Annotated in this window: 78 protein-coding genes and 3 pseudogenes; 41 read left to right on the top strand and 40 right to left on the bottom strand. The window is 70.8% G+C overall.

Annotated features, from left to right (window positions below; genetic code table 11):
- The 6 genes and pseudogenes from LZG04_RS39515 to LZG04_RS39490 all read left to right on the top strand — a co-directional run.
- A pseudogene (locus LZG04_RS39515) lies at positions 1 to 364 on the top strand (xanthine dehydrogenase family protein subunit M); the annotation flags it as partial.
- A 2-nt stretch (positions 365 to 366) separates the two neighbouring features.
- Complete coding sequence (locus LZG04_RS39510) at positions 367 to 852, top strand: (2Fe-2S)-binding protein (protein WP_233827075.1); 486 nt, start codon at positions 367 to 369, stop codon at positions 850 to 852.
- On the top strand, positions 849 to 2,204 hold the full coding sequence (locus LZG04_RS39505; protein WP_233827074.1) for an 8-oxoguanine deaminase: 1,356 nt from the start codon (positions 849 to 851) through the stop codon (positions 2,202 to 2,204). Before LZG04_RS39510 ends, LZG04_RS39505 begins: the two co-directional genes overlap by 4 nt.
- Positions 2,201 to 4,426, top strand: coding sequence for a molybdopterin cofactor-binding domain-containing protein (locus LZG04_RS39500; RefSeq protein ID WP_233827073.1), 2,226 nt, complete (start codon positions 2,201 to 2,203; stop codon positions 4,424 to 4,426). The genes LZG04_RS39505 and LZG04_RS39500 overlap by 4 nt, the downstream gene beginning before the upstream one ends.
- Before the next feature lie 560 nt (positions 4,427 to 4,986).
- Positions 4,987 to 5,469: a nucleoside deaminase gene (locus tag LZG04_RS39495; RefSeq protein ID WP_233827072.1), complete on the top strand. Its 483-nt coding sequence runs from the start codon at positions 4,987 to 4,989 to the stop codon at positions 5,467 to 5,469.
- Between the two features lie 263 nt (positions 5,470 to 5,732).
- Positions 5,733 to 6,467: an alpha/beta fold hydrolase gene (locus LZG04_RS39490; RefSeq protein WP_233827071.1), complete on the top strand. Its 735-nt coding sequence runs from the start codon at positions 5,733 to 5,735 to the stop codon at positions 6,465 to 6,467.
- Between the two features lie 343 nt (positions 6,468 to 6,810).
- Here the strand turns inward: LZG04_RS39490 and LZG04_RS39485 are convergent, their stop codons facing one another.
- The 5 genes from LZG04_RS39485 to LZG04_RS39465 form a co-directional block, all read right to left on the bottom strand.
- Positions 6,811 to 7,428 carry a response regulator transcription factor gene (locus LZG04_RS39485; RefSeq protein ID WP_233827070.1) on the bottom strand — a complete coding sequence of 206 codons (618 nt, stop codon included), beginning with the start codon at positions 7,426 to 7,428 and terminating at the stop codon, positions 6,811 to 6,813.
- Positions 7,425 to 8,621 (bottom strand): sensor histidine kinase, encoded by a 1,197-nt coding sequence (locus LZG04_RS39480; RefSeq protein WP_233827079.1) that lies wholly within the window; start codon positions 8,619 to 8,621, stop codon positions 7,425 to 7,427. The genes LZG04_RS39485 and LZG04_RS39480 overlap by 4 nt, the downstream gene beginning before the upstream one ends.
- An 11-nt stretch (positions 8,622 to 8,632) precedes the next feature.
- Positions 8,633 to 9,358: an ABC transporter permease gene (locus LZG04_RS39475; RefSeq protein ID WP_233827069.1), complete on the bottom strand. Its 726-nt coding sequence runs from the start codon at positions 9,356 to 9,358 to the stop codon at positions 8,633 to 8,635.
- 4 nt (positions 9,359 to 9,362) lie between these two features.
- Positions 9,363 to 10,271 (bottom strand): ABC transporter ATP-binding protein, encoded by a 909-nt coding sequence (locus LZG04_RS39470; RefSeq protein WP_233827068.1) that lies wholly within the window; start codon positions 10,269 to 10,271, stop codon positions 9,363 to 9,365.
- Between the two features lie 223 nt (positions 10,272 to 10,494).
- Entirely contained in the window at positions 10,495 to 11,118 is a 624-nt protein-coding gene (locus LZG04_RS39465; RefSeq protein ID WP_233827067.1) for a DUF305 domain-containing protein, read from the bottom strand.
- 220 nt (positions 11,119 to 11,338) lie between these two features.
- Here LZG04_RS39465 and LZG04_RS39460 point away from each other — a divergent pair, with 220 nt between their 5' ends.
- Together LZG04_RS39460 and LZG04_RS39455 are read left to right on the top strand one after the other, a co-directional pair.
- Complete coding sequence (locus LZG04_RS39460) at positions 11,339 to 12,769, top strand: hypothetical protein (RefSeq protein ID WP_267938986.1); 1,431 nt, start codon at positions 11,339 to 11,341, stop codon at positions 12,767 to 12,769.
- Positions 12,770 to 12,979: 210 nt separating this feature from the next.
- Positions 12,980 to 13,594: a hypothetical protein gene (locus tag LZG04_RS39455; protein WP_233827065.1), complete on the top strand. Its 615-nt coding sequence runs from the start codon at positions 12,980 to 12,982 to the stop codon at positions 13,592 to 13,594.
- A gap of 18 nt (positions 13,595 to 13,612) precedes the next feature.
- On the opposite strand, the gene LZG04_RS39450 is transcribed toward LZG04_RS39455, so the two are convergent.
- The 4 genes from LZG04_RS39450 to LZG04_RS39435 are packed head-to-tail and all read right to left on the bottom strand — an operon-like array spanning position 13,613 to position 17,498.
- Positions 13,613 to 14,656 (bottom strand): ABC transporter ATP-binding protein, encoded by a 1,044-nt coding sequence (locus tag LZG04_RS39450; RefSeq protein WP_233827064.1) that lies wholly within the window; start codon positions 14,654 to 14,656, stop codon positions 13,613 to 13,615.
- 2 nt (positions 14,657 to 14,658) lie between these two features.
- Positions 14,659 to 15,438 (bottom strand): ABC transporter permease, encoded by a 780-nt coding sequence (locus LZG04_RS39445; protein WP_233827063.1) that lies wholly within the window; start codon positions 15,436 to 15,438, stop codon positions 14,659 to 14,661.
- Entirely contained in the window at positions 15,435 to 16,364 is a 930-nt protein-coding gene (locus LZG04_RS39440; RefSeq protein ID WP_233827062.1) for an ABC transporter permease subunit, read from the bottom strand. The genes LZG04_RS39445 and LZG04_RS39440 overlap by 4 nt, the downstream gene beginning before the upstream one ends.
- Before the next feature lie 3 nt (positions 16,365 to 16,367).
- Positions 16,368 to 17,498, bottom strand: a complete 1,131-nt coding sequence (locus LZG04_RS39435; RefSeq protein WP_233827061.1) for an ABC transporter substrate-binding protein — start codon at positions 17,496 to 17,498, stop codon at positions 16,368 to 16,370.
- 451 nt (positions 17,499 to 17,949) lie between these two features.
- On the opposite strand from LZG04_RS39435, the gene LZG04_RS39430 reads away from it, so the two are divergent.
- A complete protein-coding gene (locus LZG04_RS39430) occupies positions 17,950 to 20,169 on the top strand; it encodes a choice-of-anchor P family protein (protein WP_233827060.1) in 2,220 nt (739 codons plus the stop codon).
- A gap of 57 nt (positions 20,170 to 20,226) precedes the next feature.
- On the top strand, positions 20,227 to 20,841 hold the full coding sequence (locus LZG04_RS39425) for a hypothetical protein (protein WP_233827059.1): 615 nt from the start codon (positions 20,227 to 20,229) through the stop codon (positions 20,839 to 20,841).
- Positions 20,842 to 20,860: 19 nt separating this feature from the next.
- Here the strand turns inward: LZG04_RS39425 and LZG04_RS39420 are convergent, their stop codons facing one another.
- Both LZG04_RS39420 and LZG04_RS39415 read right to left on the bottom strand, forming a co-directional pair.
- Positions 20,861 to 23,350 (bottom strand): polynucleotide kinase-phosphatase, encoded by a 2,490-nt coding sequence (locus LZG04_RS39420; RefSeq protein ID WP_233827058.1) that lies wholly within the window; start codon positions 23,348 to 23,350, stop codon positions 20,861 to 20,863.
- Positions 23,350 to 24,699, bottom strand: coding sequence for a 3' terminal RNA ribose 2'-O-methyltransferase Hen1 (locus LZG04_RS39415; RefSeq protein WP_233827057.1), 1,350 nt, complete (start codon positions 24,697 to 24,699; stop codon positions 23,350 to 23,352). Before LZG04_RS39415 ends, LZG04_RS39420 begins: the two co-directional genes overlap by 1 nt.
- A 138-nt stretch (positions 24,700 to 24,837) precedes the next feature.
- On the opposite strand from LZG04_RS39415, the gene LZG04_RS39410 reads away from it, so the two are divergent.
- A complete protein-coding gene (locus tag LZG04_RS39410; RefSeq protein ID WP_233827056.1) occupies positions 24,838 to 25,854 on the top strand; it encodes an NAD(P)/FAD-dependent oxidoreductase in 1,017 nt (338 codons plus the stop codon).
- 72 nt (positions 25,855 to 25,926) lie between these two features.
- Here the strand turns inward: LZG04_RS39410 and LZG04_RS42900 are convergent, their stop codons facing one another.
- The 5 genes and pseudogenes from LZG04_RS42900 to LZG04_RS39385 all read right to left on the bottom strand — a co-directional run bounded on the left by LZG04_RS42900 (position 25,927) and on the right by LZG04_RS39385 (position 31,018).
- Positions 25,927 to 26,250: a hypothetical protein gene (locus LZG04_RS42900; protein ID WP_233827080.1), complete on the bottom strand. Its 324-nt coding sequence runs from the start codon at positions 26,248 to 26,250 to the stop codon at positions 25,927 to 25,929.
- Positions 26,251 to 26,315: 65 nt separating this feature from the next.
- A pseudogene (locus LZG04_RS42895) lies at positions 26,316 to 26,438 on the bottom strand (bile acid:sodium symporter family protein); the annotation flags it as partial.
- Between the two features lie 267 nt (positions 26,439 to 26,705).
- Positions 26,706 to 28,148, bottom strand: a complete 1,443-nt coding sequence (gene argG / locus LZG04_RS39395; protein ID WP_233827055.1) for an argininosuccinate synthase — start codon at positions 28,146 to 28,148, stop codon at positions 26,706 to 26,708.
- A gap of 110 nt (positions 28,149 to 28,258) precedes the next feature.
- A complete protein-coding gene (locus tag LZG04_RS39390) occupies positions 28,259 to 28,753 on the bottom strand; it encodes a GNAT family N-acetyltransferase (protein WP_233827054.1) in 495 nt (164 codons plus the stop codon).
- 159 nt (positions 28,754 to 28,912) lie between these two features.
- Entirely contained in the window at positions 28,913 to 31,018 is a 2,106-nt protein-coding gene (locus LZG04_RS39385) for an RtcB family protein (RefSeq protein ID WP_233827053.1), read from the bottom strand.
- 119 nt (positions 31,019 to 31,137) lie between these two features.
- Between LZG04_RS39385 and ligA the strand changes: the two genes are divergently transcribed.
- The 4 genes from ligA to LZG04_RS42890 all read left to right on the top strand — a co-directional run bounded on the left by ligA (position 31,138) and on the right by LZG04_RS42890 (position 36,733).
- Entirely contained in the window at positions 31,138 to 33,129 is a 1,992-nt protein-coding gene (ligA, locus tag LZG04_RS39380; RefSeq protein WP_233827052.1) for an NAD-dependent DNA ligase LigA, read from the top strand.
- Positions 33,130 to 33,237: 108 nt separating this feature from the next.
- Complete coding sequence (locus LZG04_RS39375; protein WP_233827078.1) at positions 33,238 to 34,206, top strand: methyltransferase; 969 nt, start codon at positions 33,238 to 33,240, stop codon at positions 34,204 to 34,206.
- A gap of 147 nt (positions 34,207 to 34,353) precedes the next feature.
- On the top strand, positions 34,354 to 35,835 hold the full coding sequence (locus LZG04_RS39370; RefSeq protein WP_233827051.1) for a class I adenylate-forming enzyme family protein: 1,482 nt from the start codon (positions 34,354 to 34,356) through the stop codon (positions 35,833 to 35,835).
- A gap of 4 nt (positions 35,836 to 35,839) precedes the next feature.
- Positions 35,840 to 36,733 carry a DMT family transporter gene (locus tag LZG04_RS42890; protein WP_233827050.1) on the top strand — a complete coding sequence of 298 codons (894 nt, stop codon included), beginning with the start codon at positions 35,840 to 35,842 and terminating at the stop codon, positions 36,731 to 36,733.
- Between the two features lie 3 nt (positions 36,734 to 36,736).
- Here the strand turns inward: LZG04_RS42890 and LZG04_RS39360 are convergent, their stop codons facing one another.
- Entirely contained in the window at positions 36,737 to 37,117 is a 381-nt protein-coding gene (locus tag LZG04_RS39360) for an HNH endonuclease (RefSeq protein WP_233827049.1), read from the bottom strand.
- A gap of 51 nt (positions 37,118 to 37,168) precedes the next feature.
- Positions 37,169 to 37,885: a TioE family transcriptional regulator gene (locus LZG04_RS39355; RefSeq protein WP_233827047.1), complete on the bottom strand. Its 717-nt coding sequence runs from the start codon at positions 37,883 to 37,885 to the stop codon at positions 37,169 to 37,171.
- 91 nt (positions 37,886 to 37,976) lie between these two features.
- Here LZG04_RS39355 and LZG04_RS39350 point away from each other — a divergent pair, with 91 nt between their 5' ends.
- Together LZG04_RS39350 and LZG04_RS39345 are read left to right on the top strand one after the other, a co-directional pair.
- Positions 37,977 to 39,152, top strand: a complete 1,176-nt coding sequence (locus LZG04_RS39350) for an erythromycin esterase family protein (RefSeq protein WP_233827045.1) — start codon at positions 37,977 to 37,979, stop codon at positions 39,150 to 39,152.
- Positions 39,153 to 39,633: 481 nt separating this feature from the next.
- Complete coding sequence (locus LZG04_RS39345) at positions 39,634 to 40,473, top strand: LysR family transcriptional regulator (protein ID WP_233827043.1); 840 nt, start codon at positions 39,634 to 39,636, stop codon at positions 40,471 to 40,473.
- Positions 40,474 to 40,519: 46 nt separating this feature from the next.
- Here LZG04_RS39345 and LZG04_RS39340 read toward each other — a convergent pair whose 3' ends face one another.
- Genes LZG04_RS39340 through LZG04_RS39330 form a run of 3 tightly spaced genes read right to left on the bottom strand, consistent with a single transcriptional unit; the run spans position 40,520 to position 42,269 of the window.
- On the bottom strand, positions 40,520 to 41,572 hold the full coding sequence (locus tag LZG04_RS39340) for a hypothetical protein (protein ID WP_233827041.1): 1,053 nt from the start codon (positions 41,570 to 41,572) through the stop codon (positions 40,520 to 40,522).
- A gap of 14 nt (positions 41,573 to 41,586) precedes the next feature.
- A complete protein-coding gene (locus LZG04_RS39335) occupies positions 41,587 to 41,889 on the bottom strand; it encodes a hypothetical protein (RefSeq protein WP_233827039.1) in 303 nt (100 codons plus the stop codon).
- Positions 41,886 to 42,269, bottom strand: coding sequence for a YbaB/EbfC family nucleoid-associated protein (locus tag LZG04_RS39330; protein ID WP_233827037.1), 384 nt, complete (start codon positions 42,267 to 42,269; stop codon positions 41,886 to 41,888). Before LZG04_RS39330 ends, LZG04_RS39335 begins: the two co-directional genes overlap by 4 nt.
- Before the next feature lie 359 nt (positions 42,270 to 42,628).
- On the opposite strand from LZG04_RS39330, the gene LZG04_RS39325 reads away from it, so the two are divergent.
- Entirely contained in the window at positions 42,629 to 42,895 is a 267-nt protein-coding gene (locus tag LZG04_RS39325; protein ID WP_233827035.1) for a hypothetical protein, read from the top strand.
- Between the two features lie 84 nt (positions 42,896 to 42,979).
- On the opposite strand, the gene LZG04_RS39320 is transcribed toward LZG04_RS39325, so the two are convergent.
- Positions 42,980 to 43,606, bottom strand: coding sequence for a TetR/AcrR family transcriptional regulator (locus LZG04_RS39320; protein ID WP_233827033.1), 627 nt, complete (start codon positions 43,604 to 43,606; stop codon positions 42,980 to 42,982).
- 221 nt (positions 43,607 to 43,827) lie between these two features.
- Here LZG04_RS39320 and LZG04_RS39315 point away from each other — a divergent pair, with 221 nt between their 5' ends.
- From LZG04_RS39315 to LZG04_RS39300, 7 genes and pseudogenes are all read left to right on the top strand, one after another.
- A complete protein-coding gene (locus tag LZG04_RS39315; protein WP_233827031.1) occupies positions 43,828 to 44,298 on the top strand; it encodes a nuclear transport factor 2 family protein in 471 nt (156 codons plus the stop codon).
- A 554-nt stretch (positions 44,299 to 44,852) separates the two neighbouring features.
- On the top strand, positions 44,853 to 45,008 hold the full coding sequence (locus LZG04_RS39310) for a hypothetical protein (protein WP_233827029.1): 156 nt from the start codon (positions 44,853 to 44,855) through the stop codon (positions 45,006 to 45,008).
- A gap of 96 nt (positions 45,009 to 45,104) precedes the next feature.
- Positions 45,105 to 45,419 carry a hypothetical protein gene (locus tag LZG04_RS39305; RefSeq protein WP_233827027.1) on the top strand — a complete coding sequence of 105 codons (315 nt, stop codon included), beginning with the start codon at positions 45,105 to 45,107 and terminating at the stop codon, positions 45,417 to 45,419.
- Complete coding sequence (locus tag LZG04_RS43225) at positions 45,416 to 45,679, top strand: integrase core domain-containing protein (protein WP_374202982.1); 264 nt, start codon at positions 45,416 to 45,418, stop codon at positions 45,677 to 45,679. The genes LZG04_RS39305 and LZG04_RS43225 overlap by 4 nt, the downstream gene beginning before the upstream one ends.
- Before the next feature lie 123 nt (positions 45,680 to 45,802).
- A complete protein-coding gene (locus LZG04_RS42245) occupies positions 45,803 to 45,934 on the top strand; it encodes a hypothetical protein (RefSeq protein ID WP_267938964.1) in 132 nt (43 codons plus the stop codon).
- A pseudogene (locus LZG04_RS43220) lies at positions 45,880 to 46,065 on the top strand (hypothetical protein); the annotation flags it as partial. The gene LZG04_RS42245 and the pseudogene LZG04_RS43220, both read left to right, overlap by 55 nt.
- An 89-nt stretch (positions 46,066 to 46,154) precedes the next feature.
- On the top strand, positions 46,155 to 46,493 hold the full coding sequence (locus tag LZG04_RS39300; protein ID WP_233827025.1) for a hypothetical protein: 339 nt from the start codon (positions 46,155 to 46,157) through the stop codon (positions 46,491 to 46,493).
- Positions 46,494 to 46,558: 65 nt separating this feature from the next.
- On the opposite strand, the gene LZG04_RS39295 is transcribed toward LZG04_RS39300, so the two are convergent.
- Positions 46,559 to 47,113, bottom strand: a complete 555-nt coding sequence (locus tag LZG04_RS39295; RefSeq protein ID WP_233827023.1) for a hypothetical protein — start codon at positions 47,111 to 47,113, stop codon at positions 46,559 to 46,561.
- 664 nt (positions 47,114 to 47,777) lie between these two features.
- Between LZG04_RS39295 and LZG04_RS39290 the strand changes: the two genes are divergently transcribed.
- On the top strand, positions 47,778 to 48,332 hold the full coding sequence (locus tag LZG04_RS39290; protein ID WP_233827021.1) for a hypothetical protein: 555 nt from the start codon (positions 47,778 to 47,780) through the stop codon (positions 48,330 to 48,332).
- 209 nt (positions 48,333 to 48,541) lie between these two features.
- Here the strand turns inward: LZG04_RS39290 and LZG04_RS39285 are convergent, their stop codons facing one another.
- The 3 genes from LZG04_RS39285 to LZG04_RS42885 form a co-directional block, all read right to left on the bottom strand.
- Positions 48,542 to 49,285 (bottom strand): triose-phosphate isomerase family protein, encoded by a 744-nt coding sequence (locus LZG04_RS39285; protein ID WP_233827019.1) that lies wholly within the window; start codon positions 49,283 to 49,285, stop codon positions 48,542 to 48,544.
- Between the two features lie 13 nt (positions 49,286 to 49,298).
- The gene (gene hxlB / locus LZG04_RS39280; RefSeq protein ID WP_233827017.1) at positions 49,299 to 49,862 is read right to left on the bottom strand and encodes a 6-phospho-3-hexuloisomerase; all 564 of its coding nucleotides are present in this window, start codon (positions 49,860 to 49,862) and stop codon (positions 49,299 to 49,301) included.
- Between the two features lie 1,071 nt (positions 49,863 to 50,933).
- Positions 50,934 to 52,214: a PP2C family protein-serine/threonine phosphatase gene (locus LZG04_RS42885; RefSeq protein ID WP_233827015.1), complete on the bottom strand. Its 1,281-nt coding sequence runs from the start codon at positions 52,212 to 52,214 to the stop codon at positions 50,934 to 50,936.
- Between the two features lie 198 nt (positions 52,215 to 52,412).
- Between LZG04_RS42885 and LZG04_RS39270 the strand changes: the two genes are divergently transcribed.
- Entirely contained in the window at positions 52,413 to 53,171 is a 759-nt protein-coding gene (locus tag LZG04_RS39270) for a GAF and ANTAR domain-containing protein (protein ID WP_233827013.1), read from the top strand.
- Between the two features lie 308 nt (positions 53,172 to 53,479).
- Complete coding sequence (locus LZG04_RS42235; protein ID WP_267938962.1) at positions 53,480 to 53,611, top strand: hypothetical protein; 132 nt, start codon at positions 53,480 to 53,482, stop codon at positions 53,609 to 53,611.
- 7 nt (positions 53,612 to 53,618) lie between these two features.
- Here the strand turns inward: LZG04_RS42235 and LZG04_RS39265 are convergent, their stop codons facing one another.
- Positions 53,619 to 53,843 carry a hypothetical protein gene (locus LZG04_RS39265; RefSeq protein WP_233827011.1) on the bottom strand — a complete coding sequence of 75 codons (225 nt, stop codon included), beginning with the start codon at positions 53,841 to 53,843 and terminating at the stop codon, positions 53,619 to 53,621.
- Positions 53,844 to 55,460: 1,617 nt separating this feature from the next.
- Between LZG04_RS39265 and LZG04_RS39260 the strand changes: the two genes are divergently transcribed.
- Entirely contained in the window at positions 55,461 to 56,813 is a 1,353-nt protein-coding gene (locus LZG04_RS39260) for a hypothetical protein (protein ID WP_233827009.1), read from the top strand.
- 101 nt (positions 56,814 to 56,914) lie between these two features.
- On the top strand, positions 56,915 to 57,466 hold the full coding sequence (locus tag LZG04_RS39255; RefSeq protein ID WP_233827007.1) for a transposase: 552 nt from the start codon (positions 56,915 to 56,917) through the stop codon (positions 57,464 to 57,466).
- 100 nt (positions 57,467 to 57,566) lie between these two features.
- Here the strand turns inward: LZG04_RS39255 and leuD are convergent, their stop codons facing one another.
- The 9 genes from leuD to LZG04_RS39210 all read right to left on the bottom strand — a co-directional run bounded on the left by leuD (position 57,567) and on the right by LZG04_RS39210 (position 69,793).
- Positions 57,567 to 58,160 (bottom strand): 3-isopropylmalate dehydratase small subunit, encoded by a 594-nt coding sequence (gene leuD, locus LZG04_RS39250; RefSeq protein ID WP_233827005.1) that lies wholly within the window; start codon positions 58,158 to 58,160, stop codon positions 57,567 to 57,569.
- A gap of 5 nt (positions 58,161 to 58,165) precedes the next feature.
- Entirely contained in the window at positions 58,166 to 59,590 is a 1,425-nt protein-coding gene (gene leuC, locus LZG04_RS39245) for a 3-isopropylmalate dehydratase large subunit (protein WP_233827003.1), read from the bottom strand.
- 206 nt (positions 59,591 to 59,796) lie between these two features.
- Positions 59,797 to 60,828 (bottom strand): 3-isopropylmalate dehydrogenase, encoded by a 1,032-nt coding sequence (locus tag LZG04_RS39240; protein ID WP_233827077.1) that lies wholly within the window; start codon positions 60,826 to 60,828, stop codon positions 59,797 to 59,799.
- Between the two features lie 219 nt (positions 60,829 to 61,047).
- Positions 61,048 to 62,772 carry a 2-isopropylmalate synthase gene (locus LZG04_RS39235; RefSeq protein ID WP_233827001.1) on the bottom strand — a complete coding sequence of 575 codons (1,725 nt, stop codon included), beginning with the start codon at positions 62,770 to 62,772 and terminating at the stop codon, positions 61,048 to 61,050.
- A gap of 214 nt (positions 62,773 to 62,986) precedes the next feature.
- The gene (locus tag LZG04_RS39230; protein ID WP_233826999.1) at positions 62,987 to 64,711 is read right to left on the bottom strand and encodes a long-chain fatty acid--CoA ligase; all 1,725 of its coding nucleotides are present in this window, start codon (positions 64,709 to 64,711) and stop codon (positions 62,987 to 62,989) included.
- A 686-nt stretch (positions 64,712 to 65,397) separates the two neighbouring features.
- The gene (locus LZG04_RS39225; protein WP_233826997.1) at positions 65,398 to 66,345 is read right to left on the bottom strand and encodes a DUF6114 domain-containing protein; all 948 of its coding nucleotides are present in this window, start codon (positions 66,343 to 66,345) and stop codon (positions 65,398 to 65,400) included.
- Positions 66,346 to 66,372: 27 nt separating this feature from the next.
- Positions 66,373 to 66,981, bottom strand: coding sequence for a DUF6230 family protein (locus LZG04_RS39220; protein WP_233826996.1), 609 nt, complete (start codon positions 66,979 to 66,981; stop codon positions 66,373 to 66,375).
- Positions 66,982 to 67,235: 254 nt separating this feature from the next.
- A complete protein-coding gene (locus tag LZG04_RS39215) occupies positions 67,236 to 68,897 on the bottom strand; it encodes an FAD-binding dehydrogenase (protein WP_233826994.1) in 1,662 nt (553 codons plus the stop codon).
- Positions 68,894 to 69,793, bottom strand: coding sequence for an alpha/beta fold hydrolase (locus LZG04_RS39210; protein ID WP_233826992.1), 900 nt, complete (start codon positions 69,791 to 69,793; stop codon positions 68,894 to 68,896). The genes LZG04_RS39215 and LZG04_RS39210 overlap by 4 nt, the downstream gene beginning before the upstream one ends.
- Before the next feature lie 61 nt (positions 69,794 to 69,854).
- On the opposite strand from LZG04_RS39210, the gene LZG04_RS39205 reads away from it, so the two are divergent.
- Positions 69,855 to 70,304, top strand: coding sequence for a transposase (locus LZG04_RS39205; protein ID WP_374202979.1), 450 nt, complete (start codon positions 69,855 to 69,857; stop codon positions 70,302 to 70,304).
- Entirely contained in the window at positions 70,198 to 70,608 is a 411-nt protein-coding gene (locus tag LZG04_RS43215) for a transposase (RefSeq protein ID WP_374202978.1), read from the top strand. Before LZG04_RS39205 ends, LZG04_RS43215 begins: the two co-directional genes overlap by 107 nt.
- Here LZG04_RS43215 and LZG04_RS39200 read toward each other — a convergent pair.
- Positions 70,535 to 72,280, bottom strand: coding sequence for an alpha-keto acid decarboxylase family protein (locus LZG04_RS39200; RefSeq protein ID WP_233826989.1), 1,746 nt, complete (start codon positions 72,278 to 72,280; stop codon positions 70,535 to 70,537). The two genes, LZG04_RS43215 and LZG04_RS39200, sit on opposite strands and share 74 nt — an antisense overlap.
- Before the next feature lie 812 nt (positions 72,281 to 73,092).
- Between LZG04_RS39200 and LZG04_RS39195 the strand changes: the two genes are divergently transcribed.
- The 7 genes from LZG04_RS39195 (at position 73,093) to LZG04_RS39165 (ending at position 79,746) form a co-directional block, all read left to right on the top strand.
- Positions 73,093 to 74,676 carry an alpha/beta hydrolase gene (locus LZG04_RS39195; RefSeq protein ID WP_233826987.1) on the top strand — a complete coding sequence of 528 codons (1,584 nt, stop codon included), beginning with the start codon at positions 73,093 to 73,095 and terminating at the stop codon, positions 74,674 to 74,676.
- Positions 74,677 to 74,827: 151 nt separating this feature from the next.
- Positions 74,828 to 75,616 (top strand): SDR family oxidoreductase, encoded by a 789-nt coding sequence (locus tag LZG04_RS39190; RefSeq protein WP_233826985.1) that lies wholly within the window; start codon positions 74,828 to 74,830, stop codon positions 75,614 to 75,616.
- A gap of 146 nt (positions 75,617 to 75,762) precedes the next feature.
- Positions 75,763 to 76,866, top strand: a complete 1,104-nt coding sequence (locus tag LZG04_RS39185; protein WP_233826983.1) for a Glu/Leu/Phe/Val dehydrogenase dimerization domain-containing protein — start codon at positions 75,763 to 75,765, stop codon at positions 76,864 to 76,866.
- A 405-nt stretch (positions 76,867 to 77,271) separates the two neighbouring features.
- Complete coding sequence (locus tag LZG04_RS39180; RefSeq protein WP_233826981.1) at positions 77,272 to 77,700, top strand: hypothetical protein; 429 nt, start codon at positions 77,272 to 77,274, stop codon at positions 77,698 to 77,700.
- Positions 77,701 to 78,005: 305 nt separating this feature from the next.
- The gene (locus LZG04_RS39175) at positions 78,006 to 78,416 is read left to right on the top strand and encodes an integrase (RefSeq protein WP_233826979.1); all 411 of its coding nucleotides are present in this window, start codon (positions 78,006 to 78,008) and stop codon (positions 78,414 to 78,416) included.
- Positions 78,417 to 78,489: 73 nt separating this feature from the next.
- Positions 78,490 to 79,032: an integrase core domain-containing protein gene (locus LZG04_RS39170; RefSeq protein ID WP_308199672.1), complete on the top strand. Its 543-nt coding sequence runs from the start codon at positions 78,490 to 78,492 to the stop codon at positions 79,030 to 79,032.
- A gap of 198 nt (positions 79,033 to 79,230) precedes the next feature.
- A complete protein-coding gene (locus LZG04_RS39165) occupies positions 79,231 to 79,746 on the top strand; it encodes a hypothetical protein (protein WP_233826977.1) in 516 nt (171 codons plus the stop codon).
- Here LZG04_RS39165 and LZG04_RS39160 read toward each other — a convergent pair.
- The 3 genes from LZG04_RS39160 to LZG04_RS39150 all read right to left on the bottom strand — a co-directional run bounded on the left by LZG04_RS39160 (position 79,657) and on the right by LZG04_RS39150 (position 81,992).
- Entirely contained in the window at positions 79,657 to 80,478 is an 822-nt protein-coding gene (locus LZG04_RS39160) for a BTAD domain-containing putative transcriptional regulator (protein WP_233826975.1), read from the bottom strand. The two genes, LZG04_RS39165 and LZG04_RS39160, sit on opposite strands and share 90 nt — an antisense overlap.
- Before the next feature lie 107 nt (positions 80,479 to 80,585).
- The gene (locus LZG04_RS39155) at positions 80,586 to 81,416 is read right to left on the bottom strand and encodes a sulfurtransferase (RefSeq protein WP_233826973.1); all 831 of its coding nucleotides are present in this window, start codon (positions 81,414 to 81,416) and stop codon (positions 80,586 to 80,588) included.
- A 42-nt stretch (positions 81,417 to 81,458) separates the two neighbouring features.
- Complete coding sequence (locus tag LZG04_RS39150) at positions 81,459 to 81,992, bottom strand: HPP family protein (protein WP_233826971.1); 534 nt, start codon at positions 81,990 to 81,992, stop codon at positions 81,459 to 81,461.
- Positions 81,993 to 82,230: 238 nt separating this feature from the next.
- On the opposite strand from LZG04_RS39150, the gene LZG04_RS42880 reads away from it, so the two are divergent.
- On the top strand, positions 82,231 to 83,775 hold the full coding sequence (locus LZG04_RS42880; RefSeq protein WP_233826969.1) for a vanadium-dependent haloperoxidase: 1,545 nt from the start codon (positions 82,231 to 82,233) through the stop codon (positions 83,773 to 83,775).
- 74 nt (positions 83,776 to 83,849) lie between these two features.
- Positions 83,850 to 84,246, top strand: a 397-nt coding sequence (locus LZG04_RS39140; protein ID WP_233826967.1) for a 2-oxoacid:acceptor oxidoreductase family protein, incomplete at its 3' end; no start/stop codon positions are given.

The raw sequence follows: 84,246 nt of genomic DNA, 5'->3' as shown, positions 1-84,246 counted from the left end.
CCGGACGAGCTGATCACCGCGGTCCGCGTGCCGGTCACGCGCGCCCCGCAGCAGTTCGCCAAGGTCGGCACCCGCAACGCGATGGTGATCGCGGTGTGCTCGTTCGCCGTCGCCCTGCACCCCGCGCCGGGCGACGGAGGCGGAGCGGTTCCTGTCCGACGAACTGACCTCCGCCGACCAGTGGGACTCACCCAAACCGCTCCTCGACTCGGTGAAACGGCGGTTCGGCGAGCTCGTGGCGCAGGCCGCGAGCCCCATCGACGACGTGCGCGGCTCGGCCGCGTACCGCAAGCACGCCCTCTCCGTGCTGGCCCGCCGCACGCTCGACTGGGCCTGGCGCGACTACTCCGAGAAGGTGGCCTGATCATGCGCGTGACCGTGACGGTGAACGGCGAGCAGAGGCAGGCCGACGACGTCTGGGAGGGCGAGAGCCTGCTGTTCCTGTTGCGCGAGCGGCTGGGCCTGCCTGGGTCGAAGAACGCCTGCGAGCAGGGCGAGTGCGGCTCGTGCACGGTGTACCTGGACAACACGCCGGTGTGCTCCTGCCTGGTGGCCGCGGGTCAGGTGCAGGACCGCGAGGTTCGGACGGTGGAGGGCCTCGCCGACGGCGATCGGCTCGACCCCGTGCAAGAGGCGTTCGTCGAGGCGGGCGCGGTGCAGTGCGGTTTCTGCACGCCCGGTCTCGTGGTCGCCGCGCACGACCTGCTCGATCGCGTGCCGCGGCCGAGCGACCCGGAGATCCGGGAGGCCCTCGCCGGGAACCTGTGCCGCTGCACCGGGTACGAGAAGATCTTGGACGCCGTGCGCCTGGCCGCGACCCGCAAGGCGGACCCGGAAGGCGCGGGCCGATGACACCGACCGTCCTCGACGGCGTCGCGGTGGCCACGGTCGACGCGGCGGGCACCGAGCACGCGTTCGGCCACGTCGTCATCGAGAACGGCCTGGTCACCGCGGTCGGCCCGGGCCAGGCGCCCAAGCCGAGCGGCCCGCACACGTGGGTCGACGGCAGCGGTTGCCTGGTCACGCCCGGTCTGGTCAACACCCACCACCACCTCTACCAATGGGCCACCCGGGGCTTCGCCCAGGACGCCACCCTGTTCGAGTGGCTGACCGCGCTGTACCCGGTGTGGCGCGGCCTGGACGCCGAGATCACGCACTCGGCGGCCTCCGCCGGGCTGGCGAGGCTCGCGACCACCGGCTGCACGACCGCCGCCGACCACCACTACGTCTTCCCCCGCGAGGGCGGCGACCAGTTCACCGCCCTGGTCGAGGCGGGCAGGCGCGTCGGCATCCGCCTGCACGCCATCCGCGGTTCGATGGACCGCGGCCGGTCGCACGGCGGCCTCCCGCCCGACAACCTGGTCGAGGACACCGAAGCCGCGCTCCTCGCCACCGAGCGGGCCATCGCCGAGCACCACGACACCAGCCCGGGGGCGTTGGTCCGGGTGGCCGTCGGGCCGTGCTCGCCGTTCTCGGTCAGCGCCGAGCTGATGACCGGCGCGGCGGAGCTGGCCCGGGCCAGGGGCGTCCGCCTGCACACGCACCTCGCCGAGACCGCGGACGAGGAGGACCAGTGCCAGGCCGAGTACGGCTGCACGCCCACCGAGTACGCCGAACGCCTCGGCTGGCTCGGCGACGACGTGTGGCTCGCGCACACCGTGCACCTGTCACCCGATGCGGTGAAGCGGCTGGGCGCGACCGGCACCGGCAGCGCGCACTGCCCCACGTCCAACGGCCGGTTGGGCACCGGCATCGCCCCGGTCCGCGACCTGCTCGACGCGGGCGCGCCGGTCGGCCTCGGCGTGGACGGCGCGGCGTCCAACGAGTCCGGCGGGATGGTCGAGGAGCTGCACCAGGCCCTGCTCCAGGCCAGGCAACGCGGCGGCCCCGAGGCGCTGGACGTCCGGCAGGCGCTGTGGCTGGCCACGATGGGCGGCGCGCGCTGCCTCGGACGTGAGCGCGAGATCGGCTCGATCGAGCCGGGCAAGCTCGCCGACCTGGCCGTCTGGCGGCTCGACGGCCTCGACCACGCGGGCATGGACGACCCGGTGGCCGCCCTGGTCCTCGGGCCCCAGCCGAAGCTCAAGCTCCTGCTGGTGGGCGGCCGGACCGTGGTCGACGACGGCGAGCTGCGCACCGCCTCCGAAACCGACCTCGCGCGCGACCTGCGCGCCGCCGCCGAGCGACTGAAGGGGACGCGATGAGCCTCACCCCCGCCGAACTGACCTCCGCCGTGGCCGGTGGCATCGGTTCCAGCGCGCAGCGGCCCGACGGCAACCTCAAGGTGCGCGGCGAGTTCGCCTACGCCTCGGACCTGTGGCACGAGGACATGATCTGGGGCGCGACCCTGCGCAGCCCGCACCCGTACGCGCGGATCGTCTCGGTCGACCTGACCGAGGCGCTGCGGGTGCCCGGCGTGTACGCCGTGCTCACGCACCAGGACGTGCCCGGCCAGAACCGGTACGGGTTGGAGCACAAGGACCAGCCGGTCCTCGCCGAGGACGTGGTGCGCTACCAGGGCGAGCCGGTCGCGCTGGTCGGCGCGGACCACCCCGAGACCGCGCAGCGCGCCATGAAGCGCATCAAGGTCGAGTACGAGGTGCTCACCCCCGTCGTGGACATGGAGACCGCCGTCGACGACACCCCGTTGCACCCCGGCGGCAACCTCGTGCGGCACGTGCCCGTGCGGCGGGGCGACCAGCACGCGCCGGCCGAGGTCGTCGTCACCGGCCGGTACGAGGTCGGCATGCAGGACCAGGCGTTCCTCGGCCCCGAGTCCGGCCTGGCCGTGCCCGCCGAGGACGGCGGCGTGGACCTCTACATCGCCACGCAGTGGCTGCACGTCGACCAGAGCCAGGTCGCGGCGGCACTGGGCGTGCCGCTGGAGAAGGTGCGGCTGACGCTCTCCGGCGTCGGCGGCGCGTTCGGCGGCCGCGAGGACCTGTCCATGCAGGTGCACGCGTGCCTGCTGGCGCTGCACACCGGCAAGCCGACCAAGATGGTCTACAACCGCGAAGAGTCGTTCTACGGCCACGTGCACCGGCACCCGGCGGTGCTGTACTACGAGCACGGCGCGGACCGCACCGGCAAGCTCGTGTACGTCAAGGCACGGATCTTCCTCGACGGCGGCGCGTACGCGTCCAGCACGTCCGCCGTGGTGGCGAACGCGGCCACGCTCGGCGTCGGCCCCTACGACGTGGACAACGTGACGGTCGACTGCTGGGGCGTCTACACGAACAACCCGCCGTGCGGCGCGATGCGCGGGTTCGGCGCGGTGCAGGCCGGTTTCGCCTACGAGTCCCAGATGGACAAGCTCGCCGAGGCGTTGGGCATGGACCCGGTGGACGTGCGGATCGCCAACGCGATGAGCGAGGGCTCGGTGATGCCCACCGGCCAGGTGGTCGACTCGGCCGCGCCCGTCGCCCGACTGCTGAAGCTGGTCAGGGACAAGCCGATGCCACCGCTGTCGACCGCGGTCGACCTGCGCGACATGCCCGGCGGCGTCTCCAACACCACGCACGGCGAAGGCGTGGTGCGCGGCGTGGGTTACGCGGTGGGCATCAAGAACATCTGCTTCTCCGAGGGCTACGACGACTACTCGACCGCACGCGTCCGGTTGCAGGTCATCAACGGCGAACCCGCGGCGCTGGCGCACACGGCGGCGGCCGAGGTCGGGCAGGGCCTGGTGACGATCATGCAGCAGATCGTGCGCACCGAGCTGGGCGTGCAGCGGGTGACGATCCTGCCCATGGACACCAGCATCGGCAACGGCGGCTCCACGTCCGCCTCCCGCCAGACCTACGTCACCGGCGGCGCGGTGAAGGCCGCGTGCGCGGCCGTGCGGGAGAAGCTGGTCGAGCTCGCGGGCGGGCGCGACCTGGCGGACGTCGACCTGGCCGGGCTGCTGGGCGACGACGTGATCGACGAGACGGTGCAGTGGCGGCACCGCGCCACCGAGCCCATCGACCCCGAGACCGGGCAGGGCAACGCCCACGTGCAGTACGGGTTCGCCGCGCACCGCGCCGTGGTGGACGTGGACGTGGAGCTGGGGCTGGTGAAGGTGGTCGAGCTGGACTGCGCGCAGGACGTCGGCAAGGCGCTCAACCCGCAGGCCGTGCTGGGCCAGATCCAGGGCGGGTCGGCGCAGGGCCTCGGGCTCGCCGTGATGGAGGAGATCCAGGTCGAGGGCGGCAAGGTGCGCAACCCGTCGTTCACCGACTACCTCATCCCGACCGTGCTCGACATGCCGCCGATGCGCATCGACGTGCTCGAACTCGCCGACCCGAACGCTCCCTACGGTGTGCGTGGCGTCGGCGAGCCGCCCACCATCTCGTCCACGCCGGCCATCGTCGCGGCCATCCGCGCCGCCACCGGCCTCGCCCTGACCCGCGTGCCCGTGCGACCGGAGCACATCACCGGCACCTGACCCCGCGCCCGCCCCCGTCCCGAACGACGCGATCGCCACGTCCGCCGTGGCGGGCTCGCGCACGCCCCGAGGAGTGTCGACGACGATGTCAAACCGCTTGCGTGACCGGCCGGGTGATGACGCACGGGACGTTGGAGGCACGACCCTCGCGGAGCGCGCTGCGCTCGGGGTGGTGCAGCACGGAAGCCGCGTGGCCGCGATCGCCGTGGGCGGCCAAGTCGTCGCCGGGCGGCAGGGGTTCGGGTCAAGGCGGGGATGCGCCGGCCGCGACCCCGGGGTGCGCGGGAGGCGGCGCGATTCCGGCAAGCCGGCGGTCCGGGCCCCGGGTTCGGCGCGCCGGTCCGGCCTCCACGGCGGGTGTTGGTCGAGCGCGTGCGCCGAGTCCCGGTGAAGCACGCGGCCGCGGCGATGACCGCGAAGCCGCCGTGGACACGGGCGGTTTCGGTGATGACACGGGCGGTTTCGGTGATGACGTAGACGTCTTCGCGAGGCAGCCACGGCAACACCCCCATCAGCCGCACCCCCGCCCTCACGGGCCACACGAAGCTATGGAGATACCCATGACCACGTCCGTGTCCCCCGAACACGCCTGGCTGCGCGAGTCCATCGAGCTGGCCACCCGCAACGTCGCCGACGGCGGCGGCCCGTTCGGCGCGGTGATCATCCGCGCCGGCGAGGTCATCGCGACCGGCACGAACCAGGTCACCCCGACGCTCGACCCGACCGCGCACGCCGAGGTCGTCGCGATCCGCGCGGCGTGCCAGGCCATCGGCGACTTCCGGCTCACCGGCTGCGTGCTCGTGTCCTCGTGCGAGCCCTGCCCGCTGTGCCTGTCCGCCGCGCTGTGGGCGCGGGTGGACCGGGTCGTCTACGCCGCCGACCGGCACGACGCCGCCGCGGCCGGGTTCGACGACCGGGAGTTCCACGAGCTGTTCGGCCGGCCCCGCGAGACGTGGAGCCTGCCGGTGCACCAGGTCTCCACGGGCGAGGACACCGCGCCGTTCACCGCGTGGCTGTCCCGGACCGATCGCGTCGACTACTAGGCGGACCAGGCGGATCCCGGAGCGGCCACGGGCCGCGGGTGCTGACCGGAGCACCGAGAACACCGACCCGACCGCGTCCGGCGACATCTGTGCCGAGGCGGTCGGCCGGCTCGGCACAGTGAGTCGGACGTGGGACCGGAGGAGCTCCAGCAGCGTCAGCACCCGAGTGAGCGGTGCGACATGGATCACCCACCGTTTCAGGGCCGATTCTGTCCTCGATCGACCTTACGTTCCCGGCAGGCATCGCACTTCAGGGAGATCACATGGCTACCTTCGTACTGGTTCCCGGCGCCTGGCTCGGGGCGTGGGCTTGGGACGAGACTGCCCGCGTGCTGCGGGAGCGCGGCCACACCGCGGTGGCGGTGACGCTGACGGGCCTGGCCGAGCGGGCCGACCTGGGCGGTCCCCAGACGGATCTGGAAACCCACATCGGCGACATCACCGATCTCGTCGAAGGGCAGGATCTGCGCGGCATCACGCTGGTGGCCCACAGCTACGCGGCCGCTCCGGTCACCGGGGCCGCAGGACGTCTCGGTGACCGGCTGGAGCGCGTGGCCTATGTGGACAGCGCCCCGTTCGCGGCAGGCATGGGCATGCTCGACCTCATGCCGCCGCAGGTCGCCGACCAGCTGCGTGAGCAGGTCACCGTCTTCGGGGACGGGTGGCGGCTGGCGATGCCGCCGATCGACGTCCTCGGCCTGTCCAGCAGCCTCGACGGGCTCGACGACGGCCGGCGGGAGCGCCTGCTCGCGCGCGCCACTCCTCAGCCGTTCGGCACCTACACGCAGCGCCTCGCCGAGGCTGTCGACCCTGGTCCCGGAGTGGACCGCGTCCTGGTCGCCTGCCACGACTTCAAGGCCCTGCTCGACGCCGGGATGCCGATGCTGGCCTACCTGAACCAGCCGCCCTGGCGGCGCTTCGACCTGCCCACGGGTCATTGGCCGATGCTCTCGGCACCCGTCGAACTCGCCGACGTCCTCGACTCGGCCGTCTCCTGACCCCGCCGGATCAGCAGCCCCATGCTCGACCACCAGCGTGTGGCCCGGCGCGACCGCAGCATCGTCCGCAACTGGTACCTGCGCCTTCGTCCAGCTCGCGCCCCCGAGGTGCTGGCGCTGCGGGCGGCGGTCGAAGGGCGTCCGGTGGTGTCGACGAGGTCGTTGGCCATGGGTACAGGTTCGGCGCAATTCCCGGCGACCGCAGCAACTTCTCCGCGGTTGTGGACAACTGCGTCGTGGAGTCCTGGGGACCCGCGCCGAGACTGCTGGCGTTCGGGGCGATCGACCACGCGTCGGAGCTGACGGGCATCACGGCGGTCGGTGACTGGCGCGCGTACCCGGGTCAGGCGCCCAGCAACCCCCGCTCGTAGGCCACCGCGACGGCGGCGGCGCGGTCCTTCACACCCAGCTTGGCGTAGACGTGCACCAGGTGCGTCTTCACCGTCGCCTCGCTGATGAAGAGCTTGGCCGCCGCCTCGCGGTTCGTGCAGCCGCGCGCGATCAGCCCCAGCACCTCGACCTCCCGCTCGCTCAACGGTTCCGCCGCCGGCTGCCGCACCTGGCCCACCAACCTGGTCGCCACGGACGGTGACAGCACCGCCTCTCCCCTCGCCGCCGAACGCACCGCCCGGAACAGCTCGTCACGCGGGGTGTCCTTCAACAGGTACCCGGTCGCACCCGCCTTGATCGCGGGCAACACGTCGCTGTCCGTGTCGTACGTGGTCAGCACCAGCACGCGGGTCGGACACCCGCGCAGCCGCTCGATGGCCGTGACGCCGTCCACGCCGGGCATCCGCAGGTCCATCAGCACGACGTCCGGCCGCAGCGCCCGCACCACCGTCACGGCCTCCGCGCCGTCCGCCGCCTCGCCCACCACGTCGACGTCGCCCGCGCTCGCGAGCATCCCGCGCAGCCCGTCGCGCACCACGGGGTGGTCGTCCACGATCACCACGCGGATCATCGGACCGCCCCCGCCGGGATCGCGGGCACCGAAGCGGACACCGCCGTGCCGCCGCCCGGCTCGGACTCCACGACCAGAGCCCCCGCCAGTCGTGACACCCGTTGACGCATCGCGACCAGGCCGAACCCGTCGGTCCGCGCCCCGGGATCGAACCCCGACCCGTCGTCGCGCACGTCCAGCGTCACCACGTCCTCCATGTACGACAACGTCAAGCCGACCCGGGAAGCGCGGGCGTGCTTGGCGACGTTGGACAACGCCTCCTGCGCGGCACGCAGCAACGTCACCTCCACCTCGGGGTGCAGAGCGCGCGCCGCACCCGTCGTGTGGATCGACGCGGCCACCCCGGTCTGGTCCGCCCACCCCGCTGCGACCTCGGCCAACGCGTCCGGCAGGGTCGCGTCCACCAGCGCGGGCGGGCGCAGGGCGTGCACCGAACGACGGGCCTCGGACAGGTTCTCCCGCGCCAGCCGCAACGCCGTCTCCACGTGACGCGGCGGGTTCTCGTCCGCCTGGAGCTGCGTGATGATGCCCGCGAAGCCCTGCGCCAGCGTGTCGTGGATCTCCCGGGCCAACCGCTGCCGCTCGTCGAGCACACCCGCCTCGTGCGCCTGGATCAGCAACTGGGCGTGCAGGCCCGCGTTCTCCCGCATCATCGCCGCCATCTCGGCCACCATCTGCTTGCGGCGCCGGGACTGCTCGGTGGTGATGTGGCCGAACGCGGTGAACGTGCAGGCGATGACCACGATGAACACGACGATGATCAGGTACACCGCGATCGGGCCCGGCTCCGGCAGCGGCAGGCCCCCGTGCAGCGAGGTCGCCGCGAGCACGCCGGTCGCCGACACCCCGGCGAGCTTCCACCGGCCAGGCAGCACCTCCACGGCGTAGACGTACCCGGCGAAGGAGAAGAACCCGAACAGCGGCTCGCGCAGCCCCAGCACCCCGTACGCCACCAGGATGCCGACGAAGAACACGCCCATCAGGCCGGGCCGGGAGCGCCAGCCCGGGTGCAGGGTGAACCACCACAGCATCCACAGGCCGGTCGCCGCCGCGATGCCCACGTTGACCGCGGTGGTCGGGTACGAGTCCGTGCCGACCACCAGGTACATCGCGGTCGTCAGCACCAGGACGAAGTACGGGATGGCGCGCCCGGCGAGGTCCAGCCGCCGTTCCCACGTGTCGAGCACGTCCATCTCGCGCACCCCTACTCCCAGCGGAACGACTTCGCCGCGACGGTACCCGCCACCAGCGTGACCAGCGCCAGCACGCCGAGGTGCGCCGGGTCGGGCGCGACGCCCAGCCACGACTCCTGCAACGCACCGACGCCGGGCGGCAGGTACTCGCCGATGACGTTGAGGAAGTCCGGCAGCAGGAAGCGGGGCAGGTACGCGCCGCCGAAGAACATGACCAGCATGAACACCACGGTCGCCCACCCGCCGGCGGACCGCGCGTTCGGCGCCCAGGCCGCGACCAGCAGGCCGAGGGCCGACAGCGACAGCAGGCCGAGCAGGCACGTCACGAGGAACCCGAGCGGGTGGTGGGGCAGGTCGATGTCGAACACCGCCCAGCACACCACCATGAGCAGGACGATCGAGATCACGCCCGCGATCACGTTCACGAGCACCTGCGCCACCAGCAGGCGGGCCGGGTGGACCGGGGTGGTGGAGAAGCGGCGCAACACACCCTTCTCGCGGTAGGAGGCGACCGTGGTGGGCAGCTTGTTCAGCCCCAGGAACGCCAGCGCGATCACGACCAGCGACGACACGTAGGCGTCGATGAACCGCAGGTCGCCGAAGGTCGGGTCGGGGGTGCGCAACGCGGGGATCGCGCCCAGCACCAGCAACAGGACGGTCGGGAAGAGCACCGCGAACACGACCATGCTCGGCTCGCGCAGGAACAGCTTCCACTCGGTCTTGACGATCTTCAGCATGCTGCTACTCCGTGAGCTTGCGGCCGGTGAGGCGGATGAAGGCGTCGTCCAGGCCGGCCTGCTCGATGCGCAGGTCGGCGGCGACGATCTGGTTGCGGGCGAGCACGGACGTGACGGCGTGCAGCAGGTTGCCGGTGCCGGTCACGACGAGCTGCGGACCGTGCCGCTCGACGTGGGAGACCTCGGGCAGCTCGGTGAGCAGCGCCACGTCGAGCGGGGCGGCCGGCCGGAACCGGACCCGCTGCTCACCGTCCACCCGCGACACCAGCCCGGCCGGGCTGTCGACCGCGACGAGCCGGCCCGCGTCGATCAGGGCGATCCGGTCGCACAGCCGTTCGGCCTCTTCCATGAAGTGGGTGACGAGGACGACCGTGACGCCGGCGTCGCGGATCTGCTCGACCAGGTCCCACGTGTCACGGCGGGCCTGCGGGTCGAGGCCCGTGGTGAGCTCGTCCAGCACGGCCACCTTGGGCTTGCCGATCAGCGCCAGCGCGATGGAGACGCGTTGCTTCTGGCCGCCGGAGAGCTTGCGGTACTCGGTCTTGGCGCGGTCGGCCAGGCCCAGGCGGGCCAGCAGCTCCCGCCAGTCAGCCGGGTCGCGGTAGAACGACGCGTACAGGTCCAGCGCCTCTCCCACCCGGATGCGGTCGGGCAGCTCGCTCTGCTGCAGCTGCACGCCCAGCCGGGCGCGCAGCTCCGCCCGGTCACGCCGGGGGTCCAGCCCGTCGACCCTGATCGTGCCGCCGTCCGGCGTGTGCAGGCCCTCCACGCACTCCACGGTCGTCGTCTTCCCCGCCCCGTTCGGGCCGAGGATCCCGAAGATCTCCCCCTCGTCGACGGTGAACGAGACACCGTCCACCGCGACCTTGCGGTCGTAGGTCTTGACGAGGTCGACCACCTCGATGATTGCCATGCCACCAGCGTCGCCGCGACGGCGTCCGGCCGGATCGCACGGCGGGCCACACCTCGCATCAACCGATCGGTCGATCTTCCCGTAGACCACCCTGATCCACCCTCAGAGATGCACCTGAGTGACGAACTCGGGGATCCTGAACGTAGGACTCACGCGTTCCGAACGTAGGACTCACGCGTTCCGAACGTAGGACACGCGCGTTCTGGAGGTAGGACACGCGGGGTCAGGGGATGGTGATCGTTTTCATGCGGTCGATCTCGTCGGCCTGCGAGGTCGCCACGTCGTTGGCCATCTCCTCGACCCGCACGTCGCGGCCCGACGACAGCACCTCGGTCGCCATGCGGATCGCGCCCTCGTGGTGGGCGATCATCAGCTGGAGGAACAGCCGGTCGAAGTCCGCGCCCCGGGCCGCCTTCAACGCGGCCAACTGCTCGTCGGTGGCCATGCCGGGCATGGAGCGGTGGTCGACCTCCGGCAGCTCGCCGCTGTGGCCGTGCGCGGGCGCCTTCTCCGCGTACTGCCGCTGCCACTGCTCCATCGCGGCGATCTCGGGGCCCTGGGTGTCGTGGATCCGCGACGCCAGGCCCCGCACGGTCTCGTTCTGCGCGCGTTCCGGTGCCAGCGCGGTCATCTCCAGCGCCTGCCGGTGGTGCACGATCATGCTGGCCACGTAGGTCAGGTCCGCCTCGCTCGGCGCGACCCAGCGATCGGTGCCGAAATCGTCCGGCGACAACGTTTGTGCTTGCTCGCCGGGCCCCTGCGGCGCGATGATCGGAGGCTGGTCGTCCGCCTGGGACGTGCAGCCCGCGAGGACGGCCACCAGCACCGCGACGAACACGAACCTCATCCGATACCCCCTACGACTCCGGTCGGCCGCCAACGTACCCGGCTGTCCCACCAGCCGGAAGCCACAAAATTCCCGACGAATGGGTCTGGTCCTTAGCCTTGCGAACGGGTGATACTGCGGGCCCTGCAGTGGGCTGGAAGGGGAACCTGAAGTGGAAGCACGCGATTCGACCCGACGGCGCAGAACGCCGGCGGCGGTCCTCGGGGCCTTCGCGCTCAGCCTGTCGGTCGTGGCCTGGGCGCCCCAGGCGACCGCCGCGCCGGACGACGCCGACCTGGCCGGGCTGTCCGAGGCGCAACTGTCGAGCCCGGAGCAGCCGGCCACCGGCCTGCCCGGCGTCGACGAGATCCGCAACAGCCGCAACGTCAAGCACCTGGCCAACCTGCCGAAGCCGGCGCCCTTCACCGCCTCGTCGACGTGGACCGACCTGGCGTTCCAGGACGGCTACGCGTTCGACGGCAACTACGACGGCTTCGTGATCTACGACGTGCGCAACCCGCGCAAGCCGTCCGTCGTGAGCACGGTGTGGTGCCCCGGCTCGCAGAACGACATCTCGGTCAAGGACGACCTGCTGTTCCTGTCCACGGACTCCTCGCGCAGCGACAACTCCTGCGCCAGCACGCCGCTCGCCGCGACCAACAAGGACGCGTGGGAGGGCATCAAGATCTTCGACATCAGCGACAAGAAGAACCCGAAGTACGTCGCCGCGGTCGAGACCAAGTGCGGTTCGCACACGCACACGCTGGTGCCGGACAAGAAGGGCAAGAACGCCTACCTGTACGTCTCGTCGTACGGCCCCAACGACTCCTTCCCCGACTGCAAGACGCCGCACGACCTGATCAGCATCGTCAAGGTGCCGCTGAAGGACCCGGCGTCGGCCTCGGTGCTGTCGGAGACCGTGCTGTTCCCGGACGGCGGCAACCCCGGCCGTGACGGCACGATCGAGCAGGGCTACGTCCGTGCGACCTCCGGCTGCCACGACATCACCGTGTACCCGGCCAAGGACCTCGCGGCCGGCGCCTGCATGGGTGACGGCGTGCTGTGGGACATCTCCGACCGCGAGAAGCCGCGCGAACTCAGCCGCGTCCAGGACAACGTGAACTTCGCGTTCTGGCACTCGGCCACCTTCAACAACGAGGGCACCAAGGTCGTCTTCACCGACGAGCTCGGTGGCGGCGGCGCGCCGACCTGCAACGAGAAGATCGGCCCGACCCGCGGCGCGGACGGCATCTACGACATCACCGGCCGCGGTGACAACCGGAAGCTGGAGTTCCGCTCCTACTACAAGATCTCCCGGACCCAGGGCGACACGGAGAACTGCGTGGCGCACAACGGTTCGCTGCTCCCGGTGCAGGGTCGCGACATCATGGTCCAGGCGTGGTACCAGGGCGGTATCTCGATCTGGGACTTCACCGACTCCCGCAACCCCAAGGAGATCGGCTGGTTCGAGCGCGGCCCGCTGCCCAACGGCGCCGGCGGCGGCTCGTGGTCGGCGTACTACTACAACGGCTACATCTTCTCCTCCGACATGGCCAAGGGCTTGGACGTGCTCGACATCCGCGACCCGCGGACGGCGACCGCGAAGCTCGTCCGCGTCGGCGAGTTGAACGTGCAGACGCAGGGCTCGTACCGGGACCTGTTCCCGCGCTAGCCCGGACGGTCCGACCGTCGTGGCACCAGGAGGGGCCCGCCGCGCGCTCGCGGCGGGCCCCTCCGTCCGTCGACATTGCATATCCACCCTTTTTGACACCGCATTTTCGCGGACCGGTACTCCTTGCCGGTGAATTCGTACGCGTTTCCTCCTGTTCCGCGTAGGATCGGGACGATTCCTCCGCACGAATTCCTCGCGAGGAGTATTCCCATGCCGGACATGACCCTCTACCGGGGTGAGCGCGACAATGTCTGGCCCGCCCCCGCGGTGCGCCTCATCTGGGGCGGCATGACCATCAGCGACCCGTGGCCGGGCGCCCGCCTGCCGAACCAGACGGCCACCGGCGCGTGGTCGGCGCTGTCGCGGGCGATCAGCACCGGCGGCGGCGACCTGGACGCGTTCTCCCGGGGCCTGCGCGCGGCGGGCGTCTCGTACGGCCTGAACTTCACCCGCACGCCAGGGCCCGTGGACCCGGACCGCGAGCACCACTACGTGGTCACGATCCACCACGCCCGCACGTTCCTGCTGCGCTACGGCGGCGTCGGCGGCTGGACACTGGGCGACGAGGTGCCGTGGGTGAGCGACCCGACCCTGGCCGACCAGGATTACGTGGTGCTCAACGGGCCGAGCGTGAGCCGGTCGACGGTGTTGGGTTACGGCCATTTCGCCGACACACCGGAAGTCACGTTGTTCACCGATGTGCCGACCAATTGGGTGACTTCCGTGAACGGGCAGCCGATCGGCGCGCGCGGGGTGCGGGTGCTGACCGATTCCGCGTTGTCGGACGCCGAACGGATCAGGTTGACGAAATTGCGCCGCCCGTAGCGCCCCCTCCGCCCGTCGTCACGCCGCGACGACCATCAGCCTGCCGATCCCCAGGTCCAGCGCGACGGCCGCGCCGGGCGGGAAGTCGGCCGCGCGGTGCGACGGCTGGTCGACCCGCACGACCTGGTCGCCGCCGTCGAGCCGGACGGACAGCCTGGTCACCGGCCCGAGGAAGCTCTGGGTGAGCACGGTGCCGGTCAACGCGCCGTCGGCCCGACCGCCGTGCGGGGCGATCACGATGTCCTCCGGCCGCACGATCACCTTCACCTCGCCGGTCAGCCCTTCGGCCGCGTCGGTGGCCAGCCGGAACGAGCCCAGTCGCACGCCGCCCGCCTCGGCGACGCCGTGCACCGCGTTGGTCACGCCGACGAACTGCGCCACGAACGCCGACGCGGGCTCCCGGTACACGACCGCGGGCGTGTCGAGCTGCTCCAGCCGGCCGTGCGACATCACGCCCACCCGGTCGGAGACGGCCAGCGCCTCCTCCTGGTCGTGCGTGACGAACAACGTGGTCATGCCCAACTCGGTCTGGATGCGCCGGATCTCGTCGCGCAACGCCACCCGCACCTTGGCGTCCAGCGCGGACAGCGGCTCGTCCAGCAGCAGCACCCGCGGCCGGATCGCCAGCGCGCGGGCCAGCGCGACGCGTTGCTGCTGCCCGCCGGAGAGCTGGTGCGGGTACCGCTTGCCGAGGTGGGCCAGCCCGACCAGCTCCAGCAGCTCGGCGACCCGGGTCGCCCGGTCCGGCGCCTTGCGCAGCCGCAGGCCGAACGCCACGTTCTGCGTCACGGTCATGTTCGGGAACAGGCTGTAGGCCTGGAACACCATGCCCATGTCCCGCTTGTTCGCGGGCACGCCGGTGAGGTCGCGCCCGTCCACCAGCACGGAGCCCGCGTCGGCGGTCTCGAACCCGGCGACGATCCGCAGCGCGGTCGTCTTGCCGCAGCCGCTGGGCCCGAGCAGGCTGACCAGCTCGCCCTCGGCGAGCTCCAGGTCGAGCCCGTCGAGCGCCGCCTGGCCGCCGAACGCCTTGCGCACGCCGTCCAGTCGCAGGTACTCCATGGTCAGCCTCCCCCGACGGCGGTGTCGCGGCGCCGCCCGCCGATGAACGAGAGCAGGAACAGCAGGGCGAACGCGAACAGCAGGGTCAGCAGCGACACCGCGATCGACACGCCGGCGTCGCGCTTGCCCAGCAGGTTGACCCGCACCTGCAACGTGTCGAAGTTCAGCAGCGACGCGATGGTGAACTCGCCGAGCACCAACGCCACCGACAGCAGCGACGCGCCGATCAACGCGGTGCGGATGTTGGGCGCGACGACCCGCAGCAGCACCGTGCCCCAGGACGCGCCGAGGCCGCGGGCCGCTTCCGCCAACGTCTTCAGGTCGATCGCGGACAGGCCCGCGTCGATCGCCCGGTAGGCGAACGGCAGCACCAGCACCGCGTAGGCGAACGTCAGCGTCAACGGCGAGTCGCCGAGGAAGTAGTTCACCCACGCGTACAGCGGTGCCATGCCCACCACCAGCACGATCGCCGGGATCGCCACCGGCAGCAGGCACAGGAACTCCACCAGCCGCCGCAACCCGGGCAGCCGCAGCCTGATCCACGTCATCGTCGGCACCAGCAGCACCAGCACGAGCACCGAGCTGGTCACCGCGAGCTGCACCGACACCAGGATCGCCTCGACCAGGTCCGGGTCGTCCGCGATCGCCGCCCACGAGGCGAGGCTGCGCGTGCCACCGGCGCCCCGGGTCGTGAACTCGGCCATCGCGACGAGCGGCAGCAGGAAGAACGCGCCGAGCACGAGCAGGATCACGGTCCGCGCGACCGATCGGGACCTGGTCACCGCTGCCATCGGGCGAACCTCCGCTGCAACACCGCGTACAGGCCCATCGCCACGGCGACCACCACGACCATGCCCAGGCCGAGCGCCTTGCCGAGGTTCTCCTGACCCAGCAGCACCTCGCCGGTCAGGAACCCGCGGATCTGCAACGGCACGATGGGGCTGCCCTGCGACACCAACGCCGCCGCCGTGGCGTAGGCGGAGAACGCGTTGGCGAACAGCAGCAGCACCGCGCCGAGGAACGCGGGCAGCAGGATCGGGCCGCCGACGTGCCGCCAGTAGGTCCACGCCGAGCCGCCGAGGCCGTCCACCGCCTCACGCCACTGCGGGCGCAGGCCGTCCAGGGCGGGCAGGAACACGATGACCATCAACGGGATCTGGAAGAACGTGTAGACCAGGGTCAGGCCGGGCAGCTCGAACAGCCACGCGCCGGTGGCGAAGAGGTCCACGCCGAACGAGTCGCGCAGGAAGCGCGTGACGAAGCCCTGGAACCCGACCGTGGCCAGGAACGCGAACGCCAGCGGCACGCCGCCGAACTGGGCCAGCACACCCGCGCCGGCCACCACCACGCGGCGCACCAGGCCGTCCGGCTTGCCGACCGCGACCCCCCAGGACAGCAGCGCGCCGAGCACCGCGCCGAGCAGGGCGGTGATCGCGGACAGCTGCACGCTGCGCAGGAACGCCTGGAGGTACGCGCCGCGGGTCAGGGCGGCCAGGTTGGCGAGCGTGAACGCGCCGTCGGCGTCCTGGAACGCCCCGGCCAGCACGAGCGCGGTCGGGTACACCAGGAACGTGCCGACGTAGGCCAGGAACGGCACCACGACCAGCCACGCCAGAACAGAGCCCGACGACGGCCCCCGGTCGTTCCCCTTCCGGCGTGGGGACGCCTGCCGTCCTCCCCCGGCCGCGGTCGTGACGGGTGCGACCACCGGTCAGCCCACCGCCTGCGCCCACGTGGCCGCGAGCACCTGCTTGGCCTTGTCGGACTGCTCCTGGGTCGGGAACACCTGCTTGTCCGACGTCTTCGGCAGCTTCGCCGCCGCGGCCGCGTCGACCGTGCCGGCCTTGGTCATCGCGTCCATCCGCACCGGCCGCGACAGGCCCTTGAGGTAGGTGTTCTGGCCCTTGTCGGAGTACAGGAACTCCTGCCACAGGCGTGCGGCGGCCGGGTGCGGCGCGTCTTTGTTGATCGCCTGGTTGTAGTAGCCGCCGACCTGCGCCTCCGCCGGGACGACGACCTTCCAGTCGACCTTGCCGGCGAGCTTGGCGGTCTGCGCGGCGTTGGTGTAGTCCCAGTCGATCACGACGGGTGTCTGGCCGGACTCGATGGTCGCGGGCGACGGGTCGACGGGCAGGAAGTTCCCGGCGGCCTTGAGCTGCTTGAAGAACTCCACGCCCGGCGCGATGTCGTCGGCCGAGCCGCCGTTGCCCAACGCGGCCATCACCACGCCGGAGAACGCGGCGCCGGCCTGGGTCGGGTCGCCGTTGAGCGCGACCTTGCCCTGGTACTCGGGCTTGAGCAGGTCCTTGACCGAGGTCGGCGCGGGCACCTTGGCGGCGTCGTAGCCGATGGACATGAAGCCGCCGTAGTCGCCGTAGTACAGCCCGGACGGCTCCTTGAGCTCCTCGGGGATGTCGGCCCACGTCCGCACCTGGTACGGCGCGAACAGGTCGGTGTTGGCCAGCGCCACGGTCAGGCCGAGGTCGAACACGTCCGGCGCCCGGTCGCCGCCCTTGAGCTGCTTGGCGGCGTTGATCTCGTCCTGGCTGGACGCGTCGGGCTGCGCGGAGTCGACCTCGATGCCGTACTCGGCCTCGAACGCGGAGATCATCTCGCCGTAGTTCGCCCAGTCGGGCGGCAACGCGATGACGTTGAGCCTGCCCTCCTTCTTGGCGGCCTCGACGAGCTGGTCCAGCCCGCCGAAGTCGGCGGCGGACTTCGCGGTGGCCGCGGGGGCGCCGCTCGCGGCACCGTCCTTGGGCGGTGGCGTGCCGCAGGCGGCGACCAGCGCCACCGCGGTGACGCCGACGCCCACCGACCGCAGGACTCGGGTGTGGTTCACGTCGAACCTTCCTCGGGGTTTGTGCGCGACCGACCGAAACGGGTCAGCCCAGCGGAGGATTCGGGACGTCACGCGCGCTTGTCAAGCGAAGCGGACGGACTGAGACCCGGTCGACCGGGAGAACGAATTCCCGGTGTTCCGCGAGTGTCCGCAGGGTTAACGATCACCTGGCCCGGATCGGCCCGGATCAGCGCAGGAGCTGGGCCGTTCGACGGACGAGGCACCGCCGGCGGTCACCGTCCGGAACGAATCACTGGTCCATTCGAACGTTTCCCGCTCGGCACAGCGTGACCGCGCGACCCGATTTTTGCTCAATTGTCTACTCACATTTCCGAGGCCGGTAACGCGTTCCGGCGGGCGCTCGACACCCGGTTGTCACGTGACGGAAATGCCCGAATCGCCGAGAACCCTCCAGAAGGGCAGATCCATGCGTCACCCGCGAAGATCCCTAGTGCTGGCCGCGGTCGGCACGCTCCTGCTCCCCCTCGCAGGCACACCGTCCGCCTCCGCCGCCCCCGTCGCCGGCGAGGACGTGCTCTACACGTTGGACGAGCACTTCGACCAAGGGGTGCTCCAGGACGTCAACCACGACACCCCGAACGACGACCAGCTCCAGCTCGACCGGCAGACCGTGTTCTTCCCGTTCGTCAACGTCGCCGCCTCCGCGCGCGGCACGATGGTCCGCATCGACGTCGACACCGGCGAGATCGTCGGCGAGTGGCTGTCCGCGCCGGACGGCCAGGGCCGCAACCCCTCCCGCACCACCGTGGACAAGTTCGGCAACACCTGGCTGTCGAACCGCAACGAGGCGTCCGGCGGGCGCGGCTCGGTCACTCGCGTGGGCGTGATCCGCGGCGGCACGCGGTCGGACGCCGACGGCACGGCCAACCCGAACGGCGACTACCTGAAGGGACCGTTCGGGTACAACACCTGCGCGGACCGCGACGGCGACGGCCTGATCGCCACCTCGCGCGGGCTGGGCGACATCCGCCCGTGGACCAACGCGGGCGGCGCCGACTCCGACGGCGGCGTCACCACCGCCGCCGACGAGTGCCTGATCACCTACAGCCGGGTCGCGGGCACCAACACCCGCACCGTGGCCGTGGACGCCAACAACGACCTCTGGACGGGTGGGTCGAACACCCAGCACCAGAAGATCTCCGGGGTGGACGGCTCGCCGTTGACCGCGCCGTTCAGCCTCGGGTGCGGCGGCTACGGCGGCCTGGTCGACAAGGCGGGCACGCTGTGGTCGGCCCGGTACGGCACGAACCTGCTCCGGTACGAGCCGGGCACCGGCACGGGCGCCTGCCTGGACACCTCGCACGGCGACTACGGCCTGGGCATGGACCCGGTGACCGGCGAGATCTGGCACACCCAGGTCAACTCCGGCCGCACGGTCAAGATGGACCCGGCGGGCACCGTCCTGGGCACGTTCCCGCACGGCCACTCGCGCGCGCAGGGCGTCGCGGTCGACATGGAGGGCAACGTCTGGGTCGCCCACGCGCTGGACAACGGCACGAACACGGTCGGCCACCTGCGCACCGACGGCACGTTCGTCGGCAACGTGGTCCTGCCCGGCGGCAACGGCCCGACCGGCGTCGCGGTGGACACCAACGGCAAGGTGTGGGTCACCAACATCAACTCCGACAACGCCCAGCGCATCGACCCGGACGCGGGTCCGGTCGGCGGCGGCGGGTTCACCGTGGGCGCGGTCGACCTGACCGTGGACCTCGGCCCCGGCGCGGGTCCGTACAACTACAGCGACATGACCGGGTCGGTGCTCGGCGAGATCACCGCGCCGGTCGGCACCTGGTCGGTGGTGCAGGACGGCGGCGTCGCGGGGCAGACCTGGGGCACGGTCACCTGGAACACCGAGGCGCAGGGCAGCGTCCCGCCGGGCACCTCGATCACGGTGGAGGCGCGCACGTCCGACACCGAGGCGGGCCTGGCCGGCGAGGCGTTCACCCCGGTGGCCAACGGGGTGGAGTTCGCCCGGGTCGGCCGGTACATCGAGGTGCGGGCCACGTTGGCGGCGAGCCCGTCGGGCGCCAGTCCGGTGCTGTCGGACCTGCGGATCACCACCTCGGAGCGGACCGGCGTGTTCTCCTGCCAGGCGACCGCGCTGAACCTGGCCGGGATCGTGGTGGCGCGGGCCAACCCGCCGGACATGCCGTGCGTCGACGACGCGGAGACCGTGGCCGACGTGAACCTGTCCGCGGGCATCCTGACCGTGCGGGCCAACGCGTTGTCCGCGAGCACGGACCAGACACCGGACGACCTGCTCGCGCTGCCACCGGCTCCCGGCGACGGCGCGGTGTCCACCGCGCGGGTCGAGCACACGCGGATCAGCAGCCTGCTGGTGACCATCGAGGTCGGCGTGATCCGGGCGGACGCCTCGGTGACGTGCGACGCGAACCACAACCCGGTGTTCGCCGGTTCGTCGCAGATCGCGAGCCTGCGGATCAACGGGGTCTCGGTGGCCGTGGGCAGCGCGCCGCTGACCATCCCGCTGGTGATCGGGTCGTTGCAGCTCAACAGCACCACGACGACGTCCACGAGCGTGGTGCAGCGGGCGTTCGCGCTGGACACCCTCCTGACCGACGTGGTGCTCGGCGAGGCGAGGGCCAACGTCGAGCCGACCGAGCCCGGCGGCAGCCCCTGCCGGGTCTGAGCCACCACTCCACTAGTAGCCGTACTATATGTAGTGTGGCTACTAGTGGAGGTGCTCGTGAGCCGGAAGTTGCTGATCTGGGCGCACGTCGTGTCGTCGACGGGCTGGATGGTCCTGGCACTGGCGTTGTTCGTGGTGGTGAACCACGCGCTGGCCGTGCCCGACCGCTCGGCGTTCGAGGTGGCGTTGCTGCTCGACGTGCAGGTGCTCCAGTTCATGGCCACCACGTCGGCGTTCACGGGCTTCATGCTGTCCGGCCTCACCCCGTGGGGCTACCTGCGGCACTGGTGGGTGCTGGCGAAGTCGGTGATCACGCTCAGCCAGCTCTACGTCGGCATCGCCGTGCTCAGCCCGAACCTGGGCCCGGACGGCTCGCCGCTGCTCATGCGGGTCGGCTCGCTGCTGATGGCGTCGGCGCTGGCGTGCCAGGTGTGGCTGTCGGTGGCCAAACCGTTCAAGCGGACGCCGTGGGCGTCGCCCGCCAAGCCGAAGACCGCGCCGCCGTGGGCGTTCGCGCTGTGCCTGGCCGTGCCCGCGGCGGACTACGCGCTCGGCCAGACCCTGCTGGGCGTCCCGCTGCCGGCGGTGTCGTTGCTGGTGGCGGTGGTGTACCCGGTCGTCCGCGCCGTTCGGTCGAGGAGCCGGGCGCGCGAGGTCGTGCGCACCTCGTGACGCCCGGCTCCCGTCACGCTCACAGCCGCGGGTCCACCGGCTCCGACTCCAGCGCGAGCACGGCGAACACGCACTCGTGCACGCGCCACAGCGGCTCGTCGCGCACCACGCGTTCCAGCGCCTCCAGACCCAGCGCGTACTCGCGGATCGCGAGCGCGCGCTTCGCGCCCAGGGCACGCTTGCGCAGCCGCTCCAGGTTCTCCGGCTCGGTGTAGTCCGGGCCGTAGATGATCCGCAGGTACTCGCGCCCGCGCACCTTCACGCCCGGCTGCACCAGGCCGCGCTCGCCGCGGACCAGGTTCGCCAGCGGCTTGACGACCATGCCCTCGCCGCCCGCCGCGGTCAGGTCCTCCCACCAGCGGATGCCCGCGGCGACCTGCTCGTCGTCCGTCGTGTCGACGACCAGGTGCCGGGTCGGGGTGAACAGCTCGCCCCGCAGGCGGCCGAGCACGTCCAGGTGCCACAGGTGGTCGCGGTCGTGGAACGTCCGGCCGCGCGCGGCGAGCAGCTGGAACGGCGCGAGCGTGACGCCGGACAGGCCGTCGGTCGGCCGCACGTACCGCCGGAACGCGTCACGGTAGCCGGTCGCGTTGGCCAGCCGGCCGCGCGTGCGCCCCAGCAGGTCGCCGACGTCGACACCCCGTTCGGCGGCCCGCGCGAGCACGTCCACCGCCACGCCGAGCGCACCCGCGGCCGCCGCGCCGACCGAGGCGTACTGCTCCTTGATCAGCCCCGCCGCCTTGGCGTTCCACGGCAGCAGCTCGGCGTCGAGCAGCAGCCAGTCGGTGTCGAGCTCGTCCCACAGGCCGGCCCGCGTCACCTCGGCACGCACGCCCGCCAGCAGCTCGTCGGCCAACGGCGGGTCGAAGAACGCCCGACCGGTCCGCGTGTGGACCACACCTCCGCCGTCCTCGCGCACCAGGACCACCGCGCGCGACCCCATGTGCTTCTCCTCGCAGATCACCTCGCGCACGCCCGCCCCGCGGTACTCGGCGAAGGCGTCCTCGGGGTGCTCCAGCACGTCCGGCCGCTGCGAGGTGGCCGTCGGGGCCATCGTCGGCGGCAGGTACAGCAGGTGGTGCGGGTCGATCGCGAAGCGGCTCATCACCTCCAACGCCGACGCGGCCTGCTCCGGGCGGATCCCGATCCGGCCGCGGTGGGCCGTCTCGACGAACCGGCGGCCGGTCACGTCGGACAGCGCGAGCACGTCCGGCTCCCGTTCCGCCTCGGGCACGACCAGCGGGCGCACGGGCTCGTACCAGACCTCGTGCGCGTCCACCGACACGACCTCGCGCTCCGGGTAGCGCAACGCGGTGAGCCTGCCGCCGAACACCACGCCCGTGTCCAGGCACAGCGTGTTGTTGATCCACTCGACCTGCGGTGTGGGCGTGTGCCCGTAGAGCACGGTGGCCTTGCCGCGGTACTCCGCGGCCCACGGGTAGCGCACCGGCAGGCCGTACTCGTCGGTCTCACCGGTCGTGTCGCCGTAGAGCGCGAAGCCGCGCACCCGTGCCGACGCCCGGCCGTGGTAGCGCTCGGGCAGGCCCGCGTGCGCGATCACCAGGTCACCGCCGTCGAGCACGTAGTGCGCCACCAGGCCGTCGCAGAACCGCACGACGCGCTCGCGGAACTCCTCCGGCTCGGCCGCCAACTGCGCCAGCGACTCCGCCAGGCCGTGCGTGACCTGGACGTTGCGCCCGCGCAGGGCACGCACCAGCTTCTGCTCGTGGTTGCCGCACACGGCGAACGCGTGCCCGGCCTCGACCATGCCCATGACCAGCCGCAGCACACCGGGCGTGTCCGGCCCGCGGTCGACCAGGTCGCCGACGAACGCCGCCCGCCGTCCCGCCGGCGGAACCGCGTCCACCGGACGTCCCTCGTCGTCGCGCACCAGCGCGTAGCCGAGCGCGACCAGCAGCTCCTCCAGCTCCGCGCGGCAGCCGTGCACGTCACCGATCACGTCGAACGGCCCGGTCTCGTGCCGCAGGTCGTTGAGCAGCCGCTCCGGCACGATCACCGCGTCGTCCACCTCGGCCTGCGACCGCAGCACGTGCACCCGCTTGAAGCCCTCCTTGCCCAGGTGCTTCAGCGACTTGCGCAGCGCGGCGCGGTGCCGGCGCACGACGTGCGGGCCGAAGTCGCGGTCCGGGCGGGAGGCGTTGCGGGCCAGGCAGACCTCCTCCGGCAGGTCGAGCACGATCGCGACCGGCAGCACGTTGTGCTCACGGGCCAGCTCGACCAGGTGCGCGCGATCGGCCCGCTGCACGTTGGTGGCGTCGACCACCGTGGTGCGGCCCGCGTCCAGCCGCTTGCCCGCCACGAAGTGCAGCGCCTCGAACGCGGCGGCCGACGCCGACTGGTCGTTCTCGTCGTCGGCGACCAGGCCGCGGAAGAAGTCGCTGGACAGCACCTGCGTCGGCAGGAAGTGCCTGCGCGCGAACGTGGACTTGCCCGAGCCGGAGGCGCCGACCAGCACCACCAGGCAGAGGTCGGGGATCTTCAGCTCCATCAGTCCTCCCCCAGGCTGAACACGGCGAGCTGGGTCGGCGCGCCGCGCTCGGCGTCCACCGGGCCGATCGGCAGGTGGCGCACGGTGTAGCCGCGCCGCCGCGCGACGCCGGTCGTCCACTCCTCGAACTCGGCCCTGGTCCACTCGAAGCGGTGGTCGGAGTGCCGGTGCCGACCTTCGGGCAACGTCTCGAACAGCGCGTTGTACTCGACGTTCGGCGTGGTGACCAGGACCGTGCCCGGACGCGCGACGGCGAACACCGAGTGCTCCAGCGCGGGCAGGCGGTCCGGGTCGAGGTGCTCCACCACTTCCATCAGCACGGCGGCGTCGTAACCCTTCAGGTCAGGGTCGGCGTAGGTCAGCGACGACTGGCGCAACGTCAGGCGGGCGCGCTGCCGGTCCGACATCCTGTCCACGTGCAGCTTGCGCGCGGCGGTGGCCAGCGCGCTCGCGGACACGTCCACGCCCTGGATCCGGGTGAACTCCGGGTGTTCCAGCAGGGCGCGCAGCAACGCGCCGCCGCCGCAGCCCAGGTCGAGCACGGACCGCGCACCGGCCCGCTGGAGCTGGTCGAGGATCGCGTCACGGCGTTGCGCGGCCAGCGAGACCTTCGGCTCCACGAGCGCGTTGTCCAGCTCCTCCGGCTCGACCTCCTCCACGTCGGCCAGGCGGGCCAGCGCGGACTGCACCAGCGGACGGCGGCGCATCAGGTACCGGGTGGTGATCAGCTCGCGGTCGGGGTGCGTGCCCAGCCACCCCTCCCCCGCGCGCAGCAGCTTGTCGACCTCGTCCTCGGAGACCCAGTAGTGCTTGTCGCCGTCGAGGACGGGCAGCAGCACGTACAGGTGCTTCAGGGCGTCGGAGAGCTTGAGGGTGCCGGTGAGCGTGACGTCGGCGTACCGGGAGTCCTCGCCGTCGTCGAGCGGGAGCGGTGTGACGTGCGCCGTCCAGCCCAACGGCGTGAACAGCCGTTCCACCAGGCGGTGCGGCAGGACGGGGACGCGCACGGTGAGCGGGATCGGCGTGGCGGCGACGTCCGCGTGGCTCTTGCTGCGGCCGTTGAGGGCGGTGCGGAACACCGAGCCGAGCGCGACGGTCAGCAACGAGCCGGCGACGTACGGCCGGTCGTTGACGTACTGGGTGAGCGTGCTGCCGGGACCGCGCACCAGGGCGACCGGGTCGACCTCCAGCAGGAGCGCGACCGTGCACTCCTCCTCGTCCGCGCGCGGGTAGAACACGTGCGCGGTGCCGGAGGACGTGCTGAACGACTGCGCCCGGTCGGGGTGTTTGTGCAGCAGGTGGCTGAGCGCGGTGGCCGGGCGGTGGGTCGTGGTCAGGGTGAGCAGCACGTCGTCCAGTGTGGACGAGCAAGAACCTTCACCGCTGCCGAATTAGGTGAACGCCCTCACGACCCTTGTTGCCGGATCGGCAACAAGGTTTGCCGATCCGGTCGCACCGCGCGCATGGTGGTCACGGAGGTGGTCATGATGACCTTTCAGCTGCGTGACAGCTACGACGTGGTGGTGGTAGGCGGCGGCGCCGCCGGGTTGAACGGGGCGCTGATGCTGGCGCGGTCGAGGCGGTCCGTGGTCGTGATCGACGCCGGGTCGCCGCGCAACGCGCCGGCCGACGGTGTGCACGGCCTGCTGGCCAGGGACGGGATGCCGCCCGCCGAGCTGGTGGAACGCGGCCGTGCGGAGGTCCGCGGCTACGGCGGTCACGTCGTCCGCGGCGAGGTCGAGGCCGTGACCCGGGAGGACGACCGGTTCGTGGTGTCGCTGGCCGACGGCCGCACGGTCCGCGCGCGCCGGCTGCTGGTGACCACGGGCCTGGTGGACGAGCTGCCGGACGTGCCGGGGCTGCGCGAGCGGTGGGGCCGCGACGTCGTGCACTGCCCGTACTGCCACGGGTGGGAGGTGCGCGACCAGGCGATCGGCGTGCTGGCCACCGGACCCATGGCAGTGCACCAGGCGTTGCTGTTCCGGCAGCTGAGCGCCGACGTCACGCTCTTCTCCCACGACCACCCGCCGACCGCCGAGCAGGCCGAGCAGTTGGCCGCGCGCGGAGTCGACGTCGTACCGGGCGAGGTGGCGTCGTTGGAGATCGCCGGGGACCGCATCGTCGGCGTGCGGCTGACCGACGGCCGCACGGTCGGCCGCGAGGTGGTCGCGGTCGGGTCGCGGATGGTGGCCCGCGCCGGTTTCCTGGCCGCGCTGGGGCTGCGGCCCGTGCCGCACCCGTCCGGGATGGGCGAGCACGTCCCCGCTGACGCGACCGGCCGCATCGACGTGCCCGGCGTGTGGGTCGCGGGCAACGTCACCGACCTGTCCGCGCAGGTCGGCGCGGCCGCCGCGGCGGGCGCCACGGCGGGTGCGCAGATCAACGCCGACCTGATCGCGGAGGAGACCCGCCTGGCCGTCGAGGCCCGCCGCGACCCGTTCTCCGCCGCGTCCGAGGCCCGGGTCGCCGAGCTGGTCGCCGGCGACCGCCGCCACGGCTGGTGACGCCCGACGACGCCCGCACCGGCCGCGTCACGCGCGGACCGGTGCGGGCCGGAGGACTTCGGCCGGCGAAGGTCAGGTCCCGCTCGGCGTGACCGCCCGGTCTGCGGTCGGCGCGGGCACGCGGCGGGCCACGACCAGGCCGAAGACCAGGGCCGTGAAGAACATGGCGAAGCCGTAGGCCACCGACGGCATCGCCATCTCGGTGCTGTTCAGCAACGACTGGCTCATCGCGATCGCGATCGACAGCGGGGTGTTGTGCGGGCCGATCTCGAACGCCGACGCGATCGACCCGCGCGGGGAGACCTCCGCCGGCCGGGGACCGGAGTACCCGATCGCCAGGCCGGACAGGTTGAACGGCACCACCACGAGGACGATGTCGCCGAGGATCCGGAACACCTCGTCGAGATGTTCAGCGCCACGTCACCCTTGAAGAGGTGGCTGTAGAGGCTGGCCGTGCTGACGCCCGGCGAGGCGGCCAACAGCATCATGCCGGTCGCCGACTCCGGCCGCAGCCCGGACACGACGACCAGGCCGAGGCAGATCGCGGGCAGCACAAGCATCCGGCACACCAGGCAGACCACCATCGCCCGCGGGTACCGCACCACCCGCCGGAAGTCCTCCACCGTCAGCGTCAGGCGAGGCCGAGCATGATGACGGCCACGGTGATCGGGAACAGCAGCAGTACCGTGGAGTCGTCCATGCCGCCCTGCCTTCCGCTCGGAGCGAGGTACGGGGAGTCTCACACCGGCGGTCGGCACGCTGCTTCTCCGCGGTTGCCGACGTCGTGACGCCGGACGCGCGTGCCCCGCCCGACCTGAGCGGGGCACGCGCGTCCGGTGGTCCGACCGCCGTCAGTCGTTGCCGGCTTCCAGGGCGGCGTGGTCGAGCAGCTCGTCGTCGGGCACCTCGCCGCGCGAGGCGATGACCTCGGCGCCACCCTCGGGCATCGCGCCGATCAGCTCGGTCGGCGTCACCTGCGGCGTGCCGATCAGCGCCGACTGGCTGCCGACCATGCCCAGCCCGGCGTACTGCTCCAGCTTGGCGCGCGAGTCGGCGATGTCGAGGTTGCGCATGGTGAGCTGGCCGATGCGGTCGACCGGCCCGAACGCCGAGTCCTCGGTGCGCTCCATCGACAGCTTGTCCGGGTGGTAGCTGAACGACGGACCGGTCGTGTCCATGATCGAGTAGTCGTCGCCGCGGCGCAGGCGCAACGTCACCTCGCCGGTCACCGCCGTGCCGACCCAGCGCTGCAACGACTCGCGCACCATCAGCGCCTGCGGGTCCAGCCAACGGCCCTCGTACAGCAGCCGACCCAGCTTGCGCCCCTCGGTGTGGTAGGCGGCGAGGGTGTCCTCGTTGTGGATCGCGTTGACCAGCCGCTCGTAGGCGGCGTGCAGCAGAGCCATGCCCGGCGCCTCGTAGATGCCGCGGCTCTTGGCCTCGATGACCCGGTTCTCGATCTGGTCGGACATGCCCATGCCGTGCCGGCCGCCGATGGCGTTGGCCTCCAGCACCAGGTCGACGGCGGAGGAGAACTCCTTGCCGTTGATCGTCACCGGGCGGCCCTGGTCGAAGCCGATCGAGACGTCCTCGGTGGCGATCTCGACCTCGGGGTCCCAGAACCGCACGCCCATGATCGGGTCCACGATCTCGATGCCCGCGTCGAGGTGTTCCAACGCCTTGGCCTCGTGCGTCGCGCCCCAGATGTTCGCGTCGGTGGAGTAGGCCTTCTCCGTGCTCGCCCGGTACGGCAGGCCGCGGGCCAGCAGCCACTCCGACATCTCGGTGCGGCCGCCGAGCTCACCGACGAACTCGGCGTCCAGCCACGGCTTGTAGATCCGCAGCGACGGGTTGGCCAGCAGGCCGTAGCGGTAGAACCGCTCGATGTCGTTGCCCTTGTAGGTGGAGCCGTCGCCCCAGATCTGGACGTCGTCGTCGAGCATGGCGCGCACCAGCATGGTGCCCGTCACGGCCCGGCCGAGCGGCGTGGTGTTGAAGTAGGCGCGGCCGCCGGAGCGGATGTGGAACGCGCCGCAGGCCAGCGCCGCGAGACCTTCCTCGACCAGGGCCGCGCGGCAGTCGACCAGCCGGGCGATCTCGGCGCCGTAGACCTCGGCGCGGCCGGGCACCGATGCGATGTCGGGCTCGTCGTACTGACCGATGTCCGCGGTGTACGTGCACGGCACCGCGCCCTTCTCACGCATCCAGGCGACCGCCACGGACGTATCGAGACCACCGGAGAACGCGATGCCGACGTGTTCGCCGGCGGGGAGGTAAGTGAGCACCTTGGACACGACTAGAAGTATGCACGACGCTGCATGGTCATTCATAGTCGGGGGTCCAAGCCGCCCCGCCAGCGGTGCCGCGGGGCCGACGGCACTGACCGCCGACCCCGCGCACCGACCTACCTCGTGACGCCGTACCGAGCGATGTCTTCGCTGGTCACAGCGCCCAAAAGCCGGAAACCGGCCTTCTCCAGCACGCGGACCGAGGCGGGGTTGGACACCTCCACCTGGGCGTGCACCGCGTGGACCTCGGGCGCGGTGAACGCGTGCGCGGTCAGGGCGCGGGTGGCCTCGGAGGCGTACCCGCGTCCCCGCCGGGACGGCACGATGCCGTACCCGATCTCCACGACGCCGTCCTCGGGCGGCCAGAACAACCCGATCGAGCCGACCACCGGACCACCGTCGCGCTCGACCACCAGCCGGTGGCCGTGACCACCCCACCACGCCGGGTGGTCGCCGAGGAGCCCGGCGATCACCCGGTCGCCCTCCGCGGGGAAGTCGTCGGCCCAGTGCGGCAGCCGCTTGCCCGCCACCACGGCGTCGACCTCGGACGCCGTCCACGGGCGCAGCACGAGCCGTTCGGTGACCAGCTCGGCGATGAACGATGAAGACACTTCGGAACTCCTGGTCAAAGGGGATGACCCGGCCCGACGCGTCAGCGACGCGCGGACCGGACGTGGGCATGCCGAACACGGCTGGTGACAGCCATATTCATCAACCCCCACTCGTCCCAGGACCGGGCGGTCCTCACCGCCGCGGGCGATCGTAGCCGATCAGTCGCCCTTCACGTTGACGATCTGGCGCAACGTGTGGCGCACCTCGACCAGGTCCTGCGCGTCCCGCATCACGACGTCGATGTCCTTGTACGCCGCCGGGATCTCGTCGATGAACGCGTCGGTGTCGCGGTACTCGATGCCGACCATCGCCTTGCGCAGGTCGTCCCGGCCGAACGCCCGCCGCGCCGCCGCACGGGAGTACTCGCGGCCCGCGCCGTGCGGCGAGGAGTTCAACGACAGCGGGTTGCCCTTGCCGACCACGACGTACGACGCGGTGCCCATCGAGCCGGGGATGAGCCCCGCCCGGCCCTTCTCGGCGTTGATCGCACCCTTGCGGGACAACCACACCTTCTTGCCGAAGTGGGTCTCCTGCTCGGTGTAATTGTGATGACAATTTCCCGTGAGGATGTTGTCGGACAACGCGAACGAATGCGTGTCGTCGACGACCGCGCAGTAAACCTCGGTCGTCTCCCCGGTCGGCCGCACCGAGATCACGTTCCAGCCCCGGCGCTCGGCAGCGTGCCGTCCGGCCACGAACCGGGCGCGGTGCTCCTCGATCAGGAAGAACTCCGGGTCCAGGTCGCCGCGCATCAAGCCCACGAGGTGCAGCGCGGTCGGCTCCGTGCCGAAGCCCTTGCGGATCCGCGTCCTGATGCCGAACGTGCCGATCCCGACGGCCTGGCAGGCCAGGCGCACGAACTCCAGATGTTCACGAGACGCGGAGGCGAGCGTCGGTCGGCCGGTCTTGCCGACGTCACCGTCCGCGGCGAAGTAGCCGGCGAGCCACCCGTACAACACGTCCGGAGGCGCGTCGAGCGACGGTCGTTCGGTCTTCCACTCGACCGGGAGCCCGGTGATCCGCTTCACCGCGCCGTAGGTGCGGGGTGCACGTCCGAGCCCTTCGAACAGGGGGAGCATGGCCAGGTCCTTCGTCCCGCAGAAGTTCGCGCAGGCACGGTTGCCGACCCTGTGCCCGTCGCCGAACACGAACCCGCGAGCCGCCGCCTCACGGTCCACCGCGAGACCGGCCGGCCGACGTGGGAACGTGAACTGGAGCCGTTCACCGGGCTTCAGCTCGGCCGTCGTCGCCTCGTACTGGAGCCCCCGTCGCGACCGCAGGAGCCAGCGGTGGTCGGCGGTGGCGCGGATCGTCTTGGTCACGCCGGAGCGGCTCAAGACGACCTCGTGGACCTCCTGCCGTCCGAACGACCTGACAGGTGCCTTGACCCACTCGCCGTCCGAGGTGAGCAGTTCGTGCACGCCGCCTGCCAGGGCCTCGATCGGGCGCGTGCCCGTCCGGGTGATGACCTGCGTCTCACCGGCGAAGCAGTTCACCACTTCCTGCCGCTCCACCTCACGGCCCGTCCACTCGGTCACGCAGTCGACGACGCGGTCCATCATCTCCTCGCGGTTGAGCCAGGCGAACTCCTGCGCCCAGCGCATCTCGCGGATGTACTGCCAGAACTCGTCCTCACCCTCGACCAGGTAGGCCAGGTCCGGGTCGGGCAGGTCGATCCACCGCCGCTCGCACTGCTCGTGCGCGACGCGGATGTGCTTCTGGGCGATCTTGTTGCCGACGCCGCGCGACCCGGAGTGCAGGAACAGCCACACCCGCCCGGTCTCGTCCAGCGTCACCTCGATGAAGTGGTTGCCGCTGCCGAGCGTGCCCAGCTGCAACTCCCAGTTGCCCCCGTAGCGACCCGGCTCGAAACCGGCCTCCCGCGCCCGGCCGGCGAGCACCTCGACGCGCTCGCGCGCGGTGTCGGTCAGCTTGCCGTTGTACTTGCCCGCGGACAGCGGCACGGCGTTCTCGATCGCCTCGCGCAAGGGGGCGAGCGGACGCGACCGGAACTCGTCCAGGGTGAACTGGGTGCGCACGGCGATCATGCCGCAGCCGATGTCGACGCCGACGGCGGCGGGGATGATCGCGCCCAGGGTGGGGATGACGCTGCCGACCGTGGCGCCCTTCCCGAGGTGCGCGTCGGGCATGAGCGCCAGGTGCGGGTAGATGAACGGCATCCGCGAGGCCTTCTCGGCCTGCTGGCGCGCGCCCGCGTCCAGGATGGACGCCCAGTTCATCAGTCGCTTGCTGATCTGCTCCACGGTTCTCCTCTGCTCGACGCCGAAGTTAGGCGTGATCGGGCGGCTCCGCGAGCGAGATTCGCGGTCGCCGCGGCCGCGGGCCCCGCGGGTTGTCGGTGGTCGCAGGTACCTTGTCAGCCGTGAACGCTCGGGAACGCATCCAGGAACTCGCCGACCAGGTCGTCGTGCTGCGCGACGCCTACTACCGCGGTTCGCCGCTGGTGGCGGACGCGGAGTACGACGCGATCGAGGACGAGCTGCGCGGCCTGATCGAGGCGAACCCGGGGCTGGCGCCCGACCCGAACCCGTTGGACCAGGTGGGCGCGCCGGCGGTGCTGCACGCGCCGGTGCGGCACTCGCGGCCGATGCTGTCGCTGGAGAAGGCCACCAAGCCGGAGCAGGTGGCCGCGTTCTTCGACCGCTTCCCCGGCCAGCCGGTGGTGGTCATGCCGAAGCTGGACGGGCTGTCGCTGGCGCTGGTCTACGAGGGCGGCCGGCTGGCGCGGGCGGTCACGCGCGGTGACGGCACGACCGGCGACGACGTGACGCCGCTGGTGCGCGCCCTGGTCGACGGGGTGCCGGAGCGGGTGGACGCGCCGGGCCGGGTGGAGGCGCGCGGCGAGGCCGTGATGCTGCGCTCGACGTTCGCCGCCTACAACACCGCCCACCCGGACAAGCCGCTGATCAACCCGCGCAACGCCGCCGCGGGCACCCTGCGGGCGAAGGACCCGGCCACGGTCGCCGAGCGCCGGTTGCGGTTCTTCGCCTTCGACCTGGACACCTCCGAGGGTGGCGCGGCGGCCGACCTGGAGCACGGGTTGCGGGCGCTGGGGTTCGACGTGGCCGACATGCGGCACTGCGACACCGCGCAGGCGGCGCAGGAGGTGATCTCGGAGATCGAGGCCCGGCGCAACGAGCTGGACTACGACCTGGACGGCGCGGTGCTGCGGCTGGCGAACCGGGACGCCTTCGCCGCCGCCGGCACGCGGTCGAGCTCGCCGCGCGGCGCGCTGGCGTTCAAGTTCGCGGCCGAGGAGAAGACCACGCTGCTGGTCGACGTGGTGTGGGACGTGGGCAAGACGGGCAAGATCGCCCCGGTGGCACACCTGGAGCCGGTGTTCGTGGGCGGCACCACGGTCACCCGCGCGACGCTGGCCAACCAGGAGGTGATCCGCGCGCGGGGCATCAGGATCGGCGACACGGTGTTGATCCGCCGGGCCGGTGACGTGATCCCGTTCGTGGCGGGTGTGCTGGACGAGTCCAGGCGCACGGGTGAGGAGCGGGAGATCGTGCCGCCGGCCGCGTGCCCGTCGTGCGGGCACGGGTTGACCGAGCAGGGCAACAGCCGGGAGCTGTTCTGCACCAACGTGGCGTGCCCGGCGCAGACCGTGCGGCGGTTGATCCACTGGGCGTCGCGGGCGGCGGCGGACATCGAGGCGGTCGGTCCGGTGTGGATCGAACGGCTCGCCGAGGCGGGGCTGTTGGAGCACCCGTCGGACTTCTACCGGCTGACCAAGGAGCAGTTGCTGGAGTTCGACCGGATCGGCGAGACGTCCGCGACGCGCATGATCGAGTCGATCGCGGCCAGCCGCGCGGTGGGCTTGCGCCGGGCGTTGATCGGCCTGGCGATCCCGATGGCGTCGGAGGGCACCGCGGCCCGGCTGTGCCGCGCGGGGTTCGGGTCGCTGGAGGAGGTCGCCGACTCCGACGAGGAGCGCCTCGTGGCGGTCGAGGACATCGGCCCGAAGGTCGCCGCCTCGCTGACCGAGCACCTGGCGAGGTTGCGCCCCGAGCTGGAACGGCTGCGGGAGCACGGCGTGTCGCTGGACGTGCGCGACGAGGACCTGCCGCCCGTGGTGGCCTCCGACGCGCCGCTGGCCGGCAAGACGGTGGTGATCACCGGCGCGATCAGCGATCCGCGCTCCGGCGAGAAGGTGCCCCGCCCGACCTTCCAGCGGCTGTGCGAGAAGGCCGGCGCGACCACCGCCAGCTCGGTCTCGGCCAACACGGACTACCTGATCACCGGCGCGGAGGTCGGCGCGAGCAAGCTGACCAAGGCGGAGAAGCTGGGCGTCGAGGTGGTCGACCAGGGGGTGATCTGGGACCGGCTGATCGCCGCCGGCCTCGTCTGACCCGGTAGCCGGCCGGGACCGGTGGGGTCGGCCGGTATTCCGTTGACGTGGCCGGCACTGTGGTTCTCCGTGGACCACGACGATGACGGACCGGACGCGATCCTGCGCATGGCGGGGCTCGCCACACCGATGGCGCTGCGGGTCGCGGTGACCCTCGGCCTGGCCGATCGGCTGCTCGGCGACGGCGCGGCGGTCGACGACGTCGCCGCCGAGCTGGACGTGGACCCGGTCGCGCTCGACCTCCTGCTGGGTCACCTCACGACCCTGGGTGTCGTGGCGCGCACCTCCACCGGCTACCGGACGACCCCGTTCGGCGAGCACCTGCGCGCCGACGCCGACAACCGCCTGACCGACCTGCTGCACCTGGATACCGCCGGTGGTCGCGCGGAGCTGGCCCACGTCGACCTCCTGCACAGCGTCCGCACCGGCCGGGCGGCCTACCCGCGCCGTTACGGACGTGACTTCTACACCGACCTGGACGACCACCCGCACCTGCGCGAGTCGTTCGACCGGCAGATGAGCCGCCGGTTCCGCGACCAGGTCCCGCGGATCGTCGCCGGCGTCGACTGGTCCCGGTTCGCCTCGGTCGTGGACGTCGGCGGTGGCGCGGGCAGCCTGCTCGCGGCGGTCCTGGAGGCGCACCCGGACCTGCGCGGTCACCTGGTCGACCTGGACCGGACCGCCGCCGAGGCCCGGCGCGCGTTCGACGCCCGCGGTCTCGGCGACCGGGCGAGGGTGACGGCGGGCAGCTTCTTCGACCCGCTGCCGGCCGGGGCGGACGCCTACCTGCTGTTCGACGTCCTGCACAACTGGGACGACGAGCACGCGCACCGCATCCTGGCCCGCTGCGTCGAAGCCGCGCGGCCGGCCGGGCGCGTCCTGGTCGTCGAGGGGATCGGCGGCCTGCGCGCCGACAGCGAGAGCGACCTGACCATGCTCGTGATCTTCGGTGGCCGCGAGCGCCGGCTGGAGGAGTTCCGCGCGCTCGGCGCGGCGCACGGCCTGGTCCTCGACAGCGTGACCGAGCTGACCGACCACCGCTGCGTGCTGGACTTCCGGATCGAGGCCGCGCGGTGACGACGACCGTTCACTCGAACGTGTGATGTAGCAGGCGGTGCACGCGAACGGGCGCTCGGTCGTCCTTGACATCCCCCGTCACGGGTCGTCAACCTCGACCACGCGGCGACGGCTTGGGGAGGTCGTGGCCGACCAACGTTCGACGTGATGTCTGGGGGGATCATGTCGGTGAACAGTGGCGCGAACCTGGTCGCCAGGCTGGAACACTTCGCCCGCGAGCACGGTCGGCTCGACCGGCCCGCCTACCACGTCGGCGCGGAGACCTACCGCTACGCCGACGTCTTCGCGGGGGCCGGCCGGGCCGCCGCCGCGTACGCCGCACGGGGTCTCGGCGTCGGCAGCCGGATCGCCCTGCTCCTGCCGGACGGCATCGACCTGGTGTGGGCGTTGCTCGGCGCGCTGCGGATCGGGGCGGTCGCCGTGCCGGTGAACTCGACCATGCACCCGGACGAGGTGCGCCGCGCGCTGGAGATCGCGGAGCCGCACGCCGTCGTGTGCGAGGAAGATCCCGGCGGGCCGGCCGCCACCGTGCTCGCGCCGGAGGACCTGCGCGCGGACGGTGCCGTGCCGTACGCGCCGACCACGCCGGACAGCCCGGCGTACGCCGTGTTCACCTCCGGCACCACGGGCGACCCGAAGCTGTGCTTCCACGCGCACGGCGACCCGGCCGCGTACGAGCGGGCCATCGGGTCGGTAGTCGGCATCACGCCGGACGACGTCACGTTCTCGGTGTCCCGCATGTACTTCGCCTACGGGCTGGGCAACTCGGTGTTCCTCCCGCTGCACGGGGGCGGTGCGACGGTGCTGTCGCGGGAACGCGCCACCGAGGACGACGCGTTGCGGATCATCAAGACCCACGGCGTGACGGTGTTCTACGGCCAGCCGAGCTTCTACGCCCGGCTGCTGCGCCACCCCGACCACGAGCGGCTGGCGGACCTGCGGCTGGCGCTGGTCGCCGGCGAGGTGCTGCCGGACGTGCTGGAGACGCGGTTGCGGCGGGTGCTCGGCGAGCGGCTGCTGAACATCTTCGGCACCACCGAGATCGGGCACGCGGTGGTGGCCAACACCCTCGACCACCACCGTGATCACACGATCGGGCGAATCTTGCCGCCGTACCGGGTGCGGGTCGTGGACGAGGCGGGTGTGGAGGCGCCGCCGTGCGTACCGGGTTCGCTGCAAGTGGCGGGTCCGTCGATCGCGTTGGGCGTGGCCCGGGGCAGCGAGCCGCCGGCCCGCGCCGGGGACTCCTGGTACCCGACCGGCGACGCGGCCACCGTGGACGAGGACGGGTACGTGCGGCTGCACGGCCGGTTGGACGACATCGAGATCGTCGCGGGCCAAAACGTGCACCCGGCGGAGGTCGAGGACCTCCTGATGCGGCACCCGGACGTGCGCGAGGCGGCGGTGTGCTCGGCGCGGCGCGAAACCGGTGTCACGGCCCTGCGCGCGTTCGTGGCGCTGGCGGACGGCGCGTCGCCGGAGCACGTGCGCGCGGACCTGCTCGCCACCGCACACGCGAGCCTCACCTGGTACAAGGTGCCGCAGGACGTGGTCTTCGTGGCCGAGTTGCCGCGCACCCCGACGGGCAAGCTGCGGCGACGTGACGTCCGGGCGATGGCGGGGGGCTGAACCGGTGGAAGGCAACGGTGTCAACGGCAAGGCCGCCGCGGCGGTCGTGGTCACGATGGTGCTGTGGGCGTCGGCGTTCGTCGGCATCCGGTACGCGGGCGAGCACTTCCAGCCGGGTTCGCTGGCGCTGGGCCGGTTGCTCGTCGGCGCCATCGCGCTCGGAGCCGTCGCCGCGGTGCGCGGGGTCGGCGTGCCACCGAGAGCGGCGTGGCCGGGCATCGTCGGCTCCGGGGTGTTCTGGTTCGCGTTGTACATGGTGGCGTTGAACTGGGGCGAGCGGCACGCGGACGCCGGGACGGCCGCGTTGATCGTCGGCGTCGGCCCGATCCTGGTGGCGTTCCTGGCGGGGTGGCTGCTCCGCGAGGGCTTCCCGGCCAGGCTGCTGGCGGGCCTGGCGATCGCGTTCGCGGGCGTCGCGGCGGTCGGGCTGCTCGACTCCGGCGGCGGCTCGACCACCAGGGGCGCGCTGCTGTGCCTCGTCGCGGCGGCGGGGTACGCGGTCGGTGTCGTGGCGCAGAAGCCCGCTCTGCGGCACGCGTCCGCGTTGCAGGCCACCACGTTCGGCTGCGTGGTCGGTGCGGTGGTGTGCCTGCCGTTCGGCGGGCAGCTCCTCGCCGACCTGCGCGCCGCTCCGGTGAGCGCCACGATGTCCGTGGTGTACCTGGGTTTGCTGCCGACCGCGCTCGCGTTCTACACGTGGGCCTATGCGTTGTCCCACATGACGACCGGCCGGCTCGGTGCGACGACCTACCTGGTGCCGGCGATCGTGGTGCTGCTGTCGTGGGCGGTGTTGGACGAGGTGCCCGGCCTGGTGGCGTTGGCGGGCGGTGTGCTCTGCCTGGTCGGCGTCGCGGTCTCGCGGGGCAAACCGAAACCGGCCGTCCCTGCCTCGAGGTGACCGTCAGCCGTCGAGGCTCTCGGCGACCGCCGGACTCCCGAACCGCGACGCCAACTCCGCGTTGACCTCCACGTGGCGCAGCAGGAACGCCCTCTCATCCAACCGCTTGCGCCGCATCCACCCGGTGACCTCGGTGTTGCACTTGCTCGCGTTGCACGACCCACAAGCGGGCACGATGTTCTCCAGCGTGTACCGACCCCCACGCGACAACGCCTGCACGCAGTCCTTCTGCAAGGGCACCCCGGTCGCCCCGCAGTACGCGCACCCACCCCACGCCGCCTTCACCGCCGCCCACTGCGCCACCGACAGGTCGTTCTCCACCCGCTGCATCCGCCGCACCCGCTTCCGCGCCGCGCGTGCCCTCCTGCTACCACCGACGGCCATGCGCCGGACCCTACGCCGATCCCCTCCCCGACCCCACCCGACCCGCCGCCCTTACCCGCCACCGGGTTCGTCGCACGTCCGCTCCCGAACCTCCCGGGCACTGAGGTACGCGTCCAGGGCGGCAGCACCCTTGAGCATGGCCCGGCCCCGGGTGGACAGGCGGGTCTGCCAGTCGCGCAGGGTCGCCTCCAAGGGGATGACGCCTCCGGCGGAGCGGACCTGGGCGATCAGCGGGGCGATCCGCTCCAGCGGGTAGCCGCCTCGCCTGAGCTGGTGGATCAGCCGGGCGTCACGGACGTCGGCCGCTCCGTAGATCCGATAACCCGTCCGCGGATCGCGGCGTGGCCGGACCAGCCCGGCCTTCTCCCACTTGCGCAGAGTGGCGGGACGGAGGCCGAGCCGCCTGGCCAAGGGGCCGATGAACGTGTCGCCACGTTCCTCCGGAACGGGTGCCAGGTCGCGGAGCGCGGCTTCCACGGCCTGGAGGGTGCGGCGGTCGTCGAGGAGCCGGCGATGGCTCTCGTCGATCAGCCGGTACGCGTCCTCCGCGGCACCACGGTTGACCGCCTGCATGATCGCGGTGGCCGTCTGGTGACCGTGCCCGGGCACGAGGTCGAGGAACGCACGCAGGGCGTGCGCGTGCAGCGGCGTGTAGGTGCGGTAGCCGTGGGCGGTGCGTTCGGCGGCGGGCAGGACGCCGGCGGCCTCGTAGTTCCTCACCGCCTGGGTCGACAGGCCGTGGTCGCGCGCCAGGTCCACTGGCCTCATGGCTGCACCACCGATTGAAGGTCCACCGCGATCCTGAAGGGTGATTCTCGGGAAAAGTTTACACCGAGAGTTCAACGATACCGTTGAACGTATGCACATCGAGGACACCGGCCGGCCGCTCGACGGTGCCGGCATCTCGGCCTTCCTGCGGTCGCGCCCCGCCGCGCCCCTGCTGCTCGGCCTCGGCGAGGCCAGGCACTTCGTGGGGGAACTGGGCGAGGTGCGCAACGAGGTGTTCCGGCACCTGGTCGAGCACGAGGGCTACCGGTCGTTCGCCATCGAGAGCGACTGCCTCAAGGGCCTCGTGGTGGACGACTACATCACGACCGGCACGGGCACGCTCGACGACGTCATGGCCCGCGGCTTCAGCCACGGCTTCGGCGCGTCACCGGCCAACCGCGAACTCGTGCGCTGGATGCGCGCGTACAACGAGGAGCACGACGAAAACCTGCGGTTCTTCGGTTTCGACGGCCCGCTGGAGTACTGGGCCGCGAGCCCACGGGAAGCGCTCACCGCCCTGCACGCCCTCCTCGACGGCCCGACGGCCACCGCCGTGGTCAGCAGGGACACCCTCGACGCGCTGCTCGGCCCGGACGACCGTTGGTCGAACGAGGCCACGGCCATGGACCCGTCCCAGTCGATCGGCCGGTCCGCCGACGCCCAACGCCTGCGGCTGATCGCCGACGACCTGGTCGCGTTGCTCGACACACAGCTACCGCAACTGAGCGCAGCGGACGGGGAACGCGCGGCCCTGTACGGGCGCACCGCCACCGGCCTGCTCCGCTACCACCACTGGATGGCCGACACGTCCCCCGCGCGGTGGACCAGGCTGGCCGCACTGCGTGACGCGATGATGGCCGCCAACCTGCGCGCCATCACCGAACACGGCCCGACCCTGGTCTACGCCTCCAACCTCCACCTGCAGCGCAACAAGACCGTCATGCCGTTCGGTGACCAACGACTGGAGTGGTGGAGCGCGGGCGCGATCACCGCCACCCACCTCGGCAGCCGCTACACCTACCTCGCCTCCGCTTTCGGCACGGTCGGCGAGGACACGCCACCCCCGAACACCATCGAGGGAACCTTGACCACGCTCCCGTGGGACCACTCCCTCATCAACACCCACGACCTGGCCAACGCCCTCCCCCACCCCCTCCCCCGCGTCTCCAACGACTTCGCCTACTTCCCGCTGAACCCGGACCAACTCGACCTGATCGACGGCATCGTCTTCCTCAAGCGTGCCGCCACCCTGGGCAAGCCGTCCTGAACCCCGCCAGCCCACTCATCCCCCTGCCGCGGTCATCGAGGCGTTCACAGCGCTCGTTACCGCACTCCGGGAACCGCTTGGCACATCACCCGAGCAGCAGCAACCCGATGGGGGGACGCACCGACAGTGTGCCGGGCCGACCTGACCGGCAGCTTGATGGCGCCGCCGTGAGCATGATCCGGAGGGCTCGATCGATCACCTTTTGGCCATGTGCACCAATGACGGCCGATTCAGCCCCCGCCGGAGGCATCGCCACCCAAACCCCCCTGCAACCGGGTCAGACGACCACACAGGATCTCCCTGGCGGACCGGCACCGGCTGGTACGACATCACTCGCCACCGGCTGACGCACTGACAGCACGGAACACCAATTCCTGGCGATCTTCCACCGATCAGCGCACGAACGACCGTCGGCACCGAAGAGTCCCGCACTGGCGTAACGCGCCTCCGGTCCCGCCCGATCCCTGGATACGATGAGCCGGTGGAGACGCGGGAGTTGCGATACTTCGTCGCCGTCGCCGAGGAGTTGCACTTCGGACGGGCGGCGCAACGGCTCGCGATGGCGCAACCACCGCTGTCCCGGGCGATCCAGCAGCTCGAACGGCGGCTCGGAGTCGTCCTGCTGCACCGCACCGCTCGCGCCATCACGTTGACCGAGGCCGGGTCGGTGCTGCTGCGGGAGGCCCGGACCGCGCTCGACGCGGTCGAAGCCGCCGAGCGCCGCACCCGCCGCGCCGCCGCCGACCAGCCCGGCGTGGTGCTCGCCGCCAAGGCCGGAGCGTCCGTGGAACTGTTGTCGAAGCTGCTGGACGCCTACTCCGCCGAACCGGGCGCCGTGGCCGTCGAGGTGGTGCTGTGCGGGCCCGGCGAGCCGGAGGATTTGCTGCGCAAAGGGCGCGCCGACGTCGCACTGCTCCACCGGCCGTACGACACGACAGCCGGATTCGACTCCGAGGACCTGCACACCGAGCAGCAGGTCGCCGTCCTGCCCGCGGGTCATCCCCTCGCCGTCCGGGCGGCCGTGTCGTTGGCCGAGCTCGACGGCCTGGTGGACCTGCCCCTGCCACGCTGGCCCCGACAAGACGGCAGCTACCCGGACGGCCCCGGCCCGCGGGTGCGCGACCACACCCAACTGCTCCAACTGATCGCGCTCGGCTTGGCCTGCGCGGTCGTCCCCGAGTCGCTGCGAACCCAGCTGAGCGACCACCATGCCGTCGTGGCCATGCCGGACGCACCGGCCGTCACCACCACCATCGCCTGGCCACCACACAGCAGGTCGAAAGCCGTCGCCACGCTCGTCCGCACCGCGACCCGGCTCTGACGGCCACCGCCGTCGGACCGTGCCCCGCGACATCGGCCGCCGCGGATCAACCCTGGCCGCGTGATCGGGCGCGCTCTTCCACCAGATCCGGCCGCCGCTCGAGGTCGAGCGCCCCGCCCTGCGTGGACGCGTTCAGCACCGGGTTGTACGAACCGAGCACCGGGTCGATGCCGGAGCGGGGCAGTGCGTCCGGGTTCGGCAGCCAGTACTTGTTGACGTCGTCGACGATCGTCGACTTCAGCTCCCCGGTCACGTGCTCGCTCGCCTCCAGCGCGAGGTGCTCGGCCAGGACCGGCGTGCCCAGCGGGGACTCCAGGCCGAGGAAGTCGAGCATCAGGGTCTCCGGTCGCACGTCGGCACCACCCGCCAAGGCGAGCAGGTGCCCGCCCAGAGCGATACCACCCAGCACGGTCGAGGCGCCCTCGGCCACGCCCTTCACCATCAAGCCGGGCGGACCGGCCAGCACGGCATAGTCGCTCGCCGCGCTGAGGACCGTGCTGACGTCACCCGAGACGTCGGCGAACGCGCTGAGCGTGTTCGCGTTGTCCTGCACGGCGTGCAGCACCCCTTCGCCGAACGAACGCGGCTCGGCCAGCCGCGCGATGATGTCGTTGACGTCGACCGGCCCTCGGCTGCCGATCCGCGCGGCGGACGCGGTCATCTCCGCGGTGATCCCCGCCGCCACCTCGTCGACGATGGAGTCCTGCATGTCCCGGCCGATGAAGGTCGGCGCGATCGAGGCCAGGCCGTAGAAGGGCAGGCTCGCGTTGATCGCCTCGTGGATGTGGTTCTTGACGTGCTCGACCTCCAGGGCGAACGTCCCAGCCCGTCCGGCCAACTCGGTCATCTGCCGCTTGCTCTCCCCCAGCGCGGCCATCACCTCGCCCAGCTCGGCCATCAGCGCACGGCCCGCCGCGTCGGGCCAGGCCCCCGCCAGGGCGCTCAGGTCGACCGAGGCGAGGGTGCCGACGGATTCCGCGCCGTCCAACCAGCCGAAGAACAGGTCGACCATCGCGGTCTCGTCGGTGTCCGGCCAGCCGGTGATCGCCTTGACCCGCGGCCACAGCCCCAGTGCGCTCGTCGGTTCCTGGATGGCCATGCTCCCACCCCCGGTCAGCCGGTGAACCCGGCGGCGCCACGCCGGTCCGCTTCGACGTAGCCGGCGACACCCTCCCGGCCCGCCGAGACGAGCGCGGGCACGACGCCCAGCGCGCGGTCCACGGCCTGCTTCGCGGGCTCCGGGTCGTACACGGACCGGAACGCCTCGGCCAGCGGACCGGTGCCGATGGCGGGTTCCTTGGCGTCGATGGTGCCGCGATGCCCGCGCCACGCGTCAGCCGCCACCGTCCCGGCCTCACCGATCGTGCTCAGCGCCGTCGTGGCGACCCCGACCTCCAACTCCGCGAAACCGCTCACCGGACGGCCCCCCGCGCACGGTCGAGGGCGGTCAGCAGCGGGTCGAAGTCGAGATCGGTCGACGCGGGCGTGGCGTCCGCCGGCAGGAACCGCCGGACCAGGACGAACACCTCCTCCTGGGCCTGCCGCACGGCCCGCCGGACCGTCTGCGCGATCGTGGAGGCCAACGCGTCGGCATCCGGGTTGCGGTAGATGCGAGGATCCAGCAGCAGTCCGAGCAGCTCACCACGAGCACCGACCGTGACGCGGACGAGGCCGTCGGCGGACTCCGCCACCACCCGGATGTCCGCCATCTTCCGCTGGATCCCGGTCACCTCGTCGGCGACCTGCCGGTAGTCCACCTCGTCCATGGCGCTCGCCTCCGTCGGGAACGTGGGCACGTGCTCGCCTGAAGCATGCGTGCCGTCCCGAACCTCCACGCCGGAGTTGACCGGTTCCTGCCATCGACAGCGCCCATCGCCTCTCCTTTGCCTCCCGAGCACTACTGGGCGGTGTACTGCGGTCGGCTCACTACGGGCACTCAGGCGATGGTGGCGCGGCCGGTCACCGTTCCCCTTCACGCAGGGCGATCACGTCACCCGGACGCAGGTTGTGCCTGCCGATAACTCCATCCATGCAGGTTGAAGCCGTGCGTAGCATGAAGAACCGAGGTGCTCGTGAGTACGACTGCAGGTCCGCAGCGTCCTCGGCTGACGCGGCATGATGACCGACTGCGCTGCTTCGACTGGCCTATCTCGGTATGTCCAACGCGTTCACGTTGCTGCGCCTGCCGCCCATGAGCGACCGGGAAAAGGACACGGAGATTTTATCGCTACACCACCAGATCATGGTCCTGGACCGCCAACTCGGAGACGCCCGCCCACGGTTCACCACCGCCGACCGGGCCTTCCTCGCGGCCCTGCTGCACCGACTCCCGGCGCAAGCGCTTCGTCGAGCGAACACGGTGATCACGGCAGCGGTGTCGCCGTACCGGGCAGCTGCTCGACATCCAGCCGGATCACAGTGACTTCCACGGCCGGCGACAACCGACCCGGCGGGTGCGCGGACCTGCCGAAGGGGGCTCACCTCGGCAGCGGCCGGACGTCGGCGGTCACTCCTGCACGGACGGGCGATCATCGGGCTCTTCCATGCGCTGACCGCGGAGCGCGCGAAGCGCGTCGAGTGCGACCGCGGTGAGAACGCCGCGGCCGACACCGGCGCGGCCGAGCAACTCCATCCCGCGGGTGACGGCGACGAAGTAGAGCGCCAGCGACTGCACGTTCACGTCCTCCGCGAGATCCCCGTTCTCCCGCGCGTGTTCCAGGCACCGGGCGTAGATCCCGGCGAGCTGTTCGATACCGGCCTTCGTGGCCGTCGAGAGCGGATCCTCCTCACCGGTCGATTCGACCAGCGCACGCGTGGTGAGCGAGACCCGCCGATCACTGCTGCTGAACTCGATCGCCATCGTGAGCAGGTGACCCCGAATTCGTTCCAGTGGCGAAGCGTCATCGTGCCCGAGCGCTTCCGAGACGGCACGTGTCGCTTCCTCCCGATCCTCGGAGAGCGCCCGGAAGAACAACTCCCGCTTCCCGCCGAACGCGTTGTACAGGCTCTGCTTGCCCAGGCCGGTCGCCCGCACCAGGTCGTCCAGTGTCGCAGCGGCGAGGCCGCGCACGGCGAACACCTCGCCGGCGCTGCTGATGACATCACTCTCGCGGAACTTGCGGGGACGAGGCACGTGAGCAAGCTTACGTTATTGACCATATGGTCAAAAACTTGCTAACTTAACTGGGCGCGCATCGGAAAGACCACGTCGGAGGCGTCGTCGCCCTGGCGGACGGCGTCGTCACCCGACTCCTGCCCGACCCCAGGCCGCCCGCGAACGCCTGGGCCGCGCCGCCGCCCGGGTGGCGGCGACTTGTTCCCTGCAGCGATGCCAAGGATCACAGGAGAGCAGAAGTGAAGAGCAATGAAGAGATCGTCCGCGAGGCGTACCGGCTGGCGGAAGGGAACGTCCTCGACGGACCCGGTTTTCGTGCCTTGTTCACCGAGGACGGGACGTTCAACGACGTGCCGAATTCCCAGACCTTCCGCGGGGACCAGATCCCTCAGGCGTTGACGGGCCTCGCCGGCATTTTTCCCGACATCCACCGCGAACTGCTCGAAGTCCGCGCGTTCGGCGATGTCGTTGCCGTCGAACTTCGGATCCAGGGAACGCACCTCGGCGGGTTCCCGACCCCGATCGGCGACATCCGCCCGACCGGTAGGCGCATCGACATGCCAGCGGCGGACCTCTGGTACCTCCGTGAGGGGAAGATCGCGAGGTTCAACTGCTACAACGCGACGAGCGTGATGCTCGCCCAGATCGGAGCCGCCCCCGACTTCAAGTCGGCGATCGAGGCCGCCGAGAAGGCTGCCACAGGGGTGTAGCCCCCGACCGGGAGGCGCCAGCGGGCCGCCCGTCCAGAACCCCCGCACCGCGGAGCGGGCGGAAGAGATCGCACGCCCTCGGCCAATGCCGTCGTGCCAGTCAGTACGCCGGAAACCGCGCTTGGACTTCCGGAGCGGTTTCGACGAGAACCGGTGCCTGGCAGGAGACCGGCGATGCCCTCGTCAGCCACGGCCACCACTGAGATGCCTCCATGACCAAGTCGTCGTTTCCAATCTGGTGGTGCGGGCCGCGAGCGTAACGAAGCTCCTGGTGGACGACCTCCGACCAAAGGGTGAGACCCTCGCCCGGAGCTTCGTTTGCCTGTCCACCATCAGCGGTCGACCTGTCCGGTTCGCACCTCCGCTTCCTCGCCCGGTGCCGAACATCGCGCACGCCTGGCTCGCGACTACGACCGACACCGACTCATCCCGAACGAGCCCGCCTGGGACTGATCCCGAGACCCACCGGTCCCTGCGGGGCGTCGGAACTCTGCACTGGGATGCTGAGCTGCGACGATCGTGCCCGCTGAACCTCCAGGGCATGATCCTGGGGTGTGGCATTACGACTGCTGTACCTGATCTTCGCCCAGGGCGTCGGCCGGTTGGTTCTGCTCGGTCAGGCATCGGCGGTCAAGGACGCGGAGTTGCTGGCCCCGCGGCACCAGGTCGCCGTGCTGCGCCGGGCCAACCCTCGCCCGCGACTGGACTGAACAGGTCGTGCGCTGCTCGCCGCTCACGCTCGCTTACGTCGCGAACCTATGGAGCCGCCGCGGTCAGCAGGTGAGCAGCTGAGACGGTGGGTTCGTGTGATCGCCCAGGCCCAGGGCATCATCGCGGCCGACTTCCTCCACCTCGACACCGGGCTCGGCAGACGCCTGTACGCACTGGCCTTCCTCGAACACCACACCGGGCGCCTGCACATCACCGGCGTCACCGCCCACCTGACCCAGGGATGGACCTCCCAGCAGGCCAGGGACCTCGCCACCGACCTCGGACGCCGGACGGAGTCGCTCCGATTCCTGTTACGCGACCGCGACGGCAAGTACAGCCAGACGTTCGACGCCGTCTTCCAGGCCGACGACCTGCGCGTGATCAAGAGCGCGCCGCAGGCGCCCGGATGAACGCCCACTGCGAACGGGTCATCGGCACCATCAGACGCGAACTCCTCGACCAGATCCTCGTCACCGGTGAAGCCCACGCACGACAAGTCCAGAAGACCTACGAAAACCACTACAACAGACACAGACCTCACCAAGCCCGCGGCCAACTACCACCCGAGCTCCAGCAACACCCCGCCGCAGCACGCGACCTCGGCACCCACAGACCGCTCCGCACCCGCATCCTCGACAGACTCATCAACGAGTACAGACAAGCCGCCTGACCAGCAGCGATGACTTTCCGAGCGGCATAGGATCAACTCCTGCGACAGCGTGGCCACCAAGCAGTGGACGTTCACCACAACCACGACCACCCGCCCACGGGCGCCACGACCGGTTTTGCGGCGATGAACGGCGAGACCACCGGCGGTCAGGGCGGAGCCAAGGTCCGGGTCACCACGGGAACCCAGATCCACCAGGCCCTGTGCAGCCGGGCGAGCAGCTCCACCCCGGTCATCATCGAGGTCGAGGGTACGTGACCCTGTCCTACAGCACCCTGCGCGACTCCGGTCGCGGCGGCCTGATCGGGTCCAGCGAGAGCGACCTCTCGAACGGGTTCGTCACCTTCCACCACAACCTGTACGAGAACATCCACTCCCGCACGCCCCTGTTGCGTGGCGGCATGAACCACATGTGCAACAACTACTACGTGAGCCTGAACGAGTCCGTCATCAACTCCCGCGCCGTGCCAAGGCGACGGTGGACGACAACTCCTTCAAGAACTCCAAGGACGTCCTTGGGATCTTCTACACGGACGTGGCCGGCCACTGGCAGGTCAGCGGCAACGTCACCTGGTTCACGCTCGACCAGGCCACCTACGTGCCGACCATCGTCGGGCAGACGGCAGGCGCCAACACCGGCATGAACGAGTCGAACGGCAACTTGCTAGCAGCAGGTCTTCGCACGGCGGCTACCGAGCCACCCCGGCCCGGTAGCCGCCGTCTCGACGTGAAGGCCCGAGCGCAGCACCGGCGCCTTGGTCACGGGCGCCCTCGCCGCGATGCCACCGGGCTGTCGTGCCTGCCGAGAACCTCATGAGCGACCGGGACGAGTACCACCACGCAGCCTGACCAACACGGACGACATCTTCGGCAGGCACAGGATCAGGTTGAGGTGATCTCCAGGGTTATGACGGAGTAGATGCTGGAGACCGTTCCCAGACCGGCGGTGCACAACAGCACGTCGGTGGCCGGGCCGGTGATGACCTGGACGACGGTGCTCCCGGTGAACAGACCGGCGGTGACCGTGCCGGTATTGGTGATCACCAGGGCGGCACCCACGATGGTGGAGGTGTAATTGGCGGATATCGTCGACGTCTGGCCGGTGTTCCAGACGATGGGGTAGGTGAAGGACCCGGCGGCCAGAAGGTCCAGGCAGCCGAATCCCGGCGCGAGCACGGTCGAGGTGCGGGAGCCGGAGGTCAGTGCCGGGTTGCTCAGCGACACGCACGGTCCGTACTGCGCCGTGGTCTGGACGGTGACGTCCTGCGGGGCCACGGTCAGCGGCGGGGTATACGTGGTGCTCCGACTGCTGGGCGGGGCGCAGGTCACATCCAGCACCCCGGCCGAAGCCGTCCCGGTCGGCCCGAGCACGGCCAGTGACAAGGCGGAGACAGCCGACATCAGGACCGACATGGCGGTGCGCGATACTTTGATCATCAAAGTTCTCCATCCGGGCGGTACCCGCAAACCCGATGGTGGGCGCGAGCACGCGCCAGCAGTCCCAGGATGAACCGCGACCGCACGCCCGTGACAGGACCATACGGGCGACCACCCCGGACGCCGGGCTCCGTCGTCACCACTCCGCCGCACCGGTCCGAACCCCACTGTCATCGCCCGACAGGACGTTCCTTCTGCGTCCCCCCAACGCATCGCGACACGCGCGGCCGCACTGCGTCGCGGTCTGGACTGTGACGTCTTGCGAGATCACGGTCGACGGCTGGATGGAGGTGACGTCGGGCAGTTGGGCCGAGGCCGTCCCAGCTGATCCCGGTACGAACAGCGCCGGAGTGCAGGCGGCCGTTGCCGGGGCGCCCGCCCTTTACCCGCTTGGTGGCGCCGTCATCCACCCGGTCTCCGCCTCGCCGATTCCGCGCTGGTCCCGGCTCACGTGGTGCGATCGGTGTTCTGCGGTGAGCCGGCCAGGCACCGGAACGCGTCACGCCGCACCGCGTTTCCCGGCACCACGGCGGCCACCGGCAGCGGTGTCGCGTCGCCCGTATGGTCCTGTCACGGGCGTGCGGTCGCGGTTCATCCTGGGATGGCTGGCGCGTGCTCGCGCCCACCATCGGGCTTGCGGGTACCGCCCGGATGGAGAACTCTGATGATCAAAGCGTTACGCACCGCCACAGCCACCCTGGCGACGGCCGCTTGCACTCTGGCGCTGCTCGTACTGGGACCAGCCGGGACGGCCTCGGCGGGAGTGCTCGACGTCACCTGCACCGCGCCGAGCAGCCAGAACGACACCTTCACCCCGCCATTGACCCTGGCGCCGCAAAACGTCACGGTCGGCATCAAGGCGCAATACGGGCCATGCGTGTCCCTGAGCAACCCCGCCCTGACCTCCGGCTCCACCGACGTCACCGCGCTTGTGCCGGGACTGAGCTGCCTCGACCTGTTGAAGAGCGGGGCTCTCACCTTCACCATCCTCTGGAACACCGGCCAGACCTCGACCATCTCCTCCAACTACACCGTCACGATCGCGGGTGCGGCCTTGGTGGTCACCCGCACCGGCACGGTCACCTCGGGTCTGTTCGCCGGCAGCGCGGTCCTCCAGGTCATCACCGGCCCGGCCATCGACGTGCTGCTGTGCACCGCGGGCCTGGGAACGGTCTCGAGCACCTACTCCGTCGTCACCCTGGAGATCACGTCGCTCTGAACGCTCGCCCACCGGCTCCACCGGACAGGTCCGGACGACCCGAGCCCACCGTCCGGACCTGCTCGGCCAACCTGCGAGGTGGCGGCATCCCGCGCACGGTGACTCGTCGACTCCGGGCACCACCCGGGCTCCGGCAGCACCGGCAACGCCGAATCGGATGAGGATCACCACCTACCGCGGCAACCGCACACCGTCCGGGCGACCGCAGCTCACCGGCGGCCATCGAGCAACTCTGCCGCGACCTCGGCGAGCATGCCGGCGTCCTTCGCGGAGCGACCGATCGCGACGCCGTCCCAGTCCGCCGAGGCACGCAGCGCGGTGTAGGTGCCGGGGACCACCGCGCCACCGTAGAGGAAGTCGGCATCCAGTCCGACCGTCTCGGTCTTGAGCGCCCGCAGGACGACTGCCGCGTGCTCCGGGGTGGCTCCGTCGCGGGAACCGATCGCCCAGATCGGCTCGTAGAGGATCGTGACGGGTCGGCCGCGACCGAGTCGACCGGCCGCGACACCCACCTGCGCCGCCACGTGGCGGGCCGCGACTTCGGCGGACACCCGGTCGGCCTCGCCGACACACACCAAAGGCGTCATGCCGGCGGCGGACGCTGCCTTGGCTTTCCTCGCGACGAGGAGGTCGTCCTCACCGAACACCCGCCTGCGGTCGGCGTGGCCGAGCATGACGTGGCGGCAACCGAGTTCGGCGAGCAGCCCGGCGTCCACCTCGCCCGTCACCGCGTCACCCGTCGCGGCGCAGTCCTGCGCCCCGGCGGCGACACCGCTGCCACGAAGGCGTTCCGCCGCGGGCACCAGCAACGGGTGTGGCACGCAGGCGAAGAACGACAACCGTGCCAGGGCCCCGGCATGAGGGAGGACGACGTGGTCCAACCAGTCGACGAGTCGCTCCCGGCCGAAGTCGGCCTTGGTGTTGGTGCACGTGATCGGTGACGCCGATCCCACGCTGTCCTCCCTGTCACTCGAGGTTGGTGTGGCGCGCGAACATGTCTTCGGCGGACACCCCGGCCGCCCGCTGCATGACCATGACGAGGCAGTCGAAGAAGACGAACGCGGCCTGTTCGAACAGGGTGCCCACGAACTGGGTCGACACCGACGGTTCGTGGTCCTGGCTGTACTCGCGGAGCAGGACCACGAGGTCGGCCTGCCCGGTGAGGGTCGAACCCGGTGCCGCGGTGACGACCGCGACCCGCGCCCCGGCCTGCGCCGCTTGGCGCGTGATCGACACGACACCGGGGGTTTCGCCCGAGCCGCTGCACACGAGCAGCAGGTCGTCGGGACCGATCGCCGGTGTGGTCGTGTCGCCGGTGACATGCACGGCCAGGCCCAGATGGACCAGCCGCATCGCGAACCCGTCGACAGCCAGCTTCGAGCGCCCCGCCCCCAGCACGAATACCCTCGTGCACTGGGTGATCAGCCCGATGAGCGAATCCGCTTCCTCTTCGTCGACCCGGGTCAGCGACGCGTCGATCTCCCTGATCACCACCCGCCGCGCGCTGGCGAACACGCCGTCGGAACCCACGCGGAGTTCCGTTGGGTGATCAGGTGGGGTGGTTTGATCGACCATGATTCCTCGATTCCTCTGCTGACCGTGATCGATCGCGCGAGCGGCACCGACGCGCCACCCGGCACTCCGACGTGACGCCCGTTGCGCGCGCGGCGGCCCGGCAGGAGTTCGAGTCCGGCACGAGGCGGACTGCGGATCACGATCCCGTTCGGCTTTCGGTGCCGTACTTCACATCCACCGGACGGCGGCACCGACAATTTCTTCCACCAGCGCGGTGGTCAATCCTGCACTTTGCGGACTTCCATTCGCCGTAGGCTACGACGAGCCTGCACCGGTCACATCGGGGGCACAAGGCCACGAGATTTCCGTCACCCAACCGTGATGCCCACCAACGCGCCGACAGGACACCATCAGCGATGCAGATTTATTCGTCGGAATCGAATTCCGTGATCGCGGGAAATATTCCACCTGACACAACAGCCCGCATCGGCGATCTCCGGCATGGATGTCGGATCCAGTTTTTTCGAGTCCTCCACACCCGCGCGGACGTGGCCGCCAGGCTGCCGCTCAGCGCAGGCGGGGCCATGCCGGATTTCTCGCGGACCGCGGCGCACCCCCCGCCGTGAGGCGCCTCGTACTGCTGCGGGGTATCCGAACTCTGCACCGGCATGCTGAGCTGCGACGATCGCGCATGCTGGATCCAGTTCGAACTTCCGCTTGCGCCGCAGCGACAGCTCCTTGAGCCGCACGCCGCGCCCGCACCGTCGGCAGCGACGCCTTCGCCGGACCGGCCTCCGACCCGTTTCGGAGCCGCAGCGGGACGATCGGGCGGGCTTGGCACGATTCATCGGCACCACGATCGTCGCGATCGACGGTGTCGACTTCGAGGCCCTACATCCGGGTTCTGCTCGCTCCTCACGAAGGCGGGCGAGTCGCCGTCATCACCGACGACGACCCCACGGCTCCCGGTGATCGACGCATAGCGTTGACCAAGCTCGCGGTCGAACTGGGGGCCGAGGACCGGCTCAAGGTCTTCGTGGCACACCCGAGTTCACCGTGCGACAGCGGCTGCCGATTCCGCTTGCTTCAGGCCGACTCGTTCTCGTTGTCGCGCGCGGGTGAGGCGGTGTCGATGTCAGCGCCGTTGTCGGCTTGGCGCTCGGTGCGGCCGGTGCCGTGCCAGTCCAGGCAGAGCACGGTGGCGTCGTCCTGGAGGTGATCGCCGCAGGCGTGCCGCACCGCTCTGGTCACCGCCCGCACCACTTCCCGGGGGTGCAGCCCTTCGGTGTCGCGGATCAACGCGGGCAGGTCGAGGTCGGCGGCGTCGCGTTCGAACATGCCGTCGGTGATCAGCACCAGCCGGTCGCCGGGCCGCAGGTCCAGCCGCTGCGCCCGGTACTCGTGCGGCGCGACGCCGAACAGCAGGTCGACCTCCAGCTCGACCGACTCCACCACGCCGTCGCGCAGCCGCAGCGGCGGGGGATGGCCCGCGTTGACCAGTTCACCTGTGCCGCTGTTCAGGTCCACGCGCAGCAGCAACCCGGTCGCCAGCGACCCGCCGGCGTGGTCCAGCATCGCCTGGTTGGCCTGTCGCGCCTGCCCGGTCAGGTCACGGCCCGCCCGACGCGCCCCGCGCAGCGCGCCGACCAACAGGGTCGCGGTCAGCGCCGAGGCCACGTCGTGACCGACGGCATCGGTCATCGACAGGTGCAGGGTTTCCCGGTCCAGGGCGTAGTCGTACGTGTCGCCGCCGATGTCGTCGGCGGGCACCAGGGCTCCGGCGACGGTGAACTGACCCGCCTCGCAGCAGGACGCCGAGGGCAACAACTGGTGCTGGATCTCCGCGGCCAGGCTCATCGTCGTGGTGCGGCGACCGGTGTGGTAGAGGTCGGTGAAGCGGCGGTCGGTGAGGATGACGTAGGCCAGCGCGTGCGCGGCCTCCCCCAACTGCACCAGCACGTCCTCGTCGAGGCTGGGCACGGTCACCTCCAGCACACCGACGCAGTCGCCTCGATTGGTCACCGGCAGCACCACCCGCACCCCGTCACCGTCCTGCTCCCGCCACGGCCGCTGGCTGCGCAGGACCTCTTCGTACGCGCTGCCCCGCAGGTCGACACGCTCCGCGTCGCGCCCGTCCGGGTCCAGCGAGGTCGACGTCAGCCGCACCAACTGCTCGTCGACGAGGTCGGTCAGCAGGTACGACACGTCGAAGGCCCCGAAACGCTTCGCCAGGTCACGGGCGACGACCTCGACCGACTCCCCCGGCGGCGCGCTCTCCGCCGCCGCGAGCACGTCACCGGTTCCCACCACGCCACCGTCCACGGCGACCTCCGACCACTCGGTGGTCCACCCAACCACACCGCCCACGTGCCCGGACACAACGAGGCCATCGCGCTTGCGGTCGGTGCGCTCCCGACCGGATCCGCCGCAGGGCGGGGCACGTGGCCCGGGGCGGTGCGTTATGTTGACCCGCCTGGAGGGTGTTCAGCAGTGCAGCATCCCGGTTCCCAGCTCCGCCCGGCCTCACCGCCGTCGCGCGGAGCGCGGCTGTCGAGAGGTGCACCGATGACACGTGACCAGGACGTCTCCGTCCGGACACTCGCTTCCGAGTTGACCGAGATGGGCAGGCTGGTGGAAGACGAGGAGCACGAAGCGGTCGGGCTCCGGTTCACCGAACACCTGGTCCGCACAGTCCCGGGCTGCGACCTGGCGTTCCTCGCGGTGGACCGCGAGGGCGTGGTCGACGTGGTCGCGTCCACCGACCACCCGCCGCTCGACCTCGCTGTGGACGAGGAAGGCCCGGTCCGCGAGGTGCTGCGCTACCGCGAACCGCGCCGCCTGGGCGACACCGCGCAGGACCACCGCTGGTCGCGGTTCGCGTCACGCCTGGCCGTGCACGGCCACCGCAGCTGCCTCGTGCTGCCCCTGCCCACCCGGCACTCCCCCAACGCCGCGGCGGTGCTGCTGTCCAGGGAACCCCACCGGTTCAACGACCACTCCTACGACATCATCCTGCTGATCACCCTGCACGCCGGCACCGCCCTCGACAACATCCAGGTGCTGCACCACAGCAAGCAGCTGGTGGAGCACCTGACCACGGCACTGGACACCCGCCACACCATCGGCCTGGCCCAAGGCCTGCTGATGCGCCACTTCGCCCACGACACCGACCAGAGCTTCACCCTGCTGCGCCAGGCCTCCCAGCGCACCAACCGCAAGCTGCGCGACATCGCCCACGACCTGGTGGCCGCCCACGAGCGCGGCGAACTCGACGAAGCACTGGCCCGGCACCGCATCCCCGGACCCGACGGCGTTCTGATGTGACCGGATCGGCGGAGGTGGCCGACGGTCGATTGTGCGGCCCCTCGTCAGGCACGTACTGTCGTTGTCGGCGCATCCTCACCGATCCGCCGCGGAGCGCCGAAACGGGTTGAACAGCAGCTCGGTTGCCGGTTCTCGTAGGTGCTGACGAGAGGCACCCACGCTCGACACCACCGGGATCGCGACGGTCGACACCACCCACCACCGCGACGTCCCCGTCGTGATCGTGACCGGGGAGGTCGACTCGACCTCTGTCGACCCCGTGCGGGCCCAGCTGCTCGACCAGCTCGTCCGCCGTCCGCGCGGAGCACGTGGGCACGGCCCTCGTCGTCGTGGCGCACCACCGCGCGGTGCTGCTGCCGATGCGGATCACCGGGCTGGACCGGGTGATGGCCGTGCACGCCACGGTCGACCAGGCGGTCACCGCGGTGCTGTCGCGCTGACCACCGGTCAGCCGCCGGCGGGCGGCGGCGCGGAACAGGACGCCTCCGCCCACACCGTCTTGCCCCGTTCGTGGAACTCGACGCTCCAGGCCACGCCCAGGTACGCCACCAGCACCATGCCCCGTCCGCGGTGCTCACCCAACGTCGACGTGCCCACCACCACCTCACCGCGGGCCGCGTCGTCGACCTCGACCCGCACCGAGCACGGCTCCGACGACCGGCGCAGCCGCACTCGACGCGCTCGTGTTCCACCTCCTCCCCGGGAGGCAGAACACGAAAGACGGTCATGATGAGCAACCCTCGACGCGGGCGCGGGTAACGCCGGTGCGGCTGCCGGGACGGCGCGGGCAGGCAGCTCGGTGCCCGCTGCCCCGCTGCTCGCCCCCCGCGACGCCACCGCTACCCGCACGCCACCGTCCACCCTCCGCACCGCGCCCCGTGGATGTAGGCCGCGCGGCAGTATGAGCGGTTCCTGGTCGAACTGTGCCGCAGCCGGGCCGCCGGACGCCGTCGGCTGGGCCGAGACCTGGAGCGCCTGCCGGAAGTCCTGGCCCCACAGGTCGGCAGAGGCGAGAACTCATTGATGGAGTTCCGTCAGCTTCTTCGTGGTCCGATCGAGGAGCTGCGGCTCTGGCGCCTCTCGTCCCCGAGCGGGAGCGGCCCTCGTCGTCGATACGAAAGGCGAAAGCGTTCCGTCCGAATACCACACCGGTTGGCGTGTCCTTGATGGCCGCAGCACCCGCCTGGCCCTTCACCGTCATCGCCAGGGGTAGTGATGGTGCCGCTGCGGGTGATCCCCGACGGCACGCCGTCAGCGCGAAAAGCTGTACCCCTGGGGGCAGCACGGTCGCTGTCCGGGTGTACGGGGCGGTGCCATCGGTGGCCTGGAATCGAACCGAGGCGCTTTCGGCCGGCGGATACGACCTGGGATCAGCGCCCGGCCGCCGCACGGCCCACCGCAACCGTCCGTCAGGGTGCGGTAAGCGTGACAGGACGGCCGCCGTGGCTAGTGCACGACTCGATGTGCGCCTGCTCGCGTGGTGGCCATCGGGGAGGCATGGAGCGAATGGGGGCGCACGGGTGCCTCCGCGGGTCACCACAGGTTGCGAATGGGCAGGCGCATTGAGGTGACGTGAGGTCATGGGTTCGCTCCAGACTGTGACCAGCCGTGCGGCACGCGCCTCGGTTCCGGAAGGCCCCGCGACGCCCGGCGGGTCTGGATACGCCGCTGAGCAGGCCCTATGAGCTGGGGTTCGCGGTGCGTGCGGATGACGACGCCGGGGCCGGCTGCGATACCCCCGCTCGTGCGGCGCATTCGTACTTCCGGGCAACCGGTCCTCCGACGGCCCAATCCACTCCTCGTCGAGTACAAGTGGCAGCGCATTAGCGCATAGTGCGGAAACCTCTCACGTTCACCCCATCGGCTTATATCCACACACCGCTTCCGGGCGCTTAGCATGGCTTATCCGTTGTCCGCAGCTCATGCTCCGCGTCCACGCCGGGCACAGTCGGACAAAAGATAAGGGGGTGCGCGCACAAGAGGGCTCTTCGCGCACAGTCGCCTTGTTCACCTCAAGGGAACGTTGAGCACCGACTCGACCGCAGTGGCACTCCGATGGTGGCCGCGCCCGCTGCCTGACGCCCAAGCAGGTCGGAGCCATCTCCGACCTTCACGCAAGCCTGCGCGGCCGCGTGCGGGGATTCCCTCCGGAATGCACGACGGCGCGACGTCGACACCTCCGCCCACACTCCACCGTTGACGCCGCGACCGCTCTCCGCACAGGCGGACACGCCGGACCTCGGTGCCGGTGCCGGGGTTCCGCTGCGAACGAGAAGGAGACGTGACCGCATGGGCGTGCGACAGCTCGCCAAGCGAGGGGTGAACGAACGGCTGCAAGCCGTGATGCACGAAGCGGGGTGCTCCAACACCGGACTCGCCCGCCGGGTCAATGTGTGCGGCGCCGAACAAGGACTGAACCTGCGCTACGACAAGACGTCGGTGTCCCGCTGGCTACGAGGGCAGCAGCCACGTGGGCGCACACCGGCGGTCATCGCGCAGGCACTGGGCCGCAAGCTGGGCCGAGTGGTGACGGTCGACGAGATCGGCCTGGCTCCCGAGCCGGGCACGGCACCGACTGCGGGCCTGCGGTACGAGCCCGTCCTGGAGGTGGCCTTGCGGGAGGCGCGCGACCTGTGGCGTGCGGATGCGGTCCACACCGTCGCGTCGGCGGGCGAAGGGCTGCCGACTTCCGTGCTCGTGCAGCCCAGCCGGGACTGGTTGATCACGGATCCGGACCCGACCGTCGTTTCTCCCGGCCCGTTCGCCGTCCGCACGGCGGACATCACGGTCGCGCGGGCGACGGCGGCGGCGTTCGCCGACCTCGACCACCGCTTCGGCAGCGGCACCATCCGTCCCTCCGTGGTCCACTACCTCGACGACGTCGTCTCCGGTCTCCTCGTGGGTTCCCGTGACGACGTCATCGGGCGGCAACTGCTGGGCATCGCGGCGCGACTCACCGAACTCGCCGGGTACATGGCGGTCGACACCGGCCAACCCGGTCTCGCGCAGCGCTACTACATCCAGGCCCTGCGCCTGTCCCACGCGGCGGATGACCACAGCATCGGCGCCTACGTGCTGGCGTCCGGGATGAGCCGCGGGGCGCTGCTGCTCGGCAGTCCACGCGAAGCCGTCCAGCTCGCCCGCGTGGCGCGGCAGGGAGCCAGGAGCCGCGGCGCCCGGACGGCGGAAGCCGTCTGCCACGCGGCTGAAGCCCGCGGCCACGCGCTCCTGGGGGACGCGGATGCCTCCGACCGGGCTGTCGAGAACGCGGTCGAGGCACTCGCACAGGCGGGTCCCGACGAGAAGCCGGAGTGGGGCGCGCATGTCGACCGGTCCTACCTGGCCGAGGAACAAGCCCGCTGCCTGCAGGACCTGGACCGGCCCGCCCCTGCCGCGCAGTGGGCGCTCGAAGCTCTCCGGGGTTGTCCTGCCGGCCGGGCGCGGCGCCGGGCACTGCGGCTCCTGCTGGTGGCCTCGACGCAGTTGCGACTGGGAGAGGTCGCCCCGAGCTGCGAGACCGCCGAACAGGCAGCCGAGATCATCGGCAGCCTGCACTCGACCCAGTGCTCCGAGGGCTTGAAGGAGTTCTGCGGTCGCCTCGAGGCGTCGGGTCACAGGGATGAAGCGCTCGCCCTGCTCTGACGACCAGGCGGGATGGGCACTTCCGCCGCACGCGGGGTGCGGTCGACCGGGTGTCGTCGTCGACCACGACCGGTGCGAGGCGGTCGTGGTCGGCGTGCGCGGTGACAGCGCGGGTGCACGGGGTGCCGGTGGTGCACGCCCGCTCACCGAAGGCGTGGCAGGACGCCGGTCGCACGTACCTCGCCCGCGGGCTCCCGCCGCAGACCAGTGAGCCGGTGTGCTGGGGCCGTGCCCGTGCCACGCTGTTCGACATGGGCACGAATTTGTCACGGCGCTTGGTCCCCGACCCCTTTTGGAACCTGGTCTCTCCCCTGACCCCCAGGTTCGTCCTGCGACCGCAGGGTGGTGGCACCGTGCCGCTCGAGGAGCGCACCGTCTTCACGGCCGTGGTGTTCGTCCTGACGAGTGGCTGCGCCTGGCATCGCCTGCCGTCCCTCTTCGCGGTGTCACCGGCGACAGCTCACCGGCGTTTCGCCGCGTGGACGGAGTCCGGGTTGTGGATGCGGCTGCGGCAGGCGTTGCGAGAGGCCCCCGAGTTCGGCAACGAGGGGACGTGGGCGACGGCGGTCGTGGATGCCGCGGTCTCCCGTGGCTCACCCATCCCCGCCGACCGACCCGGGGAACCGGGCGAGGCCGGCGTCGTCTCCCAGTGATCCACCCGGCCCGGGCGAGGTTACCCGCACCCGGTGCCCGACAGTCGAGCTGGTCCGGGACGAGGCCACCCCGCCGCGGCACGGGAAGCACCCGCGCTGGTCACCGAAGGAGGGTGCGGGGTCTGTGCGAGGGGCGTCGTGCCTCGTACTCCGCAATGTCGGATTCGTGTTCCAGCGTGAGGCTGATGTCGTCCAAGCCCCGCAGCAAGCGCCACCGGGCGTTGTCGTCGAGGTCGAAACCAGCCGTGATCCCCTCGGCGCGAACCTGGCGGTCGAGCAGGTCCACGGTGACCTCGGCCGAGGGGTCGGCCTCTGTCAGCTCCCAGAGCCGCTCGACGGTCTCCTGCGGCAGCATCACGGTCAGCAGTCCGTTCTTGAGGGAGTTGCCGCGGAAGATGTCGGCGAAGCGGGGGGAGATGACGGCCTTGAAGCCGTAGTTCTGCAGCGCCCAGACGGCGTGCTCGCGCGAGGAGCCGGTGCCGAAGTCCGCACCGGCCACCAGTACGGTGGCGCCTTGGCGGACGGGCTGGTTGAGGATGAACCGCGGGTCCTTGCGCCAAGCGTCGAAGAGCCCGTCCTCGAAGCCGTCCCGGGTGACCTTCTTCAGCCAGTGGGCGGGGATGATCTGGTCGGTGTCGACGTTGCTCCGGCGCAACGGGACAACCCGACCGGTGTGCGTGGTGAAGGCTTCCATGGTGCTCAGGCTCCGACCGTCGTGGGGAGTTCGGGCAGGTCGGCGGGCGAGGCCAGGTGGCCCAGGACCGCGCTGGTGGCCGCCACCTGCGGGGACACCAGGTGGGTGCGGCCACCCTTGCCCTGCCTGCCCTCGAAGTTGCGGTTGGACGTGGACGCGGCGCGCTCGCCGGGGGCCAGCTGGTCGGGGTTCATGCCCAGGCACATCGAGCAGCCCGCGTGGCGCCACTCGGCGCCGGCGGCGGTGAACACCTCGTCCAGCCCTTCCTCGACGGCTTGGAGCGCGACGCGCACCGACCCGGGCACGACCAGCATCCGCACCCCGTCGGCCACCGCGCGACCCCGGAGCACGGCGGCCGCGGCGCGCAGGTCCTCGATCCGGCCGTTGGTGCAGGAGCCGAGGAAGACGGTGTCCACCGCGATCTCCCGCAGCGGCTGACCGGCTGTCAGGCCCATGTACTCCAGCGCCTTCTCGGCCGCCAGCCTCTCACCGGGGTCGGAGAAGACCGCCGGGTCGGGGACGGAACCCGACAGCGGAGCGCCCTGCCCCGGGTTGGTGCCCCAGGTGACGAACGGGGAGAGGGCCGAGGCGTCGATGACGACCTCGCGGTCGAAGGTCGCGCCGTCGTCGGTGCGCAGGGCGCGCCAGTCGGCTACGGCGGCATCCCAGTCGGGGCCCTCGGGGGCGTGCGGGCGGCCCTTGAGGTAGGCGAAGGTCGTCTCGTCCGGGGCGATCATGCCCGCCCGTGCGCCCGCCTCGATGGACATGTTGCACACGGTCATCCGGGCCTCCATCGAGAGCTTCTCGATGGCCGGGCCGCGGTACTCGATGACGTGGCCCTGGCCGCCGCTGGTACCGATCCTGGTGATCACGGCGAGGATCAGGTCCTTCGCCGTGACGCCGGGGGGCAGTTCGCCTTCGACCGTGACGGCCATGGTCCGGAACGGGGACATCGGCAGCGTCTGGCTGGCCAGGACGTGTTCGACTTGGCTGGTGCCGATGCCGAAGGCGAGGGCGCCGAACGCGCCGTGGGTCGAGGTGTGGCTGTCGCCGCACACCACGGTCATCCCGGGCTGGGTCAACCCCAGCTGTGGCCCCACCACGTGGACTATGCCCTGCTCGACGTCGCCCAGCGGGTGCAGCCGGACCCCGAATTCCGCGCAGTTCTTCCGCAGCGTCTCCAGCTGAACGCGGGAGACCGGGTCGGCGATCGGCTTGTCGATGTCGATCGTGGGGGTGTTGTGGTCCTCGGTGGCGATGGTGAGGTCGGTGCGCCGGACGCGCCGACCGGCCTTGCGGAGCCCGTCGAACGCCTGCGGGCAGGTCACCTCGTGCAGCAGGTGCAGATCGATGAAGAGCAGGTCCGGTTCGCCTTCGGCGTGCCGGACGACGTGGTCGTCCCAGACCTTCTGCGCCAATGTCCTGGCCATGAACTTCCCTCCGAGCGAATGGATGGCACCGGAGCCGGGGTGGCGCCGGTTTCACGTTGTGCCCGCGGCGGGCCGGACGGCCCCGCACGGGACGTCGAGTGCATGTGCCACGTGACTCGTCCGCCGCGCCAGGACGTGACCGCCGGAGCTCCGGCCACGGCGCCCTGATGCCCGGTGCGGGCCGGGGCGGCGGTCGACAAGGCCGCTCAGCCTGCCAGGCGCGCGGCGAGCGCGTCGCCGATCTGCTCGGTGCCGCGGGGTGTGGCCGGGTCGCGCTCGGCGAGGTCGGCGGCGACGGCGGCCTCGATCCGCTCCGCCTCCCGGTCGTGGCCCAGGTGGCGCAGCAGCAGGGCGACCGACAGGACCGTCGCGGTGGGGTCGGCCACGCCGGTGCCCGCGATGTCCGGGGCGGACCCGTGGACCGGTTCGAACATCGAGGGGTGGGTGCCTGAGGGGTTGAGGTTGCCGCTGGCGGCGAGGCCGATGCCGCCGGTGACGGCCGCGGCCAGGTCGGTGAGGATGTCACCGAAGAGGTTGTCGGTGACGATCACGTCGAACCGCTCGGGCCGGGTGACGAAGAAGATCGTGGCTGCGTCGACGTGCAGGTAGTCGGTGGCGATGTCGGGGTGCTCGTCGGCGACCGCGTCGAAGGTGTTCTTCCACAGGTTGCCGGCGTGCACGAGCACGTTGTCCTTGTGCACCAGCGTCAGCTTCCGGCGTAGCCGGACCTCGGCGAGCTCGAAGGCGTACCGGATCACCCGCTCCACCCCGTAGGCGGTGTTGACGCTCACCTCGGTGGCCACCTCGGCGGGGGTGCCGGTGCGCAGCGCGCCGCCGTTGCCCACGTACAGGCCCTCGGTGCCCTCCCGGACTACGACGAAGTCGACGGCCGGGTTGCCGGCCAGCGGGCCGACGGTGTTCGGGTGCAGCTTGCCGGGGCGCAGGTTCACGTAGTGGTCGAAGGCGAAGCGCAGCTTGAGCAGCAGGCCGCGTTCCAGGACGCCGGACGGGACGGAGGGGTCGCCGATGGCGCCGAGCAGGATCGCGTCGTGCTGCCCGAGCGACTCCAGTTCGGCGTCGGGCAGGATCTCCCCGGTGGCGTGCCAGCGCCGGGCGCCGAGATCGAATTCGTTGGTCTCCAGCTTCACGTCCTGAGGGAGTACGGCGGCCAGTACCTTCAGCCCTTCCGCCACCACCTCCGGACCGATGCCGTCACCGGGGATCACCGCGAGGCGAATGCTGCGACTGCGAGGCATGGCGCCTGTCTCCTTCATGCTGATGTGTGGTTCCCGGCTCCCGGGCGTGCTCCCCGGGCCGGGACGGGCCGGTCTCCCGTCGGGAGCCGGCCCGCTGTGCCGTGGACTGGAGCGGACCGCTACCGCCTGCCTCCCGGTCCGTGAGTGGCCGCGGACTGCGGCCCGTGGACTCCGCGCACGGCCGGAGTGGGCGTCGGGAACTCAGGCCACCGGCTCCTTGGTGGCTGCGGCCCGCACGGCGTGCGGTGCGGAGCGCTTCTCGTCCAGTGCCCGCCGGGCGACGGCCAGCGCGGCCCTTCGCACCGCTTCCGCCTCCTCCTCGTCGATGCCCACGCCCCACAGGGGAACCCCGTCCAGGGCGGCCTCGCAGAAGGCGGCGTACCCGGCACGCCCCTTGAGCGGCTCCGAGGTGACGCCTTGGACCGCGCCGGGGATCTCCTGGGCGGTGAACGCCCGGGACACCGGGTTCTTCCAGTCCCCCGGCGTCCAGCCGGCGGTGGAGATCCCCAGCGCGCCCGCCGTCCCCGCGTGGGACTCCGTGCCCGGGGCCACGTACCGCTCCGAGAAGATCTCCCACAACTCCTCCGCGCCGACCTCGCCACCCCGCTGCTCGCAGAACTGCTGCATGACGTGGGCGAAGTCGATCTGCAACGGCCTGGGGAGGGCCAGCCCCTGCGTGTCGAGCAACAGGTGGGCGATGCCACCCTTGCCGGACTGGGTGTTGATGCGGATCAGCGCCTGGTAGCTGCGCCCGATGTCGCGGGGGTCGACGGCGAGGTAGGGCACGTCCCAGACGGCATCCGGGTCCCCCTCCTCCTCGCGGGCCTTGAGGCCCTTGGCGATGGCGTCCTGGTGCGTGCCCGCGAATGAGGTGTAGACGAACTCTCCCACCCAGGGGTGGCGGGCGGAGACCGGGAGCTGGTTGCACTCCTCGACCACGGAGCGGACGCCGTCCAGGTCGCGCAGGTCGAGCATGGGGTCGATGCCCTGGGAGAAGAGGTTCATCGCCAGGGTGGGCAGGCACACGTTGCCCGTGCGCTCGCCGTTGCCGAACAAGCAGCCCTCGACCCGGTCGACGCCGGCGAGGATGGCCAGTTCGGATGCCGCGACGGCGCTACCGCGATCGTTGTGCGGGTGCAGGGTGACGATGGTCCGGTCCCGGTGCGCCAGGTGCCGGCACGTGTACTCGATGCGGTCCGCCAACTCGTGCGGGGGGAAGCACTCCACCGTCACGGGCAGGGCGATCCGGAGGGTGTGGTCGGTGCGGGGAGCGCAGTACTCCTGCACCGCGTTGCAGATCTCCACGCCGAAGTCGGGCTCGGTCTGGCTCCAGGACTCCGGCACGTAGGACAGGTAGAGCTCGGTCTCCCGCAGCTCCTCCTGCAGGTGCACGGCGTGCCGGGTGCCCTTGAGCGCCAACGCCACGGTTTCCTCGCGGCTGGAGTGGAAGACCACCCGCCGCTGCGCGACGGAGGTCGGGTTGATGTACTGCAGGATCGCCCTGCGGGCTCCGCGCACCGCGTCGACGCTCCGGTCGATGGCGTCGGTCCGCATGGAGCAGAGGACCTGGATGATGACGTCGTCGGGGATGGAGTCCGTCTCGATCAGGTGGCGCACGAAGTCGTAGTCGTCCTGGGACGAGGCCGGGTAGCCCACCTCGATCTCCTTGAACCCCATGGACACCAGGAGGTCGAACATGACGCGCTTGCGGGCGACGTCCATCGGCTCCAGCAGGGCCTGGTTGCCGTCGCGCAGGTCCACGCTGCCCCACAGGGGCGCGCGGGTGAGCCGACGACCGGGCCAGGTGCGGTCGTCGAGCCCGATCGGCTGGTAGGGGGCGTACTTGTGCACGGGCATCCCGCTGGGGGTCTGCGCGCCCATGTCCCGGGCGCGGAAGGCGCGGTGCCGCTGTGGTGAAAGGTTCATCTCTCCCTCTGTCCTCTAGCTTCGTGGTGGCGTGCCCCGCCGGTGCGGTCGAGGGTCCGGCGTGAGGACGCGATGTGCTTCCGAGCGGGTCGCGGGCAGGAGATCGCCCTCGTACCCTGGAGAGCGGGATTGTGGCGGGCGCATGGATTGCTGTCCTCAGTGGACTGACTTTCGTCGCCCACGGCCCCACCCGCGGTGGGGAGAGCGGCGGGCGTCACCTGCCGATGAGTCCCGGCCGCCTGGCGGCGGGCCGGCCGCCGTGGTGCCTGCCGAGCTGCACGACGGGGAGGAGACCGCCTGCGTACTGGTCCCGGATGGCCCGCTTGTCGTACTTGCCCACCGAGGTCTTGGGCACCGCCGGCAGGATCGCCCAGCGCTCGGGCACCATCCACGCGTCGATGCGCTCGGCCAGGAAGTCGCGCAGCTCCGCCAGTTCCGTGCCGTTGTGGCGCAACGACACGGCGGCCAGCGGACGTTCGCCCCAGTGGTCGTCGGGCACCGCTATCACCGCAGCGTCGATCACCGCGGAGTGCTCCATCAGCGTGGTTTCCAGTCGTACGCTGGAGATGAACTCGCCGCCGGACTTGATGACGTCCTTCACCCGGTCGGTCAACCTGAGGTAGCCGTCCTCGGTGATCGTCCCGACGTCGCCGGTCCTCAGCCAGCCGTCCGCGGCGAAGTTCTCCGCCGGCCGCTCCAGGGGAACCCCGTCGGCCCCGCGGTAGGCGGAGGTCACATCGGGGCCGCGCAGCTGGAGCTCTCCGGTGGCCACGCCGTCGTGGGGTACCGGTGCGCCGTCCTGGCCGACGAGCCGGAACTCCACCGATGGCGGGAACCGACCCTGGCTGACGCGGTAGGCCCACTCCTCGTCGGCTCCCGTTCCCCGGGGTGGCACCGCCGCGCTGACCAGCCCCATGGTCTCGGTCATCCCCCAGCCGTGCAGGAGCTCGACGGAGTGCCGGTCCCGGTAGGCGGCCATCAGCGCGGGCGGACAGGCGGAACCACCAACGTAGGCCCGCGTCAGGCTCGCGGTGTCGTACGTGCGGGCGTCGAGTTCCTCCAAGAGGGAGGACCACACGGTGGGGACGGCGGCGCCGAAGGTGGGCCGCCCCTCTTCGATCATGCGAGCCAGCGACGCGGCTTGGGCGAAGCGGTCGGGCAACAGCAGCTCCGCACCGGTGAAGAACGCCGCGTGCGGGATGCCCCAACCGTTCACGTGGAACATGGGTGCGATCGCCAAGAGGGTGTCGCGAGGGCTGATGCCGTAGTGGCTGGGCGCAACCACCTGGAAGCAGTGCAGGTACGTCGAGCGGTGGCTGTAGACCACCCCCTTGGGCTTCCCGGTGGTGCCGGTGGTGTAGCAGATCGTCGCCGCCGCGCGCTCGTCCAGCCGGTCCTCCCAGGGGTAGTCGTCGGGGCAGCCGCTGATCAGCTGCTCGTAGTCGTGCACCTCACCGGTGAATCCGGAAAGCGCCTCACGACCTCCGCCACCGGCGACGACGACGTGCCGCACCGTCCCCGACAACCGCGCGAGCACGGGGGCGAGCAACTCCGTCAGGCTCGCGTCCACGACGATCACCTCGTCACCGGCATGACCGATGACGTAGGCCAGCTGGTCCGGGTCCATGCGCCAGTTCAGCGTGTGCAGCACGGCGCCCATCGCGGGAACCGCGAGGAAGAGCTCGAGGTGGCGGGCGTTGTTCCACATGAAGGTGCCGATGGCGCTCTGTTCGCTCTGCGCCCGTGCACCGGGGCGCACACCCAGCCGGTCGCGGAGCGCGTGCGCCAGACGGGCCGAGCGCTCGCCGACTTCCGCGTAGCTCCTCCTGTCGAACCCGTTCCCGTTCCAGGTGGCCACGTCGGAAGAAGCGTGGACCGTGGTGCCGTACCGCAGGATGCGGGCGATGGTCAGCGGAGCGTCCGGCATCGTGCTGTGCATTGAGTGCCTCCGGGATCGGATTCCTGCGTCAGGGGCGGCGGCTCTGCCAACGATGCGGCCCGTGGCACGAAGCTATGCTCGTGCTCTCTTGGGTCGCAACCGGTGCGGTGGTCTCATGTGGCTGCTCGCCAGGGGGGTCGGATCCGGTGCGGACGGCACTACACCACCCGTCCCGGCAGTTCAGCGCCGCCGATGCCGGCCCCGTCCGACCTTCCCTACCGGCGCCGGCGCGCGGAGGAGCGGGGGCGAGGTGATCAGCGCTCGGATCACCCCACCTGGACCCGGCTTCCACCCAGCCTCCACATGAGACGAGGAACGGTTATCGCATTGACGGTGTGCGAGGGGTATCGCGGAGCCGCTCTTCGCAACCCCTGTGCGCCCAGTACGCGTCGCGCGACGAAAACCACTCGCTGACAACGGGATCACCTGTCGGTGCGCAGTGGGCACCACTATGCTCGTCCTTCCGGTCAGGCATGGCTTCGACTCGTGCCGACGGGGTCCGCCAATGCCGACGGGGTGGGTGGCCCGGACGTCTCGTCCAGGCCACCCACCCCGTCCCTGCGCGTGATTCGGTTGATCGAGCCCGGTACGAGCCGAAGTCCGGCTGTTCCCGGTCCTCGCCCTCGGTCGGCCACCTACGCCGAGGCCGTCCGCCGACCGGAGCGCGGCGCCGGTCGGAGGGCCGGTCAGGTGATGGTGATCTTCGCGGCGGAGATGGTCAGGCGGGCGTGCCTGAGGTCGGTGTTGACCACGGTTACGTCGGTGAAGGTGAGGCTGGGCAGCACCAGCGGCGGAGGGTGGTCGGGGGTGAAGTCGACGGGGAGGCCGACGAGGCCGAGCACGCTCAGGGTTCCCTTCAACCGCAGGGTGAGCAGCTCGACCGGCTGACCGGTGGCGGTCGAGACGCTCCCGGGTGGTGCGGTGATCCGACCCAGGTGGCCGTCGACCAGCTCGCTCACCTGGACCAGGCTGGTGATGTCGATGCGGTCGACGGTGAACCTGAGCACCTCGACCGTCGCGCCACCCACTCTCGTGGTGCTCACGCCGTGGTACTGCAACCCGGTCAGGTGCAGGGCGGTGGCCGTCAGCACCCACACCCGTCCGGACGGAACAGCGGTGGTGGTGGCGGAGGAAGCCGACGGGGAAGCGGCCGGTGCACCGACCACCGCGCCGACGAGGAGGACCGCCACCCCGGTGAGTCGGGCCCGTGACGGGCCCGACCCGCCTTCCTGGTCATCATCCCCCTCGTCGGCGGTCGGCGGCGCCCAGGAAACGGCCAACGCCCCGCCTACGAGCCCCAGCGCGGTGCCCACCAGGAATCCTCCGAGGTTGCTGCTGACCAGCGCGACCAGCGACACGAGGATCGCGGTGACACCGGCCGCCACCCGGTACTGCGGCCTGCTCCACAACGACACCGCGCAGATCAGGAGCAGAGCGCCGATCAGCAGCGCCGACATCCCGCCCATGGTCCTGATCGAGAGCACCACGTCACCCAGCCGGAACGAGGCGTACGGCGGAAGTCCTACCGCGACGGAGGCGGGCAGCAGGAACATCCCGGCCCCGAAGGGCCGGCGCCGTCGCCAGCCCTGGAACGCCCGCCATCCGGCCTTGACCCGCCCGAGCACGCCGCTCACCGGGACGACCTGTGGCCGTGGGCGGACTCAGAAGCATTCATTCTTGCCACTCCTCAGCGACAGCGCGAGGTTCTTCAGCCGCAAGGTCTGGGCGTTGGTGCTCCAAGCCGTCTGCCGCAGTTGGCCGATGGTCGCGTGGCCGGCCTGCAACCCGAACGATCCCGCCCTGCCCTTCGCCGCGTCCGGCCCCTTGGACAACAGGGCGGCGTCGATGCCGATCTGGGTGTCGGTCAGGAGGAGGTCGCCGGTGAGCGAGGAGATGCCGATGATGATGTCCGTGGCTTCCATTCCGCCGGGCCCACCCGAAGCGAGCACCAGGGTGATGTCCCCGACCATGGGGACCTGCGGCAAGAACACCGACTGGCAGAAGTTGTCCAGCGTGGCCTTGCGGAAGGCGCCCACCGCGACGGGGTGGGCTCCACCGGTGCCCTGGTCGACATCACCGTATTGGACGAAACCTTCGCCCACCAGCCTGTCGGCACTGATCTTGAACGTGCCACCGGACACCGTGAACGACGCCGCGAGTGCTCCCCGCGACAGTCCTGTGAGCAGCAGCGCCGCTCCGGCGAGCCCCAATCCGAGGATCCCGGCGAACCGGGCCCACCGCGTTCTTCCCCGCGATTGCGAGCGCTTCATGTCCCTGTCCTTCCCTCGGTCGCCCGGTCGTCGGGCGAGAATCGCGTCCGCGGCGCGGGTCGTGACGGCGTCACGGCCCCGTCGACCCGGGCGAGGTGCCGCTCGCCGGGCCGCCGCTCGGACGGTGGAGAGGTGCGGTGCCACCGGCGGCGGCGTCACCGTGCTGCCGGGCTGCTCCGAGCTGTCCGGGGACATCGCGCCGGAAGCGGCGGTCGACCGGTCCGTGCCCCCGGGACGCGGAGGTCATCGGTGGCTCATGCCAGCCTCCGGTGGATCGCGCGCCCGGCGACCCGGCCGGTGAAGATGCACCCGCCGAGGAATCCGCCTTCAAGGGCGTGGTAGCCGTGCATTCCCCCGCCGCCGAACCCGGCCGTCTCACCGGCCGCGTACAAGCCGTCGACGACGGACCCGTCCGGGCGCACCACCTGCGAGTCGAGGTCGGTCTGCACCCCGCCCAAGGTCTTGCGGGTGAACATATTCAGCCGGATCCCGTACAGCGGCCCGTGCGCGGGGTCGAGCAGCCGGTGCGGGCCGGCGGTGCGCATCACCCGTTCAACCTGGTACTCGCGCACGTTGCGCACCGACATCAGCTGCAGGTCCTTCGAGTACTCGTTACGCACCTGCAAGTCGCGCGTCCGGGCCTCGTGCTCCACGCGCGCGAGGTCCAGCGGTGCCCTGGGGGTGAGCGCGTTCATCGCCTCCACGAGCGCGGGCAACTCCCGGCGGACCACGACGTCCTCGCCCCGTTCGAGGAAGTCGCGCACCGGCTTCATCAGGCTCTTCTTCAACCGCAACAGCAGCAGTGCGTGGTTCTTGTCGGTCAGGTCGGGGTTCTCGGCGGACCCCGACATCTCGAACTCCTTGTCCAGCATCGTCCGGGTCATGATGAGCCAGGAGTGGGAGTGGCCGGTCTGCCCCAGGTGTCGCAGCACGTTCCCCGAGGTGTGGCCCGGGAACAGCGGCGGCGGTAGACGCCGCCCTGTCGGGTCCAGCCACAGGGCCGAGGGTCCGGGCACGAAGTGCGCCGCGTGGCGGGGCCAGACCGGGCTGTGGTGCCTGAGGCCCTCGGAGTAGTGCCACATCCGGTCCAGGTTGACCACCGAGCCGCCGGCGCGCGCGGTGATCTCCAGCATCCGCCCGTCGACGTGCGCCGGCACGCCGACGAGCATCGACTCCGGGAAGGGTCCGAGGCGGCCGGTCGGCCAGTTGGTGCGGACCAGGTCGAGGTTCCCGCCCATGCCGCCCGAGGTGACGAGCACCGCTTGCGCCCGCAGGTCGAACGCACCGACTTCCCGCCGGGTGGAGGGAGCGCCGCGCGGCGCGTCCGAAGGCGCCAGCAGCGCACCGCGCACACCGACCGCGGTTCCACCTTCCACGATGATCTCATCGACCCGGTGCCGGTGCTTGAAGGTCACCGACCCGCGCGCGGAGGCTTCCAGCACGGGGTCGCGGAAGACCCGCACGACCTCAGGGCCGCAACCCCAGGCGACGTGCGCCCGGGGCACGGAGTTGCCGGGACCGGCCGCGATGCCGGCGCCGCGCTCGAACCAGCCGACGTTGGGCATCAGGGTCAGCCCGAGCCCGCGCAGGTAGTCGCGCTTGCCGCCGGCGGCGAAGGCCAGGTACGACTCGGCCCAGGCGCGAGCCCAGTGGTCCTCGTGATCGCGGTCGAAGGCCGCTGTGCACAGCCAGTCGGACCGCGCCAGTTCCAGCGAGTCCTTGATGCACAGCCGCCGTTGCTCCGGGCTGTCCACCAGGAACAGGGCGCCCTGCGCCCAATGCGCCTGCCCGCCGAGGTTCGCTTCGTTCTCCTGCTCGACCACGAGCACCCGCCGTCCGAACCTGGCCAGCTCGAAGGTCGCGACGAGGCCCGCCAACCCGGCACCGACGACGATGACGTCCGCCATGTCGCTCATGACAACCACTCCCCGCGGGCCTGGTCGTCGCTCACCTCGGCGAGGAACCGCCGGACCACCCGGACCAGCTCTTCAGGGGCCTCCGCCGGCAGGAAGTGGCTGGCGTGGGGGACCAGGACCAGCCGTCCGCGGCGCAGTCTCCGGCGAGCCGCGATGCCCTGCCAGAAGGGCAGCTGCCGGTCCTGCAGGCCCCAGGCGACCAGAGTCGGCATCGGCAACTCGCCCAACCGGCCCAGAACGGGGTCGCGCTGCCCGAACAACCCGACCGCGGCGCGTTGCGCGCGCAGGCTCGTCTCCAGCGCCACCGGCGTGGAGAGGACCCGTGCCTGGCTCGACCACCAGGCCCGGTGGATGCGCCATGGCCGGAACGATCCGAACAGCGCCACCACCGCGGCGTGCAACCAGGGGCCTCCCGGCAGCACCGGGACCAGCCACACCGTCAGATCTCCCAGCGGGGTGACGGACTGCAGGATCGCGAGCGGGTTGATGGCGCGTCCCAGATCGGCGGAGCCGACCAGGACCAGCGCCGGCACCCCACTCGGCTGTTCCAGAGCAGCGCGGATCGCCACCGCTCCTCCCAACGAGTGCCCGATGAGCACGGGTCGCCGCAAGCCCAGGGCCCGGACGAATCGCCACACGAACGCCGCCAACGCCGCAGCGGACGTGTCGGTGATCGGCTCGGTGTAGCCATAGCCCGGCAGATCGATTGCGACCGCCCGGTACCGGCCCGCCAGGCCTTGGACGACGTCGTACCACTCCTCGGCCACGGAGCCCTCGCCCGGGATCAACAGGACGGGAGGGCCGGTGCCGGCCTCCAGGTAGCGGGTGGCCGTACCGTCCACGTCGATCCAGTGCTCCTCGATCTCCAGCGTTCGCTCAGCGGTGGAGGCGGTCATGGCGGTTCCCTAAAGTCGATGTTGTTCGGGGTTGGTGCCCCGGATGCCCGGGGGTGATGGGGTGTGGCTGCGGCCGGCCAACTACCAGGCCGCGATCGAGCAGCTCGTGGCGCGGGCCGCGGGAACGGCGACCGAGGTGCGTCTGGTTGTCGGCCTGACCGGCCACGCGGCCACGCTGTCGGTCGCAGTGCTGGTCGCCGCCGGACAGCGGGTGGTCCACGTACCCGGCCGTGCGGTCAACCTGATGTCCGGCGCCTTCCGGGGCGAGGTGAAGACCGACGCCAGGGTGATCGCCGAGACCACCCGGATGCACACCGACCTGTCACCGGTGACCGCGTCCGACGACCTGGTGGTCGAGCTCGCCCGGCTGACCGGACACCGTGAGGATCACGGACACCGACGAGGTGGTCACCAGCCGGTTCCGGACACAGCCACAGCCCCACATCATCGAGTCGCTGCCAGGCATCGGTCCTCACCTCGGGGCCGAGCTCGTCGTGGTCACCGGCGGTGACCTCACCGCTTTCGGCACTCCGGGCCGCCTGGCCTCCTGCGCCGGCCTGGTCCCGGTCCCGAACGACTCCGGACGCGTCACCGACGACATGCGCCGGGCGCTCCTGCGTGACGGCGGACGTTCACACCGACCGCGCCACGACCCGCCACCCACGCGGCTTGACACGATCATCGAGATGTCCTCCTCGCTCGAAGTGCGGACGCTGCCGACCAAGCGGTGGCCGGCGTCGCTCACGGCACCCACTTCGCCTTGTCGGGACGGTTGGCGATCATGCGGAGGAACGCCGATGGCACATCGTCCTTGAGGAGGAACGCCTCGATGAGGACGAGCCGGTCCGTGGTGGAGGCGGCTCGGGCGAGCGCCTTGTCCAGATCGGCGGGCGTGCGAGCGGACAGCACGAGCGGGTCCGGCACGCCGAGCGCGGCCGGCATCCCGGACCAGTGCCAGCGCACCACTTCGTTGTAGACGGCCCGCCTTCCGTGGGTGGTCCGCTCGACCGTGTAGCCGTGGTTGTTCACCAGGAGCACGATCGGGTTGAGCCGGTGTCGGCCGATCACGCCGAGTTCCGGTGCGGTGAGTTGAGCCGCGCCGTCGCCGATGAGCAGGAGCCCGCGCCGGACCGGATCGGCGAGTTGCCCGCCGAGCAGCGCGGGGACGCAGTAACCGATGGAGGACCACAGCGGTTGCGAGACGAAGCGGGCGCCACTGGGGAAGCGCTGGTCCGCCGAGCCGAAGAGCACCGTGCCGCTGTCGGCGTAGACGCTGTGGTGGGGCCGCAACGTCTCACCCAAGGCCTTCCAGAGGTAGGACTGGGTCAGCGGGATCAAGCGCCCGCACCACGTCCGGGTGAGAGCTGCGGCGGAGTTCTTCACCGTCGTCAAGACGTTCGTCGCCGACGAGCCCTCCGAGGGCCGCGTGACGGCGGACGTGCGAGCAGGGGGACGGCGGCGCTCCTCGATCAGCGCGGCCAGCGCCGTCAGCGCGGCCGCCAGCGGCACGCCGGGGAAGGCGACGCCGTTCACCCGAGCGGTGGTCGGTCCGAGGTCGATGGCCTTCCCCGGATCGAATTCGTGCGTGAACTTGCCGGTGATGTGATCGGTGAGCAGCACACCCGCCATGATCAGCGGGTCCGCGCGGTCGATGGCGGCGCGGACGTCCGCCCTGCTCATGGCGCCTGAGTACAACCCGAGGAATCCGGGGGTGTGCTCGTCCACCACGGTCTTGCCACCGAACGTCGTCGCGTGCGGGAGCGAACCGGACGCCAGCAGCGCGGCCAGCTCCGCGCGGGCGTCGAATCGGTCCACCAGGAAGTCCGTCAGCACGGCGACCTCGCCCGACCCGGCGAGCCGCGCCCGGGCCGCGGCGCGGAACGCCTCGAGGCTGTCGAGGTCCGCCGACTTCAGGTCCGGCCGCTCCAGGGGCGGGAGCGGCGACGCGGGACCGAGGGCGACGTCGCGCGGCACCCGCAGGTACCCGGGCCGGCGCTCCCGCAGGCAGGCCGTCACCACGCGGTCGACCTCGGACTGGGCGTCCTCGGGTCGCAGCACCGCGTCCGCGCACACCACCTGCCGGTGCGCGCGGGCGAACCGGTCGAGATCACCGTCCCCCATGGTGTGGTGGACCGCGCTGCCCGCCTGCTCGGTGGTCGTGGTCGGTCCGATCGCGATGTGGAGCACCGGGACGCGCTCGGCGTAGCTGCCCGCCACGCCGTTGATCGCGTTCAGCTCGCCCACCCCGAACGTGGTCAGCAGCGCGCCGAAGCCGTTGACACGCCCGTAGCCGTCGGCGGCGTACGCGGCTCCCAGCTCGTTCGTCGTCCCGACCCACTCCACCCCGGGGTGGGCCACCACGCGATCGAGCACCTTCAGGTTGTAGTCCCCCGGCATGCCGAACAGGTGCCTCACTCCCAAGGAACTCAGGCGGTCCAGGATGTGGTCGATCACCGTGGCGCTCGTGTCCGCTCGGCTGGTCGTCATGTGCTTCCCTCTCTCAGCGTGGGAACCGGCGTCGCACCGGTGTTCCGTCGGGACGCGGTGCGCCCGGCTCGTCGGCTGGTGCGAACCGCGCACCGGGGCGCGTTGATCGGGCGTGCGCATCCCGGCCGCGTGCAGGGGGTGGCAGGGCAGGCACCGGGGTGAACGCTCGGCGCCCACCGTGGTCACCTCGTCGCCGGTGTCCTGAACGGGGGGAGCCATGCCCCATGACGCGTGCGGTGGTGGACGGCTCGGCGGGTGTGGCGCTGTGCATGGAGGTCCTCCGGGCCGATGCCCCTTCGAGGTAGCTGGATCCCGGATTTCCGGTTCCGCGCCACCGACCGTATGCAACGATGCGACGCGCGTCGTCCGTCGGCACTGTCTCGTGTGGTCGGCCGATCCGCCACGCGTCACGCCCTCGTCGCCGCCGCCACACCCGGACACCTGCGGTTCAAGCCCCTACCCGGAACCACCGCGACGAAGCGGACGAAGCGACCGATGGCCGTTTCGCCAAGTCAGCCACCATCCACGTGAGACGGCACCCTGTTGACGCCCGTGGCGTCACGATCGGGGGCGCGGACCCGACCGCGAGCCACCCCACTGCGCCTTTCACGCCTCCCGGTGAAACCGCGACCCCGCCGATGCGCCTGCCGACGAACACCGCGCGGTCCTACGCTCTTGCACCAGTAGTGGCTGCCCGCGGGCTCGCAGCCACCCGCCGCCCTCTGCCGCGGCACGCTCCGACGGTGCCAGGGTTCCCACTGCCACCACAGCGACGTTCCGTGGGACGACCGATCCGGTGAGGAGCACGACCAGTGGCACCGCACGATCGCGAGACGCACGACTGGGACGGGTCCGAACGCTCGGGGACACGACGGGGCGTCGGAGTGGGGCGGTGGTACCACGATCTGCTGACGACGATCGAGGTCGGACCGGACTCCGGTGACGAACGGTTCCGCGACCCCGCCTGGGACTCCCCCGGCTACCGCTTCCTGCTCCAGGGATACCTGGTGTGGCGCAGACTGGTGCTGGCGAGCGCCGCGGCTCCGTTCGTGCCGGCGGGGCGCCGGCAGCAGGCGCGGCTCCTGGCGGAGGTCGTCGCCGAGGCGTCGGCTCCCCCCAACACCCTCATCGGCAACCCGGCAGCACTCCGCCGCGCCGTGGCCACCCGTGGCGCGAGCGTGGTCCGCGGCACGGCAAACTTCCTCGACGACGTGCTGCGCCGCCAGGGCCGCCCGGCCAAGGCGCGTCCAGGCGCCTACCACCTGGGCGTGGACCTGGCCGCCACCCCCGGCCGGGTCGTGCACCGGGACGACTTGATGGAAGTGCTCCAGTACGAGCCGCGAACCACCGAGGTGCACCAGGTCCCCCTGCTGCTCATCCCCGCGTGGGTGAACAAGTACTACATCTTCGACCTGGCCCCGGGCCGCAGCCTCGTCGAGTGGGCGGTCCGAGAAGGGTTCACGGTGTTCGCCGTCAGCCAGCGCAACCCCCTGCCCCACCACGAGGAGGTGGGGTTGGACGAGTACTTCCGACGGGTTCCGCTACGCGCTCTGGACGTCGTTCGGGAGATCACCGGGGCCGCGGAAGCCCACTTGGTCGGAGTGTGCGCGGGCGGGATGCTCGCCGCGTCCCTCGCCACCCGGCTCAAGGCGACCGGCGAGACGGGTGCGGCGTCGCTGACGCTGCTGATGTCCGCCCTCGACCACCCCTCGCCCGGTGAAGGCGACAACCCGTGGTCGGAGCTGGAAATCAAGCTGTTGACCCGTGTCTTGTCCAAACAGGACGGTATGGTCGATGCCGGTCGGATCAGCCTGCTGCTCGATCTGCTGCGCTCGCGGGACACGCTGTGGCAACCGTTGATCTCGGGCTGGCTGATGGGAGAGCGGTCGGAGCCCTTCGACATCTGGTCGTGGAGCGAGGACGGGGTGGACGTGCCCCGCCTCCTCTTCGAGGAGACGTTGCGGTTGTCGACCGACAACGCGCTGGCCCGCGGCCGGCTGCGGATCGGGGGCGGGCCGGTGGACCTCGCCACCGCCACCCAGGACGCCTTCGTGGTCGCCGGTGTCCGGGACCACATCGTCCCCTGGCAGACGGTGTACCGCAGCGCGCGGTTGCTCGGCGGTGACGTCGCGTTCCACTTGGTGCCCTCCGGGCACGTCGGCGGCATCATCAGCCCGCCGCGCCCCAAAGCCGCCTACCGCACGGGACCGACACCTCTGCCGGTCGACCCCTCGGTGTGGTCGGCCGGCTCGGTGTCGCGTCAGGAGTCCTGGTGGCAGGCGTGGACCCGCTGGCTCGCACCCCGTTCCGGACCGCGGGTGCCCGCCACTGCCGTGGGGAGCGCCCGACACCCCGCCGGCGCTCCCGCGCCAGGTCACCACGTGAGGGCACGTTGAAGTCCGCTCCCGCCGCGCTGTGGGAGGCGCGCCGGGCACCGTTGTCGAGGAGGCTCGGCCTGCCCTCGCCGTGCGGCGGAGGGCTCCGCGAGCACGGGCCTTCTCCGTCGCGCCCCGGCTATCGGCCACAACGACACCAAGGGGTCGACTCATGATTCTCGATCGGTTCCGCCTGGACGGCGAGGTCGCGGTGGTGACGGGCGCCGGCCGCGGCATCGGTGCGGCGATCGCCATCGCGCTCGCCGAAGCGGGGGCGGATGTCGTGCTCGCCGCGCGCACCCGGTCACAACTGCTCGCGGTGGCGGACGAGGTGCGGCAGAGGGGTCGTCGAGCGCACGTGGTGGAAAGCGACCTGTCCGACCCGGGTTCGGCAGCGGCGTTGGCGGGTGTCGCCGAGGCCGAGTTCGGCCGGCTCGACGTGGTGGTCAACAACGTGGGCGGTGGCCGGCCCGGTCCGCTGGGGCGAAGCTCGACGGACCTCCTCGAAAGGGCTTTCCGCTTCAACGTGTCCACCGCTGACGCCCTGACGCGTGCCGGGGCTGAAGTGATGCTGCGCGGCGACGGCGGCGCGATCGTCAACATCTCGTCCGTGATCGGACGCGTCGCCGGTCGCGGGTTCCTCGCCTACGGGACGGCCAAGGCCGCGTTGACGCACTACACCCGCCTCTCCGCCGCGGATCTGGCACCCAGGATCCGGGTCAACGCCGTGGCGCCCGGGACTGTGCTCACGTCGGCGTTGCGGAAGTTGGTCGGTGAGGAGGTGATGCGCGAGCGGGTCGAGGCGTCGACACCGCTACGGCGTATCGGCGATCCGCAGGACGTCGCGGCCGCGGTCCTCTACCTCGCCACGGACGCGAGCGCGTACCTGACCGGGAAGGTGATCGAGGTCGACGGCGGATTGCACGCGCTCAACGTCGACCTGGGCTTCCCCGACCTGTGAGCCCTCTCCCAGGGCGGGGCGGATCACCTCTTCCCGGCGTCCTCGTGGCACGCCTGCGCCCCACGACGACCACCTCGCCGCCGGCGTGACGGAGGGCGCGTCCGGTCGGCGGTGGCGACGATTCCCCGTCCTCCAGGAGGAGAAGCATGAGTTCGTTCAGCGTCAGCGCGCCGACCGCCGTCCTCGGTTCGGCCGGCTTCGAGCACGAGAAAGTGATCCTGTGCCAGGACCGGGCATCGGGCCTGAAGGCCGTCATCGCCATCCACTCGACCGCACTCGGCCCGGCACTGGGAGGAACCCGGTTCCGCGCGTACGGGAGCGACGAGGAGGCCATCGTGGACGTGTTGAACCTGTCGCGCGGCATGTCCTACAAGAACGCGGTCGCCGGCCTCGACTTCGGCGGCGGAAAGGCTGTCATCATCGGTGACCCGGTCCGGGTCAAGTCCAAGGAACTGCTGCTGGCCTTCGGCCAGTTCGTCGCCTCCCTCGGCGGTTCCTACGTGACGGGCTCCGATCTCGGCACCACCACGTCGGACATGGACGTGGTGGCCCGGGTGTGCCAGTGGACGGCGGGCTTGTCGCGCGTGGTCGACGGTGTCGGGGAGACGGCGCTCCACACCGCCCGCGGCGTGCTCAACGGCATGAAGGCCGCCGCACACCACCGTTGGGGCACTTCGTCGCTGCGCGGCCGGACGGTCGGCGTCGCGGGACTGGGCAAGGTCGGGCGCCCGTTGGTGGAACTCCTCGTCCGGGAAGGCGCGACGGTGGTGGTGACCGACGTGCTCGGCGAGGCGGTGTCCCGGGTCACCGGAAGACTTCGCGAAGTCGTCGCCGTCGACGACACCGACACCTTGGTCCGGATCCCCGGGTTGGACGTCTACGCCCCCTGCGCACTGGGCGCGACGCTGAACGACGACGTCGCGCCTGTGATCACCGCCAAGGTCGTGTGCGGAGCCGCCAACAATCAGCTCGCCCACCCGCGCGTGGAGCGGTTGCTGGCCGATCGCGGTGTCCTCTACGTGCCCGACTACGTCGCCAACGCGGGTGGCGTGATCCAGGCCGCCGGTCAACTGCGCGGGCACTCGGCTCTCGACACCTCCCTGAAGGTGGAGAAGATCTTCGACACCACGCTCGCGGTGCTGGCCCGAGCGGCGTCCACGGGCATGCTGCCCGGCGAAGCCGCCGACGGCATCGCCGAACAACGCATCACCGCCGCGGCCGGCACGAGGCCGTCGGGCGCGAAGCCCTGAACCTCGTGTCCTCCCGGTGGCGGGATCGTCCTGGACGAGGGTTCCAGCCGCGGCCCCGAAGGCCCAGTGGCCGTGGGGGCCGACAGCTGAGAACGCCGCTTGCACCTGGTGGACCGGGGTCCACCAGGTGGCCTCGTAGCCGTCTGAGCCGCTGGACGAACAACTCGAGTTCGCCCGTGCGTAGGCGTAGGTGGTGTTCGACGGCACCGGCAGGCCAGTGCGGCGGCCTGACAGTGATCACGGTGCGTGCCGGATGCGTCCGCAACGGTGGTGACGTGCCCTGGGTTTCGTGGGTCGGCTGCCGGCGGAGGGCCACGCGCCCGCGCGGTGACCCGCACGCGGCGGCCGGTCGGTGACACGAGGCCGTTCCGCCGCTGCTCGAGGCTCTTGTGGAGGCGGATCGGGATGCCGGTGGAGGTGGCCCGCACGCTCGCTCGGCTGCACGTCGTCCAGGGCGAGATCGGCGGGGTCGGCGCCGAGGCCAAGAGCTCCAAGGCGCCCGACGCCATCGACAGCCGACGTCTCGTCGGAGCAGTCTGCGCGGCACTGCGCCAAGGCCGGTTGTGGTCGCCACCGGGCGCGGCGCCACCATGTCGACCACCTCGTCACGCGCCAGACCTCTTCGTCCACCGGTGCTCCACAGCACGTGTCCCGCCGAACGCGGATCGTCATTCCGGCGACGCGTCGAACGCCGCCGCCCGGCCACCGGCCATCACGGTCTGGCAGGTGCTGCCGGACTTCCTCCACCTCGACACCGTGCTCGGCAAACGCCTCTACGCACTGGCGTTCCTCGAACACGGCACCGGAGTCACCGCCGACCCAACCCAGGAATGACCGTATGGAGGTTGCCGGCCAACGGAAAGGACCTCCGGGGGGGTGCCGCGTGAGGGTGCGCCTACCAGCCGTCAAGACCAGTACGAGCAGGACCTCGCGCCAGGCACTGCCGGTCACGGCTTGACCGCAGCTCGGCTCGACCGACCGACCGCTTCACTCCTGGTCAGAGACCAGTCAAGGGATCGATACGCCATCCCTCGCACCGAATGACACCGTGTTCGGCCTGTGAGGTGCCACAATTCTGCACTGGCATGCTGAGCTGCGACGATCGGGCACGCTGGACCTCCAGGGCATGATCGTGAGGTGTGGCGTTACGACTGCTGTACCTGACCTTCATCCGGCTCGGTGGCTGGTTGGTTCTGCTCAGCCGGTCTTCCACGGCCAAGGACGTCGAACTGCTGGTACTGCGGCACGAGGTCGCCGTGCTGCGACGAACCAACCCCCGCCCGCAGTTGGAGTGGGCCGATCGTGCGGTGCTCGCCGCGTTGGTCCGACGACTCCCCCGACTGCCGCGCGAGCACCGGTTGGTGACCCCGGAAACCATCCTGCGATGGCACCGGCGCCTGATCGCGCGGAAGTGGACCTACCCGAACCGAACCGGCCGACCGCCGGTCGACGACACCCTCATGGCGTTGATCGAGCGCATGGCGCGGGAGAACACCGGCTGGGCCTACCGCAGGATCCAGGCGAACTGCTCAAGCTCGGCCACCTGGTAGCCGCCTCAACGGTTCACCGCGTGCTCAAACGCCTACGAATACCGCCCGCACCGCAGCGCGACACCGACATGTCATGGCGACGGTTCCTCCGCACCCAGGCCACGAGCCTGCTGGCCTGATGGAAGTCGCCACCCGCTACGTCCACGTCCTCGGCACCACCAACCCCGACGGACCCCGGACCACCCAACAAGCCCGCAACCTACTCATGGACCTCGACGACCGAGCCGACAGCTTCCGGTTCCCCATCCGCGACCGAGCCGGCCAGTTCACCACCTCGCTCGACGCGGTCCTCACCACAACCGGCATCCAGATCGTGAAGATCCCACCACGCTGCCCGCGAGCCAACACCCAAGCCGAACGGTTCATCGGCACCGTCAGACGCGAAGTCACCGACCGACTGCCCATCATCAACGAACACCACCTGCGGACGGTGCCGGACCGCTACGCATCCCACTACAACCACCACCGACCACACCAAGCACTCCAGCTCGCACCACCACGACCGGACAGGCCACCAGTAGAGCCGAGCTACACGTCGATACATCGCCGACCAGTCCTCGGCGGCCTCATCAACGAGTACGAACCCGGCAGTGGACGACGCCGTCGTCCTCGGTGAGACCAGCAGACGCTCGATGTAGTGGTTCAGCACCGGGTTAGCGACCTGCTCTTTTCACCCGCCACCCCTCAAACCCACCTTACCGCGCAATTCCCACCGGTTGCCGAGTCAACAAAGTCATCGTGACGAATGGGCAACGGGTCAGCGACAGACTTTTCGCTAACCTCTGGCCCGCTCACCGACTTCACAGGAGGCACAATGCTGACGGGTCGCCGGAGGATCGTTATCGATATTATTGATCGCTACCAGCGCAGCCAGGTCGCGGTACAGCGCGCGGTCATCGGCGTGCTGTACGTGTGGTTCGGCGCGCTCAAGGTGGCGCCCGGCCTGAGTCCCGTGGACGACCTGGCCGGCCGGGCGATGTCGGCGATGACGATGGGACTGGTCAAGCCCACCGTGTCCATGCCACTGCTGGCCGTGATGGAAGTACTGGTCGGTATCGGGCTGATGACCGGAAAATTGCCCAGGCTCACCATCGTCGTGGCCGTGGTGCACATGTCGGGGATCTTCCTGACCGCACTCATCCTGCCGAGTGAAATATGGGCAGCCTGGGGTGTTCCGACCTTGAACGGCCAATACGTGCTGAAGAACGCGGTGCTGGTGTGCGCCTTGGCGAACGTGGCCTTACGGGTATTCCGGCAGGCTCCGGAAAAGGCGGTCGTCCATCGAGAGGCAGGTCTGGTGGATCCGTTGGGTCAGCAAGTCCGAGGGTGAGATGCCCAGTTCGTCGTGCAGCAGCCGCCTGCACTCCTCGAACTGGCGGGCGGCCTCGCGGCGGTTGCCTTCGGCGAGGTGCACGTCGATGAGCGCGCGGTGCGCGCTTTCCCGGTACGGGTCGGCGTGCAACGCCGCCAGGCCGACCTCGATCGCGAGGCCCCCGAGCCCTTTGGCGGACAGCATTCGGCACAACACCTCCAGCGCGTGCAGCCGCAATTGGCGGAACCGCTCGCGCTCCTCCCACAGCCATGCGTCCTCGGTGTGCTCCGGCAGCAGGTCCTTGAAGAGCAACTGGCGCACCGCGACCCCGATGTTGTCGGTGTCGACCAGCGCCATGTCACCGTCGAGCACCCGCAACGCGAGGTCGTCAGCCGCGTGCAGGTCCACCGACACGCCGTCGGACAGCCTGAGCTGGTCCCGGCTGGAGACCACGCTGGAATCGCCGCCCGGCGGCATCCGCCACAGCACTGAACGCAGGTTGGCCGCCGCACGGGTCGCGGAGGCGTCCGGCCACAGCACGGCGGCCACCCTGGCGCGGCTGACCGGGGCGCCGCGCAGCGCCAACAGCGCGACCAGCCGTTCCGCGCTCGCTCCGAGCTGGACCCGGTGGCCGTCGTGGTGGAACTCGAACCCGCCGAGCAGGCGCACCTGCGTACGAGCGCAGCGCTGTGGCGACGACGGGGTCGCCGGGTAGTGCGACCACACGTGTTCGGTGATCGTTTCGGACATGGTCAGGCGCTCCTCAGGCCCGGCAACGCGACAAGGGTGGACAAGGCGCGGCAGGCGTTCGAGGACTCGGGGGAGGAATCGTCGAACGCCTGCCGGCGATCGGGGAATCAAACGGACGCGCGCTCGATGGGTACGCCGGTGAGCATCCCGTATTCGTTCCAGCTTCCGTCGTAGTTGCGCACTCCGTCGACGCCGAGCAGCTCACTGAGGGCGAACCACGAGTGCGAGGAGCGCCAACCCATGCGGCAGTACACGGTGACGCCGTCCTCCAGCGAGACGCCGTGCTCGCGGTAGACCGCAGCGATCTCCTCGGGTGATTTGAACGTCTCGTCCTCGTTGACCGTCTCGGTCCACGGGATGTTCACCGCGCTCGGGATGTGGCCCCGTCGCTGGGGGTGGTCCTGCGACATGCCCCGCGCGGCCAGCAGTTCGCCGGAGTACTCCTCGGGCGAGCGCACGTCCACCAGCGCCGACGAACCGCCGAGCACGTCGTCGCGGTAGGCCCGGGTCGTGAGGTCGAGGTCCTTGGCCCGGTACTGGGTGCGGGGGCGGGTGACCGTTTCCTTGCTCAGCGGGTGACCGCCGACGATCCACGCCCGCCGGCCGCCGTCGAGCAGCCGCACGTCCCGGTGCCCGTACATGCGGAAGTACCAGTAGGCGACCGCCGCCCACCAGTTGCTCTGCGCGCTGTAGAACACGACCGTGTCGTCGTTGCCGATGCCCGACGCGGACACCAGCCGCTCGAACCGGTCACGCGGCACCACGTCGCGCACTACCGGGTCGAGCAGGTCGCGCTCCCAGTCGATCTTCACGGCACCGGGTACGTGTCCGGACTCGTAGTTCGCGGTGCCGTTGTCGATTTCCACCACGACGACCGAGGGATCATCGAGGTGGGCGAGTAACCATGCGGAGTCGACGAGCGGTTGGTCCTTCGACATGTCCTCAGCTCTCTTGGTGTTCGTTGCGATGGTGATGCGCGGTCACCACCAGTAGGTGGGGTAGCGCAAAGCGGGGATCAACTTGCCGACGACCCACCCGACGGCGATCAGCAGCACGCTGCCGATCAGGAACACGAGCACCGCGGTCAGCGGCGCGATCACCTGCACCACGACCACCGCGGCGGTCGCCGCCGCCGGCGCGTGCGCGGCCCGCAGCGCGAGCATGCCGCCGACGGCCAGGCCCGCGGCCACCGCCGCGACCCACAGGTGATGCCCGAACGCGGCGACCATCAGCAGACCGATCACCACCGACACGAGGTGGCCCAGTACCACGTTGCGGGGCTGCGCGGGCGGTGTCGCGTGCATCGCCACGAGCAACATCGCGGTCGCCGCCAGCGGGGCGGTGAACAACACCGACCGGGTCACCTCGCCGATCGCGACCAGCAGCAGGAGCATGACGACGGTGATCGCCGTGGCCCTGATGATCACCGAGGTGTTCGGTCGAGCGGGTGCCTTGCTCGCCCACCGGTTCGCCGTCGTCTCGACGGGTCCGGGATCGGCTGCGGGCTTGGTCATCGGGTACGCCTCTCGTGAATGACGACCCGCACGACCGGGTTGGCGGATCGCGTCCTTCACTCTGAAGCTTGAGGGGCGGTCACCGCTCCGATCAAGATCAACTCGTGAGCCGGCCATGAAGATTTCCGATGTGCGAGCCGCTGAACTCGACGATTGATGCGCGCGTGACGCCCGGGTGACGGGGCCTCTGAAGTAATCCCGCAGGTCTTACCCGGTTCGTTTTTCACCTGGAGCATCAGTGAGCCCTGACAAACGTCGCCGCGGTTTGCGCTCGACGCTGACGCCGGTCGCCCTGGCCGCCACCCTCACCGCGAGCGTGTTCACGCCGGTGGCCGGTGCTGAGAGCGCGACCGTGCCCGCCGGCGACAACGTGATCATCCAGTGGGACCAAGCCCTCATGGAGGCCGTCAAGGTCGGCAAGCTCGGGCCGCCGCACGTGGCCCGCGCCATCGGCATCCTGCACACCTGCACCTATGACGCGTGGGCCGCCTACGACGGCACGGCCACCGGCACGCGCTACGGTGCGCAACTGCGCCGCCCGGCCGCCGAACGGACCCTCGCCAACAAGAGCAAGGCCGTCAGCTACGCGGGTTACCTCGCGCTCAAGGACCTCTACCCCGCGAGCAAGCCCGCGTTCGACCAGCTCATGGTCAAGCTCGGCTACGACCCGAACAGCGTGCCCGGCGGGGCGACGTCGCCCGCCGCGATCGGCACCAAGGCGTGCCAGGCGGTGCTGGACTACCGCCACCGCGACGGCGCCAACCAGCTCGGTGACCTCAACGGCGGCGCGCCGTACAGCGACTACACCGGCTGGGTTCCGCGCAACGACCCGATGGACATCTTCGCCTTCGACCCGGCGACGGTGCGCGACCCGAACAGCTACCAGCCGCTGATCCACCCGACGCGCAACGGCCCGACGGTCACCGACGGTTTCGTCGGCGCGCAGTGGGGCAAGATCAAGCTGCTCGCGGTGCAGGGTCTGCCGGCGGCGTGGCAGGACGGCGTGCAGAAGGGGATCCTCGAAGGCCTGCGCCGCTCGAAAGCCCCCGGCCCCGCGCTGTACGGCACCGAGCGGTTCGTGCAGCAGGCTCAGCAGCTGATCGACATCAGCTCGAACCTGACCGAAGAGCAGAAGGCCATCGCGGAGTACTGGGCCGACGGCGCGGGCACCGTGACGCCCGCCGGTCACTGGATGGTGCTGACGCAGGACGTGTCCCGGCGCGACGGCAACACGTTGGACGAGGACGCCAAGCTGTTCTTCGCGATGGGCAACGCCCAGGCCGACGCCGCGGTCGCGTGCTGGTACGTCAAGCGGTACTACGACTACGTGCGGCCGATCACCTCGGTGCGCCACCTGTTCCATGGCCAGGAGATCGCCGCGTGGGGCGGTCCGAACCGGGGCACCGTCACGATGGACGGCGCCACGTGGCGGCCCTACCAGGAGGACACGTTCCCGACGCCTCCGTTCCCCGAGTACGTGTCCGGCCACAGCACGTTCAGCTTCGCGGCGGCCGAGGTGTTCCGGCGGTTCACCGGCAGCGACCAGTTCAACATGTCGACGACCATCCAGCCTGGTCAGCTGGTCTTCGAGAACAACCTGCCCAGCTCGCCGGTCACCCTGTCGTGGCCGACGTTCAGCGACGCCGCCGCGCAGGTCGGGATATCGCGCCGCTACGGCGGCATCCACTTCGAGGATGGTGACCTCCACGGTCGCGCGCTGGGCAGCGCGATCGGCCAGGTCACCTGGAACACCGCCGGTCTGTACTTCAGCGGTCGCGCGTGACGGACGCGAGGCGGTTCCCCGCCGGGAGATCCCCCGCCGGGAACCGCTTCGCCCCCCTTCGATCGGAGGAGCAAGTGCACGACGTGGTCAAGCTGGATCGCGTGGTGATCCGGTTCGCCGGTGACTCCGGTGACGGCATGCAACTCACGGGTGACCGGTTCACCTCGGAGGCCGCCGCGTTCGGCAACGACCTCGCGACCCAGCCGAACTTCCCGGCCGAGATCCGGGCGCCACAGGGCACGCTGCCGGGTGTGTCCAGCTTCCAGCTGCACTTCGCCGATTACGACATCCTCACTCCCGGTGACCGCCCCGACGTGCTCGTGGCGATGAACCCGGCGGCGCTCAAGGCGAACATCGACGACCTGCCCAAGGGCGGGATCCTGATCGTCAACACCGACGAGTTCACCAAGCGCAACCTGGTCAAGGTCGGCTACGCGGCCGACCCGCTGGAGGACGACACCCTCACCGGGA

The sequence above is a fragment of the Saccharothrix sp. S26 genome (assembly GCF_021390395.1).
Taxonomy (GTDB): domain Bacteria; phylum Actinomycetota; class Actinomycetes; order Mycobacteriales; family Pseudonocardiaceae; genus Actinosynnema.
The sequence above is the reverse complement of the archived record's forward strand: the minus strand, read 5'-3'. Positions and strand labels throughout refer to the sequence as shown.

Bases quoted from the DNA above. Each gene is read 5' to 3' on its own strand.
- LZG04_RS39510 (WP_233827075.1), top strand. From the start codon at position 367: ATGCGCGTGACCGTGACGGTGAACGGCGAGCAGAGGCAGGCCGACGAC.
- LZG04_RS39505 (WP_233827074.1), top strand. From the start codon at position 849: ATGACACCGACCGTCCTCGACGGCGTCGCGGTGGCCACGGTCGACGCG.
- LZG04_RS39500 (WP_233827073.1), top strand. From the start codon at position 2,201: ATGAGCCTCACCCCCGCCGAACTGACCTCCGCCGTGGCCGGTGGCATC.
- LZG04_RS39495 (WP_233827072.1), top strand. From the start codon at position 4,987: ATGACCACGTCCGTGTCCCCCGAACACGCCTGGCTGCGCGAGTCCATC.
- LZG04_RS39490 (WP_233827071.1), top strand. From the start codon at position 5,733: ATGGCTACCTTCGTACTGGTTCCCGGCGCCTGGCTCGGGGCGTGGGCT.
- LZG04_RS39485 (WP_233827070.1), bottom strand. From the start codon at position 7,428: ATGATCCGCGTGGTGATCGTGGACGACCACCCCGTGGTGCGCGACGGG.
- LZG04_RS39480 (WP_233827079.1), bottom strand. From the start codon at position 8,621: ATGGACGTGCTCGACACGTGGGAACGGCGGCTGGACCTCGCCGGGCGC.
- LZG04_RS39475 (WP_233827069.1), bottom strand. From the start codon at position 9,358: ATGCTGAAGATCGTCAAGACCGAGTGGAAGCTGTTCCTGCGCGAGCCG.
- LZG04_RS39470 (WP_233827068.1), bottom strand. From the start codon at position 10,271: ATGGCAATCATCGAGGTGGTCGACCTCGTCAAGACCTACGACCGCAAG.
- LZG04_RS39465 (WP_233827067.1), bottom strand. From the start codon at position 11,118: ATGAGGTTCGTGTTCGTCGCGGTGCTGGTGGCCGTCCTCGCGGGCTGC.
- LZG04_RS39455 (WP_233827065.1), top strand. From the start codon at position 12,980: ATGCCGGACATGACCCTCTACCGGGGTGAGCGCGACAATGTCTGGCCC.
- LZG04_RS39450 (WP_233827064.1), bottom strand. From the start codon at position 14,656: ATGGAGTACCTGCGACTGGACGGCGTGCGCAAGGCGTTCGGCGGCCAG.
- LZG04_RS39420 (WP_233827058.1), bottom strand. From the start codon at position 23,350: ATGGAGCTGAAGATCCCCGACCTCTGCCTGGTGGTGCTGGTCGGCGCC.
- LZG04_RS39410 (WP_233827056.1), top strand. From the start codon at position 24,838: ATGACCTTTCAGCTGCGTGACAGCTACGACGTGGTGGTGGTAGGCGGC.
- LZG04_RS39375 (WP_233827078.1), top strand. From the start codon at position 33,238: ATGGCGGGGCTCGCCACACCGATGGCGCTGCGGGTCGCGGTGACCCTC.
- LZG04_RS39370 (WP_233827051.1), top strand. From the start codon at position 34,354: ATGTCTGGGGGGATCATGTCGGTGAACAGTGGCGCGAACCTGGTCGCC.
- LZG04_RS39360 (WP_233827049.1), bottom strand. From the start codon at position 37,117: ATGGCCGTCGGTGGTAGCAGGAGGGCACGCGCGGCGCGGAAGCGGGTG.
- LZG04_RS39355 (WP_233827047.1), bottom strand. From the start codon at position 37,885: ATGAGGCCAGTGGACCTGGCGCGCGACCACGGCCTGTCGACCCAGGCG.
- LZG04_RS39350 (WP_233827045.1), top strand. From the start codon at position 37,977: ATGCACATCGAGGACACCGGCCGGCCGCTCGACGGTGCCGGCATCTCG.
- LZG04_RS39340 (WP_233827041.1), bottom strand. From the start codon at position 41,572: ATGGCCATCCAGGAACCGACGAGCGCACTGGGGCTGTGGCCGCGGGTC.
- LZG04_RS39325 (WP_233827035.1), top strand. From the start codon at position 42,629: ATGTCCAACGCGTTCACGTTGCTGCGCCTGCCGCCCATGAGCGACCGG.
- LZG04_RS43225 (WP_374202982.1), top strand. From the start codon at position 45,416: ATGAACGCCCACTGCGAACGGGTCATCGGCACCATCAGACGCGAACTC.
- LZG04_RS42245 (WP_267938964.1), top strand. From the start codon at position 45,803: ATGAACGGCGAGACCACCGGCGGTCAGGGCGGAGCCAAGGTCCGGGTC.
- LZG04_RS39295 (WP_233827023.1), bottom strand. From the start codon at position 47,113: ATGATCAAAGTATCGCGCACCGCCATGTCGGTCCTGATGTCGGCTGTC.
- LZG04_RS39290 (WP_233827021.1), top strand. From the start codon at position 47,778: ATGATCAAAGCGTTACGCACCGCCACAGCCACCCTGGCGACGGCCGCT.
- LZG04_RS39270 (WP_233827013.1), top strand. From the start codon at position 52,413: ATGACACGTGACCAGGACGTCTCCGTCCGGACACTCGCTTCCGAGTTG.
- LZG04_RS39260 (WP_233827009.1), top strand. From the start codon at position 55,461: ATGGGCGTGCGACAGCTCGCCAAGCGAGGGGTGAACGAACGGCTGCAA.
- leuD (WP_233827005.1), bottom strand. From the start codon at position 58,160: ATGGAAGCCTTCACCACGCACACCGGTCGGGTTGTCCCGTTGCGCCGG.
- leuC (WP_233827003.1), bottom strand. From the start codon at position 59,590: ATGGCCAGGACATTGGCGCAGAAGGTCTGGGACGACCACGTCGTCCGG.
- LZG04_RS39235 (WP_233827001.1), bottom strand. From the start codon at position 62,772: ATGAACCTTTCACCACAGCGGCACCGCGCCTTCCGCGCCCGGGACATG.
- LZG04_RS39230 (WP_233826999.1), bottom strand. From the start codon at position 64,711: ATGCACAGCACGATGCCGGACGCTCCGCTGACCATCGCCCGCATCCTG.
- LZG04_RS39220 (WP_233826996.1), bottom strand. From the start codon at position 66,981: ATGAAGCGCTCGCAATCGCGGGGAAGAACGCGGTGGGCCCGGTTCGCC.
- LZG04_RS39215 (WP_233826994.1), bottom strand. From the start codon at position 68,897: ATGAGCGACATGGCGGACGTCATCGTCGTCGGTGCCGGGTTGGCGGGC.
- LZG04_RS39210 (WP_233826992.1), bottom strand. From the start codon at position 69,793: ATGACCGCCTCCACCGCTGAGCGAACGCTGGAGATCGAGGAGCACTGG.
- LZG04_RS39200 (WP_233826989.1), bottom strand. From the start codon at position 72,280: ATGACGACCAGCCGAGCGGACACGAGCGCCACGGTGATCGACCACATC.
- LZG04_RS39190 (WP_233826985.1), top strand. From the start codon at position 74,828: ATGATTCTCGATCGGTTCCGCCTGGACGGCGAGGTCGCGGTGGTGACG.
- LZG04_RS39185 (WP_233826983.1), top strand. From the start codon at position 75,763: ATGAGTTCGTTCAGCGTCAGCGCGCCGACCGCCGTCCTCGGTTCGGCC.
- LZG04_RS39180 (WP_233826981.1), top strand. From the start codon at position 77,272: ATGCCGGTGGAGGTGGCCCGCACGCTCGCTCGGCTGCACGTCGTCCAG.
- LZG04_RS39170 (WP_308199672.1), top strand. From the start codon at position 78,490: ATGGCGACGGTTCCTCCGCACCCAGGCCACGAGCCTGCTGGCCTGATG.
- LZG04_RS39165 (WP_233826977.1), top strand. From the start codon at position 79,231: ATGCTGACGGGTCGCCGGAGGATCGTTATCGATATTATTGATCGCTAC.
- LZG04_RS39160 (WP_233826975.1), bottom strand. From the start codon at position 80,478: ATGTCCGAAACGATCACCGAACACGTGTGGTCGCACTACCCGGCGACC.
- LZG04_RS39155 (WP_233826973.1), bottom strand. From the start codon at position 81,416: ATGTCGAAGGACCAACCGCTCGTCGACTCCGCATGGTTACTCGCCCAC.
- LZG04_RS39150 (WP_233826971.1), bottom strand. From the start codon at position 81,992: ATGACCAAGCCCGCAGCCGATCCCGGACCCGTCGAGACGACGGCGAAC.